This is a genomic window from Sphingomonas piscis (genome assembly GCF_011300455.1).
GTDB lineage: Bacteria > Pseudomonadota > Alphaproteobacteria > Sphingomonadales > Sphingomonadaceae > Sphingomicrobium > Sphingomicrobium piscis.
The window spans coordinates 794480-909482 of the sequence record NZ_CP049869.1; the positions used below are offsets into that span (position 1 = coordinate 794480).

At 63.9% G+C, this 115003-nt stretch carries 104 protein-coding genes, 1 tRNA gene and 3 pseudogenes (2 of these 108 cut by a window edge); 75 read left to right on the top strand and 33 right to left on the bottom strand.

The window, feature by feature from the left end:
* The 4 genes in view from G7077_RS03970 to G7077_RS03985 are tightly spaced (at most 58 nt apart) and all read left to right on the top strand, a layout consistent with a single transcriptional unit that may run on beyond the window.
* Nucleotides 1-123: the 3' end of a fumarylacetoacetate hydrolase family protein gene (locus G7077_RS03970; protein WP_166412309.1), read on the top strand. 996 nt of this gene lie to the left of the window's left edge; only the last 123 of its 1119 coding nucleotides appear in the window; the start codon falls outside the window, past its left edge; the stop codon is at nt 121-123.
* A 58-nt stretch (nt 124-181) separates the two neighbouring features.
* Nucleotides 182-925 carry an SDR family NAD(P)-dependent oxidoreductase gene (locus tag G7077_RS03975; RefSeq protein WP_166410583.1) on the top strand — a complete coding sequence of 248 codons (744 nt, stop codon included), beginning with the start codon at nt 182-184 and terminating at the stop codon, nt 923-925.
* A complete protein-coding gene (locus G7077_RS03980; protein WP_166410584.1) occupies nt 925-1794 on the top strand; it encodes an SMP-30/gluconolactonase/LRE family protein in 870 nt (289 codons plus the stop codon). The genes G7077_RS03975 and G7077_RS03980 overlap by 1 nt, the downstream gene beginning before the upstream one ends.
* Nucleotides 1773-3704: a sialate O-acetylesterase gene (locus tag G7077_RS03985; protein WP_166410585.1), complete on the top strand. Its 1932-nt coding sequence runs from the start codon at nt 1773-1775 to the stop codon at nt 3702-3704. The genes G7077_RS03980 and G7077_RS03985 overlap by 22 nt, the downstream gene beginning before the upstream one ends.
* On the opposite strand, the gene G7077_RS03990 is transcribed toward G7077_RS03985, so the two are convergent.
* From G7077_RS03990 to G7077_RS04000, 3 genes are all read right to left on the bottom strand, one after another.
* Nucleotides 3697-5358 carry an MFS transporter gene (locus G7077_RS03990; RefSeq protein WP_246167363.1) on the bottom strand — a complete coding sequence of 554 codons (1662 nt, stop codon included), beginning with the start codon at nt 5356-5358 and terminating at the stop codon, nt 3697-3699. The genes G7077_RS03985 and G7077_RS03990 overlap by 8 nt on opposite strands.
* Nucleotides 5359-5448: 90 nt before the next feature.
* A complete protein-coding gene (locus G7077_RS03995) occupies nt 5449-6867 on the bottom strand; it encodes a sugar porter family MFS transporter (protein ID WP_166410586.1) in 1419 nt (472 codons plus the stop codon).
* Between the two features lie 63 nt (nt 6868-6930).
* Entirely contained in the window at nt 6931-8031 is a 1101-nt protein-coding gene (locus G7077_RS04000; RefSeq protein WP_246167364.1) for a LacI family DNA-binding transcriptional regulator, read from the bottom strand.
* A gap of 113 nt (nt 8032-8144) precedes the next feature.
* Between G7077_RS04000 and G7077_RS04005 the strand changes: the two genes are divergently transcribed.
* Entirely contained in the window at nt 8145-10538 is a 2394-nt protein-coding gene (locus G7077_RS04005; RefSeq protein ID WP_425505303.1) for a glycoside hydrolase family 3 N-terminal domain-containing protein, read from the top strand.
* Here the strand turns inward: G7077_RS04005 and G7077_RS04010 are convergent.
* The 7 genes from G7077_RS04010 to G7077_RS14050 are packed head-to-tail and all read right to left on the bottom strand — an operon-like array spanning nt 10528 to nt 18313.
* The gene (locus G7077_RS04010) at nt 10528-11457 is read right to left on the bottom strand and encodes a polysaccharide deacetylase family protein (protein WP_166410588.1); all 930 of its coding nucleotides are present in this window, start codon (nt 11455-11457) and stop codon (nt 10528-10530) included. The genes G7077_RS04005 and G7077_RS04010 overlap by 11 nt on opposite strands.
* A gap of 1 nt (nt 11458) precedes the next feature.
* Nucleotides 11459-12457 (bottom strand): L-glyceraldehyde 3-phosphate reductase, encoded by a 999-nt coding sequence (mgrA, locus tag G7077_RS04015; protein WP_206367727.1) that lies wholly within the window; start codon nt 12455-12457, stop codon nt 11459-11461.
* A 52-nt stretch (nt 12458-12509) separates the two neighbouring features.
* Nucleotides 12510-13484, bottom strand: coding sequence for a glycoside hydrolase family 5 protein (locus tag G7077_RS04020; protein WP_206367690.1), 975 nt, complete (start codon nt 13482-13484; stop codon nt 12510-12512).
* Nucleotides 13481-14590 (bottom strand): aldose epimerase family protein, encoded by a 1110-nt coding sequence (locus tag G7077_RS04025; RefSeq protein ID WP_166410589.1) that lies wholly within the window; start codon nt 14588-14590, stop codon nt 13481-13483. Before G7077_RS04025 ends, G7077_RS04020 begins: the two co-directional genes overlap by 4 nt.
* Nucleotides 14587-17139, bottom strand: coding sequence for a glycoside hydrolase family 9 protein (locus tag G7077_RS04030; RefSeq protein ID WP_206367691.1), 2553 nt, complete (start codon nt 17137-17139; stop codon nt 14587-14589). Before G7077_RS04030 ends, G7077_RS04025 begins: the two co-directional genes overlap by 4 nt.
* Complete coding sequence (locus G7077_RS14045; RefSeq protein WP_246167366.1) at nt 17136-17720, bottom strand: endo-1,4-beta-xylanase; 585 nt, start codon at nt 17718-17720, stop codon at nt 17136-17138. The genes G7077_RS04030 and G7077_RS14045 overlap by 4 nt, the downstream gene beginning before the upstream one ends.
* Nucleotides 17720-18313, bottom strand: a complete 594-nt coding sequence (locus G7077_RS14050; RefSeq protein WP_246167368.1) for an endo-1,4-beta-xylanase — start codon at nt 18311-18313, stop codon at nt 17720-17722. The genes G7077_RS14045 and G7077_RS14050 overlap by 1 nt, the downstream gene beginning before the upstream one ends.
* Nucleotides 18314-18391: 78 nt before the next feature.
* Here G7077_RS14050 and G7077_RS04040 point away from each other — a divergent pair, with 78 nt between their 5' ends.
* Together G7077_RS04040 and G7077_RS04045 are read left to right on the top strand one after the other, a co-directional pair.
* The gene (locus G7077_RS04040; RefSeq protein WP_166410590.1) at nt 18392-20515 is read left to right on the top strand and encodes an alpha-glucuronidase family glycosyl hydrolase; all 2124 of its coding nucleotides are present in this window, start codon (nt 18392-18394) and stop codon (nt 20513-20515) included.
* Between the two features lie 48 nt (nt 20516-20563).
* Nucleotides 20564-20944 (top strand): DUF6491 family protein, encoded by a 381-nt coding sequence (locus tag G7077_RS04045; RefSeq protein ID WP_166410591.1) that lies wholly within the window; start codon nt 20564-20566, stop codon nt 20942-20944.
* Between the two features lie 18 nt (nt 20945-20962).
* Here G7077_RS04045 and G7077_RS04050 read toward each other — a convergent pair whose 3' ends face one another.
* The gene (locus tag G7077_RS04050) at nt 20963-21904 is read right to left on the bottom strand and encodes an ROK family protein (protein WP_246167370.1); all 942 of its coding nucleotides are present in this window, start codon (nt 21902-21904) and stop codon (nt 20963-20965) included.
* Nucleotides 21905-22002: 98 nt separating this feature from the next.
* Here G7077_RS04050 and G7077_RS04055 point away from each other — a divergent pair, with 98 nt between their 5' ends.
* The 3 genes from G7077_RS04055 (at nt 22003) to G7077_RS04065 (ending at nt 28237) form a co-directional block, all read left to right on the top strand.
* Entirely contained in the window at nt 22003-23601 is a 1599-nt protein-coding gene (locus G7077_RS04055; RefSeq protein WP_166410592.1) for a sodium/sugar symporter, read from the top strand.
* A 77-nt stretch (nt 23602-23678) separates the two neighbouring features.
* A complete protein-coding gene (locus G7077_RS04060; RefSeq protein WP_166410593.1) occupies nt 23679-25298 on the top strand; it encodes a DUF5597 domain-containing protein in 1620 nt (539 codons plus the stop codon).
* A 23-nt stretch (nt 25299-25321) separates the two neighbouring features.
* Entirely contained in the window at nt 25322-28237 is a 2916-nt protein-coding gene (locus G7077_RS04065; RefSeq protein ID WP_246167372.1) for a glycoside hydrolase family 31 protein, read from the top strand.
* Between the two features lie 14 nt (nt 28238-28251).
* Here G7077_RS04065 and G7077_RS04070 read toward each other — a convergent pair whose 3' ends face one another.
* Both G7077_RS04070 and G7077_RS04075 read right to left on the bottom strand, forming a co-directional pair.
* On the bottom strand, nt 28252-28806 hold the full coding sequence (locus G7077_RS04070) for a hypothetical protein (RefSeq protein ID WP_166410594.1): 555 nt from the start codon (nt 28804-28806) through the stop codon (nt 28252-28254).
* A gap of 138 nt (nt 28807-28944) precedes the next feature.
* Nucleotides 28945-29349 (bottom strand): MerR family transcriptional regulator, encoded by a 405-nt coding sequence (locus G7077_RS04075; protein WP_166410595.1) that lies wholly within the window; start codon nt 29347-29349, stop codon nt 28945-28947.
* A 119-nt stretch (nt 29350-29468) separates the two neighbouring features.
* Here G7077_RS04075 and G7077_RS04080 point away from each other — a divergent pair, with 119 nt between their 5' ends.
* Together G7077_RS04080 and G7077_RS04085 are read left to right on the top strand one after the other, a co-directional pair.
* Nucleotides 29469-30917, top strand: a complete 1449-nt coding sequence (locus G7077_RS04080) for a hypothetical protein (protein ID WP_206367692.1) — start codon at nt 29469-29471, stop codon at nt 30915-30917.
* Nucleotides 30918-30982: 65 nt separating this feature from the next.
* A complete protein-coding gene (locus tag G7077_RS04085) occupies nt 30983-31795 on the top strand; it encodes a S1C family serine protease (RefSeq protein WP_166410597.1) in 813 nt (270 codons plus the stop codon).
* Here the strand turns inward: G7077_RS04085 and G7077_RS04090 are convergent.
* From G7077_RS04090 to G7077_RS04100, 3 genes are read right to left on the bottom strand one after another with little or no spacing between them, the layout of a single operon-like run.
* Nucleotides 31792-32250 (bottom strand): GlcG/HbpS family heme-binding protein, encoded by a 459-nt coding sequence (locus G7077_RS04090; RefSeq protein WP_166410598.1) that lies wholly within the window; start codon nt 32248-32250, stop codon nt 31792-31794. The genes G7077_RS04085 and G7077_RS04090 overlap by 4 nt on opposite strands.
* A 35-nt stretch (nt 32251-32285) precedes the next feature.
* On the bottom strand, nt 32286-33914 hold the full coding sequence (locus G7077_RS04095) for an alpha-L-fucosidase (protein ID WP_166410599.1): 1629 nt from the start codon (nt 33912-33914) through the stop codon (nt 32286-32288).
* Nucleotides 33915-33916: 2 nt separating this feature from the next.
* Complete coding sequence (locus tag G7077_RS04100; RefSeq protein WP_166410600.1) at nt 33917-34384, bottom strand: hypothetical protein; 468 nt, start codon at nt 34382-34384, stop codon at nt 33917-33919.
* A 177-nt stretch (nt 34385-34561) separates the two neighbouring features.
* Between G7077_RS04100 and G7077_RS04105 the strand changes: the two genes are divergently transcribed.
* The 3 genes from G7077_RS04105 (at nt 34562) to G7077_RS04115 (ending at nt 37830) form a co-directional block, all read left to right on the top strand.
* Nucleotides 34562-35941, top strand: a complete 1380-nt coding sequence (locus G7077_RS04105) for a protein adenylyltransferase SelO family protein (protein ID WP_166410601.1) — start codon at nt 34562-34564, stop codon at nt 35939-35941.
* Between the two features lie 31 nt (nt 35942-35972).
* Entirely contained in the window at nt 35973-37400 is a 1428-nt protein-coding gene (gene astD / locus G7077_RS04110; RefSeq protein WP_166410602.1) for a succinylglutamate-semialdehyde dehydrogenase, read from the top strand.
* A 151-nt stretch (nt 37401-37551) separates the two neighbouring features.
* Nucleotides 37552-37830, top strand: coding sequence for a hypothetical protein (locus G7077_RS04115; protein ID WP_166410603.1), 279 nt, complete (start codon nt 37552-37554; stop codon nt 37828-37830).
* Here the strand turns inward: G7077_RS04115 and G7077_RS04120 are convergent.
* Nucleotides 37827-39319: pseudogene (locus tag G7077_RS04120) on the bottom strand (replicative DNA helicase). The gene G7077_RS04115 and the pseudogene G7077_RS04120 sit on opposite strands and share 4 nt — an antisense overlap.
* A 203-nt stretch (nt 39320-39522) precedes the next feature.
* Between G7077_RS04120 and dcd the strand changes: the two are divergent.
* Entirely contained in the window at nt 39523-40077 is a 555-nt protein-coding gene (gene dcd, locus G7077_RS04125; protein WP_166410604.1) for a dCTP deaminase, read from the top strand.
* Here dcd and G7077_RS04130 read toward each other — a convergent pair.
* Genes G7077_RS04130 through G7077_RS04140 form a run of 3 tightly spaced genes read right to left on the bottom strand, consistent with a single transcriptional unit; the run spans nt 40074 to nt 43930 of the window.
* The gene (locus tag G7077_RS04130; protein WP_166410605.1) at nt 40074-40673 is read right to left on the bottom strand and encodes an NADPH-dependent FMN reductase; all 600 of its coding nucleotides are present in this window, start codon (nt 40671-40673) and stop codon (nt 40074-40076) included. The genes dcd and G7077_RS04130 overlap by 4 nt on opposite strands.
* A 3-nt stretch (nt 40674-40676) precedes the next feature.
* Nucleotides 40677-42962, bottom strand: a complete 2286-nt coding sequence (locus G7077_RS04135) for a ribonuclease R family protein (RefSeq protein ID WP_166410606.1) — start codon at nt 42960-42962, stop codon at nt 40677-40679.
* A gap of 44 nt (nt 42963-43006) precedes the next feature.
* On the bottom strand, nt 43007-43930 hold the full coding sequence (locus G7077_RS04140) for a DMT family transporter (RefSeq protein WP_166410607.1): 924 nt from the start codon (nt 43928-43930) through the stop codon (nt 43007-43009).
* Between the two features lie 121 nt (nt 43931-44051).
* Here G7077_RS04140 and G7077_RS04145 point away from each other — a divergent pair, with 121 nt between their 5' ends.
* From G7077_RS04145 to metK, 25 genes are all read left to right on the top strand, one after another.
* Nucleotides 44052-46058: a M3 family metallopeptidase gene (locus G7077_RS04145; protein ID WP_166410608.1), complete on the top strand. Its 2007-nt coding sequence runs from the start codon at nt 44052-44054 to the stop codon at nt 46056-46058.
* 85 nt (nt 46059-46143) lie between these two features.
* Nucleotides 46144-46926, top strand: coding sequence for a hypothetical protein (locus G7077_RS04150; protein WP_166410609.1), 783 nt, complete (start codon nt 46144-46146; stop codon nt 46924-46926).
* Between the two features lie 39 nt (nt 46927-46965).
* Nucleotides 46966-48486, top strand: coding sequence for a CoA-acylating methylmalonate-semialdehyde dehydrogenase (locus G7077_RS04155; protein WP_246167375.1), 1521 nt, complete (start codon nt 46966-46968; stop codon nt 48484-48486).
* A 46-nt stretch (nt 48487-48532) separates the two neighbouring features.
* The gene (locus tag G7077_RS04160) at nt 48533-49024 is read left to right on the top strand and encodes a hypothetical protein (RefSeq protein ID WP_166410610.1); all 492 of its coding nucleotides are present in this window, start codon (nt 48533-48535) and stop codon (nt 49022-49024) included.
* Complete coding sequence (locus tag G7077_RS04165; RefSeq protein ID WP_166410611.1) at nt 49008-49235, top strand: hypothetical protein; 228 nt, start codon at nt 49008-49010, stop codon at nt 49233-49235. The genes G7077_RS04160 and G7077_RS04165 overlap by 17 nt, the downstream gene beginning before the upstream one ends.
* Before the next feature lie 43 nt (nt 49236-49278).
* On the top strand, nt 49279-50421 hold the full coding sequence (locus tag G7077_RS04170) for an acyl-CoA dehydrogenase family protein (protein ID WP_166410612.1): 1143 nt from the start codon (nt 49279-49281) through the stop codon (nt 50419-50421).
* The gene (locus G7077_RS04175) at nt 50418-51473 is read left to right on the top strand and encodes an enoyl-CoA hydratase/isomerase family protein (RefSeq protein ID WP_166410613.1); all 1056 of its coding nucleotides are present in this window, start codon (nt 50418-50420) and stop codon (nt 51471-51473) included. The genes G7077_RS04170 and G7077_RS04175 overlap by 4 nt, the downstream gene beginning before the upstream one ends.
* Entirely contained in the window at nt 51473-52249 is a 777-nt protein-coding gene (locus G7077_RS04180; protein ID WP_166410614.1) for an enoyl-CoA hydratase, read from the top strand. Before G7077_RS04175 ends, G7077_RS04180 begins: the two co-directional genes overlap by 1 nt.
* Nucleotides 52250-52263: 14 nt before the next feature.
* On the top strand, nt 52264-53160 hold the full coding sequence (gene mmsB / locus G7077_RS04185; protein WP_166410615.1) for a 3-hydroxyisobutyrate dehydrogenase: 897 nt from the start codon (nt 52264-52266) through the stop codon (nt 53158-53160).
* A 31-nt stretch (nt 53161-53191) separates the two neighbouring features.
* The gene (locus G7077_RS04190; protein WP_166410616.1) at nt 53192-53737 is read left to right on the top strand and encodes a c-type cytochrome; all 546 of its coding nucleotides are present in this window, start codon (nt 53192-53194) and stop codon (nt 53735-53737) included.
* Nucleotides 53712-54413, top strand: a complete 702-nt coding sequence (locus G7077_RS04195) for a cytochrome b/b6 domain-containing protein (protein ID WP_166410617.1) — start codon at nt 53712-53714, stop codon at nt 54411-54413. The genes G7077_RS04190 and G7077_RS04195 overlap by 26 nt, the downstream gene beginning before the upstream one ends.
* A gap of 34 nt (nt 54414-54447) precedes the next feature.
* Nucleotides 54448-55020 carry a NifU family protein gene (locus tag G7077_RS04200; protein WP_166410618.1) on the top strand — a complete coding sequence of 191 codons (573 nt, stop codon included), beginning with the start codon at nt 54448-54450 and terminating at the stop codon, nt 55018-55020.
* Nucleotides 55021-55088: 68 nt separating this feature from the next.
* Nucleotides 55089-55685, top strand: coding sequence for a tRNA (adenosine(37)-N6)-threonylcarbamoyltransferase complex dimerization subunit type 1 TsaB (tsaB, locus tag G7077_RS04205; protein WP_166410619.1), 597 nt, complete (start codon nt 55089-55091; stop codon nt 55683-55685).
* Nucleotides 55682-56164 carry a ribosomal protein S18-alanine N-acetyltransferase gene (rimI, locus tag G7077_RS04210; RefSeq protein ID WP_166410620.1) on the top strand — a complete coding sequence of 161 codons (483 nt, stop codon included), beginning with the start codon at nt 55682-55684 and terminating at the stop codon, nt 56162-56164. The genes tsaB and rimI overlap by 4 nt, the downstream gene beginning before the upstream one ends.
* A 108-nt stretch (nt 56165-56272) precedes the next feature.
* Nucleotides 56273-56710 carry a Ros/MucR family transcriptional regulator gene (locus G7077_RS04215; protein WP_166410621.1) on the top strand — a complete coding sequence of 146 codons (438 nt, stop codon included), beginning with the start codon at nt 56273-56275 and terminating at the stop codon, nt 56708-56710.
* A gap of 75 nt (nt 56711-56785) precedes the next feature.
* Nucleotides 56786-57208 (top strand): Fur family transcriptional regulator, encoded by a 423-nt coding sequence (locus tag G7077_RS04220; RefSeq protein WP_166410622.1) that lies wholly within the window; start codon nt 56786-56788, stop codon nt 57206-57208.
* A 127-nt stretch (nt 57209-57335) separates the two neighbouring features.
* On the top strand, nt 57336-57950 hold the full coding sequence (locus G7077_RS04225; protein ID WP_246167377.1) for a lysophospholipid acyltransferase family protein: 615 nt from the start codon (nt 57336-57338) through the stop codon (nt 57948-57950).
* Nucleotides 57951-57960: 10 nt separating this feature from the next.
* Nucleotides 57961-59283 carry a tRNA (N6-isopentenyl adenosine(37)-C2)-methylthiotransferase MiaB gene (gene miaB, locus G7077_RS04230; RefSeq protein ID WP_166410624.1) on the top strand — a complete coding sequence of 441 codons (1323 nt, stop codon included), beginning with the start codon at nt 57961-57963 and terminating at the stop codon, nt 59281-59283.
* On the top strand, nt 59283-60272 hold the full coding sequence (locus G7077_RS04235) for a PhoH family protein (RefSeq protein WP_166410625.1): 990 nt from the start codon (nt 59283-59285) through the stop codon (nt 60270-60272). Before miaB ends, G7077_RS04235 begins: the two co-directional genes overlap by 1 nt.
* Complete coding sequence (gene ybeY / locus G7077_RS04240; protein WP_166412318.1) at nt 60272-60775, top strand: rRNA maturation RNase YbeY; 504 nt, start codon at nt 60272-60274, stop codon at nt 60773-60775. Before G7077_RS04235 ends, ybeY begins: the two co-directional genes overlap by 1 nt.
* On the top strand, nt 60775-61653 hold the full coding sequence (locus G7077_RS04245; RefSeq protein WP_166410626.1) for a hemolysin family protein: 879 nt from the start codon (nt 60775-60777) through the stop codon (nt 61651-61653). The genes ybeY and G7077_RS04245 overlap by 1 nt, the downstream gene beginning before the upstream one ends.
* Before the next feature lie 64 nt (nt 61654-61717).
* The gene (locus tag G7077_RS04250; RefSeq protein WP_166410627.1) at nt 61718-62146 is read left to right on the top strand and encodes a hypothetical protein; all 429 of its coding nucleotides are present in this window, start codon (nt 61718-61720) and stop codon (nt 62144-62146) included.
* 18 nt (nt 62147-62164) lie between these two features.
* Entirely contained in the window at nt 62165-63058 is an 894-nt protein-coding gene (locus tag G7077_RS14055) for an apolipoprotein N-acyltransferase (protein WP_246167380.1), read from the top strand.
* Nucleotides 63052-63705 (top strand): apolipoprotein N-acyltransferase, encoded by a 654-nt coding sequence (lnt, locus tag G7077_RS14060; RefSeq protein ID WP_246167382.1) that lies wholly within the window; start codon nt 63052-63054, stop codon nt 63703-63705. Before G7077_RS14055 ends, lnt begins: the two co-directional genes overlap by 7 nt.
* Before the next feature lie 62 nt (nt 63706-63767).
* A complete protein-coding gene (gene metK, locus G7077_RS04260) occupies nt 63768-64979 on the top strand; it encodes a methionine adenosyltransferase (RefSeq protein WP_166410628.1) in 1212 nt (403 codons plus the stop codon).
* Here metK and G7077_RS04265 read toward each other — a convergent pair.
* A complete protein-coding gene (locus G7077_RS04265) occupies nt 64976-65464 on the bottom strand; it encodes a DUF2231 domain-containing protein (RefSeq protein WP_166410629.1) in 489 nt (162 codons plus the stop codon). The genes metK and G7077_RS04265 overlap by 4 nt on opposite strands.
* Nucleotides 65465-65565: 101 nt before the next feature.
* Here G7077_RS04265 and trmB point away from each other — a divergent pair.
* Nucleotides 65566-66263, top strand: a pseudogene (gene trmB / locus G7077_RS04270) (tRNA (guanine(46)-N(7))-methyltransferase TrmB).
* Here the strand turns inward: trmB and G7077_RS04275 are convergent.
* A pseudogene (locus tag G7077_RS04275) lies at nt 66260-67428 on the bottom strand (PQQ-dependent sugar dehydrogenase). The pseudogenes trmB and G7077_RS04275 overlap by 4 nt on opposite strands.
* Nucleotides 67429-67473: 45 nt before the next feature.
* Here G7077_RS04275 and G7077_RS04280 point away from each other — a divergent pair.
* From G7077_RS04280 to G7077_RS04315, 8 genes are all read left to right on the top strand, one after another.
* Nucleotides 67474-68517 (top strand): type III polyketide synthase, encoded by a 1044-nt coding sequence (locus G7077_RS04280; RefSeq protein WP_166410630.1) that lies wholly within the window; start codon nt 67474-67476, stop codon nt 68515-68517.
* Nucleotides 68514-69008, top strand: coding sequence for an isoprenylcysteine carboxyl methyltransferase family protein (locus G7077_RS04285; RefSeq protein WP_166410631.1), 495 nt, complete (start codon nt 68514-68516; stop codon nt 69006-69008). The genes G7077_RS04280 and G7077_RS04285 overlap by 4 nt, the downstream gene beginning before the upstream one ends.
* 111 nt (nt 69009-69119) lie before the next feature.
* Nucleotides 69120-69665 carry a ribosome maturation protein RimP gene (rimP, locus tag G7077_RS04290; RefSeq protein ID WP_166410632.1) on the top strand — a complete coding sequence of 182 codons (546 nt, stop codon included), beginning with the start codon at nt 69120-69122 and terminating at the stop codon, nt 69663-69665.
* A complete protein-coding gene (gene nusA / locus G7077_RS04295) occupies nt 69665-71302 on the top strand; it encodes a transcription termination factor NusA (protein ID WP_166410633.1) in 1638 nt (545 codons plus the stop codon). The genes rimP and nusA overlap by 1 nt, the downstream gene beginning before the upstream one ends.
* Complete coding sequence (locus G7077_RS04300; RefSeq protein WP_425505304.1) at nt 71283-72071, top strand: DUF448 domain-containing protein; 789 nt, start codon at nt 71283-71285, stop codon at nt 72069-72071. Before nusA ends, G7077_RS04300 begins: the two co-directional genes overlap by 20 nt.
* Nucleotides 72068-74593, top strand: coding sequence for a translation initiation factor IF-2 (infB, locus tag G7077_RS04305; protein WP_166410634.1), 2526 nt, complete (start codon nt 72068-72070; stop codon nt 74591-74593). The genes G7077_RS04300 and infB overlap by 4 nt, the downstream gene beginning before the upstream one ends.
* Before the next feature lie 102 nt (nt 74594-74695).
* Nucleotides 74696-75088, top strand: coding sequence for a 30S ribosome-binding factor RbfA (rbfA, locus tag G7077_RS04310; RefSeq protein WP_166410635.1), 393 nt, complete (start codon nt 74696-74698; stop codon nt 75086-75088).
* Entirely contained in the window at nt 75085-75627 is a 543-nt protein-coding gene (locus G7077_RS04315; protein ID WP_166410636.1) for a GNAT family N-acetyltransferase, read from the top strand. Before rbfA ends, G7077_RS04315 begins: the two co-directional genes overlap by 4 nt.
* Here the strand turns inward: G7077_RS04315 and G7077_RS04320 are convergent.
* Nucleotides 75624-76535, bottom strand: coding sequence for a hypothetical protein (locus G7077_RS04320; protein WP_166410637.1), 912 nt, complete (start codon nt 76533-76535; stop codon nt 75624-75626). The genes G7077_RS04315 and G7077_RS04320 overlap by 4 nt on opposite strands.
* Nucleotides 76536-76737: 202 nt before the next feature.
* Here G7077_RS04320 and G7077_RS04325 point away from each other — a divergent pair, with 202 nt between their 5' ends.
* Nucleotides 76738-77370 carry a thymidine kinase gene (locus G7077_RS04325; RefSeq protein ID WP_166410638.1) on the top strand — a complete coding sequence of 211 codons (633 nt, stop codon included), beginning with the start codon at nt 76738-76740 and terminating at the stop codon, nt 77368-77370.
* On the opposite strand, the gene G7077_RS04330 is transcribed toward G7077_RS04325, so the two are convergent.
* Nucleotides 77329-78441 carry a glycosyltransferase gene (locus tag G7077_RS04330; RefSeq protein ID WP_166410639.1) on the bottom strand — a complete coding sequence of 371 codons (1113 nt, stop codon included), beginning with the start codon at nt 78439-78441 and terminating at the stop codon, nt 77329-77331. The genes G7077_RS04325 and G7077_RS04330 overlap by 42 nt on opposite strands.
* Nucleotides 78442-78506: 65 nt before the next feature.
* On the opposite strand from G7077_RS04330, the gene truB reads away from it, so the two are divergent.
* From truB to G7077_RS04350, 4 genes are all read left to right on the top strand, one after another.
* Nucleotides 78507-79391 carry a tRNA pseudouridine(55) synthase TruB gene (truB, locus tag G7077_RS04335; RefSeq protein ID WP_166410640.1) on the top strand — a complete coding sequence of 295 codons (885 nt, stop codon included), beginning with the start codon at nt 78507-78509 and terminating at the stop codon, nt 79389-79391.
* Between the two features lie 17 nt (nt 79392-79408).
* Entirely contained in the window at nt 79409-79678 is a 270-nt protein-coding gene (gene rpsO / locus G7077_RS04340) for a 30S ribosomal protein S15 (protein ID WP_166410641.1), read from the top strand.
* Between the two features lie 201 nt (nt 79679-79879).
* A complete protein-coding gene (gene pnp, locus G7077_RS04345; RefSeq protein ID WP_166410642.1) occupies nt 79880-82261 on the top strand; it encodes a polyribonucleotide nucleotidyltransferase in 2382 nt (793 codons plus the stop codon).
* A gap of 107 nt (nt 82262-82368) precedes the next feature.
* Nucleotides 82369-83910: a tryptophan halogenase family protein gene (locus G7077_RS04350; protein WP_166410643.1), complete on the top strand. Its 1542-nt coding sequence runs from the start codon at nt 82369-82371 to the stop codon at nt 83908-83910.
* On the opposite strand, the gene G7077_RS04355 is transcribed toward G7077_RS04350, so the two are convergent.
* Nucleotides 83907-84395, bottom strand: coding sequence for a type II toxin-antitoxin system VapC family toxin (locus G7077_RS04355; protein ID WP_166410644.1), 489 nt, complete (start codon nt 84393-84395; stop codon nt 83907-83909). The genes G7077_RS04350 and G7077_RS04355 overlap by 4 nt on opposite strands.
* Nucleotides 84395-84631, bottom strand: a complete 237-nt coding sequence (locus G7077_RS04360; protein WP_166410645.1) for a type II toxin-antitoxin system Phd/YefM family antitoxin — start codon at nt 84629-84631, stop codon at nt 84395-84397. The genes G7077_RS04355 and G7077_RS04360 overlap by 1 nt, the downstream gene beginning before the upstream one ends.
* Before the next feature lie 212 nt (nt 84632-84843).
* Here G7077_RS04360 and G7077_RS04365 point away from each other — a divergent pair, with 212 nt between their 5' ends.
* From G7077_RS04365 to G7077_RS04385, 5 genes are all read left to right on the top strand, one after another.
* Nucleotides 84844-86214: a cation:proton antiporter gene (locus G7077_RS04365; protein ID WP_166410646.1), complete on the top strand. Its 1371-nt coding sequence runs from the start codon at nt 84844-84846 to the stop codon at nt 86212-86214.
* A 260-nt stretch (nt 86215-86474) separates the two neighbouring features.
* Nucleotides 86475-86765, top strand: a complete 291-nt coding sequence (locus G7077_RS04370; RefSeq protein WP_246167383.1) for a PilZ domain-containing protein — start codon at nt 86475-86477, stop codon at nt 86763-86765.
* 85 nt (nt 86766-86850) lie between these two features.
* Nucleotides 86851-88362: an ATPase domain-containing protein gene (locus G7077_RS04375; RefSeq protein ID WP_166410648.1), complete on the top strand. Its 1512-nt coding sequence runs from the start codon at nt 86851-86853 to the stop codon at nt 88360-88362.
* On the top strand, nt 88346-90061 hold the full coding sequence (locus G7077_RS04380) for an ATP-binding protein (RefSeq protein WP_166410649.1): 1716 nt from the start codon (nt 88346-88348) through the stop codon (nt 90059-90061). The genes G7077_RS04375 and G7077_RS04380 overlap by 17 nt, the downstream gene beginning before the upstream one ends.
* Before the next feature lie 95 nt (nt 90062-90156).
* Nucleotides 90157-90612 carry an RrF2 family transcriptional regulator gene (locus tag G7077_RS04385; RefSeq protein ID WP_166410650.1) on the top strand — a complete coding sequence of 152 codons (456 nt, stop codon included), beginning with the start codon at nt 90157-90159 and terminating at the stop codon, nt 90610-90612.
* A 66-nt stretch (nt 90613-90678) separates the two neighbouring features.
* Here the strand turns inward: G7077_RS04385 and G7077_RS04390 are convergent.
* Nucleotides 90679-90754, bottom strand: a tRNA-Ala gene (locus G7077_RS04390).
* 224 nt (nt 90755-90978) lie between these two features.
* Here G7077_RS04390 and G7077_RS04395 point away from each other — a divergent pair.
* On the top strand, nt 90979-92007 hold the full coding sequence (locus G7077_RS04395; protein WP_166410651.1) for a DUF2171 domain-containing protein: 1029 nt from the start codon (nt 90979-90981) through the stop codon (nt 92005-92007).
* 78 nt (nt 92008-92085) lie between these two features.
* Here G7077_RS04395 and ypfJ read toward each other — a convergent pair whose 3' ends face one another.
* Nucleotides 92086-92964 carry a KPN_02809 family neutral zinc metallopeptidase gene (ypfJ, locus tag G7077_RS04400; protein WP_166410652.1) on the bottom strand — a complete coding sequence of 293 codons (879 nt, stop codon included), beginning with the start codon at nt 92962-92964 and terminating at the stop codon, nt 92086-92088.
* Nucleotides 92965-93068: 104 nt separating this feature from the next.
* On the opposite strand from ypfJ, the gene G7077_RS04405 reads away from it, so the two are divergent.
* From G7077_RS04405 to G7077_RS04430, 6 genes are all read left to right on the top strand, one after another.
* A complete protein-coding gene (locus G7077_RS04405) occupies nt 93069-93836 on the top strand; it encodes a 3-hydroxybutyrate dehydrogenase (RefSeq protein WP_166410653.1) in 768 nt (255 codons plus the stop codon).
* 10 nt (nt 93837-93846) lie between these two features.
* Nucleotides 93847-94476 carry a DUF4893 domain-containing protein gene (locus G7077_RS04410; RefSeq protein ID WP_166410654.1) on the top strand — a complete coding sequence of 210 codons (630 nt, stop codon included), beginning with the start codon at nt 93847-93849 and terminating at the stop codon, nt 94474-94476.
* A gap of 37 nt (nt 94477-94513) precedes the next feature.
* Nucleotides 94514-95797 (top strand): amidohydrolase, encoded by a 1284-nt coding sequence (locus G7077_RS04415; protein ID WP_166412320.1) that lies wholly within the window; start codon nt 94514-94516, stop codon nt 95795-95797.
* An 88-nt stretch (nt 95798-95885) separates the two neighbouring features.
* The gene (prsK, locus tag G7077_RS04420; protein ID WP_166410655.1) at nt 95886-97943 is read left to right on the top strand and encodes an XrtA/PEP-CTERM system histidine kinase PrsK; all 2058 of its coding nucleotides are present in this window, start codon (nt 95886-95888) and stop codon (nt 97941-97943) included.
* On the top strand, nt 97940-99298 hold the full coding sequence (prsR, locus tag G7077_RS04425) for a PEP-CTERM-box response regulator transcription factor (protein WP_166410656.1): 1359 nt from the start codon (nt 97940-97942) through the stop codon (nt 99296-99298). Before prsK ends, prsR begins: the two co-directional genes overlap by 4 nt.
* Nucleotides 99299-99453: 155 nt before the next feature.
* Nucleotides 99454-100335, top strand: a complete 882-nt coding sequence (locus tag G7077_RS04430) for a serine hydrolase (protein ID WP_246167384.1) — start codon at nt 99454-99456, stop codon at nt 100333-100335.
* On the opposite strand, the gene G7077_RS04435 is transcribed toward G7077_RS04430, so the two are convergent.
* Nucleotides 100313-102148, bottom strand: a complete 1836-nt coding sequence (locus G7077_RS04435) for an ABC-F family ATP-binding cassette domain-containing protein (RefSeq protein ID WP_166410657.1) — start codon at nt 102146-102148, stop codon at nt 100313-100315. The two genes, G7077_RS04430 and G7077_RS04435, sit on opposite strands and share 23 nt — an antisense overlap.
* 141 nt (nt 102149-102289) lie before the next feature.
* On the opposite strand from G7077_RS04435, the gene G7077_RS04440 reads away from it, so the two are divergent.
* Nucleotides 102290-102586 (top strand): PepSY domain-containing protein, encoded by a 297-nt coding sequence (locus G7077_RS04440; protein ID WP_166410658.1) that lies wholly within the window; start codon nt 102290-102292, stop codon nt 102584-102586.
* 3 nt (nt 102587-102589) lie between these two features.
* Here the strand turns inward: G7077_RS04440 and G7077_RS04445 are convergent, their stop codons facing one another.
* The 3 genes from G7077_RS04445 to G7077_RS04455 are packed head-to-tail and all read right to left on the bottom strand — an operon-like array spanning nt 102590 to nt 106374.
* Nucleotides 102590-104014, bottom strand: coding sequence for a Gfo/Idh/MocA family protein (locus tag G7077_RS04445; protein ID WP_166410659.1), 1425 nt, complete (start codon nt 104012-104014; stop codon nt 102590-102592).
* Between the two features lie 3 nt (nt 104015-104017).
* A complete protein-coding gene (locus tag G7077_RS04450; protein ID WP_166410660.1) occupies nt 104018-104692 on the bottom strand; it encodes a gluconate 2-dehydrogenase subunit 3 family protein in 675 nt (224 codons plus the stop codon).
* Nucleotides 104689-106374, bottom strand: a complete 1686-nt coding sequence (locus G7077_RS04455) for a GMC family oxidoreductase (protein WP_166410661.1) — start codon at nt 106372-106374, stop codon at nt 104689-104691. Before G7077_RS04455 ends, G7077_RS04450 begins: the two co-directional genes overlap by 4 nt.
* 252 nt (nt 106375-106626) lie before the next feature.
* On the opposite strand from G7077_RS04455, the gene G7077_RS04460 reads away from it, so the two are divergent.
* Together G7077_RS04460 and G7077_RS04465 are read left to right on the top strand one after the other, a co-directional pair.
* Nucleotides 106627-107043 (top strand): hypothetical protein, encoded by a 417-nt coding sequence (locus G7077_RS04460; protein WP_246167385.1) that lies wholly within the window; start codon nt 106627-106629, stop codon nt 107041-107043.
* Nucleotides 107044-107113: 70 nt separating this feature from the next.
* A complete protein-coding gene (locus G7077_RS04465; protein ID WP_246167386.1) occupies nt 107114-107863 on the top strand; it encodes a 3-keto-disaccharide hydrolase in 750 nt (249 codons plus the stop codon).
* A 120-nt stretch (nt 107864-107983) separates the two neighbouring features.
* Here G7077_RS04465 and G7077_RS04470 read toward each other — a convergent pair whose 3' ends face one another.
* Entirely contained in the window at nt 107984-109501 is a 1518-nt protein-coding gene (locus tag G7077_RS04470) for a TolB family protein (protein WP_166410662.1), read from the bottom strand.
* Nucleotides 109502-109611: 110 nt separating this feature from the next.
* Between G7077_RS04470 and G7077_RS04475 the strand changes: the two genes are divergently transcribed.
* The 5 genes in view from G7077_RS04475 to G7077_RS04495 are tightly spaced (at most 58 nt apart) and all read left to right on the top strand, a layout consistent with a single transcriptional unit that may run on beyond the window.
* A complete protein-coding gene (locus tag G7077_RS04475) occupies nt 109612-110724 on the top strand; it encodes a Gfo/Idh/MocA family protein (protein ID WP_166410663.1) in 1113 nt (370 codons plus the stop codon).
* 58 nt (nt 110725-110782) lie between these two features.
* Nucleotides 110783-111703 (top strand): sugar phosphate isomerase/epimerase family protein, encoded by a 921-nt coding sequence (locus G7077_RS04480; RefSeq protein ID WP_166410664.1) that lies wholly within the window; start codon nt 110783-110785, stop codon nt 111701-111703.
* Between the two features lie 9 nt (nt 111704-111712).
* Nucleotides 111713-112864: a Gfo/Idh/MocA family protein gene (locus G7077_RS04485; RefSeq protein ID WP_166410665.1), complete on the top strand. Its 1152-nt coding sequence runs from the start codon at nt 111713-111715 to the stop codon at nt 112862-112864.
* Nucleotides 112861-113910 (top strand): sugar phosphate isomerase/epimerase family protein, encoded by a 1050-nt coding sequence (locus G7077_RS04490; RefSeq protein WP_166410666.1) that lies wholly within the window; start codon nt 112861-112863, stop codon nt 113908-113910. Before G7077_RS04485 ends, G7077_RS04490 begins: the two co-directional genes overlap by 4 nt.
* A gap of 24 nt (nt 113911-113934) precedes the next feature.
* Nucleotides 113935-115003, top strand: partial view of an MFS transporter gene (locus G7077_RS04495; RefSeq protein WP_166410667.1) — the 5' portion only. 248 nt of this gene lie beyond the right edge of the window; 1069 of the gene's 1317 nt are visible here — the first part of the coding sequence; the start codon lies at nt 113935-113937; the stop codon falls past the right edge of the window.

A 115003-nucleotide genomic window follows, 5' to 3' on the forward strand; every position in this document is an offset into this window, starting at 1 on the left:
AAGATCTCCGCGCCGAAGATCGGCACGTTGCAGAACCGGGTCACAACCTCGCGCGATGCGCCGGCCTGGCACTTCGGCGTGCGTGACCTGATGCGAAATCTCGCAGGCCGCGGCCTGCTTTAAACAACAACGCCCTCGCTCGAAGGGTCGGCAACAGTTCAGTTCGGATAGGATGTTTTAAGTGACGCAAGCCAGTGATCAGCGTGCCATCTACCCCAGCCTGAAGGGCAAGCGCGTCCTTATCACCGGCGGTGGATCAGGCATCGGTGAAGGCATCGTCGAAGGCTTTGCGCATCAGGGGAGCGAGGTCACGTTTTTCGACATTTCGGCCAACTCGCAGGCGGTTGCGGAACGCACCGGCGCCAAGTTCGTCGACATCAACCTGACCAACATCGGCGCCGTCAAGCAGGCAGTGTTGGACAACGGGCCGTTCGACGTGCTGGTCAACAATGCCGCCAACGACGACCGCCACGACATCGAGGCCGTCACCGAGGAATATTGGGACGACCGGATGGACGTGAACCTCAAACACCTCTTCTTCTGCACGCAGGCTGCGGTGAAGGGGATGAAGGAACGCGGGGGCGGATCGATCATCAACCTGGGCTCGATCAGCTGGCACCTCGCACTGCCTGATCTGGCGCTCTATCAGACCGCGAAGGCCGCGATCGAGGGACTGACCCGCAGCCTTGCCCGCGATCTCGGGCGCGACAAGATCCGCGTGAACTGCGTTGTGCCCGGCAACGTCCGTACCGAACGCCAGCTTCAATGGTACACGCCGGAGGGCGAGCAGGAGATCGTCGACGCGCAGTGCATGTCGGGGCGCCTGATGCCCGAGGACGTCGCGGCCTTGGTGATGTTCCTGGCGGCTGACGACAGCAAGTTGATGACTGGACACGAATATTTCGTGGATGCAGGCTGGCGCTGATGAGTGAACCGCATAGCGTCTGGGAGCTTGGCGCCGAACTTGGCGAAGGACCCGTTTGGGTCGAGCGGGATCAGGCGCTCTGGTTCGTCGATATCAAGAAGAAGCATATCCACTGCTTCGATCCGGCGAGCGGTGACAAACAGAGTTGGGATGCTCCCGAGTTCGTCGGCTTCGCCCTACCCGCGCGCAGCGGTGGGTTCATCGCCGGGCTGCAAAGCGGGCTGGCTCGTTTCGATCCGGCGGACGGCAGCTTCTCGCGCATTGCGGCGGTTGAGCCGAATCTGCCCGACAACCGCCTCAACGATGCGGTAACGGACCCGACCGGCACAATGTGGTTCGGGTCGATGGACAACAGGGAGGTCGCCAAGTCCGGCGCTTTCTACCGTTTCTCCATCGGCAAGGTCCATGCTGCCGGCGTCGCCGACATCGAAATCACCAACGGGCCTGCCGTCTCCCCTGATGGGCGCACGATCTATCTCGTCGACACGCTAGGCCGCTCACTCACCGCCGCGGACCTTGGCCCCGATGGTCGGATCGGGCCGCGCCGGCCCTTTCTCCAGTTGACCGAGGCTGACGGCTATCCCGACGGCCCGACGATCGACAGCGAAGGCTGCGTTTGGGTGTCGATATATGCTGGCTGGGAAACGCGCCGCTATTCCCCGGCAGGCGAGCTTCTCCAGCGGGTTCGATTTCCAGTGCCCAACGTCACCAAGATTGCGTTCGGCGGTCCCGACCTCACCACCGCCTATGCGACAACCGCGCGGCAGGGAATGTCGGCGGAGGAGCTGGACCGCGCACCGCAGTCCGGCGACCTATTCAGCTTCCAAGTCGATGTGCCGGGGGTATCATGCGCGTACGTAGCCGACTGACCACATTCGCCGCTCTTCTGGGCGGCATCACCACGCCCGCGTTTCCGGCCCCCACACTTCACCCGCTGATCAGCGACCATGCCGTACTCCAGCGCGGCACGCCGCTTCGGATCTACGGGACCGCGACTCCGGGCGAGCGGCTCACAGTGGCACTTGGCGACGGAAGCCGCAGCATCCGCGCGGACAAACAGGGTCGCTGGCTTGCCGAACTGCCGGCAATGCAGGCGGGCGGACCCTATTCGCTCCAGGTCACCGGTGCCAATGGCGCTACCGCTTCGGCCCAAGACGTGATGATCGGCGATGTCTGGCTCTGTTCGGGCCAGTCGAACATGGAATTCGGCCTTGCACAGTCGCTCGGCTCGTTCGGTGCGATCATGACCTCGGCCGACGAGCAGCTGCGCATCACCACCATTGCCAAGAAGACGTCGATCAACCCGGAAACCTCTTTCGGCGAAGCGCCGAAGTGGGACCTTGCCGGCCCGAAGACGGTCCCCGATTTTTCCGCCGCCTGTTACTTCATGGGGCGCGATCTTCGCGGGTCGCAGAAGGTGCCGATCGGCCTTATCGATTCCACCTGGGGCGGTACGCCGATCCGTGCGTGGATGAACGAAGCCGCGGTGGAATCGGTCGACGGTAAGGCAGCCACCGGTCTGATCTCCACCTTCCGGCGAGACCCGGCAGCAGCGCAGCGGCAGCTCGGCCAGGACTTCGGCACCTGGTGGCGAGCGCAAAGCGGGGACAGCGCCGGCCGGGAGCCGTGGCTCAAAGGTAGTGCACTAAACTGGGCGGCAATTCCCAACGTCGGCTTCTTCAGCACATGGGGCGCCGACTGGAGCGGCTTCACAGGCGCAATCTGGCTGCGTCGTACGGTCAGCCTCACCGCCGCGCAGGCGGCTGCAGGCGGCACCCTTTCCTTGGGCGTCGTTGACGATATGGATCAGACCTTCGTCAACGGTGTCGGCGTCGGCAACACCAACGATTGGGGCGCCGAGCGGACCTACAAGATCGCGCCCGGCATCCTGAAGGCCGGCGAGAATGAGATCATCGTCTTCGCCCGCAACAGCTGGGGTCCGGGCGGTCTGGCCGGCCCCGCGGAGAAGCTGAAGCTGACCTTCGCCGATGGCAGCACGCAGCCGCTCGGCGACGGGTGGCAATTCGCCAAGGTGGACCCGAAGATCGGCGCGCCTCCCTCCGCTCCCTGGTCGGGTCCTAACGGTGCCGCGACGCTCTACAACGCGATGATCGCGCCGCTTGGGCCGATGGCACTCAAGGGCGCCGCCTGGTACCAGGGCGAAACCGACGTCGACACACCCAGTTACGACCGGCGCCTCGCTGCCCTGTTCGGCACGTGGCGCAAGCAGTTCCGTGACCCTAACCTCCCCGCGATCGTCGTCGGGCTCGCCGGATATGGTCCCATGCGATCGACGCCGTTCGACAGCGGCTGGGCACGGCTTGCGAGCGAGCAGCGCGCCTTCGCGCAGACCGACGCTCATGCCGCCTTTGTCCCCGCGATCGACCTTGGCGAACCGGACGATATCCATCCGACCAACAAGCTGGAGCTTGGTCGCAGGCTGGCGCTGGCGGCGCGTACAATTGCCTATGCGGATACCGGGGGGAAGCTGTCGCCTCTTCCGCTTCGTGCCACGCGCACCGGTGACGCGGTGACCATCACCTTCAGCAAGCCGCTTCAGGCGTTGAGCGGCAAGTCGGCAATCGGCTTCGAACTGTGCGGCGAGACGCAGGCAAGCTGCCGCTTCGCCGATGCCCGCGTCAGCGGATCGACCGTCACGATCCCGGGAGACGGCCAGCCCGCAACACGCGTGCGCTTCGCCTGGAACGACTATCCGGTCATCAATCTATACGACACGGATCTGCTGCCCGCCTCGTCGTTCGAACTGCCGATCAACTAGGCACGTGATGGTCGCGGGGTTCTCTCAGGAAGAGGATCCCGATGACCACCGTCAGCACCGCAACCACGATCGGGTACCATAAGCCGGCATAGATGTTGCCGTTGGCGGCAACGATCGCGAAGGCGATGGTCGGAAGGAAGCCGCCGAACCAGCCGTTGCCGATATGGTAGGGCAGCGACATCGACGTGTAGCGGATGCGCGCCGGGAATAGCTCCACCAGTAGCGCCGCGATGGGCCCATAGACCATCGTCACGTAAAGGACGAGGATCGTCAGGATGAGGATCGCGAGCGGCATGTTCGCCTGCGCCGAGTTCGCCTTTGCCGGATAGCCCGCCGTCTTCAGCGCGCTTCCAGCCCGCTCCTGGAATGACTTGATCGCATCGGCCTTGGCGGGAGATGCCAACGCGGCCGCATCGGGCGCCGGCAGAGCGGTGTTGCCGATGATCAACTGGGCTGGGGAGCCGACCGCCAGCGCCCGGTTCTCGTAACTGATGCCCGCCTTGGCGACATAGGCCTTCACCACGTCGCACGAATGCGCGTCGAACTTGTTCTTGCCGATCGGATCGAATTGCACCGAGCAGTCGGCCGGGTCGGCAGCCACTGTCACCGGCGCGGCCGATTGCGCCCTGGCAAGCGCCGGGTTCACCGCACCGGCCAGCGCATGAAACAGGGGAAAGTAGGTCATCGCGGCCAGCAGGCAGCCGGCGAGGATGATCTTCTTGCGGCCGATCCGGTCGGACAGCCAGCCGAAGAAGACGAAAAATGGCGTGCCGAGCGCAAGCGCGACGGCGATCATGATGTTGGCCGTGTAGCCATCCAGCTTCATCGTCTTTTCGAGGAAGAAGAGGGCGTAGAACTGGCCCGTGTACCAGACCACCGCCTGCCCCGCGACCGCACCGAAAAGCGCGATGAGGACGATCCGGAGGTTACCCCAATTGCCGAACGCCTCGGTGAGCGGCGCTTTGGACGTCGTGCCGCTGTCCTTCATCTGCTGATATACCGGGCTCTCGTTCAGCTGCAGCCGAATCCACAAGGAAACGCCGAGAAGCAGGATCGAGGCGAGGAAGGGAATACGCCAGCCCCAGTCGGCAAATGCTTCCTCACCGATTGCGGTGCGGGTACCGATCACCACCAGCAGCGTCGCGAACAGCCCAAGCGTTGCCGTGGTCTGGATAAAGCTGGTGTAGAAGCCGCGCTTGTTGTCTGGCGCATGCTCGGCGACATAGGTCGCCGCACCGCCATATTGGCCACCGAGCGCAAGCCCCTGCAGCAGGCGAAGCACTACGAGCATCACGGGCGCGGCCACGCCTGCCGTTTTGTAGCTCGGCAGCAAGCCGACCGCGAAGGTCGAGAAGCCCATGATGCCCATGGTTACCAGGAAGGTGTTCTTGCGCCCGACCAGGTCGCCGATGCGGCCGAAGACGAGAGCCCCAAACGGCCGCACGAAAAAGCCGGCGGCGAAGGCGGCCAGTGCGAAGATAAACCCCGTCGTCTCATTCACCCCGCTGAAGAATTGCGTCGTGAGGATCGTCGCCAGCAGGCCGTAGAGGTAGAAATCATACCATTCGAAGATGGTGCCCAGCGACGATGCGGCGATGACGGATGCAACGCCTTTCTTCGGCGGCTCCGCGGCTGTTGTTGAACCCTCGGCCAAGGCCCTCTCCCATGTTCGAACGCTAGAACAAAAAAGGGGCGGTCAGCCATGCGCCAACCGCCCCTGATTCAAGTAAACGGACGGTTGGCGTCAGCCCTCCATCTGCTCCAATTCTTTGCCCTTGGTCTCTTTGATTAGCTTCTGCACAAGGAAGAAGCTGATCACCGAGCAGACAGCGTAGAAGCTGTAGCTTGCGGCCAGGCCGAGGCTTCCCAGCATGATCGGGAAGCTTTGGGCGACAAGGTAGTTGGCGAACCATTGCGCGAAGCCGCACACGGCTAGCGCCGATCCACGGATCTGGTTCGGGAACATTTCGCCCAGCATGACCCACATGACCGGGCCCCAGCTGATGTTGAACAGCGCCGAATAGGCCAGCGCCGCGACCACCGCGACCATACCCATGCTGCCCGGAAGGGCGAGCTGATCGCCGTTCAACGTGCCCGTTGAGAAGGCATAGACCATGATGAACAGCGCGATTGCCATCCCGGCCGAACCGATCAGCAGCAGCGGCTTGCGACCGATCTTGTCGACCAGCGCGACGGTAACGAAGCAGGCCGCGATCGAAATGGCACCCGAGATGATGTTGGTCTGCAGCGCCTCAGCCTCGGAGAAGCCGGCGGCCTGCCACAGAGTCGCACCATAATAGAAGATCACGTTGATCCCGACGAGCTGCTGGAACACCGCCAGCATGATGCCGGCCCACACCAAGGTGCGAAGTCCCAGGAAGCCGCGGGTTCCGGCAGGCGCCTTCACGTCGCTGAGCTTTGGACGGTGGTCAGCATCGAAGCTCGCCTTGATCTCCTCCAGCTTGGCGCTGGCGACTTCCGCCCCGAAGAGCTTGGTGAGGACCTCCTGGGCCTTTTCGTTACGGCCCTTCGAGACAAGGTAGCGCGGGCTTTCAGGGATGAAGAGCAGGGCCAGCAGGAACACTGCGGCAGGCAGCGCCTGCATCAGGTACATCCAGCGCCATGCTTCAATGCCGCCCCAGAAACTTGCCGTGGACTCACCCGCCGAAGCTGCAAGGACGTAGTTCACGAGGAAAGCAGCGGTTAGGCCGGTGATGATCATGATCTGCTGCAGCGTCGTCATACGACCGCGAATGCTCGCGGGCGCAACTTCCGAGATGTAGGCAGGCGAGAGGACGCTCGCGGCACCGACAGCCATGCCGCCCATGATACGCGCAAGCACGAACAGGGTCTGGTCGTGAGCGAGGCCCTGGATGATCGCACCGATGAAGAAGAGCACGGCGGCGATCATCATCGTGTTACGGCGACCCATCAGGTCGGCCAGGCGGCCGGCAAAGAAGGCGCCGATGAAGCAACCGATGAGCAGCGAACCGACGGTAAAACCGAGCCCCGCATCGTCCAGGTTGAATTCGGTCCTGAGACCGCCTTGCGTGCCGTTCACCGCCCCGCTGTCGTAGCCGAACAGGAACCCGCCGATCGTCGCGACGGCAACGATGGCCCCCACATATCCCATATTTGCCCGTGCCGGGCTTGCTTCAGTCATTCCCCTCTCCCTCGTGGAATGTTTCTTTGTTGTTAGCGGTAACAGTTTCCCTGCTGCGCGCAATCACTTGCTGGCAGCTTTTTCCCTGCGTTTCGAGCCTTTTTCCAGCGGTGGTGGCCCGGAAGACTCACGGATGATGAGGGCATGGGTCAAGACGCGCTCGTTCACCTTGCGCTGTGTCTTGGTAATGCGGGAGCGAAGGTCCGCCATCAGTAGGTCGAGCGCCGCCTCCGCCATAGCCGCGATCGGCTGCTTCACGGTGGTCAGTTCCGGCCAGACGCTGGTCGCAAGCATGGTGTCGTCGAAGCCCACCACACTGATGTCCTGAGGCACCGACATACCATGGCGGTGGATGACGCTGATCGCCGCCGCAGCCATGTCGTCATTGCTGGCGAAGATGGCGGTGGGCCGCTTTGCGCGCTTCAGCAGCCGTTCGGTGGCGATGATGCCGGAACGATAGCTGAAGTAGCCCTGTTCCACCGCCATATCGTCCACCTTCATTCCCGCTTCTTTGAGCGCGTCCGCGAAACCCTGCGCGCGATCCTGGCTGGCGATATGATTGGGATGGCCACGGATGAAGCCGATGTTCCGGTGTCCAAGGCAAAGCAGATAGCGCGTGATCTCCTCGGCCGCTGCGCGATCGTCGATGCGGACATTCAGGCTGTGGGGCTTTGGGGAGGCCATCGCGACCGTGACGAACGGCATCCGAAGATTGGCCAGCTCCTGCAGGATGGGTTTCGATTCAGACAGCGGCGGCGGCAGGATCACTCCGTCGACGTCGCTGAGCGCGAAGCGGCGCGCAACTTCTGCCTGCTCGCCGGCATCTTCCGACTCACATGCTTCGATCGTCAGGTGCGCGCCGGCGTGGCGGGCCGCGTGGAGGGCGCCGATCAGGAACTGGCTGAGGTAGCTGGCGCTCGGGTTCGCATAGAGCAGACCGAAGTGCATCGGCTCGCCTGCCGCCAGGCTGCGTGCAGCGCTGTTGGGCGCATAGTTGAGTTGCTTGACCGCTTCGGTCACTTTGACCCGGGTCGCCTCTCGAACGTTCTTGCCGCCATTGATGACGCGCGACACGGTCATCGCCGACACACCAGCGGCGTGCGCGACATCCTCGATGGTGACGGTGCCGCGGCTGCGGCGCGTGGACCCCCTCTCCCTGCTCACGGTGACGACGTTATTGCGGCCGCCAGCTGTTTGCAAACTGGCGTTGACGGATGGGGCGCTGGCCCCTCAGTTATGCAACAAGCGGCCGGTAAGCGCTGTCACACCTTGGAAGGATGATCATGACGAACCTGCACCGCCGGCTGAAGTCGATCGCTGCCGTTGCCAGCCTGGCCGGAATCATGGCCGCCAGTGCCGCCGCGCAGACCGGCCAAGCGATCTACAAGGACCCTCGGCAGCCGATCGAGCAACGGGTGGAGGACCTGCTGTCGCGCATGACGCTGGAGGAGAAAGCGGCGCAGCTGATCACCGTCTGGGAGGGCAAGGCTAAGATCCAGACGGATGCGGGCGTCTTCGATGCCGCGGAGGCGTCGCGCAACTTTCCCGACGGATTGGGCCAGGTGGCGCGGCCGTCCGACAAACGCGGCGTGGTGCGCTCCAACAATGCGGCGGGAGCGTCGGCGGCTGGCACCAACCGCGAGGCAGCCGACACGGCGACCTACGTCAATGCGGCGCAGCACTGGGCCGTCGAGCGCACTCGGCTCGGCATTCCCATCCTGATGCATGAGGAAGCGTTGCACGGCTACGTCGCGCGCGGAGCCACCAGCTTTCCTCAGGCGATCGGACTCGCCAGCAGCTGGGATCCCGCGCTGATCGAGCGAGTGTTCGGAGTTGCCGCGCGTGAAATGCGCGCGCGCGGCGCAACGCTGGCGCTGGCGCCAGTGGTCGATGTCGCGCGCGATCCGCGATGGGGTCGGATCGAGGAAACCTATGGCGAGGATCCGTACCTCGTGGGAACGATCGGCCTCGCCGCCATTCGCGGCTTTCAGGGCACAACCTTCCCGCTGCCGGCCGATAAGGTGCTGGTGACGCTGAAGCATATGACAGGGCATGGCCAACCGGAGAACGGCACCAACGTCGGCCCCGCGCAGGTGTCTGAGCGTATCCTGCGAGAGAATTTCTTCCCGCCCTTCGAGCGTGCCGTGAAGGAAGCGAACGCGCAGGCGGTCATGCCGTCCTACAATGAAATTGACGGTGTGCCGTCCCACGCCAACAGCTGGCTGCTCAACGACGTGCTTCGCGGCGAGTGGGGGTTCAAGGGCGCGACCGTCAGCGACTATTATGCCATTCGCGAACTGATCAGCCGCCACCACCTGTTCAGCGATATCAAGGACGCCGCCGAACGTGCCATCAAGTCTGGCGTGGATTCCGAAACGCCGGACGGGGAAGCCTACACTCACCTCCCCGAGCTCGTCAGGAATGGCAAGGTGCCGCAAGAACTGGTCGACAATGCCGTACGCCGGATGCTGCGCCTGAAGTTCGAATCTGGCCTGTTCGAGAACCCCTATCCCGACGTTGCGGGCGCCGAAGCCAAGACTGCGACCCCGGAGGCGGTGGCGCTTGCCCGCGAGGCCGCACAGCGGTCGGTGATCCTGCTGAAGAACCAGGGTGGACTGCTGCCGCTCAACATCAACGGCATCAAGCGCATCGCGCTGCTCGGCACCCATGCCAAGGACACACCGATCGGCGGCTACAGCGACGAGCCGAAGCATGTCGTCAGCGTGCTTGAAGGGCTGCAGAGCGCCACCGCAGGCAAGGTCGCCATCGACTATTCGGAAGGCGTGCGCCTGACTGAAAGCCGCTGCTGGTCATGCGACGAGGTCAACCTTGTTCCCGCCGAGGTCAATCGCAAGCTCATCGCCGAGGCCGTCGAAACCGCGAGAAAGGCGGACGTTGTGGTGATGGTGCTCGGCGACAATGAGCAGCTGAGCCGCGAAGCCTGGGCCGACGGGCACCTCGGAGACCGCACATCGCTCGACCTTGTCGGCCAGCAGAACGAACTCGCGCAGGCGGTCCTTGCGCTCGGCAAGCCGACGGTGGTCGTGCTGCTCAACGGACGGCCGCTCTCGATCAACATGCTTGCCGAGAAGGCGCCTGCGATTCTTGAAGGCTGGTATTTGGGTCAGGAGACGGGGAATGCCGTCGCCGACGTGCTGTTCGGCAAGGTCAACCCAGGGGGCAAGCTCCCCGTCAGTATCGCCCGGAACGTTGGCCAGTTGCCGATCTACTACAACCGCAAGCCGAGCGCCCGGCGCGGCTATCTGTTCGACACGACGACGCCGCTCTACCCGTTCGGCTACGGCCTCAGCTACACCAGCTTCGCAATCGGTACACCCCGCATCGCCGACGCCCGCATCCGCAAGGACCAGAGCGCGAGCGTAAGTGTCGATGTGACCAACACGGGTAAGCGCGTCGGCGACGAGGTGGTGCAACTTTACGTCCGCGACGATGAGGCGAGCATTACCCGGCCGGTGATTGAGCTAAAAGGTTTTCAGCGCGTGACGCTTCGCCCCGGAGAGCGCCGGACGTTGCGCTTTACGTTGAAGCCTGAGGACTTGTCCCTCTGGAACCTTGAGATGAAACGGGTGGTCGAACCCGGCACCTTCACCATCTCCGCCGGACCGAACTCGGTTGACCTTAAGAGCTCGAAGCTGACGGTTACGGATTAGCGCCGTTGCACATGGCGTTGAGCTCCGCCTGATGGTCCGGGGCGGCGGATAGGGATACGCCCTTGGCGCGCGCCTGGTCGCTCTCGCTCGCCGGCGCAGGCAAGGTCAGGTCCGTATAGCCCCGGTAAACGGGATCGCGCTGGGCCTGCTGAAGCGTCACCAGGCGGAAACCAGCATCGCGGTAGGCGCGGATCACCTGCGGCATCATCCGGGCGCTGAGCGCACTGACGTGCATCAGGAGGACGTAAGGGATGTCGCGGCCGTACAGCTTGTGTGCGTTTGCGCGGGCGGAGGCGATATTCTCGCCGACTGAAGCGAGATACAGACGCTCCATGCGCGCCATTGCAGCCGTGTCGCCGGCAGCGGCGCAGCGCGCGTAAGGGGCGGTGAACGCCCAGTCCGAAAAACTCATGGTCACGGCCGCGACCTTGTAGCCGTGCTTGGCGAGCACCTGCCGCCCAGCTGCGCGCTTCGCCGCATTCTCCCCTTCATCGAGGAAGGGGTAGCGGAACCAGCGCCAATCGCCGCCTCCGCCGAGCCGCTGCAGCGTCGCCTCGTTCTTCGTCACTTCCGCCTCGAACTGCGCTTGCGTGAGCTCGCTTAGGTGCGGATGGGACCATGTGTGGTTGCCCAGCGGAAAGCCGGCGGCGTGCCACGCGGCAAGTGCCTGCGCCGTTTCGGGCTGCCGCTCGACGCCGACGGCGTTGACGAAGGTAAAGGTCGGCGCCTTCGCCGCTTTCAGCGCAGCAACCATCTGCGCGTTGACCTGGTTCGCCGTCACCCCCGGAGGCATGCCGCCGTGCACAGGCAGATCGTCGATGGTGATCGCCAGCTGCAGCGGCTGCGATGCGGATGGCGCGACGCTCGCGCACCCCGCAAGTAGAACCGCGGCAAGCGTAAGGGACGCGCGACCGACCATCTCAGAGTTCCTTTACGGAAGACGAGCCTTCCCAGATATCGACGCCCTCGCTCGACGAATTGGCATCGATGCGCGCCAGTTCGTCCGGCGAGAAGTCCAGCCGCTTCAGCGCGCCCAGTGAGTCTTCCAGCTGCTGCACCGTGCGGGCACCGATCAGCGCCGATGTCACACGCGGATCGCGAAGCACCCACGCGATCGCCATCTGCGCCAGCGTCTGGCCGCGTGCCTGGGCGATGTCATTCAGCGCCCCCACGTTGCCGAGCACCTGCTCGTTCAACACGTCCTTGGGGAAATGAACGCCGCGCACCACCCGTGCGTCATCGGGAACGCCGCCAAGATATTTCTTCGTCAGCAATCCCTGCGCAAGCGGGGAAAAGGCGATGCAGCCGACACCGAGATCGTCCAGTGTGTCGAGCAGTCCGCCCTCAATCCATCGGTTGAGGATGGAATAGCTCGGCTGATGAATCAGCAGCGGCACGCCCTCCGACTTGAGGATGGCCTGCGCCTGGCGCGTCAGCTCCGGCGAGTAGGATGAAATGCCGACGTACAACGCCTTGCCCTGGCGGTGCGCCTGCACAAGCGCACTCATCGTCTCCTCCAGCGGTGTCGTCGGATCGACCCGGTGCGAATAGAAGATGTCGACATAGTCGACCCCCATCCGCTTTAGACTCTGGTCGAGGCTCGACAGCAGATATTTGCGCGACCCGCCATTGCCATAGGGTCCCGGCCACATGTCGTAGCCGGCCTTGGTCGAGATGATCAGCTCGTCGCGATAGGGAAGAAAGTCGGCCTTCAGCCAAGCGCCGAAATTCTCTTCCGCGGAGCCGTAGGGCGGCCCGTAATTATTGGCGAGGTCGAAGTGCGTGCAACCGAGGTCGAAGGCGCGCCGAAGGATCGAGCGCCCGGTTTCGAAAACGTCATTGCCACCGAAGTTCTGCCAAAGCCCGAGTGACACGACCGGCAGGTCGAGCCCGCTTCGGCCACAGCGGCGGTAAGGCATACGCCCGTCGTAGCGACTGTCCTCGGCGACAAAAGGCGGCTTGATCACGTCGTCAATTTCCTTTTCGAGTTGTGTTCATCCGACGCAGCTGATCGCGAGTCAGCTTTCCGGATTGCGAAATCATGTTGTCCGGCCACTTGCCCGATGGCGAGGCGCCCGGAAGCAAGGCCGCCGAACTCTCATTTTTGTCGGCGATCGACCAGTTCAGATAGCTGAGCTTGTTCTTTTCCATAAAGTCGAACCAGCGGCGCGTCTCAGCCACATCGACATTCCCGTTGCCATTGGCGTCAGTGCTGCCCCATTCCGTGACGAACAGGGCGGCGCCGAGCTTCATCGCCCTGTCGGCCTTGTCACGCAGCGGCTGCCGGTGCGTGCCCGCATAGAAGTGGAGCGTGTAGGCCGTGTTGGGGTCGGCCAGCGGATCGGCTGCAGCCTCGTCGACATCCTGCGACCAGCTGCGCGTGCCCGCCACGATCAGATTGTCGGGATCGGCCGCGCGGATGCTGGCGATCACTTGGTTGTGGTAGGGCTTCAGCACCGCCGCCCACCCATGTTTTGGCAAGGGCTCGTTGTATGTCTCATAGATGATATTCGGATGGCGCCCGTAGTTGCGCGCGATCCTGGCGAAGAAGTCCGCTGCCGCCTTCGGCTCGGGGTCGTGCGCGTGCCAATCCACGATGACGTAGATGCCCTCCGCGATCGCGGCGTCGATCACCTTCTCCACTTTGCGCATTTCCGCGGCCGGGCGCTCCAGGTAACCGCCGCTGTGCACCCCCATGGCGGCGCGCACGACATCGGCGTGCCAGTCCTTGGCCAACGTTCGAACGACCGCACGGTTGTAATATTTGCCCTGCCACTGGCTCCAGAACAGAGACATGCCGCGAAGGACGACATGCTTCCCATGCTGATCGACGATGCGGTTGCCCTGCACTCGGAGCGCACCATGTTCTTGCACCGGGGTTCGCGCGGCCGCCGTCGTAGCGCCGGTCAGTGCTAGAAGTGCAATCGCGATTCGCAGCAGCGTCACTTCTGGACCGAGAAGCGGAAGATGGTCGTTGCCCGATACACCTCGCCCGGACGCAACAGCGTCGATGGAAGCTGCGGGTTGTTGGGAGCGTTCGAGACATGCTGCGCCTCAAGCGCGATGCCGCCGTGGCGGGGCAGTTCGATGCCGTTCGCGCCCCGATCCCGTCCAAGATGGCCGGCCGTGTAGGCAAGGATGCTCGGCTCGGTCGTCAGCACGTCCATGACCCGGCCGGATTTCGGATCGGAGAGGCGGGCGGCAAGCCGCGCCACGTCGCCCCGCCCCTCCAGTATCCAGCCATGGTCGTAGCCGTTCGGCCCTACCAGCGGATCTCTGATCTTTGATCCGATGGTGCTGGGCGCGCGAAAGTCGAACGGGGTTGCGGCGACGGACAGATACTTCCCCGTAGGAATGGAGCCGGGGCCAAACTCTATGTAGCGATCGGAAAAAACCTGGAACCGGTGGTCGAGAATCGTCCCGTTACCCGCACCGGCGAGGTTGAAATAAGCGTGATTGGTGAGGTTCAGCACCGTCGCGGCATCGGTCCGCGCGTCGTAATCAATCTGCAGCGCATTGTCGTTCGTCAGGGTGTAGGTGACCCGCACGTCCAGCTTGCCCGGGAAGCCCTGCTCCCCCGCCGGGCTGCTGTACGTCATCAGGGCCCCGACCCGATCGCGCTGGCTGAACGGTTCCACCCGCCAAACCGTGGAACTGAGGCCATTTCCGCCGCCATGGAGCGTATTGCCCCGTTCGTTTGCGTTGAGCGGATAGTCCTTGCCGTCGATCCGGACCCGCGCACCCGCGATCCGGCCCGCGTAGCGCCCGATCACCGCGCCAAATCCATAGCCTTCGTTCTTGGCTTCCCAATCGGCCATCGAGTCGAAGCCCAGATTGACGTTGGCCACCTTGCCGTTGCGGTCGGGAACGATGATGTCGGTGATGGTCGCGCCATAGCCGATCAGACGCACCTCCATGCCATGGTCGTTGCGCAGGATCGTCTGCCCGATCTGCGTCCCGTCCTTGAGCTTGCCGTAGGGCACCTCGACCGCCGTTCCAGCCCAGACGGGGGCGGCGACCGCAAGCGCGGCCATGACCAGCAACATCCTCATTGAGCCCCTCCCTTGCCGTAAAGTCGGTCAGCGGCGAGGGCGAGGAACATGTAGTTCGTTTCTCCGCCGCCCATGACATATTCCGTCTGCTGCCAGAAAAAGGGCCATTCCTTCAGCTCCGGCAAGTCCGGCCGAATAAGGGCCGTGCCGGAAATCACGCCACCTGGGATGTAGGAGAAGTCCGCACGATTGGTACCGTAGGCCACCGTCGCCGACTTGGCGCCTACGCCGCTGACGAAGCTGTTGGTGTTCTCGCCGGGGTGAACGCCGAGCACGAAGTTTAGCGCGCTGACCCAGCTCTGCGGATCGGTGTGCTGCGGCCATCCCTTGTGGAAGAAATACTGCCGGACGCCGCGCTCCTGGATTGTCCAGCCTGCCCCCCAGATGTCGGGCTTGTAGGGCACGCCGTACGGTGAGTCCGTGCGAGCACTCTGCTTCACTGTCGCCTGATAAGCGGCGACCGCCGCATCCAGCCGCCGCTTGAAGCCTGCGTCGCGAATCTGCCCGAGCACGGGTGCAAGCCGCCAGGCGGAGTCCTCGATGTTGCCGAGGATGTCCTTCTCCATCGCAACGATCTGGCGGGCATAGGCCTGGTCGCCGGTTGCGTGCAGCAGTTCGGCAAGCGCGAATACCTTGTTCTGGACGCTCTTGCCGCGCGGCATCGCCTTCGCGGTGAGGTCGCGGGCAGCAGCCAGCGTCTCTGCGGCGAAGGCGGGATTGCTCGCCTTCATCACCCGCGCGCTCGCCGCCAGACCGGCCGCCGCGTAAAGCTCGCGATTGGGATTGTCCTCGGTGAACACCCAGCGGTCGTCGAACGGAATGGGATTGCCGCTGGCGTCCTTGCCAAGCCCCTCCACGGGCTTGCGCCAAACATTGTCCGACTGGTTCTCGGCTTGGCCAAGCATCACATATTGACGGTGCGTGGGCTCGATGATGCCGCGATAAAGGCGTCCCATCGAACGATAGCCGCCCATCACGCTCAACAGGCCATGCTCGAGCTGCTGGACGGCATCATTCTTGCCATCGGGCGTGTGGATCTCCACCAGCTTGCGCTTCTGATCGATGGTGGTGGCGTCATAATCGAGGCCGAATTCCTCCACCATCTTGGCCAGCAGCCACATGGTGCCGATCTGGCTTTCGACGCGCATGTCGTAGTCGCCGGCGTCATGCCAGCCGCCGGCATCCAGCCCGGGCACCAGTTCGTAAGGCTTATACTTGGTGAGCGTGCTCGGACCGGAGGCGTAGCCGTCAAAGTGGTTGAGGTTGGTCGGCGCCATCAGCGCGTCGTCGAGATGGTCGTGCGCGTGCCACACCCGGTACTTCTGATGCACCCGCATGTGGCACATCTGGGCGGGCAGGAAGACTTCCAGCGTCGGCTGCCACACGTGGCGCGAATAGACGTCGGCGCCGATCTTGAACGGGTGGGAGCTCTTGCCGCCGTAGCTGACGACATACATGCCGGGCTGCGTCACATTGCTGAAGTCCAGCGTGCGATACTTGTAGCGCAGGAAATCGCCCCATTGCTGCGGGACCCCTTGCATCACCTGCTCGCGGCCATTCTCCGTCAGGCGGTACAGCGTTGCGGGTCCGACGTTCGCGTCACTAGGGTCGAGCTCGAACACCGCCTTCTTCGGCTGGTTCGGGGCATAGCCGACCTGGCTGACCTGGATCACGGGCTCATATTTCCAGTTCGGCTGGACGTGCGGCGTGACCACCCATTCCAGCGCGTTCGTCGTCTTGCCTGCCGGGATCGGCTCACGAACGATGAACCAGCCATTGTTGTGGTTGAGGCGGCCGTCAATCAGCTCCATTGCGCCGCTGCTGCTCTGAAAGGTCATGCGCTGTTGATCGTCGTCGGCAGCCACGACCAGCTTGCGTCCCGTCGCGAGCGCAACGCCTTCCGGTTCGGTGTTGAGGTCGGTGACCGGCCCGTTAGGCTGCACCGGAACCGGCACCTCGACCTTCGGCGCATCGGCCGCCGGGGCCACTACCGGACCGTTGGGTTGACGCGGAAAGATGCCGCTCTGACCGTCCATCAGAAAGCTCTTGCCCCAGTAGTGGATTGGCAAGAGTTCGAAGTTGAAGCCGATCTTGCCGACCCATTCCGCCGGGATTGGCTTGTCGAGATCGACGTTGATGCGGAAGCTATTGCCCGCGAGCGGCGTCACCCGAACCTTATAATTGACGTCGATGTTGGGGTAGAAAACCGGATTGAAGCCCTTGCGGTTGGCTTCCGGGTTCGGGAAGGTCAGCGTCTGGCTGATCGTGTTGGTGGCACGGTCAACGTTGCGGGTCACGGTCTTGGGCATCGCCGACCATTGGCCGGGCGAAGGCTCCAGCCGGATGTCGCCGTTGGCAGCAACGCGCTTGCCATGCTGGATGATCGTGACGCCGGTCTGGTGGCCTTCGGGATAGTAATCGTTGAAGACCATCACATCGAGGCCTGGCGTGGTGAAATAGCCCTTGTCGTTAAGCTTCAAATTCTGCGCGAGGACGGGCGTAGCAAGGGCCGAGGAAGCGGCAAGAGCAATCAAGAACCTGGTCTTCACGCCTTATTCCGCCCGGAAACATATTGCGTTGATGCGTTGGCGAAGGCCGCGGCGATCGCATCGCGCATCGGCTTGGCACGGAAGTTGGCATCGTAGGGCGTTCCGCGCTTGATCGATTTGTCCGCGCGCGGGTCGAAGCCGGTCAGCCAGCTATATTTGTCGACCATGCCCCAAGCCATGATCGTCTGCAGCTGAGGATAGCTCAGCATCACGTCCATGTACGCGCGGGTGTAATCGGCCACCATGCGGTCGCGCTGAACGATGTCGTCCGGAGCCTTGCGGTCGTTGACGTCCAGTTCCGTGATCTCGAGCCCGTAGCCCATCGCCACCACCTCATCGAGGAAAGTGCGCCACGGACCCGTGGACTCGCGCACGATCTCGCCGACCGGCAGGTCCTTCAGCAGGCGGATGTGCGACTGGATCCCGAGCGCATGAACCGGTGTTCCGCGTTTGCGGAAACCTTCCAGCAGCTTGAGCACGCCCTTGATGTGGGTTTCGTCCTCCGTGCCGCGCTCCCAACTCATATAATCGTTGTAGACCAGCTGCGCGTGCGGCGCCTCGTTCTGCGCGGTGTGGAACATCAGATCAAGGAAGGCTTCGCCCCCATCGCCTTGGTAACCACAGTGTCACGGATCTCGCCCGTTTCCGGCTGCACCGCTTCGTTGACAACATCATAGGAGTAAATGCGCTTGCCGTAGCGCCGGGCCACCGTTTGCACATGCTCGGTCAGCATTGCCGCGGCAGCGCTCGCCGGCCGCGCGCCGAAGTCATGCGTCTTCAGCCATTCCGGATACCATTGAGTCGGCGTCCAGAAGAGCGTGTGGCCACGCAGCAGAAAATTGTGCGACGTCGCATAGTCGGCGATTGCATCGAACGACTTGAACTCGAACTGGCCCTCGTTGCGCCTCGTCCACTGCCATTTGAGCTCATTTTCAGGCACCAGCACGCCGCATTCGCGCTCCAAGATGGAGGCGTAAGCGGGGTTGGCGAAGCTGCCGCGATCGGCATTCGGAGGCGACCAGGAAACGGCGGAGCCAAAGCGCCGGCCTGTCCGCCGTGCCAGGCTGTCCAGGGAATCCGCAGGACGCAAATTGGATGCCGGTCGAACCGGCGTGCACGCGGCAAGCGCACATGCGCCGCCCAGCATCAGGCTTCCGCGCCTGGTGACTTCCATAACCTCTCCCCATGGTAGCGCTACCAATCTTTCGCGCTTACAAGCATTTAGCGCCGTCCACGAAAGAGTCGCCAGAAAATGTTGCGCCTGCTGATCCTGACTAACATCCTTTGGTCACTTCTTTTTGTTGCCGCGCCTGCCTCGGCGCAAGTGGAGGACGGCTACGATCTGTGGCTCCGCTACCGTCCGATCGCTGCCCAGGCGACGCCGCAATATGCCGGCCGCGCGACCAGCGTGGTGGCCGAATCTACATCCCCGACCATCGCGGCTGCGGCGTCCGAATTGCGGCGCGGCATCGGTGGCATGCTGCAGGTGACGCCCGCCGCCGACCTTCGCGATGGTGCGATCCTGATCGGCACGCCGGCAAGCTCCGCACTCATCCGGCAGATGCGGCTCCCACTGCGAAGGCTCGGAAACGAAGGCTATCTGCTACGATCGGCAACCCTGCGCGGTAGCCGGATTACGGTGGTAGCCGCCAATGGCGAAACAGGCGTGCTTTACGGCAGCTTTGCGCTGCTCCGTCGAATGCAGATGCAGCAGTCGATCGACAGCCTCGACATCTCGGAAACGCCCGCGCTCAAGCTCCGTATGCTCAACCATTGGGACAATCTCGATGGCTTCATCGAGCGGGGCTATTCCGGCAAGTCGATCTGGAACTGGCAGCAACTTCCCACCGTCGACGCCCGCGTCATCGATTATGCCCGTGCCAATGCCTCGGTCGGCATCAACGCGACCGTGCTCAATAACGTCAACGCCAATGCGCAAATTCTGACCGAGCCCTACCTCCTCAAGGTCAAGGCGCTCGCGGGTGCCTTTCGTCCCTATGGGATCAAAGTCTATCTTTCGGCACGTTTCTCCTCGCCGATCGATCTCGGGCACTTGAAGACGGCGGACCCGCTCGACCCTGAGGTCCGTGCCTGGTGGAAAGCGAAGGCGGACGAAATCTACCGCCTCATTCCCGACTTCGGCGGCTTCCTGGTCAAGGCCAACAGCGAGGGTCAGCCCGGTCCGCAGGGTTATGGCCGCAATCATGCCGACGGCGCCAACATGATGGCCGACGCGGTGAAGCCGCACGGCGGCCTCATTTTCTGGCGCGCCTTCGTCTACGCGATGGGCCCGGACCAGGACCGCATTCGTGCCGCCTATGACGAGTTCAAGCCGCTGGACGGCAAGTTCCGCGACAATGTGATCGTTCAGGTCAAGAACGGCCCGTTGGACTTCCAGCCGCGCGAGCCGTTTAGTCCACTGTTCGGCGCCATGCCCAAAACCAAGCTCGCGCTCGAAACTCAGGTCACCCGCGAATACCTCGGCCAGTCCACCGGTATCGCCTACCTCGGCCCGATGTGGAGCGAAGTGCTGCGCAGCCGCACCGCCCGACCTCGCCCGACCTCGGATGTGGCAAGCACCATCGTCGCGATCGCAGGCGTTTCGAACGTAGGCAACGACCGGAATTGGACCGGTACCTTGTTCGACCAGGCCAACTGGTATGCCCACGGCCGGCTTGCCTGGAATCTGCACGCCGATCCCGCTGCTGTCGCTAATGAATGGACCCGTCTCACCTGGGGGAACGCACCGCAGGCGATTACGCTGATTACGTCGCTGATGATGGGATCACGTGAAGCGACCGTCGACTACATGACTCCCTTCGGGCTCACCCACCTTATGGGAACGAGCCACCATCACGGCCCTGCGCCCTGGGTCGCCGACCTCGGCACGCCCAGTTGGAACCCGGCCTATTTCCACAAGGCCGACGCGACCGGCATTGGCTTCGACCGGACCACGGCCGGCAGCAATGCCGCGGACCAATATGCGCCCGAGATCGCCCGCACCTTCGCCGACCTGGACAAGGTTCCCGACGAATATCTTTTATGGTTCCACCACGTCCCCTGGTCGCACCGGATGCGGTCCGGCGACACGTTGTGGAACGCCTTGGTCGCGCGTTACGATCTGGGCGTCGCCAAGGTTGGCGCGATGCAGGCACAGTGGTCCGCGCTGTCCGGCACCATCGATCCCGTCCGCCATGCGCAAGTGGCCGCGGACCTGCGCGCCCAGCAGCAGGAGGCGCAATGGTGGCGGGACGCGTCGATCGCTTACTGGCAGAGTCTCAATCATCTGCCGCTACCGGAAGGTCACCCCCTCCCTGCCCGGCCGCTTAGCTATTATAAGACGATCAAATTTGAAGGACTGCCCGGCAACCCTTAGGCGGATCGTAGGCCAGGGCTGCGCGTTGCAGCAATAAGGAGAGGTCCAATGCGTTTGAACGTCCTGCCCCTGGCATGTCTCGCCCTTGTCGGCTGCTCATCTCAGAGCGGACTGTTGACCAAGGACACTTTCGCGCAGGAAGTGGAGGGACGGACAGCTGGCAAGCCGCAATCCTGCATCTCTCCGTTCGGGCAAAACAGCATCCGGACTGTGAACAAGCAGATGGTTGCGTATGGGTCGGGCTCGACGATCTACGTCAACCGCTTGCGCGCTCAATGCCCGGGTCTGGAGCCGATCAACACGCTGATCGTCGAGGCTAATGGGGGCCAGTATTGCAGCGGCGACCGGATCCGCACGCTTTATCCAGGATCCACCATTCCAGGTCCTGCTTGCCTGCTTGGAGAGTGGACGCCCTACCGGCGACCGTAACGAGCGCAGGGTAGAGTTTCAAAACCCTCTCACCGGAGGTCGGCCTAGGTTCTCGTCAAGGGCCAGCGCGATCGGTCCTAATTGACCGGCGCGAGATCCAAGACCCGGACTTATGACCAATTTGCCTTCAGGCAGCGGCATGTAGCCCGCCAGGCTATCCCGCAGCATCATCTCTATGACGGGGATCAGGTGCGGCTGTCGCTCCACCACGCCGCCTCCAACTGCGATCCGCCGAGGGGCAGCAGCGCAGACGATCACATGGCATAGTTGCGCCAAGGTCCACGCGACCGCCGTCCAGATGGGGTCCTCACCGGTGACGTCCGCGAACGCCCGTCCGGACAGACGCGCGTTCAATGCACTGCCCGACGCGAGACCTTCGACACAATCGCCATGGAATGGACACGCGCCTGTGAACCGATCGTCAGGGTGGCGAGCAACGCGGACGTGTCCAAGCTCTCCGTGCGCAAATCCCCGAGTGGGTGAGCCGTTGACGATCAGCCCCACACCAACGCCGGTACCGACGGTGATGTAAGCAAAATCCTTCAGCCCCCTCCCGGCGCCCCATCGCATTTCAGCCAAGGCGGCACTGTTGACGTCCGTGTCGAAGGCTGGTCGGACACCAACGGCTGCGCCCAGGCGGCGTCCAACGTCGGTTCGGATCCACCCTCCTTTGGGCGTGGCCGTGATATAGCCCCAAGTGGCGGATCCAGCATCGAGATCGACAGGGCCGAAGCTAGCGACCCCCAGCCGCTCGAATGCGTGCGACTGCTGCCATCCGATAAGTATCCGTTCGATCGCCGCCAGCGTTTCGTCGGGAGATGTCGTGGCAACGGTCTCCTGGGCCCGGACGTCGCCTGACGCATCGGCAAGGCTGCAAATGCACTTGGTGCCGCCAAGCTCAACGCCGGCAATCAGCACGTCTTCATCGGGCCAATCATCATGCCGCACTTCAGTCACCACGCTCCGGCTCCTGCTCTTGTCCGGCCACCCTCCGGCAAACTTCATTTGCCAACCCGGCGCACTGCCCATAGCGTTGTGGTCAAACGGAGGGGAGTAGCATGAGCCTGTCGACCATCGATACGCTGGTGGTGATCGCCTATGCGATCTTCATTTTTGGATTGGCGCAATGGGTCAGCCGCGAGAAGGCGGGCCACCAGAAGGACACGTCCGACTATTTCCTCGCGTCCAAGTCGCTTCCCTGGTGGGCGATCGGCACCTCGCTCATCGCGGCCAACATCTCCGCCGAACAGATCGTCGGCATGTCCGGCAGCGGCTATGCGATTGGGCTCGCCATCGCCTCCTACGAATGGATGGCGGCGCTGACCCTTCTGATCGTCGGCAAATATTTCCTGCCGATCTTCCTCCGCAACCAGATCTACACGATGCCCCAGTTCCTGGAGCAACGGTACGGCAAGCTGCTCCCCGTGATCATGGCGATCTTCTGGCTGGCGCTTTACGTCTTCGTGAACCTGACCTCGATCATCTGGCTAGGCTCCATCGCGGTCAACAAGGTCGCGGGTGTCAACCAGGATGTGGCGCTGGTCGCGCTCGGGGCGTTCGCCTTGCTCTATCAGCTCTACGGCGGCCTCAAGGCAGTGGCGCTGACCGACTTCGTTCAGGTCACCCTCCTGGTGCTGGGCGGGCTCGTGGTCTCCTACCTGACCTTGGACCAGATCGGCGGTGGTCAGGGCATTCTCGCCGGGTTCGCAACCCTGACGCAGCGCGCGCCCGATCACTTCGACATGATCCTTGACCCTAGCAACGAGCATTTCAAGGAGCTCCCCGGCATTGCGGTGCTGGTCGGCGGAATGTGGATCGCCAACCTCAGCTACTGGGGTTTCAATCAGTACATCATCCAGCGCGCGCTTGCGGCCAAGAACCTCGGCGAGGCGCAGAAGGGTGTGGTGCTGGCCGCTTACCTCAAGCTGCTGATGCCGGTGATCATCGTCCTGCCGGGCATTGCGGCAGTCATGCTGGCGCCGGGTCTCGACAAGCCGGATGAGGCTTACCCAACCATGATGCGGCTGTTGCCGCCCGGCCTGCTCGGTCTCGTCTTTGCGGCGCTAGTCGCGGCGATCATCGCGTCGACAGCTTCCAAGATCAACTCGATCGCAACCATCTTCACGCTCGACCTCTATGCCAAGTGGCGCGGCGAGCGGACCCGCGCCGAAGACGGTCAAGGCGAGAGCGGTGCGGAGGAAAAGCACCTTGTCATGATCGGCCGCAGCGTCGCCGCGGTGGCCGTGGTGATTGCCCTACTCACGGCCCGTCCGCTGATCGGAAGCTCCGAACAGGCCTTCCAGTTCATCCAGGAATTCTCAGGCTTCTTCACACCTGGGATCACCGTGATCTTCCTGCTCGGCCTGTTCTGGAAGCGTGCGACGGAAGCCGGCGCGATCGCCGCCGCGGTCGCTTCCGTGGTCCTGTCCTACGTCCTGAAGGTGGCGATGCCCGACTTCCCGTTCATGAATCGAATGGGCCTCGTTTTCCTGATCAGCCTGGCCCTGGCGGTGATCATCAGCCTGGCAGTGAAGGGCCGGGGCGATGCCAATCGGGTCACGATGGAAGGCGTCAGCTTCCGGACGCCCGCAATCTTCAACATCGCGGGATTGGGCGTGATCCTGATCCTCATCGCGCTCTACGCGACATGGTGGTGAGTTAGCGCCACCGACGGAGCCTTTGCTTTCGCCGACACGCGTGTCACAGTCCAAAAAAAACAGTGTTGGGGAGCAGGATGAAGTTCAGGCATTTGGTGGCGGCCGCTGCGGTGCTCGCCATGTCAGCAGCAGCAGCGGCGGCGGACCTCCCGCGACTGGTCTCCAAGAACGGCCGCCACATGTTCGAGGTAGACGGCGCGCCTTACCTTATCCTGGGTGCGCAGGCTCATAACAGCAGCAACTACCCCTCGCAGCTCGCCAAGGTCTGGCCGGCGCTGCGCGAGCTTCATGCCAACACGCTGGAAATTCCAGTGTCGTGGGAGCAGATCGAGCCGCAGGAAGGGCGGTTCGACTTTTCCTATCTCGACGCGCTGTTACCTCAGGCGCGGCAGAACAATGTCCGGGTCGTCCTGTTGTGGTTCGGCACGTGGAAGAACACCAATCCCAACTACACGCCCGAATGGGTGAAGATGAACACGGCGCGCTTTCCGCGCATGCGGACGCCCGAGGGCAAGACCCACTACGCCTTCTCGCCGCATCACCGAACGACACTGGAGGCCGACAAGCGCGCGTTCGTCCAGTTGATGCAATATCTGCGCGAGAAGGATCCGCAGAATACCGTGATCATGGTCCAGCCGGAAAATGAGATCGGCAGCTACGGACTTGCGCGCGATCACGCCCCGGCAGCCGACGCCGCCTTTCGCGGCGCGGTCCCTGCAGAACTCGCCCGCCTAAAAGGCAAGGCCGGAACCTGGACTCAGGTTTTCGGCGACTTTGCCGAGCAGGCCTTCACCAGCTGGCACATGGCCCGCTACGTCGATGAGATTGCCGCCGCGGGAAAGGCGGTGAAGCCGCTGCCCATGTATGTGAACGCCGCACTCGGTGACGCCTTTAACGCCAAGGCCGCCTCCACCGTCCCGTCGGGCGGCCCGCAGTGGAACATGGTCGACCTGTGGAAGGTCGCGGCGCCGCACATCGATGCGCTGGCACCGGACATCTACGCCCGCGATCCCAAGGCGGTTGAGGCCTATCTCAGCCATTACAATGTGTCGAGCAACGCGCTGTTCGTGCCGGAGATCGGCAATGCGCCCGAGTATGCGCGCTATTTCTGGAGCGTGCTGGGCAAGGGCGGCATCGGCTTCGCGCCCTTCGGCATGGATTACACGTCCTACTCCAACTACCCGCTCGGCGCGAAAGCGCTGGACGCCGAGGCGATGGAAGCCTTTGCGTCCAAATACAGGCTGTTCCTGCCGATCGCGAGTCAGTGGGCACGGATCGCGTTCAACCACCCCACTTGGGGAACGGCCAAGGCGACGGACGAGGCCGATCAGAGCAAGGTAATGGGCCGCTGGAAGGTCACGGCGCAATATGGACTGTGGGAGTTCGGTGAGCGGGGGATGACCTGGATCCACGTCGACCCGCATCCGACGACTGGCAAACCGGTCGGCGGCATGGCGGTGGCGCAGCTCGGTCCCGACGAATTCCTGGTTACCGGGTCCGACGTTCGCGCCCGCTTTGCGCTCGACAAACCCACACCCGGCGAGAACGGCGCGATGGTCCGGGTCGAAGAAGGGACGTTCGACAGTCAGGGCCGCTGGGTCATGCGCCGGGTGTGGAACGGCGACCAGACCGACTACGGACTCAACTTCACTGCGCAGCCCGTGCTTCTGAAGGTGAAGCTCGGCGTCTATCGCTGACTGATTTGCTTGGGAGAAAGACCGTGATCGCCACTTCCGCGCGCCTGCTCGGCGCCACTTTGCTTGTGGGTGCCAGCAGCGCCGCCCTGGCCGCCGGCGGTTACCGCAAGATCGACAATGGCGTGATCGTCACGCCTGACGCCGGCCCGGAAAGAGCGGTGCGCCTGATGGTCTACGGCGACCGGCTCATCCGCGTCACCGGCACTCCGGACGGCAGCTTCAATCTGCCGCCCAGCCTCGTCGTCAACAAGCAGCCGGTGACCAGCGGCTTCACCGTCATCGAGCGTAACGGCGAAGTGGTGGTGGCCACCCCGCTGGTCAGCGCGTCCGTGCGCTTTAGGGATGGCAATGTCCGCTTCACCGACGCCAATGGCGAGGTCGACCTTGAGGAGACCGGCCCCGGCAGCTTCGCGCCCGTCACCCTGGACGGCAAGCCGTTTGTCGCCACCCGCCAGCAGTTCAACCGCAACACCGACGAAGGCCTGTTCGGGCTTGGCCAGCACCAGAACGGGCAGATGAACTATAATGGCGAGGATGTCGAACTCGCCCAGCACAATATGGACATCGCCGTCCCCTTCCTGGTGTCGACCCGCAACTACGGCATATTGTGGGACAATTATTCGATCACCCGCTTCGGCAATCCCAAGGCCTATAGCTTCGTCGGCGAAGGCAAGACCAGCCTCCGCGTCACCGACGAGGGCGGCAATCCCGGCTTCACCGCGCAATATTTCCTCGGCGACCGGCTTGCCGCCAAGCGGAACGAAGCCACGGTCGATTATCAGTACATCGACGACCAGCTGAAGTGGCCGGCGGAAGCCAAGGCGCAGACGGTCACCGCCACCACCGGCCAGAACACTGCCGGCAATGCGGTGCAGACGCAGCGGGTGATCTGGACCGGCAAGCTGACCCCAGGCATGACCGGTCTCAACCGCTTCCGCCTCTACTCATCCAGCTATGTGAAGGTGTTCGCCGACGGCAAAGAGGTGCTCAACCGCTGGCGCCAAAACTGGAACCCCTGGTACCACAACTTGGACCTGCCGATGACCGCGGGCAAGCCGGTGGACCTGCGCATCGAGTGGGAGCCGAATGCAGGCTATATCGCCCTGCTCCACAACGATCCCCTGCCCGAGCCCGACCGGCGCTCGATCAGCTTCGCCTCCGAAGCCGGCAAGGCGATCGATTACTACTATGTCGGCGCCGGCAACCTGGACGGAGTCATCTCCGGCTACCGGCAGCTGACCGGTAAATCGGCGATGATGCCCAAGTGGGCCTACGGCTTTTGGCAAAGCCGCCAACGCTACAACACGCAGGCCGAGGTGACCGGCGTGGTGGCGGAGTATCGCAAGCGCGGGCTGCCGCTCGACAATATCGTCCAGGACTGGTTCTACTGGCCCGAGGACCAGTGGGGCTGCCAATGCTTCGACGCGAAGCGCTTCCCCGATCCCGACAAGATGGTCCGAGACGTGCACGCGGCGGGCGGCCGCATCATGATCTCGGTCTGGGCCAAGCTCTACGAGAATACCGAGAATTTCAAGGAACTGGACGCGGTCGGCGGCATGCTGCGCGGTATGGATACGCCCTCGCCAAGCGAGCCGACCACCCCGGAATATATTAAGGCCAGTTACCGCGACTGGGTTGGCCCGGGCTATCGCAGCGGTTTCTACGATCCGTACAACAAGCGAGCGGCGGACATCTTCTGGCGGCAGGTGCGCGACGGCATCGCCAGCAAAGGCTTCGACGCCTGGTGGCTCGACAGCGACGAGCCCGACTTTCACTCCAACCTGTCGATCGACGAGCGCATCCGCCGCATGGGTCCGTTCGCGGCAGGCCCGGCAGCGGCCCTGTTCAACACCTATCCCCTGGTGCACGTCGACAATTTCGCGCGCAACCTGGTCGAGTACAAACCCGACGTCCGACCCTTCATCCTGACGCGATCGGGCTTTGCCGGGATCCAGCGCTCCAGCGCCGCCTTGTGGTCCGGCGACGTCGTGTCCCGCTGGGACGACCTCAAGGATCAGATCTCCGCCGGTGTGAACCTGTCCATGTCGGGGATTCCCAATTGGACCACCGACATCGGCGGCTTCGCTCTCGAAAGCCGCTACGAGAAGGGCGAGCGACAGCATCTGCCCGAGTGGCGCGAGCTCAACATGCGCTGGTTCCAGTTCGGTGCCTTCTCGCCCCTGTTCCGAAGCCACGGCGAAGCGCCAAAGCGCGAGATCTACGAGATCGCGCCCAAGGGCTCCGCCATGTACCGGGCAATGGAATATTACGACAAGCTTCGTTACCGCCTGATGCCTTACATCTATACGCTGGGCGCCGAAACATTCCACAAGGACGCAACTATCATGCGGGGCCTGGCGATGGACTTCCCGGCCGATCGCAAGGGCTGGGACGTGAAGGACCAATATCTGTTTGGTCCAGCCTTCATGGTCGCTCCGGTGACCAGCTTCGGCGCCCGCAGCCGCTCGGTCTACCTACCCGAGGGCTCCAACTGGTACGAATTCAACACGGGACGCTACCAAGGCGGCGGCCGGACCATAACCGCCGCCGCTCCGTTCGAGCGCATGCCCGTGTTCGTCCGGGCTGGCTCCATCGTCCCGACCGGCCCGGCGCTGCAGAGCACGGCCGAGCGCAGCGACGGCTCGCTCACGCTCAACGTCTACACCGGTGCGAACGGCAGCTTTTCGCTCTACGAGGATGACGGCACCAGTCGGCAATATCTGAACGGCGCCTATTCCCGCATACCGGTCAGCTGGAACGAAGCGACCAAAACGCTGACCATCGGGGCTCGGGAGGGCAAATATGTCGGAATGCAGGGCACCCGACGCATTGGCATCCGGTTGTATCGGCCTGGAACCGCGCGACCCTTCGCTCTGGACGGGCGAGCTGACAGGAGTGTCACCTACACCGGTCAGCCGGTCACCTTGACGTTGCGCTAAGGCTCAAGGCAGCTTCAGGCGCAGCGACGTTCGGGCCGCGGGAATGTCACCACCTGTTGTGCGGGAAAAGCGGCGCCGCCCAGCGCCTGCCTGCAGCAGTCCCGAAGATTGCGAAGGCGCGCGGCGGTAAGCGGGTCCAGAGCCTCGCCCAAGGCTGCGCTGACGATGACGGATGTCAGCAACTGGGTGGCGAAATCGACGTGCTGCAGCTTGAAGGCATGACGTTCGATCGTCTCCATCGACGACGACAGATCCTCTTCAATGCCATTCAGTTGTTGAAGGATAGAGCGCAAGCGAGTGACAAGTTCGTTTCGCGAGGGACTCAGGTGCCGTAGGCCGTCGGCCATCGCTGCCGCCGCGCTCAGCTTGTCCAGCGCCTCAGGATGACGGGCCGCGGTCTCGGGAACAGCCGCAAGATCCTGATGAAGGTCCTCGAACAGCCGGCGAAGCACGCTCAGGTCGCCCAGCAGGTAAGGGTAGCATTGCGCCATCACGACGGAGAAGATCGGCGCCTGAGCGGCGTCGCCCAGCACACTGGCATCCTCCGTCAACCGATTGTCCCACCGCATGATTCGTGACCTTCCCGCTAAGGGCAGACCATCGATCAAATCGGTTAACGCAGCGTTGAGAACTGCGGCACTTCAACTCGAAATGGACGTGATTTCCTATGCTCCCCATAGGCAACGACGGGCGCAAGGGAGCGAATTCTAAAGTTGGAAGGAATTCAGGATCGGACAAGGTCCCGGCGCACCGTTGCCGCACTCGTGGGCAAGACGCTTCAAGGAATTCCGCACCGCCTGAAGCTCGGCGATCCGCTCGTCCAGCGCTGCAATCCGCTCGCTGGCAAGCTGGTGGGCACGGGCACGGTCGCTGCCCGCGTCCAGTTCCAGCAATTCGCGGATCTGCTCGAGGGTGAAGCCTGCCGCCTGCGCCTGCCGGATGAAGCGCAGCCGCCGTACCTCCTCATGGCCGTAGCGCCGGATCCCGCCGTCACGCGTTGGCTGCGGCAGCAGGCCGCGCCGCTGGTAGAAACGGATGGTCTCCACACCCACCCCGCCAGCGGCCGCGAGCTTGCCGATTGTGAGCGAATGCCGCTCTTGACTCTGTACCATGGTACAGGACGTATAGGGGTTCCGGCCAGTTCACAAGGATTGATCAAGAATCTGGCAATGACCGCCATGGCCGAGTGGATGGCCATTGGCTCCAGGGCCGGCCATTAGGGAGTTTGTCCGTGCTTTCTCGTATCCTGGGCTTTGCCCTCGCCTCCGCTGCCAGTCCCGCGCTCGCCCAGTCGGTGGATCACGGCGCCATGGACCACGAAGCGATGGGTCATGCACCAGCAGCGCCGCACCCGGATGTCACGCCTGGTCTGACACAAACGACGCCCGACCCGCATGCTCAGCATCGAGTACACGAGGCCGCGGGCACGCCCGAAGAGCCCTCGGACCACGCGCCGATTACGGATCATAGCGGTCATGACATGCGCACGGGCCATGGCGACATGCCGATGATGACTGGTGCGCTTGGCCCTTACCCGATGCAACGCGAGTCTTCGGGTACCGCTTGGCAGCCGGACACGTCGGAGCACCACGGCCTGATGGGCCACCGCGGCGACTGGATGCTGATGGGCCACGGAGTTCTTAATCTCGTCACCGATCACCAGGGTCGCGACCGGGGCGACGACAAGGCGTTCGCATCGGGCATGCTGATGGGCATGGCACAGCGCCCGGTCGGGAACGGCACGCTTCAGTTCCGGGCGATGGTCAGTCCCGATCCGCTGATGGGCAAGCGCGGCTATCCGCTGCTGCTTGCAAGCGGGGAAACGGCGGACGGGCTTGAGCATCTGGTCGACCGCCAGCACCCGCACGATTTCTTCATGGAGCTCTCCGCATCCCTGTCACGCAACATCGGGCCGACCAGCAGCATGTTCCTGTACGGAGGCCTGCCGGGCGAGCCGGCATTCGGCCCGCCGGCGTTCATGCACCGCGAGGCGATCATGGACTCGCCTGAAGCGCCGATCAGTCACCATTGGCTCGATTCCACGCACATAACCTTTGGCGTACTTACCCTAGGAGTCGTCACAAACCGGGTGAAACTGGAGGTCAGCCGCTTCAACGCGCGCGAGCCGGACCAGCATCGCTGGAACATCGAGACGGGGCCGCTGGACTCGACCGCTGCACGGCTATCGTGGAACCCGACGAACAGCCTGTCGCTGCAGGGCAGCTGGGGCAAGTTCCGGTCGCCAGAGCAATTGGAGCCAGGAGTTGACCAGAGGCGCTGGTCGGCTAGCGCGCTCTACGCCAAGGGTATCGGTAGCGGCTGGAAGTTGGCGAGCACCCTGGCCTGGGGCCGCAAGACGATCGCCGAGCATGATCACGTATTTCGCGACGATGCGGTCGTCGCGGAAGCTTCGCTGAAGAAGAACGACTGGACCCTGTTCAGCCGCGGCGAGCTGACTGAGAACCGCGAATTGATCGAGGTCGCGGGCGACCATGGCCCCGCTTACCGCGTGGGTAAGGTGTCGGTCGGTGCCGTGCGGGACTTCCGCATCTCCGAACATATTTCGGTCGGCGCCGGCGGGCTCCTGGCCCTGAACTTCGTGCCGCGCGCGCTGGAGGAGGACTATGGCTCCCGTAATCCAATGGGCACCATGGCGTTCATTCGTCTGCGGGTAGAATAGGCTTCTCTTCAACTTCGGTGCCAGAGCAACGATATGGTGCCGCACTTGAGCGCGGAGGCGGATTGATGAGAGGGTTCGGGCTGGTTGTTGCGTTGTTCGCGTCGGCGCTCGCCGGCGGTGTGGTCGCGCGGATTGTCCCGCTTGGTACCAGCGACGAGCAAGCGGCCGCTTCCACAGCACCGCCCATCGTTGACGATGAAAAGGGCGTTGCCCTTCCCGCCCTGATCCGCAAGACATCACCGGCGGTCGTCAACATCGCGGTGCTTCAGCCTTCGCCCGCGGCTCAGAACCCTCTTCTGCGTGATCCATTCTTCCGTCGCTACATGGGGGTGCCGGACTCCGCCCTGCAACCGGCGCTGTCGGCGGGGTCAGGCGTGATCGTCGACAGCGCGCGCGGGCTGGTCATTACCAATTTCCACGTCATCCAGAATGCGCAGGCCGTCGAAGTCGGCCTTAACAATGGCAAAAGCTATCCCGCGCAACTGCTCGGTGCTGCGCCGCAACTCGACATTGCTGTGCTTCGGGTCGAGCCGCGCAATCTTCCCGCATTGCCGCTTGGGGACAGTTCCAAGGTGACGGTCGGCGATTATGCGGTGGCGATCGGCAATCCGTTCAACCTCGGCCAAACCGTCACCGCCGGAATCATCAGCGCCACCAATCGCGCCCTCGCCGAGGGCGACAGCCGACGCTTCATCCAGACGGACGCGCCGATCAACCCGGGCAACTCGGGTGGCCCGCTGATCAACTCACGCGGCGAGGTAATCGGAATCAACTCCGCGCTGATCAGCCCCAATCAGGGCAACGTCGGAATCGGCTTTGCCATTCCTTCGAACATCGTCCGGCAGATATTGGAACAGGCTGAACGGCAGGCCCGCTAGGGACGGGTCGTCCGCAGGCCCACTGCGCGGACTCCTGCCTCGGCACAGGCGATGTCATCCTCCGTTTTCGCGCCGGACACTCCGATGCCGCCCAGCGCCTTTCCGTCGGCGGCAAACGCCGGAACCCCTCCGCCGAAGCTCGCGATGCCCGGCAATGTCGGCGCGTTCCACTTCGCGGTCTCAGTACCGGCGTAGCGATAGGTCGCGGCGGACCGACTCTTCAACATGGCTATATCGGAAACAGCCGTGGATGCGTCGTCCATCTTGGCAAACGCTAGCAACCGGCCGGCCTCGTCATGCACCGCGATGGAAACGTTCATCTTCCGCTCCGCCGCAAAGGCTAGACAGGCGTCGCGCATCTTCGCCGCCGTGCCATAACTCAGCACCGGCCGAAGCGTCTGCGCCGATGCCGGCGCCGAAGCGATCATCAGTAGTGTTCCGATCCATTTCTTCATCTTGCCCTCCCCATCCTCAGTTCGCTCTTAGCAACTCAAACGAGACCACGTCCCCGAAGTCGGATAGCAGGGACGAAACCGCCTTTGTCGGTCGGTGGCAGCTGCAGCCGCAGTGCGTCCGCTTCCTGTGCAAAACGAAGTTGCGGTCCTCCGAGTAGGTCGACCCGCTCGATCTCGCGGCCGCCTAGCGCCGCCTTGCCGAGGGAGGCCAGCGCGGACATACTTTGAGACCAATCCAGAAAGATGGCGTACAGAACATCGCCTTTGACCGTGAACCGCACGTCTTCGGCGGTGAACGGCTTTGCCTCTCCTTCGGCCATATGGCCAAGCGGCGGCTTGGTTGGGCCTTCGCCGAAGGTGTGCCACGGCCGCGTGCCGAAGATCGCCTCGCCGTTACGGGCATTCCACGCCGCAATCTGATCGAGGATCGCTTCTTCCTTCTCGTCGATGCTGCCGTCTCCGCGCACGGGAATGTTAAGCATCAGATTGCCGTTCTTCGACACTACGTCCGCGAGCCGCTGCACCACGTCCTTCGCGCTCTTGTAACCGCCGCGTTCGTAAAGCGGACGGTCGTAGTGCCAATTGCCGATGCAAGTGTCGGTTTGCCACGGCTGCGGCATGATGCCGGCGACGAATCCGCGCTCGACGTCCTGGACAATCCCGCGCGTCTGGATCTCGGTCAGGCGCTTGGCGGTGACCACGCCCATGTCGCCCCGCCATTCCATGCTCTTGCGGTAGAAGTGCTGCACGGCCTGAAGGCCGACGCGCCCGAACGGGATTTGATGGTCGTCGAAATAGACCATGTCGGGACGGTACTTCTCGACAAGGTCCATTTGCCGCAGCAGCCATTTGTCCGCGAACGCCTGCCGGCCGGGCGGGACATCTTCGACCCACTGCCCGTCCCGCGCATCGTGCCACTTTGTCATGGCCTCCGCGGAGGTGATCCCTGCAGGCGGTACATAGGTCGGTCCGGTGTAGAGATCCTGGGGATCGAGGCCTTCCCAGAAGGTTCCGCGCCCGTGATGCTTGCGGCGCCAGTAGGCATCATAGCGTCGGCCGCGCATCGGCCCTTCGGCGTCATAGCCATAAGCGGTCTGCCACCAGTGCCAGGCGTGGCTGCTATGATTGGACACCGCGAACTTGAGGCTGGTCTGGCGAACGAGCTTTTCCCAGGTGCCGATAATGTCCCGCTTGGGCCCGACCCGAACGCTGTTCCAATCATGGTGTGCGCTATCGAACAGATCCAAATTGTCGTGATGGTTGGCCATCGCCATGAAGTAACGGGCGCCGGTCCTCTGGTATCGCTTCAGAAGGTAGGCAGGATCCCAATTCTCGGCCTTCCACTGGCCGATGATGTCGAGAAAGCCGGTCTTGCTGGGGTGCCCGTAGGTGCCAAGATGATGTTCGTAGGCGGTTTCACCCTGTTGCCACGATTGCCGGCCCTGAATGTACATCAACCGGCCGTACCAGTCGCCCCGCTCCGGCTGACATTGCGGCCCCCAGTGCGCCCAGATGCCGAACTTCGCGTCGCGGAACCAGTCGGGAGCTTGGTAGGTGGAGGCAAGGCTCTCCCAGCTTAACTCCGTATTCTGCCCGACCGCAGCAGCCGACCCGGCACCAGCCGCAAGGCCGCCGATCAATGCCTGGCGCCGGTTTATCCGCATCCTTACTTCGCCGGACAGCGCACGCGAGTCGAAGACCCTGTCGGGGACACGATCGCCAGTCGCTTGCCGTCTCGACTGAGTAACAATGTCTCAGTCCGCTCCCATATTTCCGTGCTGCTTTCGTAGATGCTGCTCACCACCAGCTTGCGTGGCGCTTCGACACGGACGGTCAACACGTCGGCATCCGCCTCGGGTAGGCTCAGGCGCGTCGCCGCTACCCGCAGGCTTACCGGAGTGGTGAGCGCGCATTCCTCCAGGCTGTTGCGAAAGTCGCCCTGAAAGCCGGCCGGGATCGTGCGGCGAACTTGCGTGAAGCCACGTTGGACCGCCTGGTCGTCGTTCTTCATCAGAGTTGCGTCGTCCGCCCCAGGGGCGAGTATGGCCACGGCAGCCACGAGGAACATGATCATGGCAACAGGTGTAGCGGCGCCCATCGCAGGCGCAATGGGCACAAAAAAGGCCGGGCACATGGCCCGGCCGAGGTTTCCTTGGAGAGGATGCCTGAAAGGCAGAGACTTATATCGCACCGCAACAAAGATTGTGCAAGTGCGAAACGCAGGTGCGTCAAATGTTCACCGGCAGAATGGCTTTGGGAACAAAGGGCGGGTCGGGGAACAAGCAGCCGACCCCATCCTTTACTCATGAACATGGCTGATTATCGTCCCGACCCGCGCATCCTCTCCCTTGGCAACGACTTCTTCGACCCTGTTGAACCGGCCCGCTTTCCGGAGGCCAAGCAGCGCTTTTTCAACAAGCGATGGTCGCAACGCATTGGTATCGCACTTGACGAGGATTCCGCCCGTGCGCGCCACTTCTGGCTCTTTGAGCCTTTGCCCGACAATTTGCCGGAACCGCTTGCCCTCCGCTACCATGGCCACCAGTTCCGATCCTATAATCCGGACATCGGCGACGGTCGCGGCTTCCTGTTCGCCCAGCTTCGCGATGATGCCGGCAGGCTGCTCGATCTCGCCACGAAGGGGTCCGGGACTACGCCGTACAGCCGCTTCGGCGACGGAAGACTGACATTGAAAGGCGCCGTTCGGGAGGTGCTGGCAACCGAAATGCTCGAGGCCTTGGGCGTAAACACGTCCAAGACCTTCGTGGTGTTCGAGACGGGCGAGCAATTGCACCGCGGCGATGAGCCCTCGCCGACCCGCTCGGCGGTGCTCACCCGTCTCAGTCACAGCCATATCCGGATCGGCACCTTTCAGCGGCTCGCCTACTTCGAGGAGAGGGAGAATATCGATCGGCTCGTGCGCTACTGTCTCGAGCATCTTTTTGGTGAGCCGTTGAGCGAAGAGGCCGACGCTAATGCCTTGCGGCTGCTGCAACTGGTTTCGGAGGCTACCGCTGCCCTGGCAGCTTCCTATCTTGCCGCGGGGTTCGTCCACGGCGTCCTCAACACCGACAATATCAATGTGACGGGTGAGAGTTTCGATTACGGCCCGTGGCGGTTCACGCCCGATTGGGATGCGACATTCACCGCCGCTTACTTCGACCAATATGGCCTCTATGCCTTCGGGCGCCAGCCCGAGGCGATCCAATGGAATGTCGCACAGCTTGCGGGATGTCTGACGCTTGTCGCCGACGGCAAGGTAATTGCCGAGATCGTCGAAGGCTGGGCGGGCCGCTTCGAGAAGGCACTCGTTGGCGCCATGCTTCGCCGGCTTGGCGTTGCTCCGAGCCGGCCGGAGGACGACCGCAAGCTTACCGCGACACTGATCAGAGCGCTGGAAACCCGAGACGTGCAGATCGATCGTCTCTTCTTCGACTGGCGGGGCGGCCGCGATCCCGGAACGGCCGCTTATGGAGGCGACGCGTTCCGAGCACTTGCAGCGGCGCTGGAAGGACGTGCCACGGAGTGCGGCCATCCATATTGGGGTGACGAACAACCCTGCTCCATGCACATCGACGAGGTCGAGGCGATCTGGTCGGACATCGCCGACAGTGACGATTGGTCTCGGTTCGAGTCGAAGGTCGCGGCTGTTCGCCGGATGGGCGAGGCGATGGCCGAGGGCGCCGCTTGACCTTGCCGATGGCGCGTGGTGGGGAGAAGCCATGCCGGCTTCGCTGATCTCCACCAACCCAGCGACCGGGGAAGAGGTCTGGCGCGGCGACACCGGCGATGCTGAGGCGGAGGTGGGCGCCGCCCGCGCTGCTTTTCCCGATTGGTCGCGGCAGTCCGTGTCTTACCGGATTGAGGCCGTACGCCGCTTCGCCAATGTCGTCCGTGCTCGCGAAGCAGAGTTTGCCGAACTCATCTCCAACGAGACCGGCAAGCCGTTCTGGGAAGCCAGGACGGAGGTCGCCGCCGTCATCAACAAGGTCGATATATCCGTCAATGCTTATGCCGAGCGCACTCCCCAGCGGAAGCTTGAGGCAGCGCTCGGCAACAAGGTCGGCGTCCGGCACAAGCCGCATGGCGTGCTGGCGGTGCTTGGACCCTACAACTTCCCGGCGCATCTGCCGAACGGCCACATCGTTCCGGCGCTGATCGCCGGCAATGCCGTCGTCTTCAAACCGTCGGAGAAGACGCCCGGGACAGGCGAGTTCCTCGTCCGATGTTTCCACGAGGCAGGCATTCCCGAGGGTGTGTTGAGACTGCTGGTAGGCGGACCGGAGGAAGGCCGTGCCTTGGCAGGACAGGCAGGGATCGACGGCCTGTTGTTCACCGGCTCAGCCCGCGCCGGCATGGCCCTTCACAAGCAATTTGCGGAAACGCCCCACAAGATCCTCGCCCTTGAGCTTGGCGGCAACAACCCGCTGGTCGTGTGGCGCGCGAAAGATGTAGAGACCGCGGCAACGATCGCGGTTCAATCTGCCTTTCTGTCCGCGGGGCAGCGCTGCACCGCGGCTCGGCGACTAATCGTCGAAGACGGCAAGCATCAGCCTTTGATCGACGCCATCCAGCAACTGATGGGCCGGATCATCGTCGATCATCCGTTCGCTGACCCGCAGCCTTTCATGGGGCCGGTGATCGACCTGGCCGCGGCCGACCATCTGCAGGCTCAGTGGCTCGACCTGATGATGAAGGGGGGCAACGCGCTCAACCGCCTCGATCGTCCCTACGAGGAACGGCCTTACCTCACGCCGGCGCTGATCGACGTCACGGACGTCAAAGATCGTGTCGACGAGGAGATGTTCGGCCCCGTGCTTCAGGTCATTCGGGTCAAGGACTTCGACTCGGCGATCGCCGAAGCGAACAACACCCGCTACGGCCTCGCGGCAAGCCTCATCGGCGGCTCACCCGCTCAATTCGACCACTTCTGGACCGAAGTACGGGCCGGCGTCATCAACTGGAACAAGCCTACCAACGGCGCACCGTCGACAGCGCCTTTCGGTGGAGTTGGGCTGTCGGGCAATCACCGCCCCAGTGCCTTCTATGCTGCCGATTATTGCGCTTACCCGGTCACGACAAGCGAGGCGGAGGTCGCACGTGCCGCGATCGGCGAGGGGCTGCGGGACCCTAACCTGCTGGAAGACTGAACGTATCGGCGGCGATTGCTTTGGGCTACAGCATCTGGGTGCCCGCAGCGGATGCTGTTCAATCTATGATCTTCGGCCCGAGGCCTGCCGGAAGTACCGATGCGAGCTGCTGAAGCGGGTCGAGGAAGGCGTAGTCGATAGCCACGTTGCGATGGCCAGGATCGCGGAGGCTCGGCGGCTGACAAATGAGGTTCAGGCGTTGCTCGGTGACGGCGAAGACATTGCCTCCGCCCGCGATCGTTGGTCGCGCGGTGAAGAGGTGGGAACCGGCCCGAACAAGCCCTCGCTTCTCCTAAAGCTGTTCATGCTGAACCGGCTGCTCGACCGGCACTTCCGCAAGGCGCAACAGCGAATGATGTCGAATTGGGAAGTCGATAACGAACATGATCGCGGCCCGCCCGGTGAGGGGCGGGCCGCGCCCCCCACCTAGCCGCCGCGTATTTCGGGCATATAGCCCTCGTCGACGGCATCGCTGAACTTGGTGATGCGCGCGTCGAACTTCATTCGGACCTTGCCCGTAGCACCGTGACGCTGTTTGGCGACGATCACTTCGGCATCGCCGTACACGCGCTGCATCTCTTCCTGCCAGGCAGCGAAGTCCGGATGATCGTCGGCCGGCTGCTTGGCGGCGAGGTAGTAGTCGGCGCGATAGACGAACCAGACCATGTCGGCGTCCTGCTCGATCGAGCCCGATTCACGAAGGTCTGACAGCTGCGGTCGCTTGTCCTCGCGCTGTTCGACGGCGCGGCTGAGCTGCGACAACGCCAGCACCGGGCAATCCAGCTCCTTCGCCAACGTCTTAAGGCCGCGGCTGATCTCGGAAATTTCGTTCACCCGATTGTCGTTGCTGTTCTTGCCCGAGCCCTGGAGCAACTGGAGATAATCGACGACGATGAAGCCGATCCCCTTCTGGCGCTTGAGCCGCCGGGCACGAGCGCGCAGCCCGGCGATGGTCAGGCCGGGCGTGTCGTCGATGTAAAGTGGCAGGCTCTGCAATTCGGCCGATGCGCGCGCAAGATTGCGGAACTCGTGCTGGCTAATCTTGCCCATGCGGAGCGCCTCGGAGCTGATGCCGGACTGCTCGGCAAGGACGCGGGTCGCAAGCTGGTCGGCCGACATTTCGAGGCTGAAGAAGGCCGTCGGCGCACCGGCGGACTTGGCGGGCTCGATCCCGTCTTCCATGTCGCGCATGAAACGCTGCGCGGTCGAGAAGGCGATGTTCGTCGCAAGCGAGGTCTTGCCCATGCCGGGACGGCCCGCGAGAATCATCAAGTCGGAACGGTGCATGCCGCCGATCTTGGTATTGAGCGAATCCAGGCCAGTGGTGAGGCCGCTGAGGTGCCCGCCCGAGTTCAACGCCTTCTCGGCGGTTTCGAGCGCGATCTTGGTCGCCTCGCCGAAGGACTTTGCCTTGCCCTCGGCCCCGCCCTCTTCCGCGACCTTGTAGAGTTCGCTCTCCGCGCGCTCGATCTGGCTGAGCGGCGCCACCTCCTCGCTTGTATCGAGCGCGCCCTCGACCAGTCCGCGGCCCACGGCAACAAGTGCGCGCAACAGAGCGAGATCGTAGATCTGCTGGGCGAAATCGCGGGCACCGATGATCGCCGCGCCCGAGCCAGTCAGCTGCGCAAGGTAGGCTGGCCCGCCGACCTCCTTCATTGCCTCGTCGCTGTCGAACAAGGGCCGCAGCGTGACCGGGTTGGCGATCATGTTGCGATCGGTCAGCCGCAGGATGGCGTCGTAGATGCGGCCGTGCAGGGCTCGAAGAAATGCTCGGATCGAAGACGCGTCTGAACATCTTCGGCCAGCCGATTATCGATCATCAAGGCCCCAAGCAGCGCGGCCTCCGCCTCGATATTGTGCGGGAGAGTCGGTGCTTCAGGTGCTTCGGGAGCACCGGGGTGACGGAGGATTTCGGCCATGACCCGATCTGTACGACAAGCCGCGCCGACGCTCCAGCAAATGGATCGGGCCGCCTGTGGAAAATTCTGGGGCTAAGTTGGTCCGCCGGCCTGTCGAACCGCCGTTTGTCGCCGAAGTCTCCTTCCACAGAAAACCGCCGGTCCTGTGAAGCTTTCGGCTCACCCGAATTGCCGGTCCGGCACTTGCAAGTTACGCGAAGTGCATGAGCATCCTTTCCGACCGTTGGATTCGCGAGCAGGCCCAGAACCATGGGATGATCGAGCCGTTCGTTGAGGCTCAGCGGCGCGAAGGCTGCATCTCCTACGGTCTGTCGAGCTACGGCTACGACGCCCGCGTCGCGGACGACTTCAAGATCTTCACCAACGTCGACTCGGCCACGGTCGACCCCAAGGATTTCGCGTCCAACAGCTTCGTCGATCGCAAGACGGACGTCTGCATCATTCCGCCCAACAGCTTCGCGCTGGCCCGCACCGTCGAATATTTCCGGGTACCTCGCGACGTGCTGGTGATCTGCCTGGGGAAAAGCACGTACGCCAGGTGCGGCATCATCGTGAATGTCACTCCGCTGGAGCCCGGCTGGGAGGGCCATGTGACGCTGGAATTTTCCAACACAACGCCCTTGCCCGCGAAGATCTACGCCAACGAGGGCGCGTGCCAATTTCTCTTCCTGCAAGGCAATGAGCCGTGCGAGATCAGCTACGCCGACCGCGCCGGCAAATATATGGGGCAGCGCGGGGTGACCCTGCCCCGGCTCTAGCTGCCGCTACTGCCGGCCGCATCCGGTGCGAGCGCCTCGCGGCCCGCACGGATCAACTTCACCCAGTCGGCAAATGCATGACCAAGCGAGTGAAGCAACTTCGACAGGCCCTCGTCGGTGACCTGTCCGTCGTCGCCGAACTTGTCGTCGGAGATATGTCCCAGATAAGCCTCGGGCTGCTGCATGACCGGCATGTCGAGGAAGACGCAACATTGCCGCAGATGGTGATTGGCGCCGAAGCCGCCGAGCGCGCCCGGCGAGGCGGTGACGATCGCCGCCGGCTTTTTGGCGAAAACGCTTTTGCCATAGGGACGCGACCCGACGTCGATTGCGTTCTTCAAGGCGGCGGGGATGGAGCGGTTGTATTCGGGCGTGACGAACAGGACGCCATCAACCCCGGCCACCTCCCGCCGGAAGCGCGCCCAAGGTTCGGGCGTCTCCTTGTCCAGATCGGGGTCGTAGAGCGGCAGGTCGGCGATTTCGATGATGCGGCAGTCGAAGTCCGGCACGGCGCCGCACATCATGCGCGCCACCTTCCTGTTCAACGATCCTTCCCGGATGGAGCCGACGATGATCGCGATGCTGTGACTGGCCATTGATTACCCTTTTCTGCGCTTGCCGCCCTGATGACGGATGTTGGCTGGCCGGCCACGCCGTTGCTGCCCCGGGCGCATCCGGTCGTTGCGTCTGGGCGGACCACCGTATGAGCCTTCCGGAAGTTCGAAACGCAGCGACCCGCTGACCGGGTTCGCTTCCGCCAGCCGAAGCGTCAATTTTTGTCCAACGCGGTAGGTCTCACCGCTGTCTTCACCAACCAGCTGCCGCGCCGCCTCATCATAGCGGAAATATTCCTGGCCAAGCGTCTGAGCGAGCACGAGCCCGTCGCCGCCGAGACCTTCCACCGTCGCGAAGAAGCCGAACGGCTGAACACCGGTGATCCGGCATTCGACGAGCTGGCCGGTGCGATCGGCGAGGAAAGCAGCGACATAGCGGTCGATCGTGTCGCGCTCCGCCTCCATCGCCCGCCGTTCGAGCATGGAGATATGCTCGCCAATCTCGTCGAACTTCTCCTCCTCGCCCGGCGGGAGACCACCGTCGCCGAGCCGATAGGCGGTCACCAGTCCGCGATGGACGAGCAGGTCGGCATAGCGGCGAATGGGAGATGTGAAGTGGGCATAGGTTGGGAGCGCGAGGCCGAAGTGTCCGAGCCGCTCCGGCCCGTACCGAGCCTGCATCTGGGTGCGGAGAAGTTGCTCCATGATCTCGACGCGCGCCTCACTGTCGCCGATCCGTTCGATGATCCGGTTGAATGTGGCCGGCTTGATCACCTGACCGAGCGCGAATTCGAGGTCGAAGGTAGCGAGATAATCCTTCAGGGCGACGAGCTTTTCGCGACCTGGCGCTTCGTGGACGCGGTACATAACCGGCGCCTTCTTCGCCTCCAGGGCACGGGCAGCCGCGACGTTGGCGGCGATCATGTAATCCTCGACCAGCTTGTGGGCGTCGAGCCGCTCTCGCGGAGCGATGGACGTGATGCGGCCTTTCTCGTCCAGCATCACGCGGCGCTCTGGAATATCGAGCTCCAGCGGTTCGCGCTTGTTGCGGGCGGCGATCAGCGCGCGCCAGCAGGCCCACAGCGGCTTCAGCGCCGTATCGACCAGGTCCTTCGGAACGCGGCCCTCGATCGGCGGCATGGCGCACGTCGGGGACGAGACATCGACGCGGTCTTCACCCGCCGCATCGATCGCCGCCTGCGCATCTTCATAGGCAATGTTTGCGACAACACAAATTTTCGCACGTGAGAACCGCCAGGCCTTAAGGCTTCCATCCTTCCCAATCTTCAGATGGCAGGCGAGCGCGGCTCGCGCCTGCCCTTCCTTGAGGGAGCAGATGTCGGCAGACAATCCCTCGGGCAGCATCGGCACGACACGGTCGGGAAAATAGACGCTGTTGCCGCGCGCACGCGCCTCGCGGTCGAGCTCAGAACCCGGCCGCACGTAATAGCTTACATCGGCAATGGCGACGATCGCCATCCACCCGCCGACGTTGTCCGGGTCATCATCCGCGGCCGCCCAGATAGCGTCATCATGGTCGCGCGCGTCAGCCGGATCGATCGCGACGATCGGCAGGTGGGTCAGGTCCTCGCGCTCGCCAAGCGGCTGCTTCGATACGCGGTGCGCTTCGTCGATCGCCTCCTGCCGGAATTCGTGGCGAAGGCCGTGCTTGTGGATGGCGATGAGGCTGAAGCTGCGCGGGGCGAACGGGTCGCCAAGTACGGCATCGACGCGGGCGCTCACCCGGGGTGGTCGACCCGACACTTCGCACAGGACGAGGTCGCCGGCCCCGGCTTCCTTCAGGTCGATGATCGGAAGCTCGCGCCGCTCCTTTTTCTCGACCGGCGACAACCAGAAGCGCTCCCCCTCCTGCCGAACGACGCCGAGCACCAACTCCGCCGTCTTCACGAGCTTCTTCATCGGGTGCGCGATGAGCCCTCTGCCTGCCTCCTCCGTCCGGCACAGCGCGCGATCGCCGATGCCCAGTGCCGATCGGCGCCCGCGCTCGACCAGCCGAAGTTTGGGCGGCGGCCCCTCGGCCTGCCAGTTTTCGGGCACCCCCCAGACGTTGCCGCCGTCATCGACATCGGCGATGCGCAGAACCGTCACTTTCGGTACGCCGCCCGACTTATGAAAGGCGCGGCCGGGAGAGCTGTCGATCAGCCCCTCGTCCGCCATGTCCTTCAGCAGCGCCTTGAGCATGATCTTGTCATGTCCGGACAGGCCGAACGCCCGCGCAATCTCGCGCTTGCCCGCCGGTTGGTCGGACGAGGCGATAAAGTCGAGGATCTGCTTGCGGGAGGGAAGTCCGTTGGAAGTCTTGCGGGCCATTCACTCCCTACGTCCCTATCCTCGGCAAAGTTGCAAGTGCGGGCTCATTCCGCTTCCGCCATGCCGACCTCGGAGGCGCTTCGCCGGGCACGCCGATGCTCGCGCCACAGGATGACGAGGCCGCTGCCGATGATCACCGGTGCGCCGAGCCAGGTCGAGTGGGTCGGAAGTTCCGCAAACAGCCACACACCAAGCAAGGTCGCCCACAGCAGGCTGGTATAATCCATCGGCATTACCAGCGCGACGGGCGCAAGGCGCAGCGATGCGGTCAGTGTGAGCTGGGCAAGCCCACCGGTCAGGGCCATCGCCAGCAGCACGGCCCAGGTGCCGTTGTCATGCGGCTCAGCAAACCACAGCATCAGCAATCCCATCGGCACGAGCGAGCTGATGGCGAACCAGAAGACGGTGGTCGCGGCTCGCTCGGTCGCGCCGAGCCGCCGGATCATGATGGTGACGGAGGCCGTCAGCAGCGCCCCGGCGACGGCAACCGAACCGCCGAGCGGGACGACGCTCCGCCCCGGTTGGATGATCAACAGCACGCCCACGAACCCCGCCAGAACCGCACCCCATCGCCATCGGCCGGTCGCTTCGCCGAGGGTCAGCGCCGCCAGAAGCGTGGAGAAGATCGGCACCGAAAAGCCGATGGCGGTCGCGTCGGCAAGCGGAAGCATGATCATGGCGAGGAAGTTCAGCGCCATCGATGTCATTCCAAGGCCCATGCGCAGCACATGCGCCCCGACCCGTTTCGTCCTTAGCGACGCAAAGCCTGCACCGCCCGCCACCAGCGCAGTCGCGCACACCGCCGACCCAAGCTGCCGGTAGAACAAAGTCTCGACAAGGTTCACGCCGCGCGTCGAGGCGAGCTTTACCATGGCAAACATCAGCGCCAGCAGAATCGCCGTGATCAGCCGCAGGCCGATCGCAGCCAGCGGCCTCTGTTTCGCCGGTCTGTCGGTATCGAACGTCATCGTCGGTGCTCATTGGAAGGAGCGCCGCCACGAAGCAATCCGGCGGGTCGTATCACGGCGGATTGTTCATCTTGAGCAACTGATATAGCCGTTTGGGATCAACCTCTTGGGACATTTTTGGATGCGAACCCTTCTTGCTTCCGCCCTCTTGGGCTCGACTCTGATCACGACCAATGCCAGCGCTGCGGCGGTGAAAATCCCACCCGTGCTGACCGGCTCGCCAAGCGCCGCTGCGATCACCCAGCGATGCAACCTGTTCGTGAACGCCATCGGCGCCGAGCGGAAAGTGCTGGAGGGCACCGCCGGCCCCAAGGGCATCGCTGCCCTTCGCGCTTATGACCATATCTACGACATTCTTGGCGCTGCATCCGGCGAGGCAACCTTGTTCCGCGAGGTCGCAACGAGTGATGAAGCGCGTAAGGCGGGTCAGGAGTGCGAGGTCCGGCTGAGCGCCGAAGGAACCAAGATCGGCCTGTCCCGCCCCATCTACGACCGGTTGAAGGCGATCGACGCCGACGCACAGGATGCCCAGACCCGCTTCTATCTAGCTCGGGCGCTCGGCGACTTCGAACGATCCGGTGTCGCACTTGACGAGGCAGGTCGCGCAAAGGCGCAGAAGATTTCGGACGAGATTTCGTCGCTCGAGGCGCAATTCGCCGCCAACATCGCCAAGGGGCGGCGCACCGTCAGTGCCGTTCCGGCCGAACTGGACGGGCTGCCCGCGGACTTCATCGCCGCTCACAAGCCAGGCGCTGACGGCAAGGTGAGCCTGTCGACCGACTACACCGACTACATCCCGGTCATGACCTACGCCAAGAACGGCGATCTCCGGCGCCGGATGTACATCGAGTTCAATCAGCGGGCCTACCCCGAGAACGACGCCGTGTTCCGCAATCTGCTTGCGAAGCGCAACGAGCTGGTCGCCCTGCTTGGCCGAAAGAACTATGCGGCGCTGACGCTTGAGAACCGGATGCTCAACACACCGGAGAACGTACAAGCGTTCATGGACGAACAGGCCGCCGCGGCACGCCCGGCGGCGCTTCGCGACCTCGCCAAGAAGCAGGCCATGCTCCAGCAGCTCCAGCCCGGTGCGGCGAAAATCAATCCTTGGGACAGCGGCTATCTCAGCCAGCTCGTCCAGAAACAATCCTACGGCTACGACCGTCAGGAAGCCCGGAAGTATTTCGCCTACGACAATGTCCGCGACGGCATCCTGAGGCTGACCCGCGAGATGTTCGGGGTCGAAATTCGGCCGTGGAATACGCCGGTGTGGGACAAGCTGGTCGAGCCGTACGAGATGTATGAGAACGGCAAGCTGATCGGCCGCTTCTACCTCGACTCCCACCCGCGCCCCGGCAAGTACAACCATGCCAACCAGATTGCACTGCGAAGCGGCCGTCAGCCCGGGTCCGTGCCGATGGGAGCGCTGGTGATGAACCTCCCGGCGGGCGGGCACGACACCGGCCTGATGGAACATGACGATGTCGTCACCTTCCTTCATGAATATGGCCACCTGCTGCACCACATCTTCGGAAGCCAGAAGCAGAAGTGGAGCTATCAGTCCGGAGTCGCCAACGAGTGGGACTTCGTGGAGGCGCCCTCCCAGATGCTGGAGAATTGGGTTTACGACTACGACACGCTGAAGACCTTTGCCGTCGACGCCGATGGCAAGGTGATCCCGCGGGAGCTGGTCGACCAGATGAACCGCGCGCGCTTCTTCGACGAAGGCATTGGCGACATGCGCCAGATCGGCCTGTCCAACATCGCGCTCCAGTACAATCTCGGTACCATTCCGGCCGACCTTGGCGCTGCCGCGCGAGCCGCGGATGCCAAGTACGCGCTGATTCCGATGGCACCCGAAAGCCAGATGCAGGCGAGCTTCGGCCACCTCGGCAGTTCCGGCTACGGCGCGGCTTACTACACCTACAATTGGTCGAAGGTAATCGCGGACGATCTGTTCACCAGGTTCGAGCAGAAGGGTCTGCGGGACGCCGAAACCGCCCGGCAATATCGTGAGCTGGTGCTCGCGCCTGGCGGGTCGCGCCCGTCGGCCGAACTGGTCCAGAGCTTCCTGGGCCGTCCGATTAGCCTCGACGCCTACCGCGCTAAGATGGAGAAGGATCAGTAGACCTGCGGCAGGTCCTTTCTAATGTCGAGAGTGCCGGCGCATGAGCCCGGTTGTGTTACGCGAGTAATACACCTAGGGTTTGTCGATGCACCGGCTTGCGCTTGCACTGACGATCCTCCTGGCTGGCTGCGGCACGACGGAGGATCGTTTTAAGCCATCGATCTTGCATTACGTCCGGTCCAACCAGGACGGGACCGAGGCTGAGACAGTCGTGCAGTTCCGGCCCACGCCGATGGACATTGCAGTCTACAAGGCGCGGGAACGCTGCACGACCGCAGCCTATGTGACAGCCCATATGGCGAACAGTCGGGAGGCTGGCCGCTATGTGGCAGGTAAGGTTGCTAGGGACGGCTCCCAGGCGGCCTTCGGTACGCTGGAGTTGAAGCCCGATGGCCAGCTAGAAATGTCACTCAACCCACCAGGCGTGCCAAGGCTGACCGACCGCTTTCGTCCAAGGCTTCGGCCGTTCGTCATCTATGACTTCGATTTTGCTGACTTGAACGCTTCACTTCAGCTCGATCGACGGCGCAACAGCTTCCGTTACGCCCTTCCCGTTCTCTGGCCTACCACGACGGGCTTTGGATTCCGCGACCTGGGCATTTTGATTGGCCGCTTGGAACGGTTCGAGACGCACAATGGTCTCCGCTCCAAACGCTTCGCCTTGCGGGTCGAAGGCCCCCAACCCGCCGCCGGGACATTGTGGGCGCACGCGGAAAAGGGCTTCATCATCGATGCCCTGCTCAGCATCCCCAATCACCAGGAATATCGGGATTTTCGGCTAAGGCTGGTGAAAGAGGATCCGGGCGGCCAGGAAGATTGGGATAAACTCACGCGGGCTCACTACCGGGACTGCGCCACTGGTCAGTGACATGGCAGAGGTCTAGAGCCGCCCTCATAACGAAATCACATGATTTTTGAGGGTGCCTTCATGCTCCGCGACATCGACCATTTCATTGCCGGCGGGGCTCACGCCGCCGGCGATCGGACCAGTGACGTTTTCGATCCCAACCAAGGCGCCGTGCAGGCGCGGGTGCGGCTGGGCACGGCCCTTGATCTCGACCGTGCCGTAGCTGCCGCCCGCAAGGCCCAGCCGGCCTGGGCGGCCACCAATCCGCAGAAACGGGCGCGGGTCATGTTCCGCTACAAGGAGCTGATCGAGGCCAACATGGACGACCTCGCCGCATTGCTTTCGTCCGAGCATGGCAAGGTGCTGGCGGACTCACGCGGCGACATTCAGCGCGGCCTGGAGGTGATCGAATATGCGTGCGGAATCCCGCAGGCGCTCAAGGGCGAATATACGCAGGGCGCCGGCCCGGGCATCGACGTTTATTCGATGCGGCAGCCGCTCGGGATCGGCGCCGGCATTACCCCGTTCAACTTCCCGGCCATGATCCCGATGTGGATGTTCGGCATGGCGATCGCCTGCGGCAACGCCTTCATCCTCAAGCCGAGCGAGCGCGACCCCAGCGTGCCGGTACGCCTTGCCGAGCTGATGAAGGAAGCGGGCCTGCCCGGCGGCATCCTCAACGTCGTTCACGGCGACAAGGAGATGGTGCATGCCATCCTCGACCACCCCGACATCGCGGCGGTAAGCTTCGTCGGCTCGTCAGACATCGCGCAATATATCTACTCGCGCGGCACGGCGAACGGGAAACGCGTGCAGGCCTTCGGCGGCGCCAAGAACCACGGCATCGTCATGCCCGACGCCGACCTCGACCAGGTGGTCAACGATCTCACCGGCGCGGCCTTCGGCTCGGCTGGCGAACGATGCATGGCCCTGCCTGTTGTAGTGCCAGTCGGCAATGAAACAGCGGAGCGGCTCCGCGAGAAGCTGATTCCCGCGATCGAGCAGCTCCGCGTCGGCGTCTCCAGCGATCCCGATGCCCACTATGGTCCGGTCGTCAGCAAGGCGCACAAGGAGCGAATCGAAAGCTACATCCAGATGTGCGTCGACGAGGGCGGCGAGCTGGTCGTCGATGGCCGCGGCTTTTCGCTCCAGGGCAACGAGGAAGGCTTCTTCGTCGGCCCGACCTTCTTCGACCATGTGAAGCCGAGTTTCCGTTCCTACCGGGAAGAGATCTTCGGCCCGGTGCTGCAGATGGTCCGCGCCGCCGACTTCGAGGAAGCGGTGCGGCTGCCCTCAGAGCACGACTATGGCAACGGCGTCGCCATCTTCACGCGCAACGGCCACGCCGCGCGCGAATTCGTCAGCCGGGTCAATGTCGGGATGGTTGGAGTCAATGTGCCGATCCCGGTGCCCGTGTCCTACCACAGCTTCGGCGGCTGGAAGCGCTCCGGCTTCGGCGACATCGGACAATATGGTCAGGAGGGCCTGCGCTTCTGGACCAAGACCAAGGTGGTCACCCAGCGCTGGCCGGACGGCAGCGTGACGGGCGAGAACGCCTTCGTCATTCCAACCATGGGATAGGAAACCAGTTCGCCGCCGCGGCAGTTGAGCCGACATGAGATTACTTATGTTACCGCCTCTGCTTGCCGTGGCGGCATGCGGCGGCCCCGATCCGGTAGCGCGCGAAGCCAACACTGCCGACGTTCCCCTGACCGTGAATGCGACCGCGCCGGGACCCCCGCCGGCCACCCCTGACGGAAGCCCCCCGCCCGCCAAAGCGAAGCCGGCCGGTGGCAATGAAACGGAAGCGACGGCGGTGACGACCATCCCGGCGTTCCTGCACGGCCGCTGGGGAATGACACCGCAGGACTGCACCTCGACTCGCGGGGATGCAAAGGGCCTTTTGGTGATCACTGCCGGTGAGCTTCGCTTCTATGAATCCCGGGCGGTCCCGGTCGGCAACCTCAACGGTAGCGATAACAGCTTTTCGGCAGACTATCGCTTCAACGGCGAGGGTCAGACCTGGACCAGCTTTGAGACGCTGCAACTTCAGCGTACAAGGTTGGTGAGAACCACCAGCAGTCCGATGGCGAGCTATACCTATGCGAAATGCAGCTAGCATCACCCTTCTCCTGATCGGCGCGGCCGTACTGCCCGGGTGTCGCGCCGAGGTCGATCAACAGAACGGCAGCGCAGGCGCCCAGGTGAATGCCGGTGCGCAAGTCGATATCGACACCCTGCCGCCCGACGAGAGCGTCGCCACACCCTCTGACGATCTCGCCAACGGTGTCGACGACACCAACGACGGCGAGCCGGAGAACGGCTTCTAAGCCGGGGGTGGAACCGGCCGCTTCGCCAAGCTAGAGCGAGGCCATGCACCAGTTCGAACTGACCGACGACCAACTCCAAATCCAGGAGATGGCCCAACGGTTCACGGCCGACGCAATCACGCCGTTCGCCGCCGAGTGGGACGAGAAGCACATCTTCCCACGTGACACGATCCGTGAGGCAGCGGAGCTCGGCTTCGGAGCCATCTATGTCAGCGAGGAAAGCGGTGGGATCGGCCTTGGGCGCCTCGAGTCCGCGCTGATCATGGAGGCGATGGCCTACGGCTGCCCGTCCACCAGCGCTTTCATCTCCATCCACAACATGGCGGCTTGGATGATCGACCGCTTCGGTGCGGACGAGCTCAAGCAGAAGTACCTGCCTTCCATGATCACCATGGAGCGGATGGGCAGCTATTGCCTCACCGAGCCATCGTCCGGCTCCGATGCGGCAGCACTGAAGACCCGTGCCGTGCTCGACGGCGACCATTATGTCGTTTCGGGTTCGAAGGCGTTCATTTCCGGCGGCGGCGAGAACGACATCTACGTCACCATGGTTCGCACCGGCGAGGATGGGCCAAAGGGCATCACCTGCCTGGTCATCGAAAAGGAGATGGCGGGCGTCAGCTTCGGCGCGCAGGAGAGAAAGCTCGGCTGGCATTCGCAACCCACGGCGCAGGTGAACTTCGACGAGGTTCGGGTACCCGTCGGGAACCGTGTCGGCGCCGAGGGCGAGGGCTTCCGCATCGCGATGATGGGGCTCGACGGCGGGCGGCTGAACATCGGCGCCTGTTCGCTTGGCGGCGCCCAGCGCTGCCTCGATGAGGCGATCCGCTACACTAAGGAGCGCAAGCAGTTCGGCACCGCCATCGCCGACTTCCAGAACACGCAGTTCACGCTCGCTGACATGGAGACGGAGCTCCAGGCTGCGCGCTGGCTCCTTTATGTCGCCGCGGCCAAGGTCACGGCCAACGCGCCCGACAAGACCAAGTTTGCGGCCATGGCCAAGCGGCTTGCGACCGATACGGGGTCCTCGGTGGTGGACCGGGCGCTGCAGCTGCACGGCGGCTACGGCTATCTACAGGATTACCCGGTCGAGCGCTTCTGGCGCGACCTTCGGGTTCATTCGATCCTCGAAGGCACCAACCAGGTCATGCGGATGATCGTCGGCCGGGACCTCACCCGCCAGTGACCAGCGACATCATCATCGAGCAACAGGGCAGCCTCGGACGAATCCGCCTCAACCGCCCCGGAGCCATTCACGCGCTTACCCGCGAGATGTGCGAGGCGATGTCTGCGGCGCTGCTGGGCTGGCGCGAGGACGGCAACGTTCAGGCAGTGTTGATCGACCATGCGGAGGGCCGCGGCTTCTGCGCCGGCGGCGATGTCGTCATGCTGGCCAATAGCGGCGCATCCGACGGTCAAGAAGCACGCGATTTCTTCGAAGCGGAGTACCGGCTCAACCACCTGCTGTTCACCTACCCCAAGCCGACCATCGTCATCATGGACGGGATCACGATGGGCGGCGGTGTCGGCATTTCGCTGCCCTGCGAGTATCGGATCGCGACGGAGAATACGCGGTTCGCCATGCCGGAGACGGCGATTGGCTTGTTCCCGGACGTGGGCGGCGGATGGCACCTGTCGCGGCTGCCGGGCCGGCTGGGCCAGTTCATTGCATTGACAGGCGCTCGGCTGGACGGCGCCGAATGCCTCTACCTCGGCTTCGCCAATCATTATGTCGAGCAGGCCTCGCTGGAGGACATGGTGGAGCGGCTCGCCAAGACGCCGACCCGGGCCAAGGGCGCGATCGGCGCCTTTGCGGGAACTGTTCCCGACGGGCGGCTCGAGCAAAACCTTGCGGTGATCGCCCGCACTTTCGCGTCCGATCGGTTCGAGGACATTCTTGATGCGCTCGAGGCCGAACAGAGCGACTGGGCCGAAACGGAGCTGATCACGCTGCGCAGCAAGAGCCCGCTTTCCTGCAAGGTATCGCTCCGCCTACTCGCCGAGGGTGCGGACCGCGCCAGCTTCGAAGACGAAATGCGGGCGGAATATGCGCTCGCCGCGAACGTCGTCCGCACCCCCGACTTCGTGGAGGGCGTCCGCGCGCTCCTGATCGACAAGACCAACGATCCGCAGTGGCGACCAGCCACGCCCGAGGAGGTCACGGACGAGATGGTCGACACCCTGTTCAAACCGCTGCCGGTCGAAGAGCAGTGGGAGCCTTTCGGAGGGAGCCGCTGATGGCCGACTACAACACGATCCTGGTCGAGCAGCGCGATGCCGTGACCCTGGTCACGCTCAACCGCCCTCATGCGCTCAATGCGCTCAACAGCGAGGTGCTGAGTGAGCTGATTGCCGCCTTCACTGCCTACGATGACGATCCTTCACAGCGCTGCCTGGTCCTGACCGGCTCAGAAAAGGCATTCGCCGCGGGTGCCGACATCAAGGAGATGCAGGCGCAGGGCTTCGCCGACATGTACTCTTCCAACTTCTTCGCCGGCTGGGAGCAGGTCACGGCGACGCGCAAACCGTGGATTGCGGCCGTATCCGGCTATGCGCTGGGCGGAGGCTGCGAAGTGGCCATGATGGCGGACTTCATCATCGCCGGCGATAACGCCAAATTTGGCCAGCCGGAGATCAAGCTTGGCGTGACGCCGGGAATGGGCGGGTCGCAGCGGCTCGCCTCGGCGATCGGCAAGTCCAAGGCGATGGAAATGTGCCTGACGGGTCGGATGATGGACGCGGCGGAAGCGGAGCGTGCCGGGCTGGTCGCCAGGGTCGTTCCCGCCTCCGACCTGGTGGAGGAAGCGCTTAAGACCGCCGCACAGATCGCTGCCATGCCGCCGCTCGCAGCCATCGCGGTCAAGGAAATGGTCAACACCGCCGAAGAGTTGCCATTGGAGCAGGGCATTCGCTTCGAACGCCGCCTGTTCCATGGCCTTTTCGGAACGGAGGACCAGAAAGAAGGCATGGCGGCGTTCGTGGAAAAGCGTCCTGGCAACTGGACCGGCCGCTAGGGGTTCAGCTCAGCATGGCACGCGTCGCATTCATCGGATTGGGTCACATGGGCGGCGGAATGGCGCCCAATCTCGCAAAGGCGGGTCACGAGGTTCGCGCCTTCGACCTCAACGCAGACGCGCTGAGCCGTGCTGTCGAGCGAGGCTGCACTGCCGCCGATGACGCGACCACGGTGTGCCAGGACGCGGACGTCGTCATCACCATGCTTCCGGCGGGCAAGCATGTGGAGGACGTATTCCACAAGTCGGTGTTCACCTCCGCCGCCAAGGGCACGCTGCTGATCGATTGCTCCACCATCGACGTTGCGACGGCCCGCAAGCTGAGCGACGAAGCGGCATTTGCCGGCCTCACAATGGTCGATGCGCCGGTCTCGGGTGGCATTGCCGCGGCGGAAGGCGGCACGCTGACCTTCATGGTCGGCGGCTCCGACGACGGGTTCGAGCGAGCCCGACCTCTGCTCGAGGCGATGGGCAAGGCGGTGATCCATGCCGGCGGCCCCGGCTCCGGTCAGGCCGCGAAGATCTGCAACAACATGCTACTCGGCGCCACCATGGCGGCGACATGCGAGACGTTCGTCCTGGCGCAGAAGCTCGGCCTCGACGCCCAAACTTTCTTCGACATCAGCTCGAAAGCGTCGGGCCAGAGCTGGTCGATGACGAGCTATTGCCCCGTCCCCGGCGTCGGCCCGGAAACTCCCGCCGACCGCGGCTATGAAGGCGGCTTCGCGGCGGCACTGATGCTGAAGGACCTGAAACTGGCGCACGAAGCGGCGGAGGCGGTCGGCGCCTTCACGCCCATGGGCGCGGAGGCAGAAGAACTTTACGGCCGCTTCGTCGACCAGGGCGGCGGCACGAAGGATTTTTCGGCGCTCATCAAGCTCATTGACGATAGCTGGACGAAGCCGGAATAAGGTGCGCGACACGGTTCAGGAGACCTCACGAATGCAACGACTGCTCATTGCCGCTGCGTCCTTCGCTTTACTCGCCGGTTGCAACAGCCAAGCCGACGGCAACGAGGTTCTGAACGAGGCGAATGCTAGCGGCGAGGCGGCCAGTGCGACGGTCGAGAATTCGGTCGCCGCATCAAGCGCCACACCGCTTCAGAAAGAGCAGGCGCTGGCTCTGATGAAGGAGCGTCACGAAAATTACGAAAAGATCGGCAAGGCGATGCGGGCAGCCAAGAAGTCGTTGGACGGCAACGACGTGGCAGGTGTCCGCGAAGCTGCGGCAACGATCAACGAATTGGCTCCAAAGGCGGCCACCTGGTTCCCGGCTGGTACCGGCCCCGACATCGGCAAGACCGACGCGAAAGCGGAGATTTGGCAGCAGCCGGAGGTATTCGCCAAGGACATGGCCAATCTTCGGGACGCAGCCTCTGCTTTCAATCAGGCGGCACAGGGCAGCGACATCGGCGCCATGACAGCCGCCCACGCCAAGCTCGGCGGCACCTGCAAGAGCTGCCATGAGCGCTTCAAAGAACGCGATTAACGCTGCGGCGGACGGCGCTCTTGCAATCCCCGTCTGGGACCTGCCGATCCGCCTCTTCCATTGGTCGCTGGTCGGGCTGATCGGCTTTTCCTGGTGGTCGGCAGAAAACGACCGCATCGACCTCCATATCTGGTCGGGCATCGCCGTACTGACCCTGCTGATCTTCCGGTTCCTCTGGGGATTGGCCGGGAGTTCGACAGCGCGCTTCGGCTCCTTCGTGAAGGGCCCAGCGGTGCTTGCAACCTACCTCCGCTCGCCCCGCTCATGGTCCGCAGTGGGGCATACGCCGCTAGGGGCCATCAGCGTGCTGGCACTTTTGTCGCTGCTTGCCATCCAAGTCGGACTTGGTCTCGTCATCGCGGACGAGGACGGGCTTTACGCTGGGCCGCTAGCCAACCTCGTAAGCTTCGACACGTCGGAAAGCGCACGCGAATGGCATGAAGGGCTCTTCAACGTGCTGATGGCGCTGATCGCGATGCATGTAATCGCCGTCGTCAGCTATCGCCTGTTCTGGAAGAAGAAGCTGACCTCGGCAATGCTGACAGGCCGGACCATCGCGCCGGCGGGCACCTCGCCCATGCGGCCAGGCAAATGGTGGGTCGCACTGATCTGCCTCGCCATTTCGATAGGGATCGCGCGCTGGGTGATTGCCGGAGCCCCGCCGTTCGGGGGTTGATAGCCGGTCCCTGCACGGCCACATGGGCGGCAACATGCTGATCCACACAGAAGCCACGCCTAATCCTGCGACTCGAAAGTTCCTGCCCGGCCAGACCGTCATGGAAGCGGGCAGCCGCGACTTCCCGGACGCGGCAAGCGCCGAGGCGTCGCCGCTTGCGGCCGCGCTCTTCACAAGCGGCATGGTGGAAGGCGTCTTCTACGGCCGGGACTTCATTTCCGTCACGGCGGCGGAGGCGGTCAGCTGGTCCGAACTGGAGCCCTTGGTTCTGGAGACGTTGCTCGACCATTTCGTCAGCGGCACGCCCCTGTTCGCCCCCGGCACGGCTGCTGGCATACAAATCAGCGACGATCCGGCCTTCGACGAAGACCCGGCCGATGCCGACATCATCGACCAGATAAAGGACCTGATCGAAACGCGGGTCCGCCCCGCGGTCGCGCAGGACGGCGGCGATATCGTCTACCGCGGCTACAAGGACGGGCGGCTGTTCCTGGCGATGCAGGGCGCCTGCTCTGGCTGTCCCTCCTCCACCGTCACGTTGAAAAATGGGATCGAGAGCCTGATCCGTCATTATGTTCCCGAAGTGGAGTCGGTGGAAGCGGTCTAGCCGCGCCACTATTCGCTTGCTTGGCGCCGCACGCTGTGGCCCAATCCGGAGCGAAGGACGAACTTCGCATGATCCTCGCCATCGACACGTCCAGCGCCGCCTGCACCGCCGCCTTGTTCGACGGCGACACGTGCATTGGCACCCGCGACGAGGTGATCGGTAGAGGCCATAGCGAACGGTTGGTCCCGATGATCGCCGAGTTGCTCGATGGCCGCCGGGCGGAGCAGATCCTGGTGGGCGTCGGCCCGGGCAGCTTCACCGGCATCCGGGTTGGCATCGCCGCTGCGCACGGTCTGGCGATTGGCTGGGGTGCCGAAGTTCTCGGCTTCTACTCGCTTGCACTCCTCGCCGCTTCGGCGCCCTTGCCGGTGGCCGTCGCGGTCAAAGGCGGTCACGGCGAGCTGTTCGTTCAACAATACCCGTCGCTGTCAGATCCCGGCGAGCTGCTCAACCTCACGCCCTCGGAGTCGGGCCGGGCCGTCTCATTGGAGCGGGTAATCGGCTCGGGTGCCGCCCTCCTGATTGAAGCGCGCGGGCGCGGCGAGAGTATCGACGCTCTACTGTCGGCGCGCCATGCGTTATCGCTGCCGGAAGTACTGCGAACGCTGCCGCCGCGCCCGCTATACGCCCGCGCGCCCGATGCCAAATTGCCAACTGCAGCATGATCGATCAGGCGCAGGAACTCCGAGACCTGCAAGTGGACGAAGGCTCCGTACAGGACCTCGACGAGGTCATGGCGGTCATGAATGCAGCATTCGACATGGCATTCGGTGAGGCTTGGACAAGGGCACAATGTGCTGGAATTCTGCCTATGTCCGGTGTCAGCCTACGGATCGCGCGAACAGGGCCAACCGCAGTCGGCTTCTCTCTCTTCCGGATCGTGGCGGATGAGGCGGAACTTCTGCTCCTTGCCGTCGATCCGGCGCACGGTCGCAAGGGCATCGGACGAAGCCTTCTTGAAGACTTCGTGGCCTCATCGAAAGCTCGGGGCGCCTCGAAAGTTCATTTAGAAGTACGCGCGAATAATCAAGCAATTCAATTGTATAATAGTGCCGACTTCGTTCCGGTGGGCCGTCGGGCTAATTACTATACTGGCGCAGACGGCTCTCGTTTCGACGCGCTGACTTTGGCTCGTCCGATCTGAAGAGGTCAGGTAGCTACCTGAAGTTGCACTTTGCTAGCGACGGGCATATCCAGTAGTGATGGCGTTTGCCGAAGCGCCACCCCTTTGCTCGGAATCAGGACATCAACAATGGCCGAAGATCAGGTTGTCGACGACACCTTGCTGACCCTCACCGCGGACATCGTCGCGGCACATGTCAGCAACAATAGCGTCGCCGTTAATGATTTGCCCAATCTCATCCAGAATGTGCACGGCGCCCTCAGCGAAATATCGGGCAAGCCGTCGGCTCCGGAAGCGAAGCCGGAACCCAAGGTGCCGGTGCGCTCGTCCATCAAGCCGGACTATATCGTCTGCCTTGAAGACGGAAAGAAGCTGAAGATGCTGAAGCGGCACCTGATGACTCATTATCAGATGACGCCTGACCAATACCGTCAGAAGTGGGGCCTCGCCGCCGATTATCCGATGGTTGCGCCCAATTATGCGGAACAGCGGCGATCACTCGCCAAATCGATCGGGCTCGGGACCACGCGCCGCCGCACGCGCGGCTCGGGCAAGTCCAAGGCCTGAGAGTTACAAGGGGACGCTATCGTGGCGTCCCCTTTTCTTTGACCCCGCGTCCGCATCTGCACTAACAACGACTCGATGCATCGCAACATCGACATCGAGCGGCTCTGCGCGGACAAGGGCTTGCGGATTACGGAGCAGCGCAAGACCATTGCGCGCATCCTGTCCGAATCGGAAGATCATCCGGACGTCGAGACGTTGCATGAACGCGCAGCGGCCGTTGACCCCAGGATTTCCATCGCCACCGTATACCGGACCGTCCGCTTGTTCGAAGAAGCGGGGATCCTGGAACGGCATGAATTCGGCGACGGTCGCTCGCGCTACGAGGCCGCCTCCGATGAGCATCACGACCATCTGATCGACGTCGAGACCGGAAAGGTCATCGAGTTCGTGGATGAGGAGCTTGAGTTGCTCCAGCGGCGGATCGCCGAAAAGCTCGGCTTCCGCCTCGTGGACCATCGAATGGAATTGTACGGCGTCGCGCTTGACCGCAATCGATAGACGGCCATCCTCAAATATTCGGGCCGCATGGCGGATCAGCCGCCTGCTGCTTTTGCTGATCGGCTACGCAGTCCCGCACATTTGTTGCGTGTGGTTGAGGGGGACGTCTCCCTGGCCGTATCGCTTTTTGCGTGCAGCCGCGCGCATCTGCGGGCTCGAGGTCCGGTCGGTTGGTCCGAAGCCATATCCGCACACCCTCTTGATCGCGAACCATCTCAGTTGGCTCGACATCTTGGTTCTCGGCAGCGCCACGGGCTGTGCCTTCGTGTCCAAAGACCGGCTTGGAAACCGGTTGATCCATTGGCTCGCGGATCAGAACAACACCCTTTATGTCGACCGCAGCGCCCGTCGCGCCGCTGGCGATCAGGCGACATCGGTTCAAGCTGCCCTTCAGCGCCGACCACCACTGGCGATCTTTCCGGAAGGCACGACCGGCCATGGCAGCGGCCTGCTGCCATTCCGATCCAGCCTGCTGGCCGCGGTGGCGCCACCGCCGCCCGAGGCGCACGTTCAGCCGGTCGCAATCGACTATCTTTCGTCAGTCCGGGAGGTCGCCTGGTTCGACGAAAGCGGGCGGGCCAATGCCATGCGACTGCTGGGGCGTCAGGGAACAATCCCCGTTACCGTGCGCCTGCTGGAGCGTTTGCCGGCCATGACGGACCGCAAGGCACTCGCGGCCTTGGCGCAGGAACGGATTGCCGCATCGCTCGCCGCTTCAAGTTCGATCAGCCATCCCCTATAGCGGCAGGCCAATGACTCCCCGCACCTTCCGAATCAAAAGCTTCGGCTGTCAGATGAACGTCTATGACGGCGAGCGGATGGCTGAACTGCTCAGCCGGCAGGGACTGACTGCGGCGGAAGGCGACAATGCCGATCTGGTCGTCCTCAACACCTGCCACATTCGCGAAAAGGCGGCCGACAAGGCCTACTCCGACGTCGGCCGCTTGCTTCGGGAGGACGGCTCGAAGCCGCTGGTCGCCCTTGCTGGATGCGTGGCACAGGCCGAGGGCGAAGAAGCGAAACGCCGGTCCAAGCTGATCGACATCGTCGTCGGCCCGCAAGCCTATCACCGCCTGCCCGAAATGGTGGACGCCGCCAGCCGAGGGGAACGGCCGGTCGACACCGACATGCCGGCGATCTCCAAGTTCGATGCCCTGCCGCATCGTCGGCGCGCTAACCCAAGTGCCTTCCTGACCGTGCAGGAGGGCTGCGACAAATTCTGCACTTATTGCGTGGTGCCTTACACCCGTGGGGCGGAAATTTCGCGACCGTGGAGCGACATCGTCGCCGAGGCCTATTCATTGGTTGAGGCCGGCGCTCGGGAGATCGTGCTGCTCGGCCAGAATGTGAATGCTTGGAGCGGCGAAGATGATCGTGGCCGCCCGGCGGGTCTCCACACGCTGATCCACGCCTTGGCGCGCATCGATGGGCTGGAGCGCATCCGCTACACAACCAGCCATCCCACCGACATGAGCGACGCCCTGATCGCCGCGCATGGCGAAGTCGACAAGCTGATGCCCTATCTCCACCTGCCGGTTCAGTCGGGCAGCGACCGGGTGCTGAAGGCGATGAACCGAAGCCATTCCACGGACAGCTATCTCCGCACGCTGGAGAAGGTGCGCTCGGCACGACCTGACATTGCGCTGTCGGGTGACTTCATCGTCGGCTTCCCCGGCGAGACGGAGGCCGAGTTCGAGGACACGCTGAGCCTCATCGACGAGGTTCGCTACGCCGCCGCTTATTCGTTCAAATATAGCCCCCGGCCCGGCACGCCCGCCGCCAGCATGCAGGAGGATTTCATTTCCAAGGATGTGATGGAAGATCGCCTCGCCAGGCTTCAGAGCCGTGTGGCGGTGCACCAGCTGGCCTTCAATCAGGCGACGGTGGGCAGCGACACGCAGATCCTCCTTGAGCGGCCGGGCCGTCGTTCCGGGCAGATGATCGGCCGTTCGCCGTGGCTCCAATCCGTACACGTCGAGACCGGCGCGACCATCGGCGATCTCGTCGATGTCTCGTTGGTTGCCGCCGGCCCGAACAGCATGACTGGCGCGCTTACGGCCAAGGCCGCCGCCTGATGGCCCGCCGCGACGCTGCCGGGCCCGACCGCGCCCGCCTCGAACTCGAGTTCGAACAGCCGTACCTCATCGGACCGTTGTTCGGCGATTACGACCGGCACCTGATCACCATCGAGAACCACTTCGGCGTGCACATCGCCGCACGCGGCAACCGGGTGCAGATCGAAGGCGATGCGGACAGCGCAGCGCGCGCGCGGGAAGTCTTGCTTGGCCTTTATAACCGCCTCGATGAAGGTCAGGACGTCGACGCCGCTGCGGTGCAGGCGGTGCTCGGCATGGCCTCTCAGCCGGTCCTCGATGGAATCGTTCACCAGGAGGTGGGCTCGCCGCCGCGCGTGATGATCCGCACGCGCAAGAAGACCATTGTTCCCCGCTCCGCGGTCCAGACGGAGTATATGGAAGCGCTGGCCGGCGAGGACATGATCTTCGCGCTTGGGCCCGCAGGCACCGGCAAAACCTACCTGGCAGTGGCACAGGCCGTGGCGCAGATGATTTCGGGCAGCGTCGACCGGCTGATCCTGTCGCGTCCCGCGGTTGAGGCCGGCGAGCGTCTGGGCTTTCTGCCCGGCGACATGAAGGAGAAGGTCGATCCTTATCTTCGCCCGCTCTATGACGCACTCTACGACATGCTTCCGACCGAGCAGGTTGAGCGGCGCATAGCTTCCGGGGAAATCGAGATCGCGCCGATCGCCTTCATGCGCGGCCGAACGCTCAACGACGCCTTCATCATCCTTGATGAGGCGCAGAATACCACGCCCGCGCAGATGAAAATGTTCCTGACGCGCTTCGGCATGCGATCCCGGATGGTCATCTGTGGGGACCCCAACCAGGTCGACTTGCCTGACCCGGGCAAGTCAGGTCTTGCCGATGCGGTATCGCGCCTGTCGGGCGTGAAAGGCATCGCCACGGTGAAGTTCAGCTCGGCCGATGTCGTCCGCCACCCGTTGGTCGGCCGCATCGTCGACGCTTACGAAGGACCGGGCGCGTGATGCTGGACATCGCCATCGAAGCCGATTCGGAGTGGGACAGTAGCAGCGGCTGGGAGGCGCTGGTGCGCCGCGCCGCTGAAGCCGCTATCGCCGAAAGCCTCTTCCCGCACCTCGCTTCGACTGAGCGTTCGGTTGAGCTTTCCGTCAGGCTGACCAGCAACGAAGAGGTACGTGCCTTGAACGCCCAGTGGCGTGACAAGGACAAGCCGACCAACGTCCTATCCTTTCCGCTCGCCGAGGCCGACGAGCTAGAGGCTGAGGCGCATGACGGGCCGGAGCTGATGCTCGGCGACATCGTACTGGCCCATGGCGTCTGCAGCACCGAGGCCAAGGACAAGGCAATCAGCATGGAGGCGCACGCCTCTCATTTGCTGGTGCACGGCACACTCCACTTGCTTGGCTACGATCACGGCGACGATGATGAGGCGGCCGACATGGAAGCGCGCGAGGTGCGAGCTCTCGCCCGCCTTGGGATTGCCAATCCCTATGCGGAGGCGCGCTGATGGCCACGCGTAGCGACGACGACGGTGGGTCGCGCATCTGGCGCGGCGTTCGTCACCTCATTTTCGGCGACGAGAGCGAACCCACGCTCCGCGACCAGATCGAAGAAGTGATCGATGAAGCCGAGGGCAGCCGACCGCAGTCTGGCGACCTGACGCCTCACGAGCGGCAGATGCTGCGCAACCTGTTGCACTTGGACGACCGCACCGCGGGGGACATCTGCGTTCCGCGCGGGGAGATCATGTCGGTCGCTTCGACGATCAGCTTCGACGATCTCGTCGCCGCTTTCGCCGATGCCGGCCATAGTCGTCTGCCGGTCTACGGCGAGAGCCTCGACGAGGTGATCGGCATGGTTCACATCAAGGATGTGTTCATGGCCAATGTCGATAAGAGCCGCGACCGCGCCATGACTGCCCTGCTCCGCAATCCCCTCTTTGTGCCTGAATCGATGGGCGTGCTCGACCTTCTCGCTCGCATGCGCGCCGAGCGGGTCCACCTCGCCATCGTCGTCGACGAGTTCGGCGGGACGGAAGGTCTCGTCACCATCGAAGACGTCGTCGAGGAGATCGTCGGCGACATCGAGGATGAGCATGACGAGCAGGAGGGCGCCATGCTCGTGATGCTCGACGATGGCATCTGGGAAGCGGACGCGCGGCTGGAAATCGAGGAGCTGGCAAGCACGGTCGACGCCCGGCTCGTCAGCGAAGAGGATGATGTCGATACGCTTGGCGGCCTCGCCTTCCTGCTCGCTGGCAAAATTCTTCAGCCGGGCGATTCGGTATGCCATGCCAGCGGCTGGCGGCTGGAATCGATTGCCGCCGATTCCCGGCGCATCCTTCGGCTCAGACTGCACGCACCGGATGGTAGCGCACAGGAATAAGCGCGGCTTGCCGTTGCCGCCGATGTGTAGGATTATCGAAGAAACCCAAGGCTATGGAGATATCATGATCGCTCGTTTCGCTCTCGTTGCGCTCGCCTGCTGTGCAAGCAGCGCCGTCGCCCAAAGCGGCAATTGGATGGTCGACCTTCCAGCCTCCCCTCCCGCCAAGCCGGCCGCCGCTGCCACCGGCTCGGGTCCCTCGCTGAAGGCCGGCACGGAAGTGAAGCTTGCGCTCGCTCCGGCAGCCAAGGGCAAGAAGCTGGGCGTTGGTCAGCGCGTTCCGCTCACGGTCGCATCCGACGTGAAGCTTGGCTGGACCACGGTCATCCCGGCAGGGACCGAGGCCGAGGGCGAAGTAACCGCAGTGAACGGCGGCGACCTCACGGCCAAGCCGCTGTACGTCCGCGTGAAGGGCAAGGCGGTTAAGCTCGCCGGCACCTTCGGCTCCAGCGGCAAGGCAACACTGGGCGAAGACCTCAAGGTCAACAACTAAGTCGCAAGCAGCTTGACCATGTTCGCTCGCCTCGCGCGCCATTCGGGAGTGGCGGCGCTGGCGGTTGGAGCGGTGTCGGCACTGGCGTTCGAGCCGATCGGCTTCACTCCGCTGATGCCGATCGCCATCGCCTTGCTGTGCGCCTTGCTGTCGCGCGCTGAAACGGCTCGGCAAGCTCTGCTGGTCGGCTGGCTGTTCGGTCTTGGCCAGTTCGTGGTTGGTCTGAACTGGCTTCCGACCTCCTTCACCTATCAGGCGAACATGCCCGCCTGGCTGGGCTGGCTCGCTCTTTTGCTGCTCTCGATTTACCTTGCGGTCTTTCCGGCGCTTGCAACCGGATTGGCGTGGCGAGTGGGCCGCAGAAATCCGATGGCCCTGGTGGTGGCTCTCGCGGGCACGTGGGGCTTGACCGAATGGCTGCGTGCAACTGTCTTCACCGGTTTCGCATGGAACCCGCTGGCGGCTTCCGCCGTCGGCGAGACCCGCTTCCTGGTTCCATTGATCGGCACCTATGGCGCATCGATGTTCATCGCTCTCGTGGGCGGTGGCATCTGGCTCATGGTAGAGCGCAGGAGCCGCGCCTTGTTCGCCATCGCCGCTGCAGGGATCGCGGCGGGCTTCGCCATCGGTGTGATCTTCGAACCCCCGGCCTCGGCCAGCAAGGCCGTCAGGATCGTTCAACCCAACATCGGGCAGGAACAGAAATGGCGTCCCGGACTCGCCGATGACGCCTTCGCGCGCCTGGGGCGGCTATCGGTCGGCGGCGCCACTTCGCCCCGGCTGCTGTTCTGGCCCGAAGTGGCTGTGCCGCAACCGTTTCAGCTAATCGACTCGACCGGCTCCGGTGCCTCAGTGCCACTCCCCCGGCACAGCGGGCGGCATCCGTTCTGCGCCCGGGCGACCTGTTGTTGACCGGCGCCTTCGCCATCATCGCCGACCCGCTCGGCCGCGTAACGGGAGAGACCAACAGCGTTGTCGCGCTAACGACGGAGGGCAGAATCCTCGACCGGTACGACAAGGCTCATCTGGTGCCCTACGGCGAATATCTGCCGATGCGGCCGCTCCTCGAAACGATCGGGCTGTCGCAACTCGCGCCCGGTCAGGGGGACATCAGCTATGGTCCCGGGCCGGCAACCATGACCTTGCCAGGCTGGGGCAAGGTCGGTCTTCAGGTCTGCTATGAGATCATCTTCTCCGGCAAGGTGGTGGACCGGAACGACCGGCCCGACTTCATCTTCAACCCGTCCAACGACGCCTGGTTCGGGCGCTGGGGTCCGCCGCAGCACCTCGCCCAGGCGCGGCTCCGGGCCGCGGAGGAGGGGCTTCCCGTAATTCGGTCCACCCCGACGGGAATTAGCGCGATCGTCGATGCACGGGGAAGGATCATCAGCTCCCTGCCTTGGCGCACAGCCGGTGTCATCAACGGCACCATTCCATCGCCAACGAGCCGCTTCACACCCTTCGGATGCGTCGGCAACGTCATTCCATTGTCGCTCGCGGCATTGCTGATCATCGCCGCCATTGCCCTGTCGTCGCGGCAACGCTATCGGGCGACATAAGGATTTCCTTATATCGTTAAGTCCGTGACACACGGCCCTTTGTTCGAGGACCTCTACCTTCCATGCGCACTTCCTACCTCTTCACGTCCGAATCGGTTTCCGAAGGCCACCCCGACAAAGTCGCGGACCAGATCAGCGACGCGATCGTCGACCTGTTTTTGTCCAAGGACCCGGAAGCGCGCATCGCGTGCGAAACGCTGACCACCACTCAGCTCGTGGTTCTCGCGGGTGAGATCCGGTGCAAGGGCGTTTATGAAAATGACGCCTGGGCGCCGGGCGCGAAGGAAGAAATCGAAACGGCCGTTCGCGACACGGTGAAGCGTATCGGTTATGAGCAGGACGGCTTTCACTGGGAAACGCTGACCTTCCACAACAATCTGCACGGCCAGTCGGCCCACATCGCGCAGGGCGTCGACGCCAGCGGCAACAAGGACGAAGGCGCCGGCGACCAGGGCATCATGTTCGGCTTTGCCTGCGACGAGACGCCGGATTTGATGCCGGCAACCCTTTACTACAGCCATAAAATTCTGGAGCGCATGGCAGCCGACCGCCATTCGGGTGTGGCACCGTTCCTTGAGCCTGACGCCAAGAGCCAGGTCACCTTGCGCTTCGAGAATGGCAAGCCGGCAGCGGCGACGGCGATCGTCGTCTCGACGCAGCACGCCAAGGGCTACGACCAGGGTGAGCAGGAGGCGGAGCTTCACAATTATGTGAAGAGGGTCGTTGCCGACATTCTCCCGGCCGAGCTGCTGAGCGATGAAACCGTCTACCACATCAACCCGACCGGCTCATTCGAGATCGGTGGGCCTGACGGGGACGCCGGCCTTACCGGCCGCAAGATCATCGTCGACACGTACGGCGGCGCGGCTCCGCACGGTGGCGGCGCGTTCTCGGGCAAGGACCCGACCAAGGTCGACCGCTCGGCCGCCTACGTATCGCGCTACCTGGCGAAGAATGTCGTCGCTGCGGGCCTGGCGACCCGCTGCACTATCCAGCTTGCTTATGCGATCGGCGTGTCGGCCCCGCTTTCGCTCTATGTCGACACGCACGGCACCGGCACCGTCGGCGACGATCAGATTGAGGCCGCCATCGGCAAGATCGAGAAGCTCGGCGGTCTGACCCCGCGCGGAATCCGCACGCACCTTGGCCTCAACAAGCCGATCTATTCGAAGACGGCCGCCTACGGTCACTTCGGCCGCAAGGCGGAAGGCGACTTCTTCCCGTGGGAGCGGACCGACCTCGCCGAGGATCTCAAGGCAGCGCTGAACGCCTAACGCACAGAGGTGGTGGCAGGCTCGTCGTCGGTGTCGTGGACGCCGACGCGATGCTTGTAGACGAGATCGCCACCCTTCCAGCCGCTGTAGCCAAGCACGACCACCGCCGCGAGCGACAGGAAGACGCCCAACGAACCCACGCCATCGTCGGCGGCATCGTTGCTGAGCCGCGTAACCAGGTTGATGATCTCGATCACGACCACGGCAACGTTTGCCATCATATGCTTCAGCGCGTCGCCGGTGCGGCGGATGCGGTCGTCGCCCATATAATCGATGATGCCCGTGGTCGCGGCCAGCGCTGCCGTGGCAATGCCAAAGCCGAGCAGCCACTTCGATGCTTCCGGCCAGCCGCTGTTGTCGGTCGCAAGAAAGATAACATCGGTCACCAGCGCGCCGATGAAGCAGGCGATGGGCAGCGGAACGAGCATCGGGTGCATGGGGTGCCCGGCGATCTGCGCCGTGCTCTTAGGGTTCCTGCCGTTCATCCAAACTCTCCCTGTTACCTGAAAGCTCAACGAACGCCCCGATGCGAAGTTGGATGCTTGGCGTTGAGCCCGCGCGCTTAGGGCTTTAGGCGCATCGTCCCATGACCGCGCACAAACCCGGCGATCCAACCACCCTCAACCGCCTGTACGGCCGTTCCAGCGGGCACAAGCTGCGCGCGGGTCAGCAGGAACTCATAGACAAGCTGCTGCCGCAGATCAGTGTTCCCGAGGAAGGCGAGATCACGTCGGCCGGACTCTTCGGCGATCCCCGCCCCTTCATTTCGAGATCGGGTTCGGCTCGGGCGAGCATCTTGCGTATCGCGCCGACCTGCTGCCCGATCACGGCTTCATCGGCGCCGAACCGTTCCTCAACGGCGTCGCGGTTGCCCTTACCCACCTCCGCGACCAGAACCTGCGCAACGTGCGGCTGTGGCATGGCGATGCGCTGCAGGTCCTCCGGCGCGTGCCGGACGGCGCGCTGAGCTTTCTTTACCTGTTGCACCCGGATCCCTGGCCGAAAGCGAGACATTCGAAGCGGCGAATGGTCAACGACGGACCGCTTCGTCTGTTCGCCGACAAGCTGAAGGCGGGCGGCGAACTCCGCATCGCAACCGACCATCCCGTCTACTTGGAATGGACGTTGATGGTCATGCAGCGCTGGACGGCGACGTTCCAGTGGTTGGCCGAGAAGCCGTCAGACTTCCTCGACCCGCCAGGGGGCTGGATCGAGACCCGTTACGGCGCCAAGTCGCGCCGTCAGGGACGCCGGCCTTATTATCTGCGGTATCGGAAGTTCTAGCTCTTCGGTTCCAGCCGGAAAATGCGGCCGCCCGTATCGCCATCTTCAAGAAGATAGACCTCGCCGCGCGGACCTTGGTCGACGCCGCGCACCCGCATCTCCATGTCCCACTGTTCGGCCTTGCGCGCCTGGTCTCCGCTGATGTCGACCCGGATCAATGCCAGCCCGGACAGTGCGGGAATCAGGGCATCGCCCTTCCACGCCGAGAACAAGTCGCCGCTGTAAATCAGCAGGCCCCCGGCGAGATGGATGGGTTCCACCATGCCTTTGGTTCTTCGAAGCCGCTGCTCGCGTGCGCGTCGGGGATTTCGCCACCGCCATAGTGGCTGCCATAGGAAGCCTTCGGCCAACCGTAGTTTTTTCCCGGCGTGATCAGGTTGAGCTCGTCGCCGCCCTGCGGTCCCATCTCCGTTTCCCACAGCCGGCCGTCGGGCGCGAACGCGATGCCGAGCAGGTTGCGATGCCCAATTGACCAAAAGCTGGCGGCAATCCCGCCCTGGTCTGCCCAAGGGTTGCCGGGCACCGGCGCACCTTCCGCAGTAAGGCGGAGCACCTTGCCGAGCTGACCATTGGTTTCCTGGGCCGGGGTCATCTTTTGGCGGTCGCCCGACGTGACGAACATGTTGCCGTCAGGCGCGAAGGCGATCCGGTGCGAGAAATGACCGTCACCCGTTACCTTCGGTGCCTGACGCCAAACGACCTTGAAGCCTTCGAGCCGCGGCACGCCACTACCCATGACCAGCCGCCCGTAACCGACCACCGCACCGCTGGTACCGTTCGCTCCACCTTCGACGTAGCTGAGGTAGACGCGCTGATTCCCGGCGAAGTCCGGGTGGGCGACGACGTCGCCAAGTCCACCCTGCCCTGCAACCTTAACCGTCGGAACACCGGTGACCTGCTGTTTCTTGCCGGTAGCCGTATCCAGAAGCCAAAGCTTGCCTTCCTTCTCCGTCACCAGCGCCATGGTCGTTAGCGATACGCCGCTGCCCGGCAGGAATGCCATCGCCCAGGGCGAATCGAACTTCGCGATCTCCGTGCTTGTGAAAGGAGGCTCACCGGACGGGGCGGCCGCTTGCTGCGCCGGCTGCGATGGAGCCGCTTGTCCGCAGGCCGCCAGTGCTACGGCAGAAAGCAGGTAAGCCAGTTTGTAGCGCATCGATTCCATCCCTCGTCGGTTGCCGTTCACACGAACTCGTGATCGGACTGTCTCTTGCAATCTTCCAACTTGCTCTCCGTTGCAACAGCGGTCCCAAAGACCATCATTACCCAGGCCGAGGCGAAGTCGCTGGCGGCAGATGCGTTCGGCGGACGCCCTGCCCTGTTCGATCGTCTGGCAGGCGTCTTTGACAATGCCGGCATCGATACCCGGCACATCGTCGCGCCGAAAGAATGGTATACCGAACATCGCGGCTGGGCGGAGCGTAACGCGCTCTACCTCCAATCCGCCGAAGCGTTGTTCATCGAAGCGGCGACCAAGGCCTTGGAGCTCGCCGGCGTTGGTGGTGAAGAGATCGATGGGGTGGTCACCGTCTCAACCACCGGCATTGCAACGCCGAGCCTGGAGGCGCGTGTCAGCGGGCGTATGGGCTTTCGCTCCGACATCCGCCGAGTCCCGGTTTTCGGCCTCGGCTGCGCAGGCGGGGTAAGCGGCATGGCCACCGCGGCGAGGCTTGCAGCCGGGGAGCCGGGCAGCCGCTGGCTGTTCGTCACGGTGGAAACTTGCTCGATCTCGATCCGTCTCGACAGCAACGATCCGGCGGCAGTGGTCGCGACGGCCCTGTTCGCCGATGGAGCGGCGGCGGCCGTCGTCGGCGCGGGCGAGCCAGTCGCCAAGATTACCGGCTCGGCGGAGCAATTGTGGCCTGACACGCTGAAGATCATGGGCTGGGATGTCGAGGACCCGGGCCTCGCGGTGATCTTCGATCGAGCGATCCCGCCGTTCATCGAAGCCGAGCTGCGCAGAGCGATGGGCGGAATGCTGCAGTCGCTCGGCATCGATTGGAGCGACGTGGACCGCTTGTGCAGTCATCCTGGCGGAATGAAGGTTCTCCAGGCCATCGAGGCCGCGCTTGAGCTTCCCGACGGAAGTCTAGACGTCGAACGAGATGTCTTGAGGGAGTATGGCAACATGAGCGCGCCAACCGTGCTGTTCGTCCTGGAACGGCTATTGAAACGCGGACTGCCTGATCGTGCGCTGATGACCGCCTTCGGCCCCGGTTTCACGTGCGCCGGCCTGCTGCTGGAGAAGGCATGATGTGGCTTGGCGTTGCCATAATGGCCTTTGTCACCGCGCAGCGGCTCGCCGAACTTGGGCTGGCGCGAGTCAACACCGAGCGGCTGCTGGCGATGGGCGCAAAGGAATATGCGCCCGGCCACTATCCGCTTATCGTCGCCGTCCACACCGGTTGGCTCGCCGCGTTATGGTGGCTTGCTCCGGGCCGAGATGTACAATGGCTGTGGCTGATCCTGTTCGGCCTGCTCCAGATCGGCCGCGTCTGGGTGATACAAACCCTTGGGCCGCGCTGGACGACGCGCATCATCGTCCTTCCGGACGCACCCCTCGTCACCGGTGGACCTTTCCGGCTTGTGCGCCACCCCAACTATCTCGTCGTTGCCGGAGAGATTGCCGCTTTGCCGCTGGCGTTTGGGCTGTGGCAGGTCGCGCTGATCTTCTCGATTCTCAACGCGCTCGTTCTGGCCGTCCGCATCCGTGCGGAGAATGCGGCGCTTGGCAGTCAGGCATAGCTTGCGCCCCGCCGGGCTTGGGCCTATATCGCTCTCCTCTCCTCTACATCGCTGTGGTGAAGAGGCTGGCGGGGTTCCCGCCGGTCGCGGAGAGGTTTTGCTTGGAGTCGCATGGCCGATATCGCCGCATTGACCGACCTGATCGAGCCCGAGGTGGAGAGCCTCGGCTATGCGCTCGTGCGGGTGGCGATGACCGGCGGCGGATCGGACCCGACGTTGCAAATTATGGCCGAACGACCGGACACGCGCCAGCTCGACCTTTCGGATTGTGAAAAGATTTCGCGCCGGCTGTCCGAGAAGTTGGACGCACTGGAGGCGGAGGGGCGCGACCCGATCGAGGGCGGGTACCGGCTGGAAGTCAGCTCGCCCGGGATCGACCGTCCCCTGACGCGCCGCAACGATTATCGCGATTGGGCCGGCCACGAGGCCCGTGTCACGCTCGCCGAAAAGAAGAACGGCCGCCAGCAATATTCCGGCACCGTCCAGGGCATCGAGGGCGACACGGTGACGCTCGCCGGCAAGGACGGCCAGGCTTACGAGATCGCATTTACCGACATCGGCTCGGCGAAGCTTCTGCTGACCGACAAGCTCATCAAATCAACCGCGCCGATCAGCACCGAAGGCGCCGATACCATTCAGGAAGTAGAGGAAGACTAATGGCCACTGCCGCTCCGACCGTTGCGTCCGCCAACAAGGCCGAGCTTCTGGCGATCGCCGACAGCGTTGCCCGTGAGAAACTGATCGACCGCGCCATCGTCATCGAAGCGATGGAGGACGCAATCCAGCGTGCCGCTCGCGCCCGTTACGGCGCCGAGAATGACATCCGCGCCAAGCTTGACGGCACCACCGGCGACCTTCGCCTGTGGCGCGTCCTCGAGGTGGTCGAGGAGCCGGAGGATCATTTCAAGCAGGTCGATCTCAAGGGCGCGCAGAAGCTGCAGAAGGACGCGGCGCTGGGCGACTTCATCGTCGACCCACTGCCCCCGATCGAGTTTGGCCGAATCGCCGCGCAGGCCGCCAAGCAGGTCATTTTCCAGAAGGTCCGCGATGCCGAGCGCGAGCGCCAGTATGAAGAGTTCAAGGACCGCGTCAGCGAGGTGATCACCGGCGTCGTCAAGCGGGTCGAGTTCGGGCACGTCGTCGTCGACCTCGGCCGGGCCGAGGGCGTTATTCGCCGCGACCAGCAGATCCCGCGTGAAATGGTCCGCGTCGGCGACCGTATCCGTTCGCTGATCATGCGCGTAGCGCGCGAAGCTCGTGGCCCGCAGATCTTCCTGTCCCGCGCCCACCCTGATTTCATGAAGAAATTGTTCGCGCAGGAAGTGCCGGAAATCTACGACGGCATCATCGAGATCAAGGCCGCCGCCCGCGATCCGGGCAGCCGCGCCAAGATCGGCGTGATCAGCCGCGACAGCTCCATCGACCCGGTCGGCGCCTGCGTCGGCATGAAGGGCAGCCGCGTGCAGGCCGTCGTCCAGGAGCTTCAGGGCGAGAAGATCGACATCATCCCCTGGTCGGAAGACACGGCGACCTTCGTCGTCAACGCGCTTCAGCCGGCGACCGTCAGCCGCGTCGTCATCGACGAGGAAGAGAGCCGCATCGAGGTCGTGGTCCCCGACGATCAACTCAGCCTAGCCATCGGTCGCCGCGGTCAGAACGTCCGCCTCGCCAGCCAGCTGACCGCCTCGCAGATCGACATCCTCACCGAAGCCGATGCCAGCGAGAAGCGACAGCGCGAGTTCGTCGAGCGCTCCGAGATGTTCCAGACCGAGCTGGACGTCGATGAGACATTGGCCCAGCTGCTGGTGGCGGAAGGCTTCACCGCGCTCGAGGAAGTGGCTTACGTCGACCTCGACGAAATCGCCTCCATCGAAGGCCTCGACGACGAGATCGCCGGCGAGCTTCAGAGCCGTGCCACGGAGGCGCTGGAGCGCCGCGAAGCCGCGGCCCGGGAAGAGCGCCGCAGCCTTGGCGTCGAGGATGCGCTGGCCGAGCTTCCGCACCTCACCGAGGCGATGCTGGTGACGCTTGGCAAGGCCAACATCCGCACGCTGGACGATCTCGCCGACCTCGCCACCGACGAGCTGATCCAGAAGAAGCGCCAGGAGCCGCGCCGCCGCGCCGACAGCCCGCAGACCAACAACCGGTCCGAGGACAAGGGCGGGATTCTGGCGGAGTACGGCCTTAACGAAGAGCAGGGCAACGAGATCATCATGGCAGCTCGCGCCCACTGGTTCGAGGACGAAGACGCCGCCGCTGGTCAGGAGGACGCGCTTGCGGACTCCGAGCAATGATAAGCGGAAACGCCTGACCACATCCTCCCCTCCCGCTGGCGAGAGGGGTTCGACGGGTGAGCCCTCCCCTGGTACCTCCCCGGAGCGGGCAGGGAGTGAGCCTGAACGCACGTGCATTCTTACCCGCGCCAAGGGCACCAAGGATGAGCTGATCCGCCTCGCCCTTGGTCCCGACGGCCAGGTGGCGCCCGACGTGCGGGCCAAAGCGCCCGGGCGTGGCGCGTGGATCTCCGTCGGACGCGCGCAGCTCGATGAGGCAAACGCCAAGGGCAAGCTCAAGGGCGCCCTGGCCCGAGCCTTCAAGGAACCGGTGGAAGTCCCCGAAGATTTAGGGGCCCTTACCGAAGCCGCGCTTCGCCAGGCCTCACTCGACCGGCTCGGCATGGAGGCGCGCTCGGGCAAGCTAATCAACGGCGCCGAACGCGTCGAAACCGCCGCCCGCTCCGGCAAGGTCTATCTGCTGGTTCACGCCGCCGATGCCGGGGAGGACGGGCGCAAGCGGATGGATCAGGCGTGGCGCTCCGGCGGCTCGCGTGAACTTGGGCATGACCGGGGCTTGGTATTCCCGGAGGGACGCACCATCTTGTCCATGGCCTTGGGGCGCGAAAATGTGGTACATGTCGCCCTGACCGATCCCGCTGCCGCCGCTCGCGTGTCCCAAACGCTTGCCCGGTGGCGCGCTTTCACTGACCCGCATGCTGGGCTAGACGGCGGCGACATCGCCTCCGGCTCCAGTACGCCTGACGAAGTTGACGAAGGAACAGAATGACCGACCAGACCGACAAACCGAAGCTTGGTACCCGGCCGCCGCTGGGGCTGAAGCGCACGGTCGAGACCGGAAAGGTGAAGCAGAGCTTCAGCCATGGGCGCTCGAACACGGTTGTGGTCGAGGTTAAGAAGCGGCGCATCCTGGGCAAGCCGGGCGAGACGCCGGCTGCTGCTCCGGAGGCACCCGCGCCCGAACCGGTTGCTGCCGCGCCGCAGCCAGCTGCTCCGGCACCCCGCCCCGCACCTGCTGCCCCGCAGCGTCGCCTGTCGGAAGCGGAGCAGATCGCCCGCCGCAAGGAGGACCTCGAGCGGTTCCAGCGTGAGGCAGAGGAAGCGCGCATGGCCGCGCTTGAGGAAGCGCGTCGCCGTGAGGACCAGGCCAAGAACAGCGCTTCCGAAGAGGAACGCCGCCGTGCCGAAGAGAATCGCCGCGCCGAAGAGCAGGCTATTGAAGAGCGCCGCTTGGAAGCCGAGCGCGCCGCAGCCGAAGCTGCTGCTGCGGCCGAAGCCCCTGCCGCTTCAGCGCCGGCCGCTCCGGCGCAGGAGGAAGACCGTGGCTTCCGTCGCCCTGCAGGCGCTGCACCCGCGCCCAAGCGCCCGGAGCCCGCACGTCCGAGCCGTGGCCGCGACGATCATCGTCAACGCGGCAAGCTGACCGTCACCCGGGCGCTGTCCGGCGAGGACGACAGCCGCGCCCGTTCGCTCGCGGCGCTTCGCCGCGCCCGGGAAAAGGAAAAGCGTCACCATCAGCAGTCCGGTCCCGCCGCCAAGCAGGTCCGCGACGTCGTCGTTCCGGAGACGATCACCGTCCAGGAGCTCGCCAACCGCATGGCGGAGCGCGGCGCCGATCTGGTGAAGGCCCTGTTCAAGATGGGATCGCCGGTCACCCTGACGCAGACCATCGATCAGGACACCGCCGAGCTGCTGGTCACGGAGTTCGGGCACAACATCAAACGCGTCAGCGAGAGCGACGTCGATATCGATACCTCAGCCGACGTCGATGCGGCGGAAAGCCTGCAGCCTCGTCCGCCCGTCGTGACCATCATGGGCCACGTCGACCATGGCAAGACGTCGTTGCTCGACGCAATCCGCGGCGCCGCCGTGGTCTCCGGAGAGGCCGGCGGCATCACGCAGCACATCGGCGCCTACCAGGTTTCTCTGCCGGACAAGTCGAAGGTCACCTTCCTCGACACGCCGGGTCACGAGGCGTTCAGTGAAATGCGCGCCCGCGGCGCCAACGTCACCGACATCGTGGTGCTGGTTGTTGCCGCCGATGACGGCCTCAAGCCGCAGACGGTGGAAGCCATCAACCACACCAAGGCGGCCGGCGTGCCGATGATCATCGCGATCAACAAGATCGACAAGCCTGAGGCCCGTCCGCAGCGCGTGCGTGAGGAATTGCTTCAGCACGAGATCGTGGTCGAGCAGCTTGGCGGCGACGTCCAGGACGTCGAAGTTTCGGCGCTGCAGAAGACCAATCTCGACGGTCTGCTCAACGCCATCCACCTTCAGGCGGAAATCCTGGAGCTGAAGGCGAACCCAGACCGCGCCTCCGAGGCAACCGTGATCGAGTCCAAGCTCGACAAGGGCCGTGGCCCGCTTGCCACCGTGCTCGTTCAGCGCGGCACGCTGCGCGTCGGCGACGTATTCGTTGCCGGTGCCCAGAGCGGCAAGGTCCGGGCGCTCACCGACGACAAGGGTCGCCAGGTCAAGGAAGCCGGGCCGGCAATGCCGGTGGAGGTGCTTGGCTTGTCCGCCGTGCCGTCCGCAGGCGACCCCTTCACCGTCGTGGAGAACGAAGCACGTGCCCGCGAAGTCGCGGCCTATCGTCAGAGCGTTCTGGACCGCAAGCGCACGACCGCCGCCCCGGTCAGCCTTGAGAATATGTTCGCGTCGAAGGCTGCGACCACCATGGAATTCCCGCTGGTGGTCAAGGCGGACGTGCACGGTTCTACGGAAGCCATCGTCAGCGCGCTCAATCGCCTGTCGACAGACGAGATCCGTGTCCGAATCCTGAGCTCCGGCGTCGGCGCAATCACCGAAAGCGACGTCACACTGGCGGCCGCGAGCGGCGCGCCGATCATCGGCTTCAACGTCCGTCCGAACGCAAAGGCCCGCGAGGCCATCAACCGCACCAAGGTCGAGCTGCGTTACTACGACGTGATCTACCATCTCACCGACTGGGCGAAGTCGGCGATGGGCGGCCAGCTTGGGCCGGAGATCATCGAAACGGTCGTCGGCCGCGCCGAAGTTCGCGAGGTCTTTCCCGCCGGCAAGCGCGACAAGGCCGCGGGTCTGCTGGTGCTGGAAGGCGTCATCCGCAAGGGCCTCAACGCCCGTCTCACGCGCGAGGACGTCATCGTTTCCAAGACGACCATCAGCTCCCTTCGCCGCTTCAAGGACGACGTGGCACAGGTCATCGCCGGTCTGGAATGCGGCGTGCTTCTTGCCGACACCAACGACATCAAGCCGGGCGACTCGCTCGAGGTCTTCGAAGTCGAGGAGCGCGCCCGGACGCTGTGAGCCCATTCCCCTCCCGCTCTCGGGAGGGGCCAGGGGAGGGCATGTCGGAAGGCTTTCACAAGACCTTCCCGACCCCTCCCGCACGCGGGAGGGAGAAAGAGGATGCGCAAGACCGAAACCGCCGAGGGCCGCTCCGTCCGCCTGCTCCGGGTCGGCGAGCAGGTGCGGCACGTGCTGAGCGATGTGCTTCAGCGCGGCGACGTGCATGACGAAACCCTGCAATCGCACCTCGTCAGCATCACAGAAGTGCGCATGTCGCCGGACCTTCGCCACGCAACGGTGTTCGTGAAGCCCCTGCTAGGTCAGGACGAGGAAGCGGTGCTCAAGGCGTTGCGTACCAACACGGCCTTTCTTCAGCGCGAAGTCGCCCACCGCGTCCGGATGAAATATGCCGCCAAGCTGAAGTTCATCGCCGACGAGAGCTTCGACGAGGGCAGCCACATCGACCGTCTGCTGCGGTCGGAGCATGTCGCGCAGGACTTAAACGAGGAATGATCGATCTTCAGCTGCTGTCGCAACCGCTTGCCGGCGATGGTTGCAGCGGAGAGCCGTTCACTGAAGCACGTCGGGATGCATTGCGTGCAGCATGCGCCGAGGATCCGGCGATCTGGGCGATGTATGCAGTCAACTTCGGCCCGCCCGATTTTGATCGAACGATCACCGATTACGTCGCACGCCCGACCACCCGCACGTTCGTCCTGTTCGATGGCGACGAACTTGCTGGCATGTCGTCCTTCCTCGGCATCGATGAGGCGCGACAGTGCCTTGAGATCGGCGGCACCTACTACCGTCCCGCCTTCCGCGGCACCGGCTTCAACCGTCGCGTCAAGGACATGATGCTTGATCGCGCGTTCGCGTCCGGGTTCCGCCGCGTCGAATTCCGCGTCGACAAGCGCAACGCCCGCTCCCAAGCGGCGATGAAGAAGCTCGGCGCGGTGCGCGAAGGCGTGCTCCGGGCCGACCGGATCACCTGGAACGGCCATGTTCGCGACACGGTGCTGTTCGCCATCCTCAAGGATGAATGGCCAGTCTAGCTGTCGTCGTCGTCCTCTTCGACAATCAATGACGGATCGTCGCGGCGGGGGAGATATCGCCACCACAACATGACATTCAGCGCCAGCGCTGCCATCTGCATCGCGCCCGCGCCGGCGATCAGTGCCACAGGCTTGCCGCTGTGAACCGTTAGAAAAGTCGCCACTGCGATCGCAGTAGCCGCGAAAGCAGCAAACCCGCCAAGCCGATGCGGCATGTACGGCTCAAGGCGGCTGTGCAGCTGCAGCCCGCGCCCGGTGCGTGCGGCGAAGTTACCGAACGGGCCGAAGACCGCGAGCAGGTTCTTCGTCAGACGGTAGGTAAGCATCCGGCGAGAGGTGATCACGGTATTCTGCGCAACTTCAGCAAAGAGTAGCGGCTCGTCGGTGGGCACATCGGGGGCGTCGGTCTCCAATCGGCCACGCCGCATCAGCAGGATGGCGGCCCACTCACGCAGCCCGTAGGCGAGTGCAAACCATTCTGCGCCGCCATTTAGCGCCCAGACCACCGACGCAGCGGCGAGACCGGCAAGCCCGTTAACGAGCGGGAAGTTCCGACCGGCCAGCCCGGGTTCGAGGGCACGATACACTCGTCCTGTAAGACTCAATGATACCAAAGGTAGCAATCGCGCGATCAGCGGTTGCCCCGCTGCTTCAAGCGCGAAACACCACAGTCCCGTGAGCGCGATCATGGCGCCAAGCACACCCAGCTGGATCAATCGTGCGGTTGTAACGGACGCTTTGCGCACCGCCGGGGGCGCATCCCGCCGTCGGCGCAGCGGACCGGCGGTTGTCATTTGGGTGAGCATCAAAGTCGCCCGCATCAACACGGTGGCGGCGAGCATTCGCGCGGCATCGGCATGACCCAGGGCCAGAGCGACGATCGCCCACATGGCGATGAGGCTCGCCATCGGCAGATATTCTCTTACCGTCAGGTGAGCGGCCTTCTTGCCGACCTTGCGAGCACGCTGCCGAGGTGATGATCGAGCTGTCCTGGAGGAACCCTGATCGGGAGGGGTCGGCGACGGGTTCATGGCGCTTTAAGGGGTGACTTATGGTCAAACGCCGGGAGCTTGTCTACGCGATGTCCATGGCGGCTCCCGAGACACGCTGATGGCTAAGCTCTACTTCTATTATGCGGCCATGAACGCCGGCAAATCGACCACCCTGCTGCAGGCCGATTTCAACTATCGTGAGCGCGGCATGGAGACGATGCTCTGGACCTCCGCTCACGACCATCGCGCCGGATTGGGCCTCATCGGTTCTCGCATCGCTCTGTCGGCACCGGCGAACAGCTATGCGCCTGAGCTGGACCTTTTCCACGAGATCTCCGACGAGCTGACCCGGCGATCGCTTCACTGTGTGCTCGTCGACGAAGCGCAATTTCTTACCCGCGCTCACGTTCTTCAGCTTGCGCGGGTTGCGGACCAACTCGCCATACCGGTGCTTTGCTATGGGTTGCGGACCGACTTTCTTGGCAATCTGTTCGAAGGAAGTGCCGCCCTGCTCGCGCTGGCCGACGCGCTGATCGAGCTGAAGGCGGTGTGCGACTGCGGACGGAAGGCGACCATGAACCTTCGGATCGACGAAGCTGGCCGGGCGGTGCCTGCAGGTGCGCAGACCGAAATCGGCGGAAACGATCGCTACGTCGCGCTGTGTCGCAAGCATTTCTTTGAGCGGCTTGGGGCGGCGGAGACGTCTCCGCTACCAGGTCAGGTCGGAGACGATCCGTACATAAGCGGATAGAGCGGCACCCTGGTCGTAATCGGCCGAACGGTGTCCGGGCAGGACTGGATTGGTCGACACCTGCCGAAGCAGGGCTTTCGCAATGTCGTGTGGGTCACGCGGGTTGACCAGCACGCCATAGCGGCCGCCATCCAACACCTCTGCAGCACTCCCGGCTGTTGCAGAAGCAACGATCGGCCGACCAAGCGCCAAGGCCTCCAGAAGGACGTTGGACGCGCCCTCCCACAAGGATGGCAAGACAAGGACATCTGCAGCCGCCATCAGCGGCAACGGATTCGACACCGGAGGGATGATCTGGAGTGCGGAAGGACCCAAGCCGAGCTTTTCCCCCTGATGCCGCAGCGCTTGCAAAAGCGGACCTGCGCCGACGATCATTAGGCGGATCGACATCGATCGCCGCGCAATGGAAAGCGCCTCGATCAGGGCCGAGAAATTCTTCTGCTCCACGAGGCGGCCGACGGCCACGGCCGTCGGTTCGTCATCGTTGGTCGACCAAGGTAGCACGGTAGGCTCCGATGCCCGGCGCCGAACCATTTGCGCGTCGACGCCGTTCGCGATGACCTTGCCCTTGGCTGCTATGGACGGGATCCTCTGCGCGGCGGCGGCGAGCAGCTGAGTCGAAACGAACACCATCGTTGCAGAACGCCGAGCGATGAAACGGAACTTGGCACGGTTCCAATATGCTCGGGGAGAGAGATGAGAGCGGCCATGGCCAAGGTCATTGCTGACACGGACGACGAGGCGCGTTGGAAGGCCCATGGTGGCGAGCGCGGCCGCAACATGGCCCTGGTTACCGACGGACAGCAGGACTTGCGGCTGTTCGCGCTTAATGTAGCTTCGAAGCGGCCATACTGACCGACGCATTCGCCGTTTTCGCGAAGGCTCGCGCGGGCCGTTCAATAGGTTCACTGTGCGGACAGCGGTAGCAACCTCGCTCCCCAAGGCACCCGATGCGTTCGCAGCAAGAAGGGAGACTTGCCAGCCCTGCTCGGCAAAGGTGCGCGAAAGCGCAAGCGCGTTGACGACGACGCCACTCGGCTCCAGATCGTCGATGAACAGGGCAATCTTCAAGAGGTCCCCTTATCGGACGGCAATGCCCTTGTCTGTCGGTAACGCTGCAGGTCAAGGGAGCATAGATGCTTCACGGGTGGATCATCCTCGACAAGCCGGTTGGGCTTGGCTCGACGCAGGCAGTCGGCGCCGTCAAACGCGCACTTCGGGAAGCCGGTGAGCCGAAGACCAAAGTGGGACATGGCGGGACGCTTGATCCGCTCGCGTCGGGCGTGCTGCCGATCGCAATCGGTGAGGCGACGAAGCTCGCTGGCCGGATGCTCGACAGCGACAAAACCTATGAGTTCACCATCCGCTTCGGCGAGGAGACCGACACGCTCGACGCGGAGGGCAAGGTCATCGCCACCAGCGACGTCATGCCGTCGCTCGACCAAGTGGAATGCGTGCTCCCGCAGTTCCGTGGTCCGATTGAGCAGGTACCTCCCGCCTATTCGGCGCTGAAGATCGACGGCAAGCCTGCCTACGCCCGCGCCCGCGCCGGTGAGCAGCTCGAGATGAAGACGCGGGCCGTGGCGATCCACGATCTTCACCTCATGGCCTTCTTCGGCAACGAAGCCACCCTCTCCGCGACCGCGTCCAAGGGTACTTACATCCGATCCTTGGCCCGGGACGTCGCCCGTGCCCTTGGAACGGTGGGTCACGTCACCATGTTGCGGAGGTCAAAGGCCGGCCCGTTCACCCTTGGGCAGGCCATTTCGCTGGACTTTCTCGCCGAAGCCGCTAAGGCGCGGCAACTGACGAGGACGGTAATGCCGCTGACCGCGGCGCTGGACGACATCCCGGCCCTCCCCGTCACCCCCGAACAAGCGAAGCTGCTCCGTCAGGGGCAGCGGCTTGCCGGGTTCCCCGATGTGCCGGGGCTTCAGCTTGCGACCCACGACGATCGTCCTGTGGCGCTGGTGGAGGCATCGGCCGACGGCCTGAAGGTCGTCCGGGGGTTCAACATCTAGAAACAAGGAGTGCCCCGATGTCGATTACCGCTGAAAAGAAGCAGCAACTGATCAAGGAACATGGCCGCGGTTCGGACGACACCGGTTCGCCCGAAGTCCAGGTCGCCATCCTCACCAGCCGAATTCAGACCCTCACCGAGCATTTCAAGACGCACGCGAAGGACAACCACTCGCGTCGCGGCCTGCTCATGATGGTCAACAAGCGCCGTGCCCTGCTCGACTACCTCCGCCGCGAGGACGAGCAACGCTACACCGATCTCATCGCGAAGCTCGGCCTTCGCAAGTAACTTCTAAAGGGCGCCCTCGCGGCGCCCTTTGTCTTTGAGCCGCCCTGCAATTCGGCGGGGCGTTCAAGAGGACCCCATGAAAGTAGTACTTTCATGGGACCCTCAAGGGGCCGAAACAAGTGCCCCGCACCGCTCGCAGACCGGTCTTGTCTGCCACCAGACGAACCCACCGGCATCCGGCCGCTGGGCTAAGGAAATCAAATGTTCGACATCAAAACTGTAGAAATCGATCTTGGCGGAAAGACCCTCAAGCTCGAAACGGGCCGCGTTGCCCGTCAGGCCGACGGCGCGGTTCTCGCGACCCTTGGCGAAACCGTAGTGCTTTGCGCCGTTACCGCTGCAAAGTCGGTCAAGCCGGGCCAGGACTTCTTCCCGCTGACCGTCCACTATCAGGAAAAATTCTCCGCTGCCGGCCGCATTCCGGGCGGCTTCTTCAAGCGTGAGCGCGGCGCGACCGAAAAGGAAACGCTGACCAGCCGCCTGATCGACCGTCCGATCCGCCCGCTGTTCCCGGAAGGCTTCTACAACGAAGTCCTCGTGATCGCGCAGGTCCTTTCCTACGACGGTGAGAATGAGCCCGACATCGTGGCGATGATCGCCGCTTCGGCCGCGCTGACCATCTCCGGCGTTCCCTTCATGGGTCCGATCGGCTGCGCACGCGTCGGTTTCAGCGAAGAGGGTGAGTATATCCTCAACCCGACCCAGCAGCAGGTTGCCGACGGGAAGCTCGACCTCGTCATGGCCGGTACGCCGAACGCCGTGATGATGGTGGAATCGGAAGCCAAGGAACTGAGCGAAGAGCAGATGCTCGGCGCGGTCATGTTCGGCCACGAAGCCAGCCGCAAGATCTGCGACGCGATCATCAGCCTCGCCGAAAAGGCGGCCAACGATCCTTGGGAGCTCGCTCCGGCAGCCGACAAGACGGCAATCAAGGCGAAGATCAAGGAACTGATCGGCGCCGATGTCGATGCGGCTTACCGCATGACCGGCAAGTCGGACCGGTCCAACGCCCTCACCGTCGCCCGCGACAAGGTGAAGGAAGCCTTCGCCGAGTCCGATCCGCAGGAGCAGCTCGTCGCCGCCAAGCTGGTGAAGGCCGTCGAGGCCGACATCGTCCGCGGTGCGATCCTCAAGGAAGGCCGCCGCATCGACGGCCGCGACACCAAGACGGTCCGTCCGATCGAATCCATGGTCGGCTTCCTGCCGCGTACCCATGGTTCGGCCCTGTTCACCCGCGGTGAAACGCAGGCGATCGTCACCACCACGCTCGGCACCAAGGACGCGGAGCAGATGATCGACGGTCTGGAGGGTCTCTCCTACCAGCGCTTCATGCTGCACTATAACTTCCCGCCCTATTCGGTCGGCGAAGTGGGACGCTTTGGCGCCCCGGGCCGCCGCGAAGTCGGCCACGGCAAGCTCGCGTGGCGCGCGCTTCACCCGATGCTTCCGAGCAACGAGGAATTCCCCTACACCATCCGCGTCCTGTCGGACATTACGGAGAGCAACGGCTCCTCCTCGATGGCGACCGTTTGCGGCGGCAGCCTTGCGATGATGGACGCGGGCGTTCCGCTGAAGCGTCCGGTTGCGGGTATTGCCATGGGCCTCATTCTCGAGGGCCAAGACTTTGCCGTGATCAGCGACATCCTTGGCGACGAGGATCACCTCGGCGACATGGACTTCAAGGTTGCCGGCACGTCGGAGGGCGTCACTGCCCTGCAGATGGACATCAAGGTCGCGGGCATCACCGAGGAGATCATGAAGGTTGCTTTGGCTCAGGCCAAGGACGGCCGCGCGCATATCCTCGGCAAGATGGCCGAAGCGCTTGGTGAAGTCCGTGGCGAGCTGTCGGCGCACGCGCCGCGCATCGAGACCATGAGCATTCCCAAGGACAAGATCCGCGAAGTCATCGGCACCGGCGGCAAGGTCATCCGTGAAATCGTCGCGGAGACCGGCGCAAAGGTCGACATCGACGACGAGGGCACGATCAAGATCTCGTCCTCGGACGTCAATCAGATCGAAGCCGCGCGCAAGTGGATCCAGGGCATCGTCCAGGAACCGGAAGTCGGCACCATCTACACCGGCAAGGTTGCGAGCATCGTCGACTTCGGCGCGTTCGTCACCTTCATGCCCGGTAAGGACGGGCTGGTGCACGTGTCCGAAATCAAGAACGAGCGCGTCGAGAACGTCCGTGACATCCTGAGCGAAGGCCAGGAGGTCAAGGTCAAGCTGCTCGAGGTCGATCAGCGCGGCAAGGTCCGCCTGTCGATGCGCCTCGTCGACCAGGAAACCGGTGCCGAGCTGGAGGACACCCGTCCCCCGCGCGAACCGCGTGAAGGCGGCGATCGCGGTCCTCGCGGAGACCGTGGCGATCGCGGCGGACGCGGCGGCGACCGTCACCGTGAAGGCCGCGGTCCGCGGCGCGACGGCGGCGATCGTGACCGGGGTCCGCGCCGTGAACGCGGCGAAGGCGGCGCTGATCGCGGCGATCGTGGTCCTCGCCGTGAGCGCAGCGAAAGCGGCAACGACGACGGCCCCGCGCCCGAGTTCGCACCGGCGTTCCTGACCCGGAACGACGACGAATAAGCGCCGGTCTCGGCCGGAAATAGAAAGGGCCTCGCGGGCGACCGCGGGGCCCTTTTTGCTGACCTTGCCTCTGTCGGCTGGAGCAATCCTCCGCTAATCACTCGGTCATGTCGGAAAGTGGCCGAAGCATCCTGATCGTCGGTGGCGGCACGGCCGGGTGGCTGAGCGCCGCCTACCTCGCCAAGGCGCTTGCGCTTCGAGACAACGCCCATCTTACCATCACGCTCTTGGAATCGCCGGACATCGGCACCATCGGGGTCGGCGAGGGTACCTTCCCCACCATACGCGAGACGCTGCGGTTCCTCGATATCGACGAAGGCCAGTTCATCCGCGAGGCATCGGCGACGTTCAAGCAGGGCATCCTTTTCTCCGACTGGCTGCACGCACCTTCTCCGGCCAAGCGCCACCGCTACTTCCACCCATTCGAAGCGCCCTTCTACTCGGAGGATACGAGCCTCGTTCCTTACTGGTTGCTTCAGGACGAGCAGAGCCGGCCGTCATTTGCCGAGGCGGTGACCATCCAGAACAAGGTTGCAGGAGCGAAGCGAGGGCCCAAGCGGCCGGATGAGCCGGCTTTCGACGGGCCGCTCAACTATGCTTACCATGTCGACGCCGCCAGTCTCGCCAGGCTCCTCCGTGAGCGGGCGCTGAGCCTTGGCGTGCGGCATATAACGGGTGAAGTCGCGGATGTGTCACTTCGGCCCGATGGCGCGATCGCCGAGGTCAGGACCACCGCTGGCGCCGGCTTCACGGCCGACCTTTATGTCGATTGCACGGGCTTCCGCAGCGAATTGATCGGCAAGGCGCTCGAAAGTCCGTTTCGCTCCGTCCGCGACACGCTCTTCACCAATCGCGCTCTTACCTGCCGAGTGGGTTATGAGGACCCCGACACTCCGATCGAAAGCTACACGCTCGCCACCGCGCACGCCGCGGGCTGGACGTGGGACATCGGCCTGGCGGGGGCCAGGGGAATCGGTTGCGTTTACTCATCCGACCACCTGGACGACGACCAGGCGCTGGCGGTGCTCCGTGACTATGTGGGGCCTCAGTTCAACGAGGGTGCGGTCAAGACCATCGGCTTCGACGTCGGATACCGCGAGCAGCAGTGGGTGAAGAATTGCGTCGCCATCGGCTTGTCGGCGGGATTCCTTGAGCCATTGGAGGCGACCGGCCTCGTCCTGATCGAAGCGGCGGTGGGAATGGTTGCCGAGCTTTTCCCCCACCACGGTCCGGTCGATGCCCCCGCCCGGCGCTTCAGCAAGCTGATGAGCGCCCGCTTCGACAGCATCGTCAAATTCCTGAAGCTTCATTACTGCCTGTCGCAGCGCGACGAGGCCTTCTGGCGCGACAATGTCGCCGCATCGACGGTCCCCGACGAACTTAAGGACCTGCTTGAACAATGGCGCTACCGGCCGCCCGGCCGCTTCGACTTCATCCTGGACGTCGAAAGCTTTGCCTTCTTCAACTACCAGTACATTCTTTACGGCATGGGATTTCGCACCGATCTGTCCGCCGGTAGGTCCGACTTCCCGAAGGTCGCGGCCGCCCAGAAGCTGTTCGAACGGATTCAGGCCTTCGGCGACAAGGCGGCCCGAGACTTGCCCTCGCACCGAACTCTGATCTCGCAAATGAGCGTCGCCGCCGCCTAGGCGCGGACGAACAGGCTCTTCAGCCATTGCGGGGCGCTGGGCGTCGCCTGCCGCCAGTCCAGGTCGCTGTCCGGCGAATAGGTCCAGGGATTGATGGTCTTGACCTTGCCCTGCTTGAACCGCTGCGGCGTTCGCGTCGCGACGAACAGCCCATGTTCCAACGCTGTCGCGGCAATCAGGCCGTCACGGAGATCCGCGTAGCCGAGCTGCGACCATCGACGCACCACCGCGTCGTCTACAGCCAATATGCGGCCGGCGAAGGCCACGCCGACCTTGCTCGTCAGCCATTCGTGCAAGGCGACGGCTCCAGCTTTGTCCGTCCGCTCCAGCCGACCGGCCGAGCCCTGCAAATCCAGCAATGACACGACGGATATAAAGACCGTCGTCGGGATCAGCGTCGCTGCCCATTCGACCAAGGACGCATCACCCTCTCCCGACCCGCCACCCCGGAGCGTCCAGAGAACATCGGTGTCGATGAGGTGCATCAGCCGCGGCTCCAGGGTCCAAGCGATCGCCAGTCCAGATCGGCAGGGAGGCTCGGCGCAGCCGCGAGCAGATCGGGCAGGCTGTCCGGTTTGCCTATCATCTGCCGGTACGTATCGATGCTCAGCAGAACATGGGTCGGCTTGCCGCGGTCGGTGACGAACACCGGCTGGTCCCGCGCGAGTCGCTTTGCATTGCTCACATCCTGGTTGAATTCGCGGCTGCTGATGCTCTTCATCTCGGACCTACATCGCTACAATCGGCATGCTTGGATGTAGGTACATTACTACCTTGTCGCATGGTCGCAACAGCTTTGGCGGGTGCTCGGGAATAATGCGCGGCGGGCGGCGGGTCGGGTCGATTTCTGCTTGAGTTCGCCGCTCCGCTTCAGCCTTTCTGCCTCCCGCAAGCGTGCTCAAAGACAGCGCGCGGCAGCGTTGGGGAGGGGAAATGTCAGATCTACTTCAGGCCACGTGGGTGGCCCTTGCAGACATCATGGCGCCGCATGGTCCTGCCGTGAATGCTGTCAAAAGCTTTGCACCGGGCGACTACAGCATCCACTTCTTCCTGCAGTTGGCGGTCATCATTCTCGCCTGCCGCGTCGTCGGCTGGATCGGCCAGAAATTCCTTGGGCAACCGCAGGTGGTCGGCGAGATGATTGCCGGCGTGGTGCTTGGCCCCTCGCTCTTCGGGCTGCTCGCCCCGGACATTCAGGCCGCAATCTTCCCCAAAGAGACCAAGAGCGTCCTCTACTCCGGCGCGCAGCTCGGAGTTGGGCTTTACATGTTCATTGTTGGGCTCACGCTTCAGCTCGACCATTTCAAGACGAAGGCGCGCAGTGCCGCGACGGTATCCGCCGCGGGGATCGGTGCGCCGTTCATGATCGCCATCCTCATCACGCCGCTGCTGATGACTGTCCCCGGCCTGTTCGCGCCAGGTATCAGTCAGTTCAATGCCACCCTGTTCATGGGTGCCTGCATCGCGTTGACCGCATTTCCGATGCTGGCGCGGATCATCAACGAGCGCGGCCTTGCGAACAGCTCACTCGGCACGCTCACGTTGACCGCGGGCGCCTTTGACGACGCGGCGTCGTGGTGTGTCCTTGCCGTTGTGCTTGCCACCTTCGGATCCGGTGCAGGCGTTGCCGTCATCGCGATTGTCGGCGGCGTCGGCTACGCCGCCTTCATGCTCCTGTTCGGCCGCAGGCTGCTGGCACCGCTCGGCCGCATGGTCGAGGCCAAGGGCGAGATGAGCAACACGGTGCTTGCTGTCACCCTGATGCTGTTCTGCCTGTCCGCCTTCCTGATGGACGCGATCGGCATTCATGCCGTCTTCGGCGGTTTTCTCCTCGGCGCGGTGATGCCGCGTGGGCTGTTCGTCACCGAGCTCAAGAAGAAGCTGGAGCCGATGACGGTGATCCTGCTGCTGCCGATGTTCTTCACCTATTCGGGACTCAACACCCGTCTCGATATGGTGAACAACCTGCCGCTGCTGCTCATTGCCGGCGGAATCCTCATCGCATCCATCCTTGCCAAGTTCGGTGCCTGCTGGGCGGCCGCACGTTTGTCCGGAGAGGATAACCGGACAGCGCTCGGCATCGGCGCCCTGATGAATGCGCGCGGCCTCATGGAGCTGATCATCATCAACATCGGGCTTCAGAAAGGCGTGATCGGGCCGACCCTCTTTTCGATGATGGTGCTGATGGCCGTGGTCACGACCATGATGGCAAGCCCGCTGTTTGAGGTCGTCTACGGTCGAAAGGCGCGCGAAAGCGGCGAGCTCGGCAAGCTTCAGGGCAGCATGGCGGCGGACGCCGCGTAAAGCCCGCTTCCGCCCGTCGCGCATATCCCTTCCGCGCGGCGGGCGGCATTTTCGGCCTGCTAATCTATGATGGTTACGATCCGTGCCGAATTGAACCAGCCAATAATCTCAAGGAACGGAAGCGTTTAGCGCCTGTTCGCTGCTTCATGATTCACGCGCCTTTGTCCGCCGAGCTTGGTACCTGTTTTGGCCGGCGGGAGGGTGGCGGCCGACGTTCGTCGGGCCGAAGCGAAGCGCGACTGACGGCAGTTGCGCGAACCTTGATCGCTACCCGTACGGTCGAACTCGGCGATGTTTCGGCAACCGGGGCAAGGCTGCATGGGCAGGACCTTCCCAAGGTCGGCGACGAACTGTTCCTTCGTATCCGCAAGGTCGAGACCTTTGGGAGGGTGGTATGGCGGGAGGGCGACTGCGCTGGCGTCGCCTTTGACGAGCCGCTGACGGCTTCGGAGCTGAACGTTGTCCGAAGCGAGGGTGCGCGAACCAGCCAGATGAGGTTGACGCCCGCGGAGGTGGATGCCTTGGACCAGTGGGTGGTGGGGTCCCGCTGAATTCGCATGTCGTGCCCCGTCAGGCGGCGCCATTGCAAAGAATCGCTGACTACGGCAGAGCCCCATCTCCCACCGGAGTGCGTCCATGGCTGCGAATTCCGAACTGCTGATCGACGGCGCCGCCGTTTCCTCCGGTTCCCCGCCGCTCGATTACATCCTTGCCGGTGGCTATGCCGGCAACCGTGTTCACCTGTTAGAAGGTGCGCCCGGGTGCGGTAAGACGACGCTTGGCCTGCAATTCCTGCGCGACGGCGCGGCCAAGGGCGAGAAGTGCCTGTACATCACCTTGTCGGAAAGCCGCGAGGAGTTGCTCCACGTCGCCGACACTCACGGCTGGGATCTTGCAGGCATCGACATTTTCGAGCTTGTTCCGCCCGAGTTGAGCCTGGATACGGAACGCGAGCAGTCGATCGTCTATGCATCGGATCTGGAACTCGGTGAGACGGTTCAGATGGTCATGGACGAGGTGGAGCGCATCGCTCCTGCGCGGATCGTCTTCGACTCCCTTTCGGAAATCCGGCTGCTGGCCCAAGGCCCCCTGCGCTTCCGTCGGCAGGTCCTCGCGCTCAAGCATTATTTCGCGCAGCACAAGTGCACCGTCCTGTTTCTCGACGACCTCACCATGATGGAAACCGACCTCAGCCTTCACAGCCTGGCGCACGGCGTGATCCGTCTTGAGCAGATTGCACAGACCTATGGGGCCGAGCGGCGGCGGCTGCGGGTTTTCAAGATGCGTGGCCGGGCGTTCCGCGGCGGCTTCCACGACTTCACCATCCGCAAGGGCGGGCTGGTCATCTTTCCGCGCTTGGTAGCCTCGTCGCATCCGGACGACGGCCATGAGGACAGACGCGCCTCCAGCGGCGTGCCACAGCTCGACAATCTGGTCGGCGGGGGCCTGGATTATGGCACCACCAATCTGGTGATCGGTCCTTCGGGTTCCGGCAAATCAACGCTGGTGCTGCAATTTCTGAAAGCCGCCATGGAACGTGGCGAGAAGGTGCTGATCGTCAGCTTCGACGAAACCGAGCGAGTATTCCAAAGGCGCGCGACGGGCCTTGGCGTGGACATCGCGAGCTTTTCGGACGCGGGACTGCTCAAGGTTCAGCAGGTCGATCCAGCCGAATTGTCTCCTGGTGAGCTGGCAGGAATCATCCGGCACGAAGTGGATCACGGCACCAGCATCGTCGTCCTGGATTCACTCACAGGCTACCAGCATGCAATGTCGGAGGAGCAATATATGCTGCTCCAGATGCATGAGCTGGTAACCTATCTGAACCAGCAAGGTGTCCTCACCTTCCTCATCCTGGCCCAATCGGGAATGGTCGGGTCGATGCAGTCGCCGGTAGACCTGACCTACCTTTCGGACGCGGTGCTGTTGCTTCGTTTCTTCGAGGCTAATGCCGAATTGAAACGAGCGCTGTCTGTTCTCAAGAAGCGCACTGGATCCCACGAGACTACGATCAGGGAATTGTCGATTACCTCCGACGGAGTCGATGTCGGTGAGACGCTTTCCGGCTTTCGGGGAATTCTGACGGGCACGCCGGTCTATGAGGGCGATTCAAAACTGCTCGTGAAGAGCCTTGGCCAGCCCGGCTGACCTCAGCGAGGATCCCTTCCTGATCATCGCGCCCGGTGGGCGCGATGCCGCCGTCGTTGCCGAATTGCTGCGCAGCGCGAAATTGACCATTGAATATGATCCCGACAACAGCAAGCTGTTCAGCGCGCTAGCACTGGGCCGCGCGTCAGGCGCGATCATCACCGACGATGCTTGGGCAAGGATCGGCCCGCAACGGCTTCAGGAAGCGATCGAGAGTCAGCCTCCATGGTCGGATTTCCCCTTCATTCTTCTCTCCCGGCGTGGAGAGACGAGGGCCGGCTCCCGCAGCCTGGAGGACGTCGCCAACGTCACGGTGCTTGAACGCCCGCTTCATCCCGCAACGCTGGTCAGCGCCGTTCGCTCGGCCCGGAGAAGCCGGCAGAGGCAGCGGCTTGCCGGTCAGCATTTGCGGGAGCTCGAACAGGCCCGGACTGAGTTGCACAACCTGGCCGGATCGCTCGAGACCAAGGTTCGCGATCGGACTCGTGACCTGGCGAGCGCCAACGATCGGCTCACTGCCGAAATCGCGGAGCGTGAGAAAGCGGAGGCGCGGCTCATCCAGGCGCAGAAGATGGAGGCGGTCGGGCAGCTGACCGGCGGCCTTGCTCACGACTTCAACAATCTTTTGACGGCCGTGGTCGGATCCCTCGACCTCCTCCTTCGGCGGACAGACGACGAGAAGCTCAAGCGGCTTGCCAACAACGCTCTTCAGGCAGCGGAACGCGGCGCAAAGCTCACGGCCCAGCTGCTCGCCTTCTCGCGTCGCCAGCGGCTGTCGCCTGCGGCAACCGATGCCAATGAGATTGTCACCAAGATGGGCGACCTGCTCGCCCGGACGATTGGACCTCAAGTGCGGGTAGAAACCCGCCTAGACCCGCAGCTGTGGCATGCGCTGGCGGATCCGACGCAGATGGAGGTGATGATCCTCAACCTGGCGATCAACGCTCGCGATGCCATGCCGCACGGTGGCCGCCTGACGATCTCCACCGACAATGTGCTCCAAGTACCGGCCCACTTGTCGAGCGAACTTGGCGGGCGCGAATATGTTGCCGTCTCCGTTGCTGACACGGGCTCCGGAATGTCGCCTGACGTGATTGCCCGCGCGTTCGAACCGTTCTTCACTACCAAGGAGCAGGGTCGCGGCACCGGTCTTGGACTTTCCCAGCTTTACGGGTTCGCCAAGCAGTCGGGCGGCACCGTTCGGATCGAAAGCCAGGAGGGTAAAGGCACCAAGGTGACCGTCTACCTGCCGCGAACAAACGCGCCCGCCAAGGTGGTCGAACTCGCGCCTGCGAGCACCGGCCAATCGGACCTCATGTCCGTACTGCTCGTCGACGATGACGATGCGGTCCGCGAGGTTTGCGCCACCATGCTCGAGGAAATCGGCTGCCGGGTCAGCGACGCATCCTCGGGCGAGCAGGCGCTGGACCTGCTTGCCAATCATCATTTCACCGTCATGGTCACCGACGTGGCGATGCCTGGAATGTCGGGCGTCACCCTTGCCGAACGCGCACGCGAAATCGCGCCCGACATGCCGATCATGTTCGCGAGCGGTTACGCCGACCTGGGGTCGTTCGGTGAGGATTTGGCTGACGAGGTCGTCATGAAGAAGCCCTACCGGCTGGCCGAACTCGCCGCTCGGTTGCACGATCTCCGCGGCGCCGAAGCGGCCGACAACGTGATCCCCCTGCGGCCTTAAGCCGAAACGCGAACATCCCCGAAGATCAGCCTCAAGCGTTCCACGCCTCTCAAGCCGTCCTTTCGTTTCAAGCTCTTGTCGGCTAATAGACATTCATGATCGCACAGAAGACCCGCTATGCGCTGCGCTCTCTCCTGTACCTGGTGGAGGAAGGCGGCGGCGGGCCGGTGCAGCTGGCGCGGATCGCAAGCAGCCAGAACGTCCCCCCAAAATATCTCGAGCTCATCATGCTCGATCTCAAGAAGACCGGTTTGGTGAAGAGCATCCGCGGCCCGAAGGGCGGCTACGTCCTCGCCCGCCCGCCTGAGGCTATCTCCTTCGGTGAGATCGTCCGCACCATGGAAGGGCCGATCGCCCTGGTTTCATGCGCTAGCGTGAATTATTATGCGCCCTGCGGTGACTGCCACGATGAGGCGACCTGCGCCATCCGCCGCGCCTTCGCCGTCCTTCGCGATCAGAGCACGGCCGTGCTGGACTCCATCTCTCTTGCCCAGGGTGCCGAGTGGGAAGAGCGGCTCGCCCCGAGGGAGCCTTTGGTCCACCAAGCTTGATCCCTTCGGCTGTCGCCTGACTGTCAAATCCAGCGTGGCACCATGTCTGAAGATCGTCCGGTGCGGTGGTGGAGCTGAGGGGAATCGAACCCCTGACCTCTGCAGTGCGATTGCAGCGCTCTCCCATCTGAGCTACAGCCCCGCGCCCGGACAGCGGCGCTCAGATGTTTCTGAATCGCCGCGGCAGGCGGGCTCCATAACCGCGGTTCCTCCCCTTGCAACGCGCTTGTCCCGGCAGGATGTCGGACTGGCGCACTTGCCGCTCTCGCCGCCCGTGGCACCGGAACGGCCTATGAGCCCCGCACGTTTTCCTGACTCAGATTAGCCGCTGCCGATTGCGGCGGCGTCACCTTGGAGGACAGACATATGGGCTATGACCGTGATGAGGCGGATTATGGGCGCCAGGATCGCAGCCGATGGGCAGACGACCGCTCGTCGCCACGACAGGGTTCCGGACGCAGCGAACGCGGCTTCTTCGAACGGGCCGGCGACGAGATTGCGTCCTGGTTCGGAAGCGACGACGACGGTGGCCGCGACAGCCGCGACGGCAACTGGGACCGTGAACGGGGCGACGATCGCCAGCGCGGCGGCTGGATGAGCGGCGAGCATCGCGACCGCGGGAATGATTGGCGCAACCAGGAGCGAAGCCGCGCAAACCCGGGTCGTGACGATCGTAATGAATGGCTTGGCGGCCGTTCGCCGGAGCATAGCTCACGAGACCGGTACGATCGCAGCCAATCGGAAGAGCGCTCCTATCGGTCGGACCACGACGGCGACCAGCGCGGCTACCGTCCGGTCACCGGCGACTACGGCCGCAGCAGTTTCAACGATCGCCAGCAGCCGCAGCGGGGTGACCAGCACGACAAGCAGCAGAGCAATTGGGATCGCGACGATTACCGCCGCACCAGCTTCGCCGGCTCGTCAGACCGCTCGCAGCATCATGACCCGCATTATCGGCAATGGCGGGAGCGGCACATGCAGGAGCTCGACCGCGATTATCACGACTATCATCGCGAGCGGCAGACGCGCTTCGACGATGACTTCGGTGGCTGGCGCAACAAGCGGCAGGAGAAGCGCTCCTTGCTCGGCCAGGTTCGGGAGCATCTCGAGGTCGTTGGCAGCGACGGCGAGCATGTCGGCACAGTCGACAAGGTGGCCGGCGACCGCATCATTCTGACCCGCAACGATCCAGCTGCCGGCGGTCACCATTCGATTGCCTGCACGCTGGTAGACCGGGTCGAGAATGGCCGCGTAATTCTGGACACCACCGCCGAGCAGGCCCGAAACCGCTGGCGGGACGAAGACCGCAGCCGCGCCCTGTTCGAGCGGGAGGATCAGGGCCAGGCCGGCCCCGGCATTCTCGACCGGAGCTTCTCGGGAACCTACCGCGACTAAGCGGGCGGTCGCTCCCTCTTTCCCGGGGAGGATTGGCCCGGCCGTTCAAGCGACGGCCGGGCCTTTATCGTTCAGGCGTTAGCGGTTGAAGGTGCAGGCGGCGGGGTTGCCGGTTTCCAGTCCCTTGCGGAGCGCGGCCATGCGCTGCGCCGAGGTGCCGTGGGTGAACTTGTCCGGGGAGACGCGCCCCTGTGTCAGCGTATCGTCGCCGATCGCCTCAGCGGCCTTCATGCCTTCCTCGAAGTCGCCCGCTTCCATGAGGTTCTTGTCGTTGGCTGCCCATACGCCGGCATAGCAGTCGGCCTGCAGTTCGACCCCGACCTGAACCGCGTTGCCTTCCGCCTCGCTCGAGCGCGCCTGCGCATTCTGCGCCCGCTCCAGCGTGCCTTCCAGGTTCTGGACATGGTGGCCGACCTCATGCGCGATAACATAGGCCATGGCGAAATCACCCGGCGCTCCAAACCGCCGCGACAGCTCATTAAAGAAATCCGGATCGATGTAGATGCGCTGGTCGGTCGGGCAGTAGAATGGCCCCATCGCCGCCTGCGCCGCACCGCAGCCCGACCGGCCGCTCGTCGAATAAGCAACCAGGGTAGTCGGAGTGTAGCGCTGACCCGACCGGGCGAAAAGGTCGGTCCAGCGGCGCTCGGTGGAGCCGAGCACCCGCGTCATCAGATCCCGCATCTGCGGATCCAGGCTAGAGGCCGCATTGGGCTGGCCTGGCGCGCTCGTCGTCGTGCCTGGGCCCGTGGGAATCAGTCCGCCGCCGCCGCCAAGGGTCGAAAGCGCGCAATAGCCGAGAAGAAGGACCAGCACGCCGACGATGCCGAAGCGGCTCATCACCATCGGCAATAGGCAGCCCAGCATGTTGCCGCCACCTCCGCCAAGCCCGAAGCCGCCACCTCGGCCCGTGTTGTCGATGAAGTTACCGCTCGGATCCTCGTCGCCTAGCCGCACCCCTGTTCCTCCTCCTGTTTCGAAGTCGTAATGCTTGGCCGCGTCCCCGGTTGCAAAGGACGGCGCCGAGCGGCTAGCCCAATGCGCAAGAAAGGCGGTTACTGATGCTTCTCCAAGGCAAGGTCGCACTGGTCACCGGCTCCACCTCCGGCATCGGGTTCGCGATCGCCAGCGCGCTTGCCGGCGAGGGAGCGAGGGTGATGATCAACGGCTTCGGCGACCCGGACGAGATCGTCGGCATCTGCAAGGCGCTCGGCGCGCTTCACGACGGCGCCGACATGTCGAGCCCTCAAGACATCGAAGCGATGATCGCGCGCTGCACTGCCGAGCTCGGTGCTCCGGACATCCTCGTCAACAATGCCGGTGTGCAGCATGTGGCGCCGATTGCCGACTTCCCGCCCAACAAGTGGGATCAGATCATCGCCATAAACCTGTCCGCCGCCTTCCACACGACCCGCTTGGTCGTGCCCGCCATGCGTGAAAAGGGTTGGGGCCGGATCATCAATACGGCGTCGGCGCACAGCCTGGTCGCTTCACCCGGCAAGGCCGCTTATGTCGCCGCCAAGCATGCCGTTGCGGGCCTGACGAAGACGGTGGCGCTTGAGACCGCGCAGGACGGGATCACCGTCAACTGCATCTCGCCAGGCTACGTCTGGACCCCGTTGGTGGAGAAACAGATCCCGGACACGATGGCGGCACGCGGCCTGACGCGCGAGCAGGTGATGAACGATGTGCTGCTCGCCGCCCAGCCAACCAAAAGGTTTGTGACGGTGGAGGAAGTCGCCGCCCTTGCCTTGTTCCTGTGCCGGGACGAAGCGGCGTCGATCACCGGCGCCAATCTCAGCATGGACGGCGGCTGGACAGCTGCCTAAGCTCGGCACCATGCGCCGTCTCCTGCCCCTCGCCGCCTTTGCCGCCACAGCAGGCTGTACGGCGGCGACGACGACGGCCCCGCCACAGCCGGTCGCGAGCCCCTTGCCCGCTTGGCGCAGCACGGCCACGGAGGATGACAGGCTCCGCCTCCGGAACTGGCGAAGCAGCTTTTCGGCCGCGCTCGCCGCCGCCCGACGATCCGGTCACGGAGCGGCGATCGATCGCGAAGGTTCGCTTCTGCAGCCGGACTCCGCCCTCGGTGGCGGGCCGATCCCAGCCGGCGACTATCGCTGCCGCGTGATCAAGCTCGGTGCTCGCTCGCAAGGGCTGCTCGACTATGTCGCATACCCTTATTTTCGCTGCCGCGTGGGCGGATCGGGAACGCTTCAAAGCTTTTCCAAGCTGACCGGGTCGCAACGTGTCTACGGCCGCATCTATCCCGGCGACACGCTTCGCCAGGTGTTCCTCGGCACCCTTGTGCTCGGCGACGAGACGGCGGCGATGCGCTACGGTGCGGACCGGGAGCGGGATGTCGCTGGGCTTTTGGAGCGCATCGGTCCGGCGCGGTGGCGCATGGTCATGCCCCGCCCGCACTTTGAATCCCTGCTCGACGTTCTTGAGCTCGTTCCTGCCCAATGAGGTCCGCTTGCGCCGCTTCCTGCTCGGCCTGCTGGTCATGACCCTTCCGGCCGACCTCGATGCGGCAACACTGAAGCAGGCCATTGCCGCCGACTTGCCGCGATTGATGTCGCTCTACCGCGACCTCCATGCCCACCCGGAACTGTCGATGCAGGAGCATCGCACCGCAGCCAAGCTCGCCGCCGAGGCGCGCACCTTAGGGTTCGACGTAACGGAAAAAGTCGGCGGCACGGGCGTCGTCGCGGTGATGAAGAACGGCGCCGGCCCGGTGCTCCTGATCCGTGCCGATATGGACGCCCTGCCCCTTGAGGAGCAGACGGGCCTGCCATTCGCGTCCAAGGCGCGCGCAGTCGCCCATTCGGGCGTGGAAAGCGGCGTCATGCATGCGTGCGGTCACGACACGCACATGGCCGGCTGGATCGGCACGGCGCGGCGTCTCGCGGCCGCCAAGGAGCAGTGGTCCGGAACTTTGGTGATGATCCTGCAGCCGGGCGAAGAGACCGGCGAAGGCGCGCGGGCGATGCTCGACGACGGGCTCTACACCCGCTTCCCCAAGCCCCAATATGCCCTTGCCTTCCACGACGCGGCGACGTTGCCGGCGGGCGTGATCGGGATCACACCGGGCTATGCGCTCGCCAATGTCGATAGCGTCGACATATTGGTGCATGGCGTCGGCGGGCACGGCGCCTACCCGCACACCACCCGCGACCCGATCGTGCTTGCCGCCCGCATCGTCCTGACCCTGCAGACTTTGGTTAGCCGGGAGAACGACCCGGCGAACCCCGCAGTCGTCACGGTGGGCAGCTTCCATGCCGGCACCAAGCACAACATCATCTCCGACGAGGCGCGGCTCCAATTGACGGTGCGAAGCTACACGCCCGAAGTTCGCCAGATGCTGCTGGAAGGCGTGAAACGGATCGCGCGGGGCGAAGCGATCGCCGCCGGCATGCCCGACGACAAGATGCCGGAGGTCACCTGGCGCGACAACGAATATACCCCCGCCGCCTTCAACACGGAAAAGTTCAGCAGCCGCGCCCTTTCTCTGTTCGGCCAGCACTTCGGCGCCGAGTGGGTGACCAAGACCCCCGCCGTCATGGGGGGCGAGGATTTCAGCCGCTACCGGCTGGCGGACCCGTCGATTGAAAGCCTGATCTTTTGGGTCGGCGGAACGCCGCGCAAGCAATGGGATGCTGCCGGCGGCAACGCGCAGAAGCTGCCGTCCCTGCACAGCCCGTTCTGGGCGCCGGAGGCGGAGACGGTGATTGCCACCGCCACGGAGGCGCTCACCGTGGCGGCGCTGGACGTTCTGAAGAAGCAGTAGCGACCGCCGCGTAACGCGCGTTCACCACTTCTTTGTAAATTTTGCCGACAGTCCTCCTTATGTCGGCGAACCTTACAGCGGCTGCACCTTGGCGGCCCTGATCATCTTGTGGAGCCATGCGCTTGCAGCGGCCGCCTTTGCCGCGCTCATCCTGTGGCGCCTTGGTGTCGGCAGCGCAGGCCGTCAGCGCCTGCTGCTCGGCGCCTTGGCAATCACCGCCTGCTGGTGCTGGATTTCCGGCCTCTACGCCGGCTCGGCTCTCTCCTCTTATGCCGAGACGGCCCGAAACCTCATCTGGGTCAGCCTTCTCTACAGCCTGTCGGCGCGGTCGGACGAGCGGCAGCATGGCGCTCGACTGGTCTACGCCGCCGTCGCCGCCGTGTTCGGCTTCCAGTGCGTTGCCGATGCGCTCGTCCTCGTCACCCAGTCCCAAACGAGTTGGGAAACCGCCATCCTTCTGCGGATGACGGCGGCTGCGGGCGGGCTTGTCCTCGTTCACAACCTTTACGGCCAGGCCGCACCGACCAGCCGAACCAGTCTTCGTCCGATGATGCTCGGCCTTGCGCTGCTGTGGGCTTACGACCTCAACTTATACACCGTCTCTTACCTGAAATCGTCTCTGTCAGGCACATTGATCGAGTGGCGCGGTCTGGCTCTTGCGCTGACGTCGCCCTTGTTCGCGCTGGGCGCTCGCAATGAGGATGGGTCGCGGGTCCGGCTGTCGCGAGCCGCCACCTTCCAGTCGCTCTCCCTCCTCGCCATTTGCGCTTACTTTGCAGTCATGGCGGTTCTTGCCACCGCCACGCGCAATTCGGGCTTCGACCTTTCCGGCGCGCTTCTGATCGCCACGCTCGCCGCGCTGACGGTGGCCGGGATGGTTCTGCTACCCAGCGCCCGTGCGCGGAGCTGGGCCAAGGTGAAGATCGCCAAGCATCTGTTCGAGCATCGGTACGATTACCGGACGGAGTGGTTGCGCTTCACCGAAACGCTCGGCAGCGCCGGCCATGACGCGCCACGCATGGGCGAGCGCGTGGCACGGGCGCTGGCGGACATTTTGGAAGCTCCGGCGGCGCTGCTGCTTACCGCCGACGGGGCGGGAAATCTTGCGGGCAGCTCGTCCTGGCAGTGGGACGGTGCCACGCCGCCGCTTGCCGCCGGGCCCACCGGCGCGGGCTTCTGGGAACGGATGGAGTCCAGTGGGCGGATCGTCGAATTCGATGCACTCCGCGGCGGCTGGGCCGAGCCGCCGGAAAAGGCGCTGGCCACCCCGGCCTGGATCCTTGAAGACCGGTCGATCTGGGTCGGCGTGCCGCTGATCCACCATGGGAAACTTGCCGGTCTCGTTCTGCTCGCGGCGCCCGATTACCGGCGTCCCCTCGATTGGGAAGATTTCGATCTCCTGCGCACGGCGGGTAGACAGGCGGCAAGCTCGCTGGCCGAAGCGCATGGTCAGGAAGCCTTGTCGACGGCGCAGCGCTTCGAAGAATTCAATCGACGCTTCGCCTTCATCCTCCACGATGTGAAGAACCTCGTCAGCCAGTTGTCCCTGCTCACGCGCAACGCCGAACGCCATGCTGACAATGCGGAGTTCCGCGCCGACATGATTGCGACCCTGAAAAGCTCCGTCGGCAAGATGAACGATTTGCTTGCGCGACTGTCGCCTCAGGCCGGGCAGCGCCCCCTTCGGCCGGAACCGCAGCCGCTTGGTCCCGTGCTCACCGCCGCAATCGCCGCCAAACGGCGGGCCCACGACGTCCGCCTGCATGGCGACGGCAATGTTTGGGCACAAGTCGACGCGGCCGCGCTTGAGCAAGCGGTTGGCCACCTTCTTCAGAATGCGGTGGAGGCGAGCCCGCTCACCGAGCCTGTCAGCTTGCGTGTCACCGACCGCGGCGATGAGATTGAAGTCGCCATTACCGACAAGGGGTGCGGCATGGACGGCGACTTCATCCGCAACCGCTTGTTCAAGCCATTCGCCTCCACCAAGGCGAGCGGCTTCGGCATCGGAACGTTCGAAGCCCGCTCCCTCATCCTTGCGATGGGCGGACGGATCGCCGTCGACAGCCGCCCGGGCCAGGGCACCACCTTCGCCATTCTCCTTCCTGCCGCACCCGCAGCGGCCGAACCCGAACGGAAGATCGCATGACCGACACCAACCTCCCCGTGCTGCTCGTCGTTGAGGATGACGAGGGCCTGCAGCGTCAGCTCAAATGGGCCTACGAAGGATATCGCGTAGTGGCGGCCGGCGACCGGCAGAGCGCCATCGAGGCGCTTCGCCTTTACGAACCGGCCGTCGTGACCCTGGACCTTGGCCTCCCGCCCGATCCCGACGGCACGGATGAGGGCTTTGCGACCTTGTCGGAGATCCTTCGGCTGAAGCCCGACACCAAGGTCATTGTTGCGTCCGGGCACGGCGCCCGGGAAAGCGCGCTTAGGGCAATCTCGCTCGGCGCCTATGACTTCTACCGCAAGCCGCTCGACATCGACGAGCTCGGCCTCATCGTCGCCCGCGCCTTCCACCTCCACGGGATCGAGGCGGAGAACCGCCGGCATGAGGCCGGCGGCAGCACGGTGCTCGGCTCCATCATCAGCGCGGCGCCCGAGATGCAGAAGGTCGCGCGCACCATCGAACGCGTCGCCAACGCAGACGTCTCGGTGATGCTGCTGGGCGCCAGCGGCACCGGCAAGGAGTTGCTTGCCCGCGCCGTGCACGACCAAAGCAAGCGCAAGAACGGCGAGTTCGTCGCCATCAACTGCGCCGCCATTCCGGAAAACCTGCTGGAGGCGGAACTGTTCGGCTATGAGCGCGGCGCGTTCACCGGTGCCGTCAAGACCAACCCCGGGAAGATCGAGCAGGCACAAGGCGGCACCTTGTTCCTCGATGAGGTTGGCGACATTCCGCTGCCGCTGCAGGTCAAGCTGCTGCGCTTTCTTCAGGAGCGGGTGATCGAGCGCATCGGCGGTCGGCAGCCGATCGCGGTGGACACCCGCATCGTCTGCGCTACCCACCAGAACCTCGACGCCATGACGGCGGACGGCCGCTTCCGCGAGGACCTTTACTACCGCCTTGCGGAAATCGTGGTGAAGATCCCAGCGCTTGCCGAGCGGGCCGGCGATGCCGTCTTGCTTGCTCGCCATTTCGTGAACCGCTTCGCGCGCGAACTGAACAGCAAGGTGACCGGCCTATCCACAGATGCGGTGGCCGCGATCGACTCTCACAGCTGGCCCGGAAATGTCCGCGAGCTCGAGAATCGAATCAAGCGTGCCGTCATCATGGCCGACGGTAAGCAATTAACCGCCGACGACCTCGACCTCCAGGGACGCGCGCCGCAAGGCGAGGATGCGATCAACCTGCGTGCCGTTCGCGAGACGGCGGACCGCCGCGCGATCCGCCAGGCGATGAGCCGGACGGAGAATAACATCTCGGGCGCCGCCAAGCTTTTGGGGATCAGCCGGCCAACCCTTTACGACCTGCTGAAGCAGTATCAGCTGACAAGCTGATCCAGTTTGGCGGCCACGATTCAACTCACCGCAGCTACGACTCGTCTCATCGCAAGTATATGGAAAGCAAGCATTCAACTGGGTGACGGTAAGTGCACGTTTACCGATGCGCGAGAGCGTGGGGGTTTGACGGAGACGCTTTTCAGGTGAGGGCGATGCGCTTTTTCGCATTTCTGGGTCTATTGCTTGCGGTGTCGGCGCAGCCGGCACTGGCTGTCACATCGCCGGCACTTAAGCCGGTTGAGCAACAGCTGAGGGATTTGGTCCGGGCGCGCTCGGGCGATTACGGCATCGCCGCCTTGGACCTGACCACCGGCGAGACGCTGAGTGTGCGCGGGGATGAGCCCTTCCCGATGGCGAGCACGATGAAGATTGCCGTCGCTGCGCTTTACCTGTCGCAGGTTGAGCATGGCCGCAGGTCTCTCGACAACATCATCCAGGGCCAGTCCGCGCGCAGCCTGATGGCGTCAATGATCATCAAGAGCAACAATGCGGCCACGGACATCCTGCTGAACGATCTCGGCGGCCCGGACACGCTTCAGGATTGGATTGAGCAGCATCGCCTCAGCGGGATGCGGGTCGACCGCACCATTGCCCGGCTGCTCGCCGCAAAGCGCGACCTATACGACCTGCGCGACTCTTCGACGCCGATGGCGATGCTCAACATGCTAAGCAAGCTCGATAAGGGTGAGCTACTGCGCCCGGCCAACAAGCAATATCTGCTCGGCCTGATGGCCAAGTGCACCACGGGCAAGAACCGGATGCGCGCCTTGCTTCCGGCGGGCACCCGGGTGGAGCACAAAACTGGTACCCTGAACGGTCTGACTGCGGACGTCGGCTTCATCACTTTGCCGGATGGGCGGAGGATTGCCGTCGCTTTCTTTGCTCGCAATGGCAGCGATCGCCCGCGCACGATCGCGGAGGCCGCCTGGACCGTTTACTACGGCTTCCAAGCGCGCAACACGTTCCGGTTACAGGCAGCGTCGGCCCCGGTGACCGCAAAGCCTGCGAGTGTCAGCTACCAGCTCCAGCGCTAAGCGTTTCGGCCATTTCGGCCACTTCGAGCCATCGCTCTTCCGCTTCGTCCTTTTCGGACCGCAGCTTCGCAGACCGGGCGGTCAGATCACTGAACCGCTGGAAATCGCGCGTGTAGAGATCAGGGTCAGCCAGCGCCTGCTCGGTCGCGGCAATCTCCCGCTCGATCCGCTCGATCTCCCCAGGAAGCCGATCCAGATCGCGCTGGTCCTTGTACGACAACTTGTTACCAGGCGAAGGCCGAGGTCCAAGCGCGCTGGCAGGCGCTTTTCTTTCATCAGACGATCGGAGCGCCGCTTGCGCACCGCCCTGAGGCCCGACCTTCGACGAGGAACTGCCCCTGCGCCGGAGCCAATCCTCATAACCGCCGGCAACAATGTCGACCTTGCCTGATCCGTCCAGCCCCAGAGTCACTGTCACCGTCCGATCTAGGAAATCGCGATCGTGGCTGACGATCAGCACCGTGCCCTCGTAATCGGCGATCACCTCCTGCAAGAGGTCGAGCGTCTCGAGGTCGAGATCGTTTGTGGGCTCGTCCAGCACCAGCAGGTTCGCTTCCCGGGCGAACTCTCGCGCCAGCAGCAGCCGCGACCGCTCCCCGCCTGACAACGACCCAATCGGCGTTTCGGTCATCTCCGGGTTGAACAGAAACTCCTTGAGGTACCCCTTGATATGCTTCTTCTCGCCGCGAACGGTGATCCAGTCGCCGCCGTCCGCAAGCACGTCGCGAACCTTCTTACCCGGTTCCATCAGCTTGCGCTGCTGGTCGATCACGATGCCGGACAGCGTCTTCGCGAGGGTCACCCTGCCGCTGTCCGGCGCGATCTCACCCGTCAGGAGCTTGAGCAAGGTCGTCTTCCCCGCCCCGTTCGGACCGACCAGGCCGATCCGGTCGCCGCGCTGGATGCGCAGAGTGAAGTCGCGGATGATCGTCCGCTCGCCGAACACCTTGGAAACATTCTCGGCGTCGATCACGGTCTTCGTCCGGACATCGTCCCGCGCCAGCCCGAGCTTCGCTGTCCCCGGCCCGCCGATCATTGCCGCACGCTGCGCCCGCATCTCGTTGAGCTTGGCGAGCCGTCCCTGGTTCCGCCGGCGCCTCGCCGTCACGCCGCGCTGCAACCAGTGCAGCTCCAGCTTCAGCTTGGCCTCCAGCTTCTCGGCGGCGCGCGCCTCTTCCTCATAGACCTGCTCGGTCCAGGCCTCAAACCCGCCGAACCCGATCTCCGCCCGGCGAAGGTCGCCACGGTCGAGCCAGATGCAGCTGCGCGTCAGGCGGGTCAGGAAAGTGCGGTCATGGCTGATGACGATGAACGCGCCCTTGAAGCGTTTCAGCCAATCCTCGAGCCATTCGATGGCGCCAAGATCGAGATGGTTGGTCGGCTCGTCGAGCAGCAGCACGTCGGGATCCTGCGCAAGCGCCCGTGCGATCGCCGCCCGGCGCCGCTCACCGCCGCTCGCCGTCGCCACCGGCCGGTCGAGGTCGCCGCCGAGCTGATCGGCGATGGCCGCGACTTCATGCTCCGCCGGCGCATCGGCACCGCTTACGGCCCAATCGCGCAAGGTGACATGGCCCGACATGTCGGGATCCTGCTCCAGCAGCACCACCCGCGTGCCCGGAACGATGCTCCGCCGCCCTTCATCGGTCTCGATGAGGTCGGCCAGGCATTTCAGAAAGGTCGTTTTGCCCGCCCCGTTGCGACCGATCAGCGCCAGCCGGTCCCGCTCGCCGACGTAAACGTCGAGGCCGCGGAACAGCCAGCCGTCGCCTTGGACCAGGCCAAGGCATTCATAGGAGAGGATCGGAGCCGCCATCTTGCCGGGCGGCGCCTAGCGCAGCATGGTGGCGCAAGCCAAGCGGTCGATTCGAGCCGCCCGCCTGAACCCGGCGCTTCGTTGCCATTCATAAGGCATTCAATGCTTTACGCTTAGGAGGTGGTCTCAGGAATTATCGTCATGCGCCCGTTTCGTACCCTTCTCACCGCGGTTCTTGCCGCAGGTCTGCTCACCACGCCGGCGCTTGCGCAGCGAAAGCGGGAGCAGGATCGTGCCTTTGAAGGCGCACGTCGCGGCCGAGTCCTGCCGCTTCCCGAGCTTCGCGAGCGCGTCATGCCCATGGTCGGCCGCGACGCGACTCCGCTCAGCCCCGAAATCAGCGGCCGCACCTACCGCATGAAGTTCATGCGCGGCGGCCGGGTGATCTGGGTCGACGTCGACGCGGATACCGGCCGCGTCATCCGCCGTTCCGAATAGAGCCTAAAGTTCCCATCCCTTCCGATACTCACGCGTTAGATATTGGTTGGCGCCGAGTACGTTGGTGACTGCCACCGCCCTGCCGTCATAGGCGATCGGCTGGTCGGCCTTCATGGCAACCATCCCCAGCACCATCGTCTCATTGAGCGGCACCGCCATTTCGAACGGGTTGGAGATGCCCTCTTCGCCGCGGATTGCGCGGATCCAGTTCATCTCGTGCCCGCCGATGCCGCCTGAAATGCGCGGCAGGCTGACGGGGATCGCAGCTGCCTTGTCGGCAACGCCTTCCCCGAACAGGATCGGGTTTTCGCCATAGGTCTCGTGGATCAGGTAGCCGGTCTCCCCAACGAACATCACGCCGCCGCCCGGATCGAGCCGGCTTGAAGGGATGCCCTTGGGCGTCGGCGGCATCAGTCCGCCGTCGTACCAGATCATGGTAACCGGCCCGCCCGGCGCGTTCGCGAACTCATAATGGGTGACGCTTGCAAGCGGGTAGCTGGTCAGCACCTCTGGCCCGGCACGATCCCACGGGTTGGTGTCCCCGCCCCAGCGCGAATGGCGGCTTTCGATCCGAGTCGGCAGGCCGGGCTCCAGCGCCCAGACGGGGAAGTCGATCAGGTGCGCGCCCATGTCGCCCAGCGCGCCGACCCCGAAAGGCACCCAGCCGCGCCAGTTGAAATGGCCGTAATCGGGGTTGTAACCCCAATCGACGGACGCCGGACCGAGCCACATGTCCCAGTCGAGGCTTGCCGGCGTATCCACCGGATCCGGCTTGGCGATCCCCTGCGGCCACACGGGGCGGTTGGTCCAGACATGGACCTCCCGGACCCTGCCGATCACCCCGCCGCGGATCAGCTCCACAACGCGGCGCCCGTCATCGCCCGAGTGGCCCTGGTTACCCATTTGGGTCACCAACTTCGGGTTCTTGCGCGCGAGGTCGAGCAGCAGTCGCCCCTCGTGGACCGAATAGGCCATCGGCTTCTGAACGTAGACGTGGAGCCCGCGCTCCATCGCCATCTTGGCTGCGGCGGCGTGGTGATGGTCGGGGGTGGCGATGACCACGGCGTCGATGTCTTTCTGGGCATCGAACATGCGGCGATAGTCCGCATATTTCGCTGCCGCGTCATACTTGGCCTTCAGTGGGTCCCGCTCAGGATTCGGCTGTCCCTTGTCGTCCAGGAAAGCCCTGGCGACATGTTCGAAATCAACGTCGGCAAGCGCCACGATATTCTGGCTGACGAGATTATTGGCATTGTTGTTGCCCATCCCGCCGGCGCCGATGATGGCGACGTTCACCGTGTCGCTCGGCGCCAGCTTTCTTCGCTTGCCGCGCGGCGCCGCTTCGGCCGATGCCGACAATGCGGCGGCGCCAAGCGCTGCAGCCCCGGAAGCCACGAAGTCGCGTCGGCTGAAGTCCATATCGATCATGCGTTATGACTTTCGCTTGAGGTTCAGGCTGGCAAGGACCTGGTCGAGGTGGGCAAGGGCTTCGGCGCTCGGGCCGGGGTAATCACCCTCCAGCGGCACGTTGCCGATGTAGCCGAGCTCCTCAATGCCGGGCTCGCTGGTGTAATAAGCCCCTGCCGTCAGGAACTTCATCTTGTCGAGAAAGGCCTTCCCCTTGGGGTCGGCTGCGGCGGCGGCGGTCAGGATTGCGCCGCGCTGTGCCTCGCCGAGCTGAGCATAGCCGCGGCCATGCTGCCTCCGCGCCTCACGCTCGACCCATGCGAAGCCGGCGAGTAAGGTGGCGCGGTCCGCCTGCTGATCCGGATATGGGGCGCTGACCCATTCGTTGACGAAATGGTGGATACCGATCGTGCTCGGCGCCGGCCACTGACCCTCGGCCGGCAGGATGGTGTCGCACAGTGCCGCCGCCGTATCCAGCTGTGCCGCCGTCAGCGTCTTGGGCCAGGGAACGACCGGCTCCAGCATAGTCGGATCGGTGCCGTAGCCCGGTGCCGTTACCGGCGGCACCGTGACGGACGGCCAGTCGCCGCCCGTCGTCGGCGGCGCAGCATAGGCACCGTTCAGCGGCACGCTTCCCGCCGCGATCGCACCCGCAAGCCATTGCAGCGTCACTCGCCGGTCGATCTCAGGCCCGCTCACAGTTCACCCCTCTTGCGGCGGCGAAGCAGCTCGACGCTTCCGCGCCACGCCAGTGCCATGATGCTGAGGGTGGGGTTCTTGTCGGGATTGGACGGCAGCACCGACCCGTCCATCAGGTACAGACCCGGCACGTCCCACGCCCGGCCGAAGCTGTCCACGACGGAGTTCTTGGGATCGCCACCCATTCGCGCGGTGCCGACCTCGTGGATCATCTCGCCGCCCGCGCTGATCTTCACCGGACCCGACGCATCGGCGGCGTCATACTTCGCCCCGATGCGATCGAAGATCTCGACCATCGTCTTGCGCATATGCTCGGCCTGGCGAATTTCCGGCTCACCCCACTTCCAGTGGAAGCGAAGCACGGGAATTCCGAACTTGTCCTTGGCGCTCGGGTCCAGCTCGCAATAACAATCCTTGTTGGGGATCATCTCGCCGCGCCCGGCAAAGCCGATGCCGCTGCCGAAGGTCCGCCGCATATGGTTGCGCAGCCCCTTGCCGAACCCTTCGAAGCCGAGCGCATTCCAGCCATGGCCCATGCCCGGATGCTTGCCCCAGTCACCCCAGACTTCGAGATGATACCCGCGCGGGAACCCCAATTCCTTATGCTTTTCGTCTTGCCACCAAGGCATGTAGACATGGGCGAAGGAGACGCCGTCCTCATTGTACATCGGCCGCCCCTCGAGCGCGGGAACCTTGGCGCCCATGCCGAACCCAACCGTGTCCATCAGGTTCATGCCGACCTGCCCGCTCGAATTGGCGAGGCCGTCCGGTGAACGGCTTTTCGAATTGAGCAGGATACGCGCAGTCTCGCAGGCGCTGGCGGCAAGCACCACGGCGCCCGCTTGCGCTTCCTTCCACTGGCCGGTTTTCTTGTCGACGTAGCGGATGCCGGTCGCTTTCCCGGTTTTGTCGGTAAGCACTTCGGCGACCATCGCGTCGGTCGTCACTGTCACGTTGCCGGTCTTGAGCGCGGGCGGCAGAAGCACTGTGACCGCCTGAAAGTTGGCCTTGATGGAACAGCCGCGGTCGCACGGCGACGCGTAGAAACAGGGGTCGCGGCCGTCGATCGGACGAGTGATGATGGCGCGTGGCGGAGCGATGCATGGAATTCCCATCTCATCGCAGGCCGCCTTCAGCAGCAGTTCCGGCACCCGTGGCACCGGTGGCGGCTGGCGGATTCCGGGCGGCGAATGCGGCACGTTCGGCAAGTCGATATTCTCGCCGATCACGCCCATCAGTTTCTCAGAACGGTCGTACCAGGGTTTCAGGTCGTCGTAGCCGATCGGCCAGTCCACCCCCATGCCATCACGGCTGTATGGCTTGAAATCGAGCGGCCCGAAGCGCGGCACGTGGCGCGCCCAATGGTTGGTCCGCCCGCCAAGCATCCGCGATCGCCACCACATGAACTGGCTTCCCTCGGCCACCGTGTAGGGCTCGCCCGGAACTTGCCAGCCGCCGTCCACCGTCGCGTCATAATAGCCGAACGGCTTGTCCGGGGTGCTGACCGCACGCAGCGGCGCCTCCCGATCCCAGTTCATCATGGGAGTCTCGGCCTCGGGATCGTAGTGGCGACCTGCTTCGTAGATGTGCACCTTCACGCCCGCACGGCCGAGCGCATAGGCGGCCATGCTGCCGCCGACGCCTGAGCCGACGACGATCACGTCCGGCTGGTTAGTTGCCATCCTCTCCCCTCATGCGGACGTCATTGCGCCGCTTGATCGCCGGCCTCCCTGACCAGGCTTTCGCTGTAGAGCACGAGCAACTGCACGTCGGCAATAGACTGGGATGAGGGTGTGCGGATTCTCGCCGGCAGGTGAAAAAAGTCCAATCCCAGCGGAGCGAGCTGACCTAATTTCGGTCTCCTTCGAAGCGCTTCCCTTCCCATCCGGCGCCTCGTTGCGGAGAGACTGGTTTGCACGATCGTTTGGCTCTGGATGCGTTCCTCCGACCGCTCGGCACCCGTCTCTCCGCGCTTTTCGCCTTCGTTCCGTCCATCTTCATCGTTGGCCGCAATGCCGCTGCCCTACACGCCTGACGGCCGCTATTTCATCCACCGCAGCAAGGCGGGGCCGAGGCTATGGCGCGCGGCCAATCCGAATCTGGACGAGAAGCAGCGGATGCGGATCGCGCGTGACCTGATGCGCGCGCGCCGGCTGATCAAAACCGCCAAGGGCAATGAGGAAGTGCTCGACGCCATTCGGGCGCAAGTGGATCGGGCGAAGCAGGCGCTTGGCGAACGCGGTCCCGCATGGTGGACCGACAAGGCACCGGACTATGACCGGTCACTGGTCAAGAACACACCCTACGCCGCCTGGTGGGAGGAGTGGCAGCGAAGCCGCCCTAGCACGTAGCCGCTCGCCTGCAGCCGAGGCCGCGAGCTGCCGTTTGACGGCGGCCGAATTTTGCGCGAGCCTGTTGCTCATGATGATCATCGCCATCGCGCTCGCCGCCGCCGCTCAACAGCCCAAACCCGAAGAGACGGAGCAGTGGACCCCTGTCCCGCCGATCGTCACGCCGGGACCGGTCACCTCGCCGGCGCCGCCGTCCGATGCCGTCGTGCTGTTGGGTAGTGGCACCGATCTCAAGGAATGGGCGTCGATGGACGGCAAAGCCGCTGCCTGGACCTTAAATCGCGACGGCAGCGTCACCGTCAAGAAGGGCACCGGCAACATTCAGACGCGGCGCAGCTTCACTAACTATCAGCTGCATCTGGAATGGCGCGTGCCGGTGGGCATCAAGGGCGAAGGCCAGGGCCGCGGCAATAGCGGGTTGTTCCTGGCGTCCACCGGAGCCGGTGACAGCGGCTATGAGCTGCAGATCGTCGACAGTTTCAACAACAAGACCTACGTCAACGGCCAAGCCGCCAGCATCTACAAGCAGTCGCCGCCGCTCGCCAACGCGATGCGCGCGCCCGGGCAGTGGCAGACCTATGACGTGATCTGGCATGCGCCGGTCTTCAATGCCGACGGCAGCGTCAAGTCGCAGGCCAGAGTCACCGCCTTTCACAACGGCGTGCTGGTGCAGGACGATTATCATGTAACCGGTGAGACGGCTTATATCGGCAAGCCGCAGTACGAGGCGCACGGCCCGTCACCGATCAAGCTGCAGGATCATGGCGACCCCAGCCAGCCGATCAGCTTCCGCAACATCTGGGTGCGCGAGCTTCCCTAGCCCTCCTACACGGCCGGTCGCGTGCTTGGCTCCGTGCGGCCGGCCGAGATTGCGTTGCCCCGAGCTTAAGTTCGCACCTCGTGCGCCAAAACCTGGGACGATCGACAACTTAAGCGCGTCTCAGCGCACCAGCCGATAGCTGACGAAGGCAATGCTTTTGCCGTCGGGAGACCAGCTCGGCACGTTGATTGTCCCCTGCCCGCCGAACAGCCGGGTCAGCACCTTGGGCGGCGCGCTGCCGTCAGCCGGCATGATCCGCAGCAGGACGTCGCGGTTCGGTGGATGGTCGCCCAGCGCTACATCGAGCCCGAAGGAGATAAAGGCGACCCACTTGCCGTCCGGTGACAGGTGCGGGAACCAGTCGCGGAAGTTAGGGTCGGTCGTCACCTGCACGGGGTTCGAACCGTCGGCATTGGCGCGCCAGATCTGCATCGCCCCGGTGCGTGTCGAGTTGAACCAAAGCGACTTGCCGTCCGGCGACCATTCCGGCCCGTCGTTGGTGCCCGGTCCGGCGAGCAGCACGCGATCCTTGGTGCTGCCGATGTCGCGGCCCCAGATCTCATATTTGCCGTTGGTGGTGTGGACGTAAACATACGCCAACGTCTTCCCGTCGGGCGACCAGCCGTGCCAGTAGGACCGCGCGTCAGGATGGCTGACCCGAAGCACCGGTCTGTCCGACCCGCCGACCGGCAGCGTATAGATGCGCGACAGATTGTCGGGCTGGCTCTGGTCGGAAATGACGAGCTGGGTGCCGTCGGGCGACAGGCCGTGGTCGTTGTTGTTCTTCAGCTGCTTGCCGGTGTTGACCTGCACCGGCTGGCCGCCGTCGACCGCGATGCGCCAGATCTTGCCTTCGGCATTGTAGATCAGCGACTTGCCGTCCCGGCTCCAGTTCGGCGCTTCGATCTTGCCGGGGAAGTGGCGGACGACCCGGCGGCTCTGGACGCCGTCGACCTCCATCACCTCCAGGCTGGCCTCGACCCTCGCCGGGTAACCGGTGTCGGACACGTAGGCGAGCTTGGGAACGGCGATCTGCACGTTGGCAAAGTTGGCGGTCTCCACCACCGTGTCGTTATGCGCGGAAAGAGCCAGTCCGACGAGGTAGGGCGCCTGAAACGGGATCCGGAAGTTGCCGCCGGCATGGGCGAGCTTGCCGCCGTAGGGCGCGACCGAGAACCAGACGTAATCGCCTTCGCGCTCCAGTCGGATGCGTGCGCTGCTGGTTTTGAGCGCCGAGATGATCTGCCGCGTCGGGCCGTCCTGCACCTCGCGATATTGCATGGCGATCAGGCCGTCGCCGTGGACCATCACGTCGGCATACGGCGAGCCGGGCGTCTTGTTCTGGCGGATCATCACACCCGCCTTGCGATGCGGATCGGTGCCCTTGCCCTCAAACGACACGTCGGCGGAAATGTGGATGTCGCCCGTCCGCTCGGTCCAGGCATATTGGAAAGCGTCAGCTTCGCCCCAGATGTTGGCGCCGCTGGCAGTCAGGCGATAGCCCTTAGCGGCGAAGGCAGTCGTTCCTTTCACCGAGGTTTTGCCGATGTCGGCGCTCTGGTCGAAGATCCCGACCTTGGCCGCCGCTGGCGATGCGGCGAGCAACGCGCCGAGCGCCGCCACTAAGATGCCCCTCATCCTCTCTCCCCTTTTCCTGGAAATGAGTGTGCGGCGAGTTCGGCTAAGGCGCAAGCGGGCTTGCGCGAGTTCGCGCGGCAGCGCATTCCCAGGGAAAACAGGAGGGATGCATGACCGAGGAGATCGACCGTCGGACCACTTTGGCGGGGCTTGGAGCGATCGGCCTGACCGCCGCTGCCTGCGGATCTGCGCAGGTTCCGCCGGGCGGCGGACGCAAGCTCGGCTATGCCATTGTTGGGCTGGGCAGTTATGCGACGCGCCAGATCATGCCGCGCTTCAAGGATTGTCGTTTCTCACGGCTCACGGCGCTTGTCAGCGGCACGCCGTCCAAGCTTGAGCAATATGGCGAGGAATACGGCATCCCCGGACGCAACCGCTACAGCTACGCCAACTTCGACAGCATCCGGTCTAACCCGGACGTCGACATCGTCTACATCATCCTGCCCAACAGCATGCATGCCGAATATACGGTGCGCGCGGCCCGAGCCGGCAAGCATGTGATGTGCGAAAAGCCCATGGCGGTGAGCTCGGCCGAATGTCAGCAGATGATCGCCGCCTGCCGACAGGCAAACCGTAAGCTGATGATCGGCTATCGAAGCCGCTTTCAGCCGCACAATATCGAAGCGATCAGGCTGGCCCGGAGCCGCGCCGTCGGCAAGCCGGGCCTCATCGAATCCGAACATGGCTTCACAATCGGCGACCCGACCCAGTGGCGGTTGAAGCGTGCATTGTCGGGCGGCGGGTCGTTGATGGATATCGGCATCTACAGCGTCCAGGCGCTGCGCTACATGGCGGGCGAGGAGCCGGTGTCGGTGTCCTCGACCGAGTTCACCGACCGACGCGACGTCCGCTTCCGCGATTGCGAGGACCGGATCGCCTTCAACTTCCTCTTCCCCTCGGGTCTGATCGGCCAGGGATTCTCCTCCTACAACAGCAACCACAATCATCTCCGGCTTTCCGGAGACAAGGGCTGGATCGATCTCGATCCGGCCACCAGCTACGGCGGGCAGAAGATGCGGGTGCGGATCGGAAGCGACGAACGGGAGGTCGATCCGCCCGCCGGGCCGGGCGCCAACCAATTCGCCGCTCAGCTCGATCACCTTTCCCAATGCGTCCTCACCAACAGGGAGCCGATCGTGAACGGTGAAGAGGGTCTTCGCGACCTCAGGGTCATGGAGGCGATCTATCGCTCCATGAAGGAAGGCCGCACCATTCGCCTGTGAGCGCTTGCCGCGGGCAAAAGCTTCGCTAACAAGGTGAAAAGCCTTGGGAGAGGGAAACATGGTTGATTTGAGCCGCCGGCGTCTTTTGGCTGGTGCGGGGCTGCTGTCGGCGGGAGCATTGCTGCCCGGCTGCATGACGGCGCCGGCAGGCGGAAGTGGACGCATCCCGCCGGGCATTCAGTTGTGGACGGTCAAGGAAGAGGTCGCAAAGGACCTCGACGGCACGTTGCGGGCCCTTCGTACCATCGGGTTCAAGCGGGTCGAGGGCGCCGGTTGGCATGGTCGCACGCCGGCCCAGTTCCGCAAGTCGCTGGACGATGCCGGCCTGACGATGACCTCGGCGCACTACGGCCTCAAGGATCTGATCGACGACGCCGAAGGCAAGCTCGCCTTCGCCCGCGACGTTGGCGTTCCCTACGTGGTCGCCTCGTCGCCTGCCCCGCGCACGGCGCTCGACCTTAGCAAGCCGTGGCCGGTCGCGGTGGCTGAGGCGATGACGCCGGCCGACTGGCAGTCCAACGCCGAGGCGATGAACCGCATCGGCGCCCGCGCCCGGGAGATGGGCATGCGGTTCGGCTACCACAATCACAATGCCGAGCTGGTCGGCGAACTCGGCCGCACACCGCTCGACGAGATCGTGCGCCTGACCGACCCGGCCAATGTGGTGCTGGAACTCGACATCGGCTGGGTTGCCTCGGCCGGGTGGGATCCCCTCACCATCATCGCCCGCCACGCGCCGCGCATCCACCTGCTGCACATCAAGGACATTAAGACTAGCGAGCGGGCGCCCGGCAAGATGGTCGCCGACCCGAGCAGCACCGTACTTGGTCAGGGCACGATCGACTGGCCGGCCGTGTTCCGCGCCGTTCGTGGCTCGCCGATCCACAGCTATTTCTACGAGCAGGAAGACCCGTTCACGGAGCCGCCCTTGCAGGCGGCGGCCAAGAGCCTGGCCTACCTGCGCAGCATCAGCATTTAAGGTACCCGCATGCTTGTGAAGGATCCTATTCGGTACGCCATGATCGGCGGCGGCGAAGGCGCGTTCATCGGCCCGGTCCACCGCACCGCGGCAGCCATCGCCGGCAATTGCCAGTTGGTCGCAGGCGCGCTCAGCAGCGATCCCGAGCGGGCGCGCCGTTCGGGCGAGGCGATCGGCCTTGCGCCGGATCGCAGCTACACCAGCATCGCCGACCTGATCGCGGGCGAAAAGGCCCGTCCCGACGGCGCGGAATTTATCGCCATCGTCACGCCCAACCACGTCCATGCGCCGGCGGCGATCGCGGCGCTTGAAGCCGGCTTTCCGGTGCTTTGCGACAAGCCGCTGACCGACACGTTGCAGGCTGCGTTCGACATTGAGGCTGCAGCGCAGCGTACCGGCGGCATGCTGGGCGTTACCCACACCTACAACGCTTATCCGATGGCACGTCAGGCGCGGGAGCTGATCACCGGCGGCAAATATGGTGCGGTGCGCCGCGTCGCCGTGAAATACACCCAAGGCTGGCTCGCCAAGGCGGAGGACGGCGTCGGCAAGCAGGCCGAATGGCGCACCGATCCCAAGCGCTCAGGTCTTGCCGGCGCCTTCGGAGACATTGGTACCCACGCCTTCAACCTCGTCGAGTTCATGACCGGAGAGACGGTGACAAAGCTCGCCGCCGAACTGCGGGCTGCGGTCGAGGGCCGCCAGCTCGACGACGACGGAATGGCGATGTTCCACCTCCATGGCGGCGGACGCGGCACCCTGGTGGCGAGCCAGGTCTGCACCGGGGATGCCAACGGCTTGGCCATCTCGATCTGGTGCGAGGATGCAGGTTTCCACTGGGACCAGGAGCATCCCAACCACCTGCGCGTGAACCCGCGTGGGCAGCCGGAGCAGACCTGGACGCCGGGCGTCGACCGAAAATATCTGGGCGAACCGGCGATGATCGTCACCCGCACGCCGTCGGGCCATCCGGAAGGCTATCTCGAAGCCTTCGCCAACATCTACCACGACTTTGCCAAGGCCGTGCGCGGCGAGACGCTCGCCCACCCCGCCTTCACCGACCTTGCCGACGCGATGCGCGGCATGAAGTTCATCCAGGCCGCCCACGACAGCAGCGCCCAGGGCGCGGCGTGGGTCGACATCGACGGAGTTACAGCATGAAGGGTCCCGCCATCTTCCTCGCCCAGTTTGCGGGCGATCAGGAGCCGTTCAACAGCTTGCCGAGCATGGCCAAGTGGGCGGCCGAGCTCGGCTACAAGGGCATCCAGATCCCGACATGGGACGGGCGTCTGTTCGACCTGAAAAAGGCCGCGGAGAGCCAGGATTATTGCGACGAGGTGCAAGGCATCTGCCGTGAGGCCGGAGTCGAGGTGACGGAACTGTCGACCCACCTTCAGGGACAGCTGGTTGCCGTTCACCCGGCTTATGACGAATTGTTCGATGCCTTTGCGGCGCCCGAAGTGCAGGGCAAGCCCAAGGAGCGGACAGAGTGGGCGATCGATCAGGTCAAGATGGCCGCGCGCGCCAGCCGTCGCCTTGACCTCAACGCCCATGCGACCTTCTCCGGTGCCCTCCTTTGGCACACAGTCTACCCGTGGCCTCAGCGTCCGGCCGGCCTGGTCGACGAAGGCTTTGCCGAGCTTGCTCGCCGCTGGACACCGATCCTCGATGTGTTTGAGGAGAATGGCGTCGATGCGGCTTACGAGCTTCATCCCGGCGAGGATCTGCACGACGGCGTCACCTTTGAGCGCTTCCTGGAGTCGGTCGGCAATCACCCGCGTGCCAACATCCTCTACGATCCGAGCCATTTCGTGCTGCAGCAGCTCGACTACCTGCAGTTCATCGATTTCTACCACGAGCGGATCAAATGCTTCCACGTCAAGGACGCGGAGTTCCGCCCATCGGGCAAAGCTGGCGTCTACGGCAGCTATTCGGGCTGGCAGGAGCGGCCCGGCCGCTTCCGTTCGCTCGGCGACGGTGAGATCGACTTCGGCGGCATCTTCTCCAAGTTCACGCAGTACGGCTACGAAGGCTGGGCAGTGCTGGAGTGGGAATGCGCGCTGAAGCATCCCGAGCAGGGTGCCGCAGAAGGCGCGCCGTTCATCGAGGCGCACATGATCCGCAAGGCCGAGAAAGCATTCGACGATTTCGCCGGCGCCGGTCTAGACCATGAAAAAATCAAGCGCGTCCTCGGGCTCGCTCAATAACAGCAAGATAGGGAGGGGACACTCATGGACCGGCAGTACGATAACCGCCGCACGATCTACTGGATCTGCGTGCTGGCACTGTTCATCGCCGCATTCGCCAACTCGGTTCGTGCCGGCGCGGCAGGCGCGATGAAGGCGGCCCTGCTCGATCCGATCGACGCCCAGCATTCGGGCGAGATGATCGGCACCGTGCTCGGCAATTCCTTCCTCGGCTTCGCGATCAGCCTGCTGGTGATCAGTCCCCTGCTCGACCGCATCGGCGCGAAGCGCATCGTTCTGTTCGCCGCCGCCTGCTTCATCGTCGGGCCGGCGCTGGTGCTTCTGGCCGGCTCTTCGGGGTCGTCGGTGGTGCTCCTGCTCAACGTCGCCATGGTGATCTGGGGCTTTGGCTGGGGAGCGACGGAGGCGTCGATCAACCCAGTCATCGCCAGCGCGTACTCAGAGGAAAAGACCGGCAAGCTCAATGCGCTGCACGCCTGGTGGCCGGCCGGCCTGATCGTCGGCGGTCTCCTCTCGGTATTGTTCTTCAAGTCGCTGAACCTGCCGTGGCAGGCGCTCGTCGGCTTGTGCATCGTGCCGGCGGTTGCGCTTGCGGTCTGGGCGTCGCGTCACACCTTCCCCGTCACGGAAAGCACCGTCGCGGGCGTCAGCTTCGGCGACATGATGGCCGAACCGTTCAAGCGCCCGGGCTTCTGGGTGTTCTTTTTCATCATGTTTCTGGTGGCCTCGAGCGAGCTTGCACCGGGCGCATGGGTCGATGTCAGCCTCAGCAACACGGTCGGCATGTCGGGCATCCTAGTGCTGGTCTACGTGTCTGCCATCATGTTCGTCATGCGGCACTTCGCGGGCGCGCTTGCCCACCGTTTTTCTGACATGGGCCTGCTGCTGATGTGCACCGTTCCCGCAGCGATCGGCCTCTACATGCTGAGCCAGGCAAACTCGCCGGTCACGGCGCTGGTGGCGGCGACGGTCTGGGCATTCGGCGTCTGCTTTATGTGGCCGACGATGCTCGCCGCCGTGTCGCGGCGCTACCCGCGCTCGGGCTCCTGGGGTATCGGCTTGCTCGGCTTCGCTGGCGCGCTCGCCATCTACT

Coding starts and splice junctions, on each gene's coding strand:
- G7077_RS04480 (WP_166410664.1), top strand. CDS start 110,783: ATGGTTGATTTGAGCCGCCGGCGTCTTTTGGCTGGTGCGGGGCTGCTG.
- G7077_RS04130 (WP_166410605.1), bottom strand. CDS start 40,673: ATGGCCAGTCACAGCATCGCGATCATCGTCGGCTCCATCCGGGAAGGA.
- G7077_RS04265 (WP_166410629.1), bottom strand. CDS start 65,464: ATGAACGGCAGGAACCCTAAGAGCACGGCGCAGATCGCCGGGCACCCC.
- G7077_RS04385 (WP_166410650.1), top strand. CDS start 90,157: ATGATCGCACAGAAGACCCGCTATGCGCTGCGCTCTCTCCTGTACCTG.
- G7077_RS04475 (WP_166410663.1), top strand. CDS start 109,612: ATGACCGAGGAGATCGACCGTCGGACCACTTTGGCGGGGCTTGGAGCG.
- G7077_RS04085 (WP_166410597.1), top strand. CDS start 30,983: ATGAGAGGGTTCGGGCTGGTTGTTGCGTTGTTCGCGTCGGCGCTCGCC.
- G7077_RS04090 (WP_166410598.1), bottom strand. CDS start 32,250: ATGAAGAAATGGATCGGAACACTACTGATGATCGCTTCGGCGCCGGCA.
- G7077_RS04095 (WP_166410599.1), bottom strand. CDS start 33,914: ATGCGGATAAACCGGCGCCAGGCATTGATCGGCGGCCTTGCGGCTGGT.
- G7077_RS04455 (WP_166410661.1), bottom strand. CDS start 106,374: ATGGCAACTAACCAGCCGGACGTGATCGTCGTCGGCTCAGGCGTCGGC.
- G7077_RS04235 (WP_166410625.1), top strand. CDS start 59,283: ATGGCCCGCCGCGACGCTGCCGGGCCCGACCGCGCCCGCCTCGAACTC.
- G7077_RS04060 (WP_166410593.1), top strand. CDS start 23,679: ATGAAGTTCAGGCATTTGGTGGCGGCCGCTGCGGTGCTCGCCATGTCA.
- truB (WP_166410640.1), top strand. CDS start 78,507: ATGCTTCACGGGTGGATCATCCTCGACAAGCCGGTTGGGCTTGGCTCG.
- G7077_RS03985 (WP_166410585.1), top strand. CDS start 1,773: ATGCGCGTACGTAGCCGACTGACCACATTCGCCGCTCTTCTGGGCGGC.
- G7077_RS04155 (WP_246167375.1), top strand. CDS start 46,966: ATGATTTTTGAGGGTGCCTTCATGCTCCGCGACATCGACCATTTCATT.
- G7077_RS04405 (WP_166410653.1), top strand. CDS start 93,069: ATGCTTCTCCAAGGCAAGGTCGCACTGGTCACCGGCTCCACCTCCGGC.
- G7077_RS03980 (WP_166410584.1), top strand. CDS start 925: ATGAGTGAACCGCATAGCGTCTGGGAGCTTGGCGCCGAACTTGGCGAA.
- rimI (WP_166410620.1), top strand. CDS start 55,682: ATGATCGATCAGGCGCAGGAACTCCGAGACCTGCAAGTGGACGAAGGC.
- G7077_RS04165 (WP_166410611.1), top strand. CDS start 49,008: ATGCGAAATGCAGCTAGCATCACCCTTCTCCTGATCGGCGCGGCCGTA.
- G7077_RS04135 (WP_166410606.1), bottom strand. CDS start 42,962: ATGGCCCGCAAGACTTCCAACGGACTTCCCTCCCGCAAGCAGATCCTC.
- astD (WP_166410602.1), top strand. CDS start 35,973: ATGCCGGCTTCGCTGATCTCCACCAACCCAGCGACCGGGGAAGAGGTC.
- G7077_RS04195 (WP_166410617.1), top strand. CDS start 53,712: ATGAGCGCTTCAAAGAACGCGATTAACGCTGCGGCGGACGGCGCTCTT.
- G7077_RS04105 (WP_166410601.1), top strand. CDS start 34,562: ATGGCTGATTATCGTCCCGACCCGCGCATCCTCTCCCTTGGCAACGAC.
- pnp (WP_166410642.1), top strand. CDS start 79,880: ATGTTCGACATCAAAACTGTAGAAATCGATCTTGGCGGAAAGACCCTC.
- G7077_RS04215 (WP_166410621.1), top strand. CDS start 56,273: ATGGCCGAAGATCAGGTTGTCGACGACACCTTGCTGACCCTCACCGCG.
- tsaB (WP_166410619.1), top strand. CDS start 55,089: ATGATCCTCGCCATCGACACGTCCAGCGCCGCCTGCACCGCCGCCTTG.
- G7077_RS04220 (WP_166410622.1), top strand. CDS start 56,786: ATGCATCGCAACATCGACATCGAGCGGCTCTGCGCGGACAAGGGCTTG.
- G7077_RS04465 (WP_246167386.1), top strand. CDS start 107,114: ATGATGATCATCGCCATCGCGCTCGCCGCCGCCGCTCAACAGCCCAAA.
- G7077_RS14045 (WP_246167366.1), bottom strand. CDS start 17,720: ATGTTCCACACCGCGCAGAACGAGGCGCCGCACGCGCAGCTGGTCTAC.
- G7077_RS04200 (WP_166410618.1), top strand. CDS start 54,448: ATGCTGATCCACACAGAAGCCACGCCTAATCCTGCGACTCGAAAGTTC.
- ybeY (WP_166412318.1), top strand. CDS start 60,272: ATGCTGGACATCGCCATCGAAGCCGATTCGGAGTGGGACAGTAGCAGC.
- rimP (WP_166410632.1), top strand. CDS start 69,120: ATGGCCGATATCGCCGCATTGACCGACCTGATCGAGCCCGAGGTGGAG.
- G7077_RS04325 (WP_166410638.1), top strand. CDS start 76,738: ATGGCTAAGCTCTACTTCTATTATGCGGCCATGAACGCCGGCAAATCG.
- G7077_RS04360 (WP_166410645.1), bottom strand. CDS start 84,631: ATGAAGAGCATCAGCAGCCGCGAATTCAACCAGGATGTGAGCAATGCA.
- G7077_RS04355 (WP_166410644.1), bottom strand. CDS start 84,395: ATGCACCTCATCGACACCGATGTTCTCTGGACGCTCCGGGGTGGCGGG.
- G7077_RS04485 (WP_166410665.1), top strand. CDS start 111,713: ATGCTTGTGAAGGATCCTATTCGGTACGCCATGATCGGCGGCGGCGAA.
- G7077_RS04005 (WP_425505303.1), top strand. CDS start 8,145: ATGATCATGACGAACCTGCACCGCCGGCTGAAGTCGATCGCTGCCGTT.
- G7077_RS04320 (WP_166410637.1), bottom strand. CDS start 76,535: ATGGCGAGCCTCATCGCCATGTGGGCGATCGTCGCTCTGGCCCTGGGT.
- G7077_RS04040 (WP_166410590.1), top strand. CDS start 18,392: ATGTTGCGCCTGCTGATCCTGACTAACATCCTTTGGTCACTTCTTTTT.
- G7077_RS04375 (WP_166410648.1), top strand. CDS start 86,851: ATGGCTGCGAATTCCGAACTGCTGATCGACGGCGCCGCCGTTTCCTCC.
- G7077_RS14050 (WP_246167368.1), bottom strand. CDS start 18,313: ATGGAAGTCACCAGGCGCGGAAGCCTGATGCTGGGCGGCGCATGTGCG.
- mgrA (WP_206367727.1), bottom strand. CDS start 12,457: ATGCCTTACCGCCGCTGTGGCCGAAGCGGGCTCGACCTGCCGGTCGTG.
- G7077_RS04415 (WP_166412320.1), top strand. CDS start 94,514: ATGACCCTTCCGGCCGACCTCGATGCGGCAACACTGAAGCAGGCCATT.
- metK (WP_166410628.1), top strand. CDS start 63,768: ATGCGCACTTCCTACCTCTTCACGTCCGAATCGGTTTCCGAAGGCCAC.
- G7077_RS04250 (WP_166410627.1), top strand. CDS start 61,718: ATGATCGCTCGTTTCGCTCTCGTTGCGCTCGCCTGCTGTGCAAGCAGC.
- G7077_RS04365 (WP_166410646.1), top strand. CDS start 84,844: ATGTCAGATCTACTTCAGGCCACGTGGGTGGCCCTTGCAGACATCATG.
- G7077_RS04140 (WP_166410607.1), bottom strand. CDS start 43,930: ATGACGTTCGATACCGACAGACCGGCGAAACAGAGGCCGCTGGCTGCG.
- nusA (WP_166410633.1), top strand. CDS start 69,665: ATGGCCACTGCCGCTCCGACCGTTGCGTCCGCCAACAAGGCCGAGCTT.
- infB (WP_166410634.1), top strand. CDS start 72,068: ATGACCGACCAGACCGACAAACCGAAGCTTGGTACCCGGCCGCCGCTG.
- mmsB (WP_166410615.1), top strand. CDS start 52,264: ATGGCACGCGTCGCATTCATCGGATTGGGTCACATGGGCGGCGGAATG.
- G7077_RS04490 (WP_166410666.1), top strand. CDS start 112,861: ATGAAGGGTCCCGCCATCTTCCTCGCCCAGTTTGCGGGCGATCAGGAG.
- G7077_RS03995 (WP_166410586.1), bottom strand. CDS start 6,867: ATGACTGAAGCAAGCCCGGCACGGGCAAATATGGGATATGTGGGGGCC.
- G7077_RS04045 (WP_166410591.1), top strand. CDS start 20,564: ATGCGTTTGAACGTCCTGCCCCTGGCATGTCTCGCCCTTGTCGGCTGC.
- G7077_RS04100 (WP_166410600.1), bottom strand. CDS start 34,384: ATGTGCCCGGCCTTTTTTGTGCCCATTGCGCCTGCGATGGGCGCCGCT.
- G7077_RS04430 (WP_246167384.1), top strand. CDS start 99,454: ATGCGCTTTTTCGCATTTCTGGGTCTATTGCTTGCGGTGTCGGCGCAG.
- G7077_RS04395 (WP_166410651.1), top strand. CDS start 90,979: ATGGGCTATGACCGTGATGAGGCGGATTATGGGCGCCAGGATCGCAGC.
- G7077_RS04115 (WP_166410603.1), top strand. CDS start 37,552: ATGGCCAGGATCGCGGAGGCTCGGCGGCTGACAAATGAGGTTCAGGCG.
- G7077_RS04145 (WP_166410608.1), top strand. CDS start 44,052: ATGCGAACCCTTCTTGCTTCCGCCCTCTTGGGCTCGACTCTGATCACG.
- G7077_RS04180 (WP_166410614.1), top strand. CDS start 51,473: ATGGCCGACTACAACACGATCCTGGTCGAGCAGCGCGATGCCGTGACC.
- prsR (WP_166410656.1), top strand. CDS start 97,940: ATGACCGACACCAACCTCCCCGTGCTGCTCGTCGTTGAGGATGACGAG.
- G7077_RS04150 (WP_166410609.1), top strand. CDS start 46,144: ATGCACCGGCTTGCGCTTGCACTGACGATCCTCCTGGCTGGCTGCGGC.
- G7077_RS04410 (WP_166410654.1), top strand. CDS start 93,847: ATGCGCCGTCTCCTGCCCCTCGCCGCCTTTGCCGCCACAGCAGGCTGT.
- G7077_RS04350 (WP_166410643.1), top strand. CDS start 82,369: ATGTCGGAAAGTGGCCGAAGCATCCTGATCGTCGGTGGCGGCACGGCC.
- rpsO (WP_166410641.1), top strand. CDS start 79,409: ATGTCGATTACCGCTGAAAAGAAGCAGCAACTGATCAAGGAACATGGC.
- G7077_RS04070 (WP_166410594.1), bottom strand. CDS start 28,806: ATGCGGTGGGACAATCGGTTGACGGAGGATGCCAGTGTGCTGGGCGAC.
- G7077_RS04315 (WP_166410636.1), top strand. CDS start 75,085: ATGATCGATCTTCAGCTGCTGTCGCAACCGCTTGCCGGCGATGGTTGC.
- G7077_RS04170 (WP_166410612.1), top strand. CDS start 49,279: ATGCACCAGTTCGAACTGACCGACGACCAACTCCAAATCCAGGAGATG.
- dcd (WP_166410604.1), top strand. CDS start 39,523: ATGAGCATCCTTTCCGACCGTTGGATTCGCGAGCAGGCCCAGAACCAT.
- miaB (WP_166410624.1), top strand. CDS start 57,961: ATGACTCCCCGCACCTTCCGAATCAAAAGCTTCGGCTGTCAGATGAAC.
- G7077_RS04055 (WP_166410592.1), top strand. CDS start 22,003: ATGAGCCTGTCGACCATCGATACGCTGGTGGTGATCGCCTATGCGATC.
- G7077_RS04440 (WP_166410658.1), top strand. CDS start 102,290: ATGCGCCCGTTTCGTACCCTTCTCACCGCGGTTCTTGCCGCAGGTCTG.
- G7077_RS04445 (WP_166410659.1), bottom strand. CDS start 104,014: ATGATCGATATGGACTTCAGCCGACGCGACTTCGTGGCTTCCGGGGCT.
- G7077_RS04435 (WP_166410657.1), bottom strand. CDS start 102,148: ATGGCGGCTCCGATCCTCTCCTATGAATGCCTTGGCCTGGTCCAAGGC.
- G7077_RS04160 (WP_166410610.1), top strand. CDS start 48,533: ATGTTACCGCCTCTGCTTGCCGTGGCGGCATGCGGCGGCCCCGATCCG.
- G7077_RS04285 (WP_166410631.1), top strand. CDS start 68,514: ATGATGTGGCTTGGCGTTGCCATAATGGCCTTTGTCACCGCGCAGCGG.
- G7077_RS04470 (WP_166410662.1), bottom strand. CDS start 109,501: ATGAGGGGCATCTTAGTGGCGGCGCTCGGCGCGTTGCTCGCCGCATCG.
- G7077_RS04025 (WP_166410589.1), bottom strand. CDS start 14,590: ATGAGGATGTTGCTGGTCATGGCCGCGCTTGCGGTCGCCGCCCCCGTC.
- G7077_RS14055 (WP_246167380.1), top strand. CDS start 62,165: ATGTTCGCTCGCCTCGCGCGCCATTCGGGAGTGGCGGCGCTGGCGGTT.
- rbfA (WP_166410635.1), top strand. CDS start 74,696: ATGCGCAAGACCGAAACCGCCGAGGGCCGCTCCGTCCGCCTGCTCCGG.
- G7077_RS04010 (WP_166410588.1), bottom strand. CDS start 11,457: ATGGTCGGTCGCGCGTCCCTTACGCTTGCCGCGGTTCTACTTGCGGGG.
- G7077_RS04245 (WP_166410626.1), top strand. CDS start 60,775: ATGGCCACGCGTAGCGACGACGACGGTGGGTCGCGCATCTGGCGCGGC.
- G7077_RS04460 (WP_246167385.1), top strand. CDS start 106,627: ATGCGTTCCTCCGACCGCTCGGCACCCGTCTCTCCGCGCTTTTCGCCT.
- G7077_RS04190 (WP_166410616.1), top strand. CDS start 53,192: ATGCAACGACTGCTCATTGCCGCTGCGTCCTTCGCTTTACTCGCCGGT.
- G7077_RS04075 (WP_166410595.1), bottom strand. CDS start 29,349: ATGGTACAGAGTCAAGAGCGGCATTCGCTCACAATCGGCAAGCTCGCG.